Here is a 112644-nt window from a genome sequence, read left to right as displayed (position 1 = left end):
AGCTCGCGGCCAATGCATCCGTTAACCTGTCCATGATTGATCAAGATGTCAGCTACGGAATCTTTGACTTGAAAGGTTCCAGCGCGGCAATTCGGTCCCTTCGTTCCGCCTGCGATTCAGGTGCTAGCCAAGGGGCCTCCTACGAACCCCCAGAAGGCATCGTCTATTGTGGTGGCGGAGCGGTAGAGCGTGTCATCGAACCGGTAATTTTGGACAACCCGGACGGAGAATGGGACGCGCGAGTAACGGTCAACGGCGAGTCGATCAGAGCCATGACGGCCTATAGTTACTTCGGAAACTATGAGCCGCCGGCCGGATTTGTCGTTGCCCTGCTTGGGGAAGACAGGTCCGAGTTTCTGATTTTTAGCGAAGGCTCGGTAAACTGGCTGGAATACGGGGACTACAGATATGATCAGTGCAATTGATGCTGCCTTCCAACCGGCTTCCCAATTGGCAAGCTACTTGAAACGGTCGTTCGCTACGCAGCGCATCAATGACCGCTTTGCAGACTAAAGCAGTCATACGTAGAATCTCTAAAGACGAAAATGCAAATGCGTGATAGCTCCAGATTATGGCCACGACATCTGCGCGAAATCGACCATCCATCCCTTATGCATTTGCCGTTTTTGGTGTTCTTTTTGCTTCAATCTGTTTCGGGCTGGTTCCCTATTTCAGCCGCAGCCTGACCGAACAGGGTGTTGCACCCTATGCGGTCGCATTCTACCGCTACATTGTTGCGGCTCTTCTTCTGCTTCCTGTTCTCATCTTGCACCGAAAAGAATGGCGAGAGATCACTTGGGGCCTTTCAGCCGGAGCCGTAATGGGGCTTGGTTGGATCGGATATGTAACGGCGCTGGAGAAGCTGCCCGCATCGACAGTGGGTGTGCTTTACATGACCTATCCGGTGTTCACCTTGGTAATTGCTTGGGCTGTGTTTGGAGATGCACCCACGCGACGCGCCATGTTGGCCGCTAGTCTGATTGTGGTGGCAGCTGTCATTGCTGGCTCGCCCGCGTCAGTGGCTGCGGAACATCTACCAACGCTGCTGCTATCCCTTGCCGCCCCATTTGGGTTTGGCTTCGGAATTTGCGTCCTGGTACACAGGTTGTCACGGATTGCGCCATTGGCACGTATCGCGTCAGTTTCTCTGGGGTCCGTACTGGGCCTCGCACCGCTTATCATTGGTGCTGAGGTTAGAGAACTTCTCCCAAGGGAACAATCCGATTGGCTTTTCATTGTTGGTATTGGTCTGGTGACCGCTTTCGTGCCCCAGCTTATCTACACGATATGCTCACCTGTTATTGGGGCTTCCCAAACTGCGGTCGTCGGAAGCATCGAATTGCCCACGATGTTTGCCGTGGGATATCTTGCCTTTGGCGAAGCCATCTCTTTACCTCAAGCTTTGGCATGTGCATTAGTGCTGGGCGCAATCGCGATCACAAGAAGTAGAAAGACGCGCACCGTATCCACCGTGCTCGCAAAATCACCGAGGCAGTAGTACTAGGCTCGGTGCTGCCGTTTTCTGCGGTGCACATGACTGGCTGCTTGCGGCCCGAAGCGGGTCTTGCGAATCCCGAGAAACGGAACAGAACCGCAAAGATTTCGCACCATATGATGCCAGGATTTATCGAATCCGTCACAAGATTGAGAACATGTTTGGACGGCTGAAAGAGCGGTTCCGGGTCGCGACCCGTTATGACAGGCGCTTTATCATCTTCATGTCTGCCATCGCCCTCGCGGCAAAGCTTTTGTTTGGGTAATAAGTCGAAATTTTAGGAAATCGCCGTCGAACAGATCAAGCTTGATCCAAAAGTTCTGGCCCACCAGGCCAGGCGTGTAAAACAGCCGCTAGCGCTGCGCGGGCTTACTCTAGCGCCGAACCAACGGTTAAAATCTTTCCATTACTCCAAACTAGCGCCTCGTAACAAACCTCGGCTCCTGCGCCTCCGCACCAACCACCATCTCGTCCAATAAGCAGTATACGGTCAGGCCCCCAGTCAATAAGACGCCAACCCGTTGCCTGCCACGACATGATCTCACCGTCAACGATAAGATTGAGCATGCAACCCCCTGTTCCGCAGTACATAGAGGCAACAGAGGAACAGGAAAACTGGCTTTCATCTACGAGTTCAGCCTTAACCGTGCCAAACTGGGAGCGCAGCTCGATCTCGGTCACAGCGTCACCCTGATCAAACTCTCCATTCTCGAAGTCTTTGCAATCAGCAGCCGCGCTTTCGATGATCCGTTGTGCTTCCTGAGAGGAGGCCAAAACTGTTGTGGCGCAAAACATTACGGCGACCATTGATGCCAGAAGCGTTGCAAACACAAATTTCACCCTTTTCATGCTGTCCTCTTCGTTTGAATTCAGTGATATCCCGCCAAAGTAGCTTCGTAAGAGGCGGTTTCGCCGAAGTTTTCCATCACCCATTCCGGATCGTAGTAGGTGTCGAGATAACGGTTTCCGTCGTCACACAGAATAGTGACGATGGAGCCAGATCGTCCGGCAGCCTCCATCTCTTGCGCAATTTGCAAAGCCCCCCAAAGGTTTGTGCCTGTTGATGGGCCCGCCCGCCGCCTGATCCGATCTTCAAGCCAGAGCATTGTCGCAATGCTAGCCGCATCGGGCACTTGGATCATACGGTCGATTACATCTGCCAAAAATGACTTCTCTACTTTGGGACGTCCGATACCTTCGATACGACTTGAACAGGAGCGGGTCAGGGTCCTGTCTCCGGTTCGAAAACTATCGAAAAACACTGAGTTTTCTGGGTCCACAACAACCAATTCACTGTTAAAGCCTTTGTAGCGAATGTACCGCCCCAGCGTTGCTGAAGTTCCGCCAGTGCCCGCGCTCATCACAATCACCGATGGAATTGGATGTGGCTCTCGTTCCATCTGGCGAAAAAGGCTTTCTGCAATGTTGTTGTTGCCTCGCCAATCCGTCGCCCGCTCGGCGTACGTGAACTGATCCATGAAGTAGCCACCGACTTCAGTTGCCAGTTCAACCGAGGCCTGGTGCATGTCCGGCGCCGCATCGACGAAGTGGATTTCGCCACCTTGGAACCGGATTAGGTCGATTTTACTCTTGGCGGTAGATTTTGGGAGAACCGCGGTAAAAGGCACTCCGATCATACGGGCGAAGTAAGCTTCTGAAACGGCAGTGCTGCCTGACGAGGCTTCGATTACACGTGTCCCTTCCCTAATCTTCCCGTTTACCAACGCATAAAGGAAAAGCGACCGCGCCAACCTGTGCTTGAGACTGCCGGTCGGATGGGTACTTTCATCCTTGAGATAGATGTCTACGCCCTTCAGCCCCCGAACGGGTAACTTGAAAAGGTGCGTATCGGCAGAGCGGTGAGCATCTGCATTGATCTTGGCAATCGACTCCGAAATCCAACGGTCCATACCTCTACTCAATCGCCCTGCTTAGCGCCCGTCAAGCTTGGGAAAATCGTCTTTGGAATTCATGGGGATGCAAGCATGCGCCACCAATTGGTCAGACTATCCATCTAATGGGTAGGAATGCCAATCGTACCAGAGCGTGTTTCAATGAACAGCCAATGATTGAGAGGGAAAAATGTTAAGGTACTATAGGCGACGACTTGAAGCCCAAGGAGAACCAGGCCGAATACATGGATGAGTCCACGCATTCGGTCTTTGTAAGCAAGCAACAGAATTGACACGATCTGGCCGATGCAAATTGCTGCAACAAATATTCCAATATCAATCAACAAAAAGTTGCGCTCAAGTATCGCTGTGTATGCCGTGAATACTGTCACAATCAAAATAGCAGTAATTGCGAGGCTAAATCCCTTCGCACTAAATACGTCCCTTCTTGTAAGTCGGGGTGGAAGCGGCATCAGGCAGGCCCAAAAAAATCCTGGCCAAAAAGCCAGCTTTAAGTGTTCCCAAATTGACTCGTTGACAGCTGCCACAAGCGCCAGTGGCGCCCAACTTCCCAGTAAAACAAATGCAAAGTGCAGCCCGGATCCGAGTAGGATTATCAGGATCGCCCCAATCGCTTCGAGCCAAACTATTCGGGACGAGGTTTCCAGCATGTTTGGATCTCCCAATCCAGATTGTCATATACTTTGCTTAGAAACTCAAAAGTGAAATGCCCACGGGACATAGGAGGTCTACAAGTAGCTTTCACCGTCCATGGCGAGCGGCCATTCCCTAGTCCTTGTAAGAGTTTTTAAAGTTGGACCTCACCGATTTTAAAGCCGCAGTTGCGGTCATTGCCATGCGCTACAATAGACCGTAGGCTGGATTAAAAGCCGGGGTAGAGCATGCACGCTACAAGGTGGGTTATATTATCGGCTGGATTTTTTGCTCTGGCCACAGCGTCGTGCACAGATTTATATCCTGACGCCGATGTCATGCCCACTCGCGCTGATGGGGCGGTTTTTTTCTCAGAAAACTGTACTTTTTGTCATGGTGTGGATGGTAGAGGCGGTGGCCCGGCAAGCAGCGGTCTTTCCGTTGCGCCAACAGATTTGACAACATTGAGCGCGAAGAACGGAGGCACTTTCCCTCAAGCACGCGCACTAAGTTACATCTATGGCGACCCAGAAAACAGCCATCTTGCTCGGGTTATGCCGGAGTTTGGCGGGGAAATGGCGGAAGACCTGGTTCCGGTTGAAATCGAGGGTGTTTTGACGCCCACCCCGCGCGAGTTAGCAGGGTTATTGTTTTTCTTAGAAAGCATCCAACAGTAGGTTAGTGCTCTTGGCGCTAGGTCAGCAATTGACCGTTTGCCGGTGTTCTGGACTTGCACCTTTTTTGACCCGGTGACTATTGCAGGCCTAGCATTGTGAAGCGCCGTGGTTTGCTAGGCGTAAGCTGTCACTCAAAATCTTTTGGCCGAATTGGCGTGTCGAGCCCAATTCTGGCAGACTGCGAGGTGAGATATGATTTATGTCAAAGAGCCGCGCGGTTTCACATGCTAAATTCCGAATGTTAAATAGTGAAGCTATTCTGAGCTCGCTGCTGCCTGTCCCCATCAATCGGTTTTGGGCCACAGGATAGCGAATGTTATATGGTGAAGGACCGACGTTGACCGGGGGAAGATGTCGGTCCATTTCTGTTGTAGTAAACACTCGTTTAGCAAAGGACCTCCAGCATATGAGGTACTTTAGGATCGTTGCAAGCATAGTCATTTCTTCGGTTGCAACGATATCTGCGGCCGACGAGTTTTCGGACCTTGGCAAAGACCTCTTTGTTGAGCATTGCGCCAGATGTCACGGAATCGATGCATCGGGAAAAGGACCTGACGCAGCTGATTTGAAATCAGATCCTGCTGATCTAACAAAGATTTCCGAACGCAGAGGGGGCGTGTGGCCCATGTTGGAGGTCATGTCGATCTTGGACGGTTATTTGAAAGTTCAAGAACCTCGCGATGACATGCCGATAATCACCGAATTGAACGACGGCCCTGCTGTCGAATTCGATACGGGCAACGGTTTGGTTACGCGTATTCCTTCCAGACTTATCGAAATTGCTGAGTATTTGGAGAGTATTCAGTCTCCGAAGCCGGAACGATATGTTCCGTGAAGTTCTGCTCCGCATTTGTGTACGCTAAAGAGTGCTGCGTTGGGCGGTTTCCGTAGTCGCCAAGGAGCAACGAATATGAGGATCGCGTTGTGGACGATGCCGTCGCGGTCTGGCCTAGCTTGCTTCAATATCAGGACTCTCGCTTCACAGCGGTCTAATCCAAGACTTCTTGTAACACTTCACCGCTCGCACCATTAGGACGCGCCGTGCTCAATATTGCAGACAGTGTGGATGCGAGAGCAGTCGTGCAAACACGGCGTGCGACCCGTTGCGGTTTTAAGTTCGGTCCAGCAAAGATAATCGGCACATGTGTGTCACCGCGCCACGGTGACCCGTGGGTGGATGTAACGGACAGACCATCGAAGTCCGGGATGAACCAGCCGGGTTTGAAGACTACGTATATGTTCCCGGATCGGGTCGGATGATAGTTGTTGCGGATCAGGCGCATGATGTCGGTATCGGGCAGGAGGTTTGCTTCGATAGCCGTACTGGGGACGGCGAATGCCACATCGGGAAAGGATAGAAGCTCTTCTGCAATAGCTGACTCCAGCGTGGGTAAATCAATATCACGGCGAGCCAATACTTCGGGGGCGATATTGAGATAGGGGTGATTATAACCCTCAAGCAATTTCCCGGTGATCCCAAACCGCTCCTTAAGCCTGGCTATCTGTTCCGTCGGGTCCCATGTGTCCGGAGCAACAAGGCCAGTTTGGATGCCAACACTCTCCAAATAGCCCGGCGCATCGGTGGTGCCGTGGTCCGCCGATAGAACGATCAAAACGTTTTCCAGCCCAATCCGTTCGTCGATAAATGCGAAGAGATTCATGAGAGTCTGATCGAGGCGGTATATCGTGTCCTCGGCTTCAAGACTGGAGGGGCCAAACACATGGTTGACGTAATCCACGGACGAGAAGCTAATCGCCAGGTAATCCGTTACCGCGTCTTGCCCGATATCCTCGGCATCAATCAATCGTTTGGCAAATTGCGCCGTCAGATCGTCGCCAGCGGGACTAAGCGTTAAAAAGGTCGTAAAGTAGGGATCTTCTAGCGGATCAAACCCATTTTGCGTCGAAGAATAGCGATGAGGAAAGGTTATGCCGAACCCGGCGACATCCGTCTCCCATGGTTGGTTGTCACTGTCGCGAAAGACATAGGCTTCCTTTGGGTGCATCAATTCCCAAGAGGTTCCTTCAAAGGAGGCGCTCGGCGATGCATCATTCCAGGCGGAAACCCAATCCGGGTATTTGTCGTAATAGTAGGAGCTTGTAACAAAACGGTTTGCGGCTTTTGAGAACCAGAAGGCTTTGCCGCTTTGTCCCGCCATTGTAATAGCCCCACGGTCTTTGATTGAAACTCCAAAGACCTTGGCAGCACCAGCAGTGGAAGCGTTTAATTCGTCCGAAAGCGTCGTAACAATCATAGCGCGTGGTGACCGCCCATCTGTGCCAGCTGCCGCCTGTGTTGGGTCAATTTCAATATCGTCATTGACGCCAGCGCCATCTCCAAGAAGCGGAGCGGTGCTGTCTTCAACGTTGTAAACAACGCGGTCCAGGGTTCTGTCGAACCAAATGTTTCCGATCATCCCGTGCACTGCCGGTGTTGCCCCGGTCGCCAATGTGGCGTGCCCGACAACCGTCTCTGTATTGGCATGGCAATGATGGGCGTCCAGATAGTGTACACCGTTTTCTAGTAAATACTTAAGGCCACCCTCCCCAAGATTCTCAAAGTAGCGTGTCGGCAAATCGCCCCGAAACGCGTCAACGGTCAGCTGCAAAACGAGACGAGGAGGTTCTTGAGCATACGCAGGAGCGACTGCAACCAACCACAAAGACAAACAAGCTCTCAGTGTATTGGTCATAGTGTTTCCTTTCGCTGTATTGCGCAGCAGGTTGGCGGCGACCGAAATTGCGCGCTAGAACAACCCGTTTCAATACCAAAATGATAAAAAAAACGCTTCACGTCTACTTCTTCCGATGTATCGCGAAAGAGCCTGCAACATCCAAACCGTTGTTCATACAAACAATTTCTTGGAACTGAGATGCCCGGATCGGTTTTGATCCAAAACAAGGCTTTGAGTCTTTGGAGACACTAAACTCTGCGCCAGAAACCCAGTTTCAGGTGAAACGCTATGACAAAAAACCTATCGGTTTTTCTTATTTTGGCTGGTTTTGTAATTGCTGGAGCGTTGCTATATGCCGTTGTTGCCGAGGATAGCGATGAATTGCCGGTCGGGTTTGTTCAAGGAAACGGGCGGGTTGAAGCGGAACAAGTCGAAATAGCACCAACTAGTGCAGGTCGGGTTGCGAAGGTAACGGCAACAGAAGGCAGTATGGTTGCAACCGGTCAAATCCTGGCCGAAATGGACATAGACGAGCTATCTGCCGCCCTAGACCGGGCTAAAGCCGAGGTAGCATTGGCAAATCAAACAAAGGCCGAAGCAGAAGCGCTCGTAGTGCAACGCCAAAGCGAGCAGCGCAGGGCTGAGCAAGAGCTTGATCGTGCCGCGGCGTTGCTGGCAGGACAAAATATCTCCAAAACTATTTTTGAAGATCGCGATACTACTCATAAGGTTGCTACAGCAGTATTGGGCGCCGCCAAAGCCCGAGTTGCAACCGCAGAAAGCCGTATTGCTGCCGCTGAGGCGGAAGTGCGCAGGATTGAGGCACAGATTGAAGACAGCGCTCTAGTGGCACCTGTGCCCGGACGCGTGCTTTACCGGCTTGCAGAACCCGGAGAGGTGGTTGGCGCGGGCGAACCAATCCTGACTATTCTTGGCCTTGAGAATGTTTACATGGAAGTTTTTCTTCCGGCGCGTGAAGCCGGACTTTTGCCCATTGGAGCTGAGGCTCGCATCGTGCTCGACGCTTTGCCGGAATATGCGATACCTGCATACGTGAGCTTTGTTTCTCCCGAGGCACAATTCACCCCCAAACAGGTCGAGACCCTGGATGAGCGAGAGCAACTGGTTTTTCGCGTTCGCGTCCGTATCCCAATAGACTTGGTTGAAAGTCGGATTGAGCACGTCAAAACCGGTCTGCGCGGTGTCGCGGTGATCCGGCTTGACCCAACCGTTGCTTGGCCTGAGGCGCTTGAACAACGCATCCCAGAAGAGCTGTTCGAATGAGAGTAGAGGATGACGCCTGCGATATTCACATTTCAGGTGTTACGCACCGTTATCGCAAGCATGTTGCATTGGACTCTGTTTCGTTGGAACTGCCAGTTGGCCAGCTTGTTGGCTTTATCGGGCCGGATGGGGTGGGAAAGTCTACACTGCTTGGTTTGATCACCGGCGCAAAGAAACTGCAATCCGGCAATATCGACGTTTTAGGCGGCCCGATTGGCGATTCTGGTCATCGGCACGGCATTTGCCCAGCAATCGCTTTCATGCCGCAAGGGTTGGGTCGAAACCTGTATCCGGAGCTTTCTGTGCGCGAGAACCTCGAGTTCTTCTCAGGTCTCTTTGCTCAAGGGCATTCAGAGCGGGACGAACGTATCGCAGCGCTATTGGCTGCGACAGGGCTTGCGCAGTTTGAAGACCGCCTGATGGGCAAGCTCTCGGGTGGGATGAAGCAAAAACTAGGTCTTTGCTGTGCGTTAATCCATGACCCCAAACTTTTGGTTTTGGATGAGCCAACTACCGGGGTCGACCCGTTGTCGCGTCGGCAGTTCTGGGCTTTGATTGATGCAATCCGAGCAAAAAGCCCTGAACTGTCGGTATTGGTTTCAACGGCATACATGGAAGAAGCCGACGGTTTTGACCGGATTGTCGCGATGGACGCGGGTCAAGTCATCTTTCATGGTAAGCCCGCCGAATTGAAAGGGAGTGATGTCGACCTCGAAATTGCATATCGGCGTCTGAGAGCACGGGAGTTGCCTGTCGAACCGGCGGGGAAAAACAAAACGAATGGGAAGATCGAAGCAAGCCCAGTGATAGTTGCGCGTGGACTGACACGACGCTTTGGTGATTTCACGGCCGTAGACAACGTCGACTTCACAATCAATCGCGGAGAGATATTCGGGTTTCTAGGATCAAACGGTTGCGGCAAGTCCACGACAATGAAGATGCTGACTGGCTTGTTACCTTCCAGCTCAGGTGAAGCACTGCTGTTTGGCAACCCTGTCGATGCATATGACCGAAAAATGAGGCGTGATATAGGCTACATGAGCCAGGCCTTTTCCTTGTATGGCGAGTTGACGGTCCATCAGAACCTACAATTGCATGCGCGGATATTTGTAATTGCCGACCGAGAACAACGTGTTTCGGAACTCACTAAGCGCTTTGGGCTCGAGGAGCACCGTCATACGTTGGCGACGGCACTGCCCCTGGGGATCAAACAGCGACTGTCGCTAGCCGTAGCTGTGATCCACCGTCCGCGAGTGCTAATACTCGACGAACCAACATCCGGTGTGGATCCAGAGGCGCGCGATTCCTTCTGGGACTTGCTGATTGAGCTCTCTCGAAATGAGTCGGTTACAATCTTTGTGTCCACTCATTTCATGGGTGAGGCGGAACGCTGTGATCGCGTTTCTTTTATGCATGCTGGTAGAGTTCTAGCGGAAGGTACTCCGGCTGAACTGATCGCTGTTGAAGGGGCGGAAAACCTTGAAGACGCCTTCATTTCGATATTGGAAGCAGCAGAAAAACCAGTCTCTGTTGTCGCGCCAGAGGTGGGTTTTGGGACCAAATCCCACGCCGGGGGAGGAGCGTTTTCTCGTGTATTGGCATATGCGCGGCGCGAAACCGTTGAAGTAGCTCGCGACCCGGTGCGTCTGGCTTTCGCATTTCTGGGTTCTGCTATTCTAATGTTAGTTTTTTGCTTTGGAATTACGCTGGATATCGATGAGCTTGAATTCGCTGTACTTGACCTTTCTCAGGGGCCGGAGAGTCGTGCTTATTCGGCTGAATTTGCCGGATCGTCCTACTTTAAAGCCACTTCGCCGCTGCAAAGCGCCAGCGAAGGGCGCGACCGTCTAGTGGCAGGAGAGGTCTCTCTGGTTGTTGAGTTACCACCTGACTTTGACCGAAAGATGAGTACGGGTGAACCGACCCAGATACTTGCAACTGTAGACGGTGCTATCCCATTTAAGGGTGAGACGGTTGAAGGTTATGTTTCCGGATTGCACCAATCATTTCTCGCGGAATATGCCCTTAACAATGGCAAAAGCCAGATAGATATCGCCAGGATCGAACCCCGGTTTCGCTACAATCAGAGCTTTGAAAGCATCGCCGCGATGGCTCCGGCAATGCCTGCCATACTACTGATTATGTTGCCAGCTGTTTTGACTGCCGTAAGCGTAGCAAGGGAACGAGAGCTGGGGTCAGTTGTCAATTTCTACGTGACACCAACCACGCGGCTTGAATTTTTAGTCGGCAAACAAATTCCGTACATTTTAATCGCCTACGCAAATTTTCTGCTTTTGGCCGGAATGACCGTTTTTCTTTTCGGGGTGCCCTTAAAAGGAAATCCTTTCCCTTTGGCTGTTGGTGCCCTTCTTTACGTTTGGGCAACAACATCCTACGGGTTGTTGATCGCTACAATGACATCCAGTCAGGTGGCCGCCACATTTGCAACTGCCATCGCCTCAGTTGTCCCAACAATCCAGTTCTCAGGACTGTTGCAACCTGTTTCAACGCTTGAAGGGGGCGCACAAGTGGTGGGTTCACTTTGGCCTTCCTCATATTTCCTACACCTAAACGTTGGTGCTTTCACCAAAGGTTTGGGTTGGGAGGCCCTTGCGCCAGACATTCTGGCCCTAGCCTGCTTCGGACCCGCTCTGACACTGATCGCAGCCCTATGCCTTCGGGCGCAGGAGAAGTGAATGCAGCGCTTATACTGCATATTCTGGCTAGGCTTGAAGGAAGTGATGAGCCTGCGCCGTGATTGGGTGATGATGGCATTGTTGGTTTGGTCTTTCACGCTGGCCCCGATCATGGAAGCAACGGGAGTGGCAAGTTCTGTAAACAACGCCTCGATAGCGTTTGCGGATGAAGACGACTCGCCACTTTCTCGAGCACTTGCCACAGCGTTTTTCCCACCAGAGTTCCAACCGGTCGTCCAAATCGAACCCGGAAAAGAACCTGCTTACATGGATGCTGGGCGTTTTATTTTCGTTGTGGCTGTGCCCCCCGGATTCGAGAAGGACCTGCGCGCAGGGCGCAGTCCGGAGATTCAAGTTCTCATTGACGCAACCGCTATGGAACAGGCCGGAATTGGTGCAAACTACATCACCAGTATCTTGAGCGCTGAAATATATCGCTATGCAATTGGTATCGATCTAGTGGATGCTCCCTCAATCAGTGTCATTCTAAGAAGCGCCTTCAACCCAAATAGAGATACTGTACGTTTTGCTGGTATCGTTGCTCTGATTGGCCAGATCATGTGGCTCACAACTATTTTGACCGGAGCGGCAATGATTAGAGAACGAGAGCACGGGACCATTGAACATCTCCTTGCCATGCCTCTTGCTCCATTTGACATTGCTATTGCCAAAATTTGGGCGAATGCAGCAGTGGTTTTGGTCGCGGCTGGTCTTTCACTAACGTTTGTGATGCAGGGTTCTTTGGGCATCAATATCGCTGGATCCAAGATGTTGTTTTTGGTTGGCACGGCGTTGTTTCTTTTTACTGCGACGGCGCTTGGGGTGTTTCTGGCAACCATTGCACGCTCTATGGCGCAGTTCGCGCTTCTGGTTATGTTGATTGTGCTGCCAATGCTAATGCTTTCAGGTGGCGAGACCCCAATTGAAGGTCAGCCAGCGTGGTTGCAGGCAGGTACTTTGGTTTTGCCATCACGCCACTACATGTCAGCAAGTCAGGCTATTGTTTTCAAAGGCGCTGGTATTGAGACTGTCTGGCCGGAATTCGTTTGGATGACGTTTTTAGGAATTGCTTTGTTACTAATGAGCCTACGGCTTTTTCGGCGTTCTCTTGCGCAGATCAGCTAACGCTCCAATCTGTTGGCTTTGACAGATTGGAGCGCTAGCTGATCGGCCTCTGAAGAAAGTTTGGATATCTGCTGGGCAGAAGTCAGGGCATCAGCGACTGTATGAGCGTTAGCCAAAATATCGCTAGTCATGTTAGTACTATACGTTTTGGCACCAGATACAGCCCGGACATCTGTGCTGCGTTGAGGGAACCTTTGTGAAACTGCACGAAACTCGTTCAACTCATTAAGTGAGGTCAGTTGGGCGAATTGATTGCTCCGGGTTGTGAGTTGCTTGATATGTTCCGGGATCTCGTTTCGGAAGGTGCGCGGCAGGTACTCAAAGCTCTTTGAGCCGCACCGAATACGGCTTTGTCTCGCCAACTGTGAGTTCCTCCGCAGCCAAATTTGTTTTGCTCTCGACGTAAGCCTGGTTTGGTGAAGTCGCATTGCGGCACGGACTTCTTCGTTGAATAGCGAACTAAGGCTGCGATCAGCAAATGGGGATTGCTACGGAGAATATTTAGAACCTTCCATCGTGGTGTCGATAAAGGACTATACTCCCTGCCAGGCGCGCTTCGGGCGCGCGCGGAAACTTCTAACATTCAAGTAACGAAGGACAACGGCCTCTATCCAAATGCCACATCAGCAGCGAATTCCGGAGAAGACAGAAGCAAAGATCCATTTTCTGTGGCCAAACGTACAATACTTAAATGACGGAGGTATCGTGCAGGTCGTTTGGTTCAAACGGGATTTACGGGTGAATGATCATCCGGCACTAGCGCAAGCGTCTGAGGTTGGGCCAGTTCTGCCACTCTATGTGGTTGGACCTGACCTGTGGCAGCAACCTGACGCGTCAATACGGCAGTGGAACTTTGTTGCTGAGACAATCGCTGGGCTGCGAGAAGACCTAGGGAAACTGGGCCAGCCACTCATTGTGCGCATCGGACAAATTGTGGCGGTCCTTTCCGAGTTAAAAGACCGTGGTCTAATAGACGTTCTTTGGTCACATGAGGAAACAGGAAATAATTGGACGTATCAGCGGGATCGGCAGGTCGCTGCATGGTGCAAAGATCTTGGCGTACGGTGGCACGAAGTGCAAAACCATGGCGTTTTTCGCAGGCTCAAGTCCCGCGACGGCTGGGCGGAACGTTGGGACAGGTTCATGGCACTGCCCGTTTCGTCACCAGTTGCGCTGAAACCAATCGACATAAAACCAGGGTATATTCCCACGGCGCGCGACCTCAACTTGCGGGATGATCCATGCGTTGGTCGTCAAGCCGGGGGACGAGCTGCGGGTTTGGAACGATTGAACAGCTTTCTGACCCACCGTGGCAAAAGATACCAACGCGAAATGTCCAGCCCCTTGGAGGGGGCCGTTGCGTGTTCACGGCTATCGCCCTACTTGGCTTGGGGTGCGCTTTCGATGCGGGAGGTGTCGCAAGCGACTGAAAAGCAGAGATGTAGATTGCCGTCGCACGCACAGGACTGGCGTAAATCGCTTCGCTCGTTCTCGGGCCGATTGCATTGGCATTGCCATTTTATTCAGAAACTTGAGGATGAACCTCGGATTGAGTTTGAAAATCTGCATCGTCTCTACGACGGACTTCGACCAAAAGCACCAGATGGCGCGCTCTTGGCCGCATGGTCCAAAGGCGAAACGGGATATCCGTTTTTGGACGCATGCATGCGGTCATTGCAAGCGACAGGGTGGCTCAATTTTCGGATGCGCGCAATGGTGATGGCCACGGCGAGTTATCATCTCTGGCTGGATTGGCGAGCCCCGGGAGAGCATTTGGCGCGCATGTTTACCGACTATGAGCCGGGCATTCACTGGAACCAGGTGCAGATGCAATCAGGCACGACCGGCATCAATACTGTGCGCATCTATAATCCGGTTAAGCAGGGCTATGATCAGGATCCAGAAGGGGTGTTCATTCGGACATGGTTGCCGGAACTGGCCCATATTTCGGATCGGTACATCCACGAACCCTGGAAAGCCCAAGATGGGAAACAAATCATCGGAGTGCATTATCCAGAGCGTGTTTTTGACCATCTCGCAGCAGCCAAAGCCGCGCGCGAGCGGGTTTGGGGTGTCCGCCGAAGTGCGGAGTTTCGCTCTGAAGCGCAAGCCATTGCGACAAAACACGCGAGCCGAAAGACAAGGCGGACTGTTCGCAAAGTCGCGCGGTCGTTTCAAGATCAAGAGCAACTCAAACTGCCTTTGGGGGATCAGTGATGAAAATGCAGAAGAAAGCCGATTTGCCCCAGAAAATCTGCCCGGTCTGCCAGCGCCCTTTCACCTGGCGCAAGAAATGGGAAAACACTTGGGATCAAGTGAAATACTGCTCGAAAAAGTGCAGGTCGGCCGCATGACTGAGATGTTTCCAGAACTTGCGGACGTGAAAGAGACAATCAGTTTCAAACCCACACGAACCAATGGTCTTACAAGGCTGAAGCAGTTCGTGCGACGCACCGGTCGGCATTATGCAAGTACGCGGAACTACGATTTTGGGACTGAGCAACGCAGCAATGTATCGGGTTTGTCACCTTGGCTGCGCCACCGTTTGATAACGGAGAATGAGGTTTTGGCAGCGGTGTTAGCGTCGCATAGTTCCAACGCGGCAGAGAAGTTCGTGCAAGAAGTGTTTTGGCGCACTTACTTCAAGGGTTGGCTGGAACAAAGGCCCAGCGTCTGGGCACTTTATCAGCGGGATTTGTTGAGCGCTTTTGAGCGACTAAAAGATGATGAGGGCTTGGAGACCCGTTTCAACGGGGCAGTGAACGGCAATACCGGCATCGACTGTTTCGATCATTGGGCGCGGGAATTGGTGACGACTGGCTACCTTCATAACCATGCGCGCATGTGGTTCGCATCAATCTGGATTTTTACACTCCGCCTACCGTGGCAGCTTGGCGCGGATTTCTTTTTGCGGCATTTGCTGGATGGCGATTCCGCGTCGAATACGCTGAACTGGCGGTGGGTTGGCGGATTGCACACGAAAGGCAAAACCTACCTCGCGCGACCTGATAATATTGCCAAATACACGGAAGGACGGTTTAAACCGAGAGGTCTGGCTAATTTTGCAGAGCCGTTGACCGAGCCGGTAGATCACCCGCTCATTCCCCTTTCAAGTTCGCACATGTTCCCAGACAGCCCTTAACTGTTGCTGTTGACGGAGGATGATCTGTCAGGTGACTGCTTAATGCCGACATCGCCTGCTGCCGTGATTGGACTTTTGGCGACGCATGGACGGTCTCCAAAGCCGATGGGAAACGCCGTAACGGACTTTGCCAAGGGGGCGATCAACAGCGCGCTTGAGCCTCACGGAAAGCTCGCGAAATCAGACGCGGATTGGTGTGGTCCGTTGATCGAGGCAGCACGGAATGCGGGTGTCACGACCATTGCAACAGCCTATGCGCCTGTCGGCCCTACTCGGTCACGCCTGGATCGTGCAGAACCTGTATTGAGAGACGCAGGCTTGTCTTTGAACAGGATAGTGCGACCGTACGACGCTATGACATGGGCTCATGCAAAGGCCGGATTCTTTGGCCTTCGAAAGAAGATCCCATCGCTCTTAGGCCAATTGAATCTGCTCAGCCAACAAAGACCATAACCCGTGTCCACTGCTGCTCTTCTACTTCCCAATCAATTGTTTGCACATCACCCGGGTCTGGCCGCCCGGCCAGACATTGTTGTGCTTTTCGAAGACCCGCTTTTCTTCGGTGATGCGTATTATCCGGCCTCGATGCACAAGCAAAAGCTTTGGCTGCACCGCGCCTCAATGGCGCGCTATAGAGATGGCTTAGTCGCCAAGGGCTTTGATGCCGCGATATGGCCCTTTGAGCGGCAGCCGGGCGCATGTCTTCGAATGTTTCAAAGTCTGCGTGATCGCGGTGTCAGCCAAATGATCATGGCTGACCCAGTAGACTTCATCGCAAAAAGACGTTTACGGGCGGCAGCTAGCAGTACCGAAATCACGCTCGATATACTGCTATCGCCTGGCTTTCTGAATTCGCGGGACCACAATCTAGATTGGTTTGCCGGTCGAAAACGATGGCTCATGGCGGATTTCTACAAAAGCCAACGCTGCCGCTTGAACGTGTTGATGGACAGCGGTCAACCGACGGGGGGACAGTGGAGCTTTGACGAGGAAAATCGCAAGAAAGTGCCCAAGGCGCTGTTAGGCAGCCTGCCTTGGATCGATTGGCCTTCCCATGACGCAGTTGATGAAGCCGCAAAAGCAAGCGTTCTTGCTGATTTTCCAGAAGCATTGGGCAGCCTGGATACGTTGTATTATCCGACATCACACAAAGCTGCGTCCGACTGGCTGGCGCAGTTTCTGGAACGGCGGTTCGAACGTTTTGGCGACTATGAAGATGCCATTGTTGAGGGCGAAAACTGGCTATGGCATGCCGTTCTCACGCCTGCATTGAACATAGGGTTGTTGACGCCAAAACAAGTTTTGGATGCTGCCCTGGCGCATGCGGATCGCAAGGGCATTCCCTTGAATTCGGTAGAAGGTTTTATCCGCCAGATCATTGGCTGGCGCGAATTTATGCGCGCGACTTATGAGAGCCTGGGTGTGCCGATGCGTACGACAAATCATTGGGGCCATCACCGCCCAATGCCCCGCGCTTTCTACGACGGAACCACCGGTATTGATCCGCTGGACGACACGATCAAAAGGTTGCTCAAGACAGGGTATTGTCATCATATTGAACGCCTCATGGTTTTGGGCGGATTTATGTTTCTGTGCGAAATTGATCCGGATCATGTCTATCGCTGGTTTATGGAAATGTTCGTCGACAGCTATGATTGGGTTATGGTTCCCAATGCCTACGCGATGAGCCAGCATGCCGATGGCGGGTTGATCACCACCAAACCGTACTTTTCGGGTTCAAACTATGTTCGCAAAATGAGCCATTGGGGAAAGGGGCCTTGGACCGACATTTGGGACGGGCTTTATTGGCGCTTTATTCTGAAACACAGCGATAGACTGACTGGCAATCCCCGATGGGCGATGATGTGCCGTACGGCTGGGCGAATGTCACCAGAGGTCAAAAGCAAGCATGTCACGACGGCGGAATCTTTTTTGCGACAGATGGTATGAGCTGGACTTTATGGCAGCGCATGACTGAGATTGAGCTCACACCATAGATAAGCCTTAGGACTGGCTGACCAAGCATTATGTAGTTGCTTGGTATGCAGAGGACTTGGGTTGAAAACCTGGACCGCCGCGTTCTTCCGTTTTCCGGAGGTTGGTTGCAAGAGGGTGATTACGCCGTGATCCACATTGTGAGCCATGATTGAACGCCAAACCTCGGCTCCGAAGTGAAGCTCAAACTCTAGCATTTTACGCTCTCAGCTACAGGGCTGAGCGCATTCGACTAAAAACTGGCATCACGTCAGATCCAGGATCGCAAAACCGAAGTCCTAGGGCCTCGCATGATCCAAATCCATGTGGCTGATCCTGACGGAAATCATATACATATCGAATTCGAGGTGACCGATTAACTGGCAAACCCTCGAAACAATTGGAACGCAAATTGAAGCTCGTAAATTTTGTCTACCATTGATCGAGCTAATTATTTTACGTTTTCCAAACTTTGCGAGCCAACGGTTTTGGATCGAAAAACAACGATTTGGCGTTCAGTATGCCGGACCTCAAAACAAACAAGAAAAACGTCATCGCTTTCTACGAAAGGATGTTCAACGCGTGTCGACCAGCAGATGCCATAGCGATCTATGTTGGTGATACCTATACGCAGCACAACCCGCATGTTGGCGACGGCAAGCTAGCCTTTGTCGAGTATTTTGAGCGCATGGCCGCCGAATACCCGGGAAAGCGTGTGGACATCAAACGTGCGTTTGCTGAAGGCGATCACGTTATTCTGCATTGCCATCAAATCTGGCCCGATGGTCTCCAGTACGCAGGGATCGATATTTTTCGCCTGGATGTCGATGGGAAGGTTATCGAGCACTGGGACGTTCTTCAGGAGGTTCCGGCAAACAGCGAGAATGAAAACGGCATGTTTTGACTTAATCGTTCTGAATGCGGTGCAAGGAACTGCGAAAGGTCCTGTCGGCTGAACCACGGTAGTCAAAAGGCATAAGTCTGATCCAAGAAACCCGCCAAAGCGTATCTTCCAAGAACCCTTTAGCAAGGAGATAAATATGCTCCCGACCAGCATTCTTGCGGCGACCCTTGGATTATTCGTAGCCACTTCGCTTCAAGCCGGAGTTCAAATTCGCTTCATAGAAGGCGCACCCAAAGACCGTTTTGTTCTGACAAATGTCGGATCGTGCGAATTAGAAACCTCGACCGTCAAAATTGACTTGTCGCAATCTGCTGGACGTCTGATTTTCGACGTTACCGAAAAAGGCGCGGGTGTAGAGGTATTCCAACCGCTCGAATTCGTTGAGGGTGCGGATGCACTGCGTCAATTTCCTTCGGTCGTGGACGGGCAGAATACAATTGAACTTGAGATCGTTTCCCTCGCAACTGGGGACAAATTAGCCTTTACCATCGATGTGGACGACACGATCGGGCAACGCGAAATCACCGTAACGGAGTCGGAGATCGAAGGCGCCACGGTGTCATATACCGACGCGGATGAGACCAGTACTGCGACCTTCTCTTCCGAAGCGCTTGTCAACGTGACGACCAAGGGCTGCTGAAAGCTATCCCACAATGTCGAATTGGATGGTCCGCATAGCATTTCTTGCGCTCGTGTTGGGAGGCGGCATCCTGATCGGGATATTGACCGCGCCCGGGGATTGGTATGCGCAGCTTTCTAAACCTGCTTTCAATCCACCAAATTGGATTTTTGGGCCGGTTTGGACGGTGCTTTATGTCTTGATCGCCATGGCGGGTTGGCGTCAGTTTGAAACAGACCGAAGCTCGACTGCCATGAAGCTGTGGTGGGCACAGATGGGTCTAAACTTTTCGTGGTCCCCAATCTTTTTCATACTGCAACTACCGTGGTTTGCGTTTGTGGTAATTGCCGCGTTGCTGGCTGTCATCGTCATGTTCATTGCTCAGGCTAGGAACTCAGATCGGATCTCCGTACTGGGCTTCCTTGCGTACTTTGCGTGGGTTGCATTTGCCGCTGCGTTGAACCTTTCCATTGCGATACTGAACTGAGCAGGAACAATATGCGTGCCAACTTTGCTGGACTTGTTTCAAGTCTTGTAATCATCGGATCTATAATGGCACAGGCTGATGAAAATCTTGCAGAAGACTTCTCCAAGTCTCCGGAGACGAGTTGGGACTACGTTGCCGACACCGTCATGGGAGGAGTTTCTTCAGGACAGGTGCAGTTTCGTTCGGAACGTGATGTTGCGTTCGCCCGGTTGACCGGAACCGTCAGCACAAAAAACAACGGCGGCTTTATCCAGTTCCGACGCAAGTTGTCTGATCGACCAGATGAGGGTGTATCGGGCGTCAGGCTGTTGGTACGGGGGAATGGCGAGCAATACTTCGTCCACCTCAGGACACGTGGCACGGTGCTTCCATGGCAATACTATCAGGCCGCGTTCGCAACTTCTGACAACTGGACCGAAGTCTGGTTACCTCTCTCAGGCTTCAAGGCTTCAGGTGCCATGTTGCGCGCTATTCCCGTTGCTGACGAAATCACCTCAGTTGGAGTTGTAGCCTACGGGAGAGATCACGAGGCCCGCGTAGATGTCAGCGAGATTGGTTTCTATTGAAGGTTTCCCAAGAGAGGGCTGCAATCTTCAAATAGGTCTGTTTGGAACCGCGCGGGATCTAAATTTACAAACCATCTTCCCGATGGAATACATTCCTTTGATGCCCGAGCATCAATTTGGACAGGTCTGATCAGGCCGCTCAACAACAGCAACCGACATTGCCAATCCAATTGTCTTTGCTCATCGTTTCCAAGCGACTAAATTGGGTCCATGGAAGAAGTCACTCGACTGACCGAATGGATGATTACAGAAGGTCGTCGCTCCGGTGATCCTGTAAAGGTGGTGTCACAGTTTTGTTCCTCCTTGATCGAAGCCGGAGTGCCGCTATGGCGGGCAAACATTGGCCAGCGCTTTGCCAACCCATTGCTTATTGCCTGGGGGGTAGTTTGGACGCCTGAAGGCACCGACAGCTACGACGTCACGCATGAGATGATGTTGACAGATGGTTATGTCGGGAGTTCATTCGAGTATATTCTTGCGAACAGAAAGCCACTTCACAAAAGTCTACGGCGACTGGACTTGGAAACAGAGCATTCATCCTATCTTGAATTTGCAGAGCAGGGTGGCACCGACTACTACGCTACTTTGCTCTATTACGGCGATGGATCGCTGCATGGATGTACGTTCGTTACTCAGGCAAAGGATGGATTCTCGCCCGAACACCTTATGCTGATTGAAGCGGCCTTACCGGCCCTTTCTTCCGCCTTGGAACCTGTCACGATGCGAAAATCGTCTAAAGGTCTGCTTCGAACTTATTTAGGAGATGGACCTTCCGAGGCCGTCTGGAGCGGCAATATAAAGCGCGGAGAGCGAGCAACTTTGGATGCCGTGGTGATGTTCTCTGATCTGCGAGGCTTTACGGCACTTTCCGAGACCTCCCCGGAAAAAGATATTTTCGACACGCTTAGCGACTATTTTGATCTGGTGGTTAAAGCCGTAGAGGACAACGGTGGAGACGTCCTCAAATTCATGGGCGATGGCATCCTGTCGATCTTTACTATTGAAGCGCAAAAAGACCATGCCGACCGCTGCAGAATGGCGGCTCTTGCAGCGCAGAGTGTGCTGAGTGGTTTGAACGATCTCAACACCAGACGAGACGGGTTTCAAAAACCGCCTTTGGATGTTGGTATTGGAATTAACGTCGGGCAGGTCAGCTATGGTAATATCGGCAGCCCCGGCAGGCTTGATTTCACAGTTCTGGGCGGGGCGGTGAACGTTGCAAGCCGAATTGAAGGTTTAACAAAAGCAATTGGTCGGAGGGTGTTGGCGACGTCAGCCGTTGCAAGTGCTGCTCCGAGCATGTTCGTTAGCTGTGGGGATCACGAAATACGTGGCCTTGCGCAGCCCATTGAATTGTTCTTTCTCACTGAAGATACACAATAATCAGCTATAGTTATTCAAAACAATCTACCTTCGGCATCTTACGACATTAGATGATCGCTAGAAATGAAACACAAAGCGCAAAAATCCACTAAGGCGCGGCAAGCTGAACCTAACTGTTCGAGTAACCGGAAAACGGGACTTGCCCGTTAACGTTCAGCTTCCCTGGAATGATAAACATGTCCATTGACTTTGGTAGCAGGCATTATCCCGCCAGCAGTTGACAAAGTGAATATCTAGTCTGTGTTAAGAACTGGATATTGGGAAATATCTGCGACTGATGACCTATTTCTTTTTTGCTGCCATATTCGCAGGCGCCGGTGACGGAGCAGCGATCAAGTAGTTTGCAGAGACCTAAAGCTGGGACCCAATTGGTAAAATACTTAATAGCCCGGCAACAATGTGATCCCAGGCCGATCCTGTCGGCTCGAATTGGTATTCAAGAATGGTGCCATCATTGGCTCTTGTCGTCCATTTAAGCTGACCAGCTTGCTCGAGCGTCACGTTATATGTGTATGCGGGTAGTGCGTCGTCCAAGGCCCCCATCGTCTGCGCAGTCAATGCTGGCGAGTCAATCAGAATTCCCATCTCGGTGTTGATGTTGACAGATCGCGGATCCCAGTTGAATGAACCCACGAACAAGTACTGGTCATCAATTGCAAATGCCTTGGAGTGCAGGCCTGACCTGGACTGAGCCCAGTTAATACCGCGGCGTTGGACTTGATAAGCGTCGGGTCGCAGCTCGTAGAGTTCTACTCCACCGCGTAGTAGTGCTCGGCGTTTCTTGGCGTAGTGTGCGTAAACGGGTGCGACGTCGTTAGATGCAAGTGAGTTGGTTACAACCTTTACGTCGACCCCGCGGTTCTCGAGTTCGGTCAGCCATTTCACACCGTTGTTGCGCGGCACGAAGTAGGCGGACACGATGTTCACTTCACTGCTGGCATTCTCAAAGTACGGAAGCAATTGAGATGCAAGAACGGGACCTGAGTTCTCGAGGCCCGCGGCCTTTGAAGGCGGATCAGCATAAAGTTTCGCTGGCAGCCAATCCAGTAACAGGGCGCCATCCGCGAAGTTCTCTTTTGCCGACTTTCTGAGCGCTGCGCCGTACTGCGTTTGCTTCGCTTCCTCGACGAGCTCATTCAACCTGCTGCGTGCATCGCTCAGGTCAAATTCTTCGGGTTCTCCGACAACCACGCGAGCCGGAACAGCGAATTCGCTGTTCCAGTAAGCGTCAAAGCTACGTGACACTTCGCGTACAACTGGGCCTGCGGCCAGCACATCCAGATCAGCATAGTTCATTTCTTCCCGCGCCAAAAAATACTCGGCACCGATGTTTCTCCCACCTACAATCGTGAACACGTTGTCTGCTGTCATGGACTTGTTGTGCATTCTGCGATTGATGCGTTTGAAATCAGTCAGACCCGCGATCAAAATGCTCTGATCTCGCCAGAACGGGTTGAACAGCCTTATTTCAATGTTTTTGTGATTGTCCAACGCAGCGGTCATCGCGTCGTAGCCGGACGTATCCATATCATCCAACAACAGCCTGACACGAACACCTCGATCCGCCGCTTGCAAGAGGCTGGCAGCGAACAGGTGACCGGTTGGGTCGTCGTGCAGAAGATAGTATTGCGCGTCTATCGTTCGCTCGGCCGCAGTGGCCAACAACAGCCGTGATACGAGCGCTTCTTCTCCATCACTGATCAGCTTGATGCCTGACCGACCGTCTTTAGGATCCCCAAGGCGATTGGCCGCCTGACCCAGTGCCGTGCTGGAATTTGCCGGTAGCGCAGCTGATACCGTCTTTTCATACGTGCGGGTTTTCGGAGCGCAAGCGACAAGAAACAGCGCGCAATAAACACTAATCACGAACTTCCACAGCGCCATTGGCTTTCTCCAACCCTATGCCCTAGGTGACTACGCCCGAGCACGCGATTGCAAGTTTGTTCTATGAAGCCTGAGGTTGTTTCGTTCGCTAGTGTTGATTTCGTAACTCTCACAAGCGCCATGTTGTTGGTTTGCGATTTCGACACACCCCTGTTCCAACGGACTATGGCAGAACCCAGATGCGTTGAACCACACCGCTCGTAACCAGTTTCCGTGTTATAAGTCTCTGATCAGGTAAAATGATGCTCTCTGATTTTGGAAGTTTAGGTGCTCTTAGCATTGACGTGTTACGATTCCGCCCCACAGTTTTGACGCAGATTTTCGGAGCATCCTGAGTGTTTGTGAGGACCACCGCCTTATTGATTTTTGCTGTGTCGACCCCGGCCACGGCATTGCAGCTTCGCGAAACAGGGCGTTATGAACTTAATCAGCCCGCAAGTCTTGACTACGATCCGACCTTTTGTGGGTTGTGGATTGCGAACGAGGGGCCCGAGGCAATTCTCGTTACATTGCAAGGTGATGAATTGCGCCGTATATCCAGCGATCTCTTTCGGATCAAAGCAATTGCTGTTGAAGGGGATCACTTGTTGCTGGGCGATGGTCTCGGCAGTCTTCAACGTGTCACCAAGGACGGATCACGCCTGGGAGCACCCTTCGAATTGGAAGGTGGTTTCGCTGATACGGAAGGAATTGCGATCAACGCCAAGGGACAGATCGTGACCGTAGAGGATGACCCCGAACGGTTGTCGTGGTTCACTTCAGAGGGTGCTTTGACGGCGAGGTTGGATACCATGAAGCTCTCTCCTCCCTTGAGTGAGGCGCAGGGCATCGCGATTGATCCGCGTACCGGCCACATGTTGATTGTTGATGACTGGGAAGGGTCAAACAGCCTGTATGAGTTCACGGCAGATGGCCAACTTCTCGCCCAGCAAAGTTTGTTAGAATTCGGAACCGATCCAGAAGGCATCGCCATTAGGCCGGGATCCAACCAACTGTTCGTGGCATTCGACGGTGGCGCGAAGATTGTGACATTTGACTACACACCCACTTTGCCTGAAGGATCGCCGCCGCTCCCGCCGGGCGCGGATTGCATGATGTTCTGAAAATTTGGTTGCTTGCTTCGGCTGGCGCAGGTTTCGGCTAGTCGCGCTCGCTGTCCAAAGTTTCGCGTATGAGCGTCAGATTAGGCAATGATTCATGGAACGGTTCAGGCCCGAGTTCGGACAAAACTGGAGCCAGGGATTCCGACATCCGCTCCATACAAGCTTTCAAAAACTCAGCGCCTTGCGGTGTAGGCCGAGCAATTTTCGAACGCTTGTCATTGGGGTTGGCTTCAAGAGTAATCAGGTCATGATTTTCAAGACTGGAGAGCATGTGCGTCATCGAAGTTTTAGGCACTTGAAACGCGTTCGAAAGTTGCTGTGGAGTTTCACCCTCGGGACGCCGTACCAGATGGCCCAAAATTCCGAATTGAGTCGCCGTCATTCTACCAGGCAAGAACGCTTCCAGCTTGGTCGAGATCAACTGATTGATGATCCCGACCTCGGTGAAGAATCGGTAAACTTCGTTGGTCTCATCTTCAGGCTTCATTCAGAATTCGTGTCTCCAGCGGCCAGCGGGGTGTGGCAATTGGTTCAGGTCCATACCCCAAACGCAGCAACATTTGCACCGTGTGGCCCGGTGACGCAAGAAGCTCATGCGCCAGAGCGTATTCATCGGCCATCTCAGGATACTCCTGAAGTGCCTGGCTGACCGGATGAACGCCTAGGCCCATTTCGGTTGTCTTCAAGTAGAAACGCATCAACTGACGTCCTGCATCAAGTTGATCCTTTCGGGTGTTTGTGGCTGTCGTGAGGACAGCATATTGCGGCGTCGCGTCCAGCATAGCGAAGTAGTCTTGCATGTGCGCCTGAGTGCCTGGGTGATCAACGTTCATCAGGGTCTCATTGTCCAATAGGCCGGTAAGTCGCAGCGTTTCCAGCATGGGATCACGCAGTTCAATCCCGTCTGGGTTGGCGTTGATTTCTGCTTTGCCGATCCGCATCAGGTCGACGGATTCTCTAAGAGTCTGTGGAGTTCGCATTTCGATTTCAAAAGCGCGTTTTGTGAGGTCTCGAATACGGGCCACTAGATCCTCATCGGAAATCAGAGTGGCATAGTTTTCAAGGACCGATATTTCCGCCTCAGAGAGCCGCTGTTCTGTGTACGGTTCTTTGTTGGAATGCCGTTTGAGGATTTGATCTGAGAGTGGATCGGATGCCCCGCCAGATACAAACATCGCTTCTGCGATAGGTCCGTCATCTCCATCGGGCAGTAACGTGACCTCGGTATCAAATCCTTGTGCACCTGCTGTCAGTACCATCGTCTCAACAAATGCACCGAGACCAATATAGAGCTGGCGGTGGTAAGGATCGGTTTCAGGAAGCTCACGTTCAGGATCACGGTGGATGCGCACTTTGTCTTGCCCAACCAACTCGATCAGCCAAGGCTGCAAATTGTGTGGATTGGGGGCGAGAATTGCGTAGGACAAAGCAGCCTTGCGTGGGTCATCATACGGTTTTGGCGTCCACGGAGCTAAAGCTTCATGGGGTGTACGTGTCGTGAGAAACCCAGCCGCGCCCGTTGCCGCCAGTATTGTGCCTCCGCCTAGAATCTTGAGAAAACGTCTTCGGTTTGGCATCTTGACTCTCCAATAGTACGATATCGAACTAAAATAATACGAAATCGTACTATTTCAACCCCAATCGATGCAGTGATTGTTTGAGCGACTAGAAAAAAGAAAATCAGAGCAGCCGGAGGCAACTGCGGGTTGCTGTGGTAGACAAGCACTCGGAGCGTCTTCAATGCCGAAAACAGGCAGTTACTTTAGTTGACTAACGACCGGATACGAGAAGATCAGAGGCTGTTGAGCCGATGTTTTTCGAGTATCCCGCAAAGCATAGCTTGTGCTTGCAGCCTGTGTTCTCGATGACGTTCACGGGCAACATCCGGTCGACCTTCACTAATTGCTTGAAAAACAACACGGTGATCTTCGTTGGATTTGACGGGCAGGGGCCTGATGAACAACGTCGTTGCGCGCGCGCGACGCACCTGATCGCTCATCATGGCGACAATCGCTTCGACCCGTTTGTTGCCGCCCAACCGAACGAGCTCCTGATGAAACAACTCGTCGGCCTCGGCCCAGGCTTCTAGGTCTTCGGCTTCGATGGCTTGGTCCATCTTTGCAATTGATCCGGCAAGTACTGCCAGTTCATCTTCTGAATAACCCGCTTCGGCAGCGCGCTGTGCTGCTAGGCTCTCGAGTTCCGTCAGTATGTCGTAAATTTCACGCATATCGTCTGATGAAACAGGCAGTATCCGCACACCCTTGCGGGGCCGCATTTCCAGCAACCCCTTACTTTCCAACATCAGCGCAGCTTCCCGTATCGGAGTGCGGGACATGCCCAGAGTTTCGGCGAGTTCCGACTCCAGATGGTCAGTTCCGGCCGCAAGTTCGCCAGACAGGATCATCTGTCGCAAATCCCTAACAGCGCGTTGCGTATTGGAAAGAGTTTTTGCGTCCTGATCCTTCACGGCGTCTCCAGGTTGATCTTTCGTCCCTCCGCAGCCGAGAGATAGATGTTCTCTTCGATGCGGATCACATCCAAATAATCTCGGGCCGTGTTTTCCAACGGCGTGCCTCTTAGAAGGCCTGAAACGACGTGACTTTGCAAGGCGTGGACGCAGTCTCCTCCAAATCCATCGTGATCGCTTGGAGGTAGAATCTGCTGCCGCTCCTGTTTTCCAAAAGCGCGGAGTTCTACTGAACCGTCGCCATTAAGAACCAGTGATCCTTCCGTTCCTTCGATGAGCGCTTCGCCCATGGTCTGACGCAGGTTTTCGGCACTGTGGTCAAGGCATCTGTTGCCATCGAACAGAGCTTTCAAACCGTTGGGGTGGTCAAACAGGATGTAACCTGCATCCTCGCCTGCGATAACTGGGTTAACTTGGCGCAAGTCCGCATAAACTGCGCTGGGCGCATCGAACAAAAATCGGAATGTGTCTACCCAATGAACCGCTGTTTCATGAACCAGGAAACGCGGCATTTCCTGAAAGTACGGCTGCCGGTCAAGGTAGGCTCGTGGTCCCTGTCCGTCGCCGGGCCGAAGCCGGAAAGTCGCTTGGAGAGGTGTACCAATTCGACCCTCGGTCATCGCCTCTTTGATTGCGCGATACCAAGGCTGGAAGCGAAAGTTCTCGTGCACAACAATAGTTGCGCCTACCGCTTCAGCCTCGGAGACGATCTTCTCCGCTTCATCCAGAGATATGCAGAAAGGTTTTTGGCAGATCAGCCACTTTATGCCCGAATGCAGCGCAGTTCGAATAGCGTCGGCCTGCGCCACAGGCGGAAGGATGATGTCCACGAGATCCGGTTCTTCCGTCTCCAGCATTTTTGACAGATCATCGTAAGCGGCCAGTCCTGTTTCTTTCGCCTTTTTGATGTCACGGTTGCAGGATGCAATCGGAACCGCTCCGGGCATTCGAGACCAGCTTTCGTAGTGGAATTTGCTGAAGTATCCCGCACCCACACACGCGACTCTGATAACTTCTTGAGTATTCATGCCCGCAATGCTTCCAATACCGATGAGGCTGCGTCCTGTGTTCCGGCTGTGCCACCTAGGTCACGCGTCAGGTTTTGACCGCTCTCAGTCACCTTTTCCACGGCTTCCCGTAAACGTTCGCCATCTTTGGACAGTTCTGGATGATTATGGGTCAACCCTAACCATTCAAGCATCATTGCTGCAGACAGGATCATCGCGAAAGGATTGGCAATGTCTTGTCCCGCAATGTCCGGAGCAGAGCCGTGACAGGGTTGGAACACGGCGTGGTTCAACCCGATATCTGCTGAAGGAGCCAATCCAAGACCGCCCATAAGGCCGGCGCCAAGGTCAGAAAGGATGTCGCCGAACATGTTTTCAGTCACCAAAACATCGAATTCCCAAGGCTTCTGCACCATCCAAAGCGCAGTGGCATCAACATAAGCATGGTCTGCCCGCAATTTGGGATGGCGAGCGGCTTCAGCGTCAAACATCGATCTGAAGAATGCAAAGGCGCGGAACACATTGGCCTTGTCGACACAGGTAACCCGCCCCTTGCCACGCCCTGAAGCCTTTCGGTTTTTGGCAAGTTCAAACGCGAACCGGAATAGCTTTTCAGATATCTCGCGCGTGATCAAAAGGGTTTCACGTGCCTCGTCTTCGGTGACTTCCCCCGCGCCTTGAGTGAAGAACAACCCTTCAGTGCTTTCACGAATCAAGACAAAGTCGATCTCTTTTCCGGGAGGCAGCGCCAAGGGGGTCATTTGTCCGCTGCTAACCTTTACCGGACGCACGCCGGCAAAAAGGCCGAGCTGCTTCCGCAGGTCGATCTGTGGTGAAATCTCGGTTCCATCAGGATAGCGAACATCCGGCAAACCCATTGCAGATAGCAGAATCGCATCTGCCTTGCGTGCAGTTTCAAGTGAACCAGTCGGAAACGATTCTCCAGTTTTGGCGTAGTGGCCTGCGCCTGCTGGAGCGTCTGTAAACGCTAGGTCGTAGCTGGGATTGTTGCCGGAGAGCTGCCGCAGGATTTCAAGCGTAGGGGCCATAATTTCCGGGCCGATCCCGTCCCCGTGGAACACCGCGACATCGTAGTTCTTTTTCATCTTGGCCCGCTTCCTTCCAGTTTCGCATTCATAGCGCGATAGCAGCTTTCGCTACAGTCCGTTGACAATGCATTCTTTAATGTATACGCAAATAAATGCAATAATAAACGCAAAGATGTTTGGGAGGACTTGGAAATGAAACTGAAGTTAGGGCAGTTGGCGGCTGCAGCCGTGATTGCAACCGGGATTTCAGGGGCTGCTACCGCGCAGGATTACCCTTACCGTGATATCACCACAGCTGTGGTCTGGGGGGCCGGTGGCGGCACGGACACGATCAACCGAATGATCATGGCCGAAATGGAAAAACACCTTCCAGTCTCGATCAATGTGATTAACCAAACCGGTGGGGTCGCAGGCTCCAACGGCATGGTCTACGTCATGAACCAACCAGACGATGGCTATACACTGGTTGGTCTGTCTGAATCGAACGTCACCGCTGCTGTGCAGGGCGGTTGGGACAAGAAATTTGACTTTTGGTATCCGTTTATTGTTGGCGGATCACCCGATCTGATCTCGGTTCCGGCGGACAGCCCTTACAATACTCTGGAAGAACTGGTCGACGCTGCCAAAGCCGCTCCTGGCACTATTCCCGCTGCCGCGTCCGGCGCGGGTTCGATCCACCACTTGAATCTTCTCGCCATCGAGAAAGGGTCCGGTGCAGAGTTCAAGTTTGTTCCATACAAAGGCTCAGCGCCCGGGCAGGAAGCGGCGATAGCAGGTGAGGTTGCGTTGGTTGTGACTTCGCTGGCTGAACAAGCTCCTTTGATCGAAGGCGGACAGTTGAAGCCACTTGCGATGTTGACACCGGAAGATGCGCAGATTGCCGGAGCTACAGTGCCATCTGCCTTTAGCATCTATGACGGTCTCGACAAGTATCTGCCGCTAAAACAAGCCATCGGATTTGCCGTTCACAGCTCGGCTGGAGATGATGTGAAGGCGGCCCTCGGCGATGCGTTCGAGCAGGCGATTGCATCCGATACCGTCGCTGAATGGGCTGAGGCAAACAATTATGATGTCGGTGGTCAACACGGCGAAGAAGCTCAAGAATTATTTGCGAACCTTGAGGCTACTTTTGCCTATACCTTGCAAGATTTGGGCGCTGCCACGGTCGATCCAGCCTCGCTGGGTATCGAGAAGCCCTAATCCGATCAATTTTGGAAGGGCGCGTTTGATCGCGCCCTTTCCTCTAGGAGGCAGGCATGGACAAAATCGACGAAACACTGGTCATGCGGACCCGCGATTTCTGGGCTGCTATTGTTCTAATAACAGTGTCCGTCTTTTTCCTTTGGAAAACGTTGGACATCCCACTTTGGGGTGAAAACCGCGCAGGTGTAAGTGGGTCGGACTGGTACAACTCGGCTGCAATTGTACCGTTGTTCATCTTCGGTGGATTGCTTGTGTTGTCCTTCGTCTTGTTGGCTACTTCGATCCGCTCAGGTGGAGCCCAGAACGCGCTCACGGCTTTGGGGATCGGATGGGATAAGTGGGAAGCCTATCGAGCATCAACAATAGGCCTGATCCTTCTTGCATACGTCGTCGGACTGGTTCCCAGAGTGGACTTCATATTGTGCTCGGGGTTACTGATTACTGCTTTGACTTACGGCTACTACGGCGGTCACGCGCGGCGTGCTTTGGTAGCCTGTATCGCAGTTGTCTCTGCCGGACTTTTTGCGTTCGCCGTGTTTCCCGCGCAGGCGGAATGGAATGCACACGGTGATGATTGGTTTACACTGGCCCTATGGGTCTCGCTATCATTTGTGGTGTTGATCAAATCGGCTTCCGAACGCGTTTTGCGGTTTGTGCCAGTCGTCGCAATACTGGCCCCGCTGATCCTCGTCTGCGCGATGGCCTTTATTTTCCGACAGAACGTGCCCGCGCGCGGGGGGCTGATCTTCAAGCAAATCGAATACCACTACTACGTGACGCTTCGTCCGTTATGGAAAGACTGACCGGATGGACTTTATCCTTTCGCAACTGGCTGGGTTTGGGACCGCATTCGTTGGTCTGGCAGTGGACCCGCTGACCTATCTGTATTTGATTGCTTCCGTGTTCCTAGGCATCACGTTCGGCGCGTTGCCCGGCCTGACCGCAACGCTGGCAGTGACGATCCTGACGGGATTTTTCGGCAACAAGATCCCATTGGACTATTCGCTTATCGCTTTGCTCGGGGCCTATGTTGGCGCGATTTACGGCGGCTCTTACCCGTCTATTCTGCTGAACATACCTGGCACAGCAGCTAGCGCGGCGACGGCCATGGATGGCTACCCTCTGGCCAAAGCAGGTCGAGGGGGCGAAGCACTTGGTCTGACCACAACGGCCAGCTTTATCGGTACGGTTATTGGGACTACCACGCTTTTGATTTTCGTCTGGGCGCTGCTTTTGGTTTCAAAGAACATCGCAAGCCCGGAGAAAGCATTGCTGGCCCTGTTCGGCATTCTGCTTTCTGGCACTTTAATGAGCGAAGACCTGGTGATTAAGGGATGGATCGCCGGTCTGATCGGGCTTGCGATGTCCATGGTGGGACTCGACCCTCTGTTGTCTGAACCGCGCTATACTTTCGGCTGGTCTTACCTGTTGAGCGGGTTTCAGGTCGTGCCAGTTTTGATGGGGGCCTTCGCCATCCCCCAAATTATCGACGGCTTGAGGCACGTTGAGGCCGGGAAAGTTCTGGCCCTGAAAGGTCGCATCCTTCCGAACCTACGCTCCATCCGACGCTACCTGCCCACCATTGGCCGGTCAGGAGTGATTGGGACCGGAGTAGGAGCGCTTCCTGGCGTCGGCGAAGATGTCGCCGGTTGGGTCAGCTACGGTGTCGGCAAGACCGTATCTGCTGAGGGCGATAAGTTTGGAAAAGGGTCATTGGAAGGTCTGCTATGCTCTGAAACAGCAAACAACGCCTGCATTGGGGGCGCGCTAATCCCGCTTTTGGTTTTGGGCATTCCCGGTTCACCACCCGCCGCGGCTTTGATGGGGGCTTTCAAGATCAACAACGTGATCCCGGGCCCCACGATAGACCCCGAGATCATTCTGCGCGTAGTCGCAATCCTAGTGCTGGCATCCCTGACTATGTTCTTGATGGGCCTGTTCACTGCTCGGGTCTTTATCAAAATACTCGCCATACCGCAGACCATCTTCTTGCCGGTTGTGATGGTTCTGACAACAATCGGGTCCTTCAGCGTCGGTGGTGGCATCAATGATCTCTACCTGATGCTTGGTGTCGGCGCCGTCGCCTATTTTATGAACCTGATGAAGTACCCAATCGCTCCATTGGTCATTGGGGTTATACTTGGAAGCCTGTTTGACGAAACTTTCCGCCGGTCGCTGTTCTTGTCGGACGGGGATCTTTCGGTCTTCTTTTCGCGACCCGGTGCGGCCATTCTACTTGTGCTAAACGTTGGTCTGATCCTCAGCCAACTGCCCATGGCAAAGCGCGCTTTCTCACGTTTGAAAGGACTTTCCGTCTGATGTTTGTGGTTACCGTCACCTTCACTCTCAAGCCCGGTACGAGAGAAACCTTTTTGCCGCTAATGGTCGAAAACGCTTCAACCACTTTGCGTGAAGAACCCGGATGCCAGCAGTTTGACGTTTGCCTCGGCGACGATCCCGAGACAGTTTTTCTCTATGAGGTTTATGATGACAGCGTGGCGTTCTCCGCCCACCTGGAAAGCGCGCATTTCCAGTCCTTCGATACGGCTGTGGCTGATATGATCGCCACCAAGACTGTTCAACAGTATTCCGAGGTCATCCGATGAACGATTGGGAAATTCACGCCGTGAAATACGCGGATCGCAATGCCCGCACTCGACGCGACAGCTTCATATTGGATGACAATCACGATGCACCTCACGCGATGGACTATTTCGTTTGGGTGCTCAAGCGTGGCAACAAAGTTATACTGGTCGATACCGGATACGACAGCGACGAGGCAGCCGCCCGTGGACGTCCCATTGTGATGGACCCACGCGAGGCTTTGCGCCCATTGGACATCATGCCCGAATCGGTGACCGAGGTTATCGTGACCCATCTCCATTATGACCACGCTGGGGGGCTGCATATGTTCCCAAATGCGAAGTTGCACATGCAATCGGCGGAAATGGCCTTCGCTACAGGTCCCTGCATGTGCCACGACCACTTACGCGCGCCTTTCTCGGCGGGCCATATCTGCGAGGTCGTAAAGCGCCTCTATTCAGGCAAGGTCGTGTTCTACGACGGAGAGGCCGAGATAGCAGATGGGGTGACCGTACACTGTATCGGCGGGCATTCGCGGGGGTTGCAATGTGTTCGTGTAAGAACAGCAGCCGGGTGGATGGTTCTGGCCTCGGATGCCTCGCATTACTACGAGAATTTCATGGCGCGAAAAGCCTTTCCCATCGTCGTCGATTTGCAGGAAATGATGGATGGTTTCAAGACCCTAGAGAGGTTGGCCTCACATCCTCGACTTATCGTGCCCGGCCATGATCCACTTGTGCGCGAGATTTTTCCCGTCGGAGCAGCACCGCACATCCATAGGCTGGATCCAGGGCCGACGAAGGACATTAAAATATGCTGATCGGCGTCATAGCGGACGATTTCACTGGTGCGAGCGACATTGCGAACACCTTGGCAAAGGGCGTCGAGCCGGAAGGTGGATTAAGAACCGCGCAGTTTCCAGGTATTCCGGATACTCCGGCCGACAAAGAGATCGAAGCGGGTGTCGTCTCACTCAAGAGCCGCACTGCACCTGTCGAAGAAGCTGTTGCGGACAACCTGCGAGCCCTGCGATGGCTTAAAGATCAAGGATGCCGCCAGTTCATCTTCAAGTATTGCTCGACCTTTGATTCCACTAGGCTGGGAAATATCGGCCCGGTTGCGGAAGCGTTGGCCAACGAACTGGGCGCGCAAAAGGTGGTTTTCTGTCCAGCCTTTCCGACAACGGGGCGCACCATCTATCACGGCCATCTATTTGTGTTCGGCAAGCTGTTGAACGAGTCCGGGATGGAAAATCACCCTCTTACTCCGATGACGGATGCCGACATCAAGCGTTGGTTGCAGTATCAGACCCAAGAAGCGGTTGGGTTGGTTTCAATTGACGCCGTGACGCAAGGACCAGAGGCGATTGCTACTGCTTTGCGGAACGTCGACGAACGCTTTGTGATCGGTGATGCGATTTCGGACGAGGATTTGCTGGCCTGGGGCGAGGCTCTGAAGGATGCCCAGCTCATTACTGGGGGATCTGGGATAGCGCTGGGGCTACCCAAGAACTTCGTCAGAAAAGCTTCGTCCAAAAGAGGTGGCAGTGCGTTCACTCGTATCGCAGGGCCTGCCGCGATACTTGCTGGGTCTTGCTCGGGAGCGACCCGTGGGCAGATCGATGTGCATGCGAAGTCCAATCCGACGTTCGCCATCGATGTTCCGGGTGTCATGTCCGGGGATGTGACCACGCAAACGCTTCTGGATTTCTTTGAAACGCATTTAGGTCAGGCACCGCTCGCATATTCATCGGGAAGCCCGGATGATGTGCGTGCTATCCAAGACCAATTCGGTCGGGAAGCGGTTGCAGAAAAACTGGATAGTCTCTTTGCAGATACCGCCCGAGAACTTGTCCAAAAGGGCTACAAGCGATTGGTGGTGGCAGGGGGAGAGACGTCGGGAGCTGTTGCCAAGGCTGTTTCTGAGGCACTGGGGTCTCCGGCCATGTCAATTGGGCCAGAGATCGACCCGGGCGTGCCAGTCCTGAGCGTTGGAAAATCTGAACCCATTGCGCTGGCTCTAAAGTCTGGAAACTTCGGCGCTCCGGACTTTTTCGCAAAAGCGCTGAGAATGATGGAGGCCGGTAAATGAGTTCTGAAGAACAGGTACTGCGACAACAGATGTCCGAGCTGTGCGCCTCGCTGTTTGCGCGTGGATTCTCCGTCGGCACTGCTGGCAACGTCTCTGCACGTCTGCACGACGGCATCCTCATGACACCAACCAATTCCACCTTGGGCGATATCGACCCAGAGCGTATCGCCAAGATTGATTTGGATGGCATCCACGTCTCCGGGGACAAGCCGACCAAGGAGGTTTTTCTGCACCAAGCCTTCTATGAGACGCGGCCACAAGCTGGTGCAGTGGTTCATCTGCACTCGACCTGGGCCACTGCATTGTCGTGTCTGGAAGACACCAATCCCAATGACTGTATTCCACCGCTTACGCCGTATGTGGTGATGCGCGTCGGTACGGTCAAACTGGTTCCATACGTCAAGCCGGGCGACCCGAAGTCCGGTGATTTGATCCGTGAACTAGACGGCAAGTATAGTGCGGTTCTGTTGGCCAATCACGGTCCCGTCGTCTCGGGAAAGGATCTCTTCTCAGCGGTTTGTGCAGCAGAAGAGTTAGAAGAAACGGCCAAGCTGCTCGTGGCTTTGCGCGGCCTGCCTACCCGGTTGCTGGATGCTAAAAAAGTCGCAGAACTCAAAGAGACTTTCGGAAGGATTTGATCTGGCACCAAAATGGTGCGTGTGCAAACTATCGGGCAAATCGTGCAAAGTTATCCGGTGACTTACCTCAGCAGATCTCAAGCGATACAACCCAGCAAACGATTGGCGGAGAACGAGTTTTTTATAAGGCCACGTTCACCACTATAGACGGTACTGATAACTATGTCCTCTACCCTTTAGAGGTATCGACGACAGCGGGTGACTATTATGGCGGGGCAAGTAGCTGGTTCTTTTCGACGACCGGGCCTTGCTAGAAGGCGTTCCGCTTGCATTAGCCAGCATAAGCACAAACAATCCGAACAAGATGAATTACGTATGCTTTGTCGATGGAACAGCAATCGAAACAGCCACAAGTAGCGTAATTGTTGAAGGCCTCTCAGGCGGTGATGAGATGATCCAGGCGGATGGGAGACCAGTTAAGATTTGATGGGTTGGCGCTCATCATGTGAGCCTTGCAGAATGCCTTGCAAATCAGAAGCTTTGGCCTGTGAAAGATTGATATGAATGCGCTTGGACGCGGAATCCCGAATTGTGATCTCTTTGTCTCGCAACAACACTAAGTTTCTAGCGGCCAAAACGGACTTTCGCCGCGGTAGAACGAATGTCCGTTTTTGGATTTCAGAAACTTAATGAGCGCTGATCTCCCCCGGTATTTCCCCCTTGTTTATGCTGTGTTTGCCTTAGTAATTGGACTTTTTTGAACCAGTGATAAGTTCATTATTGACAATTTTGGACGCCATTTTACATAATCGGCCATGATCCATCCAATTGATCGCACGCTAGATATCGTTGTCCTGGTGAGTCCGCATTTCAATGTTTCGGCGACTACGTCTTTCGTGGATCCTTTCAGAATAGCCAATTACCTGACAGGTTCGGCTCGATTTTCTTGGACCTATGTCTCGGACCTCGGTGGACCAGTTGAGTCTAGCAGCGGCCTAGTCGTTGACACTGCCCCATTGGCGGCCGTGACGGGGCGCAAGCCCTGGCTGGTTCTGGTGAGTACAAGTTGGTCACCTGAACGTCACGGAACATCTCAGTTTAAGGTGGCCCTTCAGAAGTGGGAGGCGTGCGGAGCAATCGTTGGCGGCTTGGATACTGGTGCGATTGTTCTTGCGGCTGCTGGACTGCTTAAAGGCAAGACAGCGACGGTACACTATGAGCACATCGATGCCTTTGCTGAAATGGCCCATGATACCACAGTGTCAGAGAACATGATTGTTATGGATGGAAAGATGTTCACTTGTTGCGGGGGTTCCGCAGCGACTGATCTGGGTTTGCGGTTTGTGCACTCTGTCGATGGTGAGAGTATCGCCAATGCATCTGCGCGATATCTTTTTCATCACAATGTACGCGGTGAGGGCCAATCACAGAACCCCAAAGACGTAGAGCCACTGGGGTATGTCACCTCTGGGGTGGTAAGGGACGCAATCGACTTGATGGAGGCACATTTGGAAGCCACTTTGTCGATCCCTGAAATATCAGCGAGGTTGAAGATTTCGCAACGACAACTTAGCAGATTGTTTCAGCAATATGTCCAGAAGTCGCCGATCGAGTACTACCGTGACATACGCCTTGATCGCGCGCGTGGACTAGTAACCCAAACAGAGTTGAAATTCAGCGAGATTGCAGAAGCATCAGGATTTAATGGGCAAGTTCATTTCAGCCGGGCATATCGAAGCCGTTTTGGCCTCACACCAACTGCAGACCGTATTGAAGGCCGTACTCCATTCGAGTTCCGCGCTTGGCCAATGTTCAAGCCTGATATTAAGTCCGAAGGTGTTGGGTAGCTTTTTGCATCGCGGTAAGCATCTTGTCGCGTTGCGCTGATAACTCTTCGGTACTTTGCCCCTGAGTTTGATCGTTAATGCCATCGACCAGTTTATTGATGACATCCTCATCAAGACGAGGGTTGCCCAGGTCGTCCCACCAGCCATTGAATGTATCCTTGAAATGGTCACAGAAGGCCCGCAGACCGCCGTCGCCTGCACCCAGGTGGAAAAGTGTCGTCGGACCCATCGCGGCCCACCGCAATCCGGGGCCGGCCCACATCGCTTTATCGATGTCTTCGACACTGGCAACGCCTTCAATCGCCATATGGACGGCCTCGCGCCATACTGCAGCTTGTAAGCGGTTTGCGACGTGTCCGGGCATGCCCTTCTTGATCCGGATCGTGACTTTACCCAGATCTTCGTAGAACGTCTCTGTTCGGTTCAGAACATCTGAACCGGTGGCGTCGTTCGCCGTCAACTCGACCAGCGGAATGAGATGTGGCGGGTTGAACGGATGACCTAAGATGAGCTTACTCGGATCGCGCCATCCCTGTTGGAGAGCCTCGAGTGTTAGGCCGGATGTTGAGCTTGAAACTATTGCATCAGCGCTCAACTCTGGCTCAACTTCCGCATAGGTGGAATGTTTGATCGGCAACCGCTCGGGCACATTCTCCTGAATGAACTGCGCGTTTCGCACGGCCTCAGCTGCGGTCGGTGCAAAGGTGATCGCATCTCGGGTGGCGTGGCCAACTTGGCCCAATTCTTCCAACGCAGGCCACGCCTTTTCAATGTATTTAAGGACGGATGCCTCAGCGTTCGGATCGGGATCAAATACAGTCACACTGCGACCCGACGCGAGGAACAGCGCTGCCCAGCTTGCCCCGATGACACCGGCTCCGAGAATGGCGGTTCTTTCGATTTCCGACATCAGAACAGTCCCGGATTCAGGGGGGATGCCGCAGTCATACCACCGTCCACAGTGAACAGTTGGCCAGTCGCAAAAGACGACTCGTCAGAAGCTAGCCAAACAGCCATCGCAGCAATGTCTGCGGGCTTACCAAAGCGTTTGACCGCATGGCGTGCCAGCGCGTCTGATCTAGCCTTTTCCGGGTCATGGGCGAGTTCGAATGCTGCGTCCAGCATGCCCGTCTCAATCCATCCCGGGCAGATTGCATTGCAGCGCACCGCAGGTCCATGGTCCACTGCGATAGAGCGTGTAAGTCCATGCACAAACGCTTTTGAAGCATTGTAGAGCGCCATCGATGGGTCAGCGGCATTGCCCGAGATCGAACCAATGTTGATGATCGAACCACCCTGGGACATTTTCGGAATGAGGGCGCGGCAACAGTTAAAAACGCCTCGTGCGTTTACTCCCATCACCAAATCCCAATCCGCGTCTGAGCTTTCGGTCACTGTTTTTTCGACCTGAACGCCGGCGTTGTTTACCAGGATATCTACCAGGCCGATTGTTCGGGCAGTACGTGCAACCGCTTCGGGATTGGATACATCCAGCGTATACCATGCTACGTGATCCGGTAGATCATCTGGCTTAGGGCCGCGCCCGCAGGTGGCGACAGCCGCACCTTCGGCTGCGAAGGCCTCAACGATGCCGCGACCAATGCCCTGTTTGCCGCCGGTAACAAAGGCGCGTTTCCCAGCTAACCGCATCAGTGTGCCACCATAACGTGACGGACTGCGGTGTAAGCATCCAGCGCATAGACCGACATATCGCTGCCCGTGCCTGAGCCCTTCATCGCGGCCCAAGGCATCTCGGGGGTCGCAACCCCATGCGTGTTTACCCAGGTGAATCCATAGCGCAACTTGGACGTCATTTGCATTGCTCTCCCAACATCTCGTGTCCAGACCGATGAGGCCAAACCGTAAGCTCCGGTGTTGGCGATCCTCAACGCATCTTCTGCCGCAGAAAACCGAGAGACAGTTACAACGGGTCCAAAAACCTCATTGCAGGCAATCTCTGCAGTGTTGTCGACATTGGCGATGACTGTCGGCTGGTAGAAAAAGCCGTCTTCTTCGCCAGAGGCCCCACCGGAAACGATTTCAGAGCTGCTGCGTGCGCGATCAACAAAACCCGCTACACGATCCCGCTGAGCCGCAGAGACAAGCGGGCCCATTTCCGTTCCTTCAGCTTTCGGTGCACCGATTTGGATCTGGCCAACCTGACCGGCAATCGCGGCCACAAGTTTGTCGTAAACTCTGTCTGCAACCATCACGCGGCAAGGCTGTGCGCAGTCCTGACCGGCATTGAAGTAGCTGCCATATCGGATCGTCTCGGCCACAGCATCGAGATCAGCATCATCAAAGACAATGACTGGCGCCTTGCCGCCCAATTCCAGATGAACGTGTTTAATTTTCTGGGAAGCAGCCCGCATTGCAGCCATGCCTGTCGCCGGAGAACCCGTAACACTGATCCCTTCCATCTGTGGGCTGTTCATCAGGGCATTCCCCACGCCGGGCCCGCGACCATGGATCACATTTAGCACGCCTTTTGGCAGAACATCTTGTAACAGTTCTGCAAGTCGCAGAGTAGATAGCGGCGTGATCTCGGACGGTTTCAACACCACCGAACATCCTGCCGCAATTGGTGCAGCAATTTTCCAGGACGCCATCATCAGCGGGTAGTTCCAAGGGGCGATGGCGGCGACAGGGCCAATGGGGTCGCGCCGGATCATCGACGTATGACCCGCGACATACTCTCCAGAGGCAGACCCCATCATGGTGCGCGCAGCCCCGGCGAAAAAGCGAAAGACATCAATCGTCAGCGGCATTTCATCATCATGAGCCGATGGCCAGGGTTTTCCCACATCTAGGCTTTCAAGATCTGCCAACTCCTGGCTGTTCGCCTCGATAACATCAGCTATCTGAAGCAAGATTGCAGCGCGTTCTGCAGGGGTCGTAACCGAAAAGGTCTCAAATGCCTCTGCTGAGCCGCGCACCGCCGCCTCGACCTGTGCATCGCTGGCTTCTTTTACAGCACCGACTACCTCGCCTGTTGCAGGGTTCAGGACGTCCAAGGCCTCTCCGATCCCTTCGACCATTTCGCCATTGATCAACATCTTCGTCTGCATATGCATCTCCTTAGAAGCCAACCTGATCGCCGCCTTTTAGTGCGAGCCGCATGCGGGCTTCTGCTGGCGACGCGACCGTAAGGCCAAGGTTTTCAACGATTGATCGGATGCGCGTGACCTGTTCCGCGTTAGATTTTGCCAACTCACCCTTGCCGATGAACAGGCTGTCTTCGAGACCGACACGCAGGTTACCGCCCCGCATGGCGCTTTGGGTCGCAAATGGCATTTGGTGACGACCAGCGGCAAGGACCGACCATTCGTAATTCTCTGCTCCGAACAGCTTATCGGCTGTGTTGTGCATGTGAGTCAGATGGTCCGCATCTGCGCCAACGCCACCCAAGATGCCAAATACCATCTGAATGAAAAATGGCGGTTTGATCAGGCCCTGATCCACGAACCATTTGATGTTGTAGAGATGTCCAAGATCATAGCATTCGAACTCGAACTTGGTGCCGTGATCTCCACCAAGTTTTTCGATGGCGTAACGAATTGTTTTGAAAGTGTTGGGAAAGATAAAGTCTTCCGTCATCTCCAAAAATGGCCGTTCCCAGTCGTGCTGAAACTCGGTGTATTTCTGCAGCATCGGAAAGATACCAAAGTTCATGGATCCCATGTTGAGCGATGCCATCTCTGGGCTGGTAGATGTCGCCGCCAGCAACCGCTCATCCATCGACATCCCCAAGCCGCCGCCGGTCGAGACATTCATCACAACATCGGTGGACTGCTTGATTACGGGTAGAAATTGCTTGAACAGCTCAGGTCGGGGATCGGGTTTTCCTGTCTCCGGGTGCCGTGCGTGCAGGTGAACGATTGATGCCCCTGCCTGGGCCGCCTCAATACTGGCCGTCGCAATCTCGGCCGGTGTAATCGGCAGATGCGGTGACATTGACGGCGTATGGATGCCTCCAGTCGGCGCGCAAGTGATAATGACTGGCTTGGGCATCAGAGCTTCCATCTGCTGCACTTGTGCAGACAGCCCCCCGTCCAGAACCCACAACTGGCCAGAGGCATAGCGCGCCTCGTCCGAGGCAAGCCAGTTGACCAAATTTGCAATATCCTCGGGCGTCCCGTAGGTGCGCATCGGATGAACATCACGCACGGCCTTTTGCAGCGTTTCAATGTTGCCACCTCCTCCGCCGGATCCATCGCCGTTGAAGAAGCTCTGCAGCATTGGAGTGTCGATATAGCCAGGGCAGATGGCATTCACCCGGATACCTTCTGGGCCATGATCGCAAGCCATTGCGCGGGTCAAAGCGTGAACTGCACCCTTGGTCGCGCAATAGGCCGCAAGCCCTGGATCTGCGATGAACCCGTCGTAGGAGCCAAAATTGATAAGGCTTGCGCTATTCCCTGTCTTCGCCGCTTCGCGCATCAATGGGATGGCGTATTTCGAGGTCAGGAACGTGCCCGTGGAATTAACCGCAAAGCTTTGATTCCATTCCTCCAACGTGGTCTCTTCAACCGTTTTTTCGATCTCGATCCCCGCCGCGTTCACTAGGATGTCCAACTTTCCGTGTGCGGCGCGCACATGATCCATCGCCGCAACCGAGTCTGCTTCTTGAGTCACATCCAGCTTAACAAAATGACTGCCATCATCGTCGTGCTGATCTAACGACCCTTCCGGCGTGAGGTCAGCGGCAAATACCGTTGCGCCCTCTCTTAGAAACCGAGCGACAATCGCGCGCCCGATCCCACCGCGAGCACCAGTCACGAGAGCAACTTTTCCGTTCAGCATCATTGGTTTCAATCCTTCAAAGGCGGAAAACGGTAGCGGCGTGCAGCCACTGTCCAATCCATATTGTTGCGTACATATTGCTGACTTGCATCGGACGGCGGGTTGTAGTCCCAAGGCTCGCTGGCACCGGCCTCCATCGCGGCATGTAATGCACGGCGCGATTTTTGCGTGGCGATTATCTTCTTTCGCAAAGCGCTGCCGTCCCACCGTTCGGCGACTTCGGCTGCAAAACGAGTTTTCGCGTCAGAGTAGCTTGGGTCCGAAGCTAAATTCTTCGTTTCCATCGGGTCAGCACTCAGGTCATAGAGCTGCGGTGGGTCGCTATCACAATGAATATATTTCAAGGGCCCGCGCCGGATCATGATCACAGGATAGCCCGTCATCTCGGCACAGTATTCTCCGATCGCCTCATCAACTGGATCATCTTCACCCCGAGCCAGAGGCATAAGGCTACGACCGTCGATCGGCTCTCCGATCATCGTCTCATCACCGCCACCGATGTCGATAAATGTCGGCAATAGATCAACCAGTGACACTGCATTTTGAGCGGCCCCAACAGCGATGCCTGGTCCGGCCATGACCAATGGAATTCGTGCTGAGTGCTCGAAGAAGTTCATTTTGTACCACAGCCCACGTTCACCCAGCATGTCGCCATGGTCGGCTGTGACAATCACAATGGTGCTGTCCAACTCGCCCGTTTCTTCGAGGGTTTGAACCAGCTCTCCGATTTTGCTGTCGAAGTAACTGACGTTTGCCAAGTAGGCATGGCGCGCGCGCAGGATTTCTTCCTCGGTCAGTGGCACATAAGACGCTTCGATCCCATCCAATAAACGTCGTGAAAAGGGGTCTTGATCCTCCAACGCGGGCACAAACGCGGGCAAGTCAATTTCATCATCCGTATACAGGTTCCACCATTCTGGTCGGGCTACATATGGATCGTGCGGGTGAATGAAGCTTGCAACCATCGCAAAAGGCGCGTCATTGCCAAGCGCTTTGTCTCGGGCCGCATCGAACAGCCAGCGTTTGGCAGCAAAACCGACCTCGTCGTCATAGTCGATCTGGAAAGTCGCGTGGGCAACGCCGCTTTCCTTGACCGTTTGCATGTTGTGATACCACTTGTCGATCCGCTCGTCCGGGGCCTCCCAATCCGGGGTCCACGCGAAATCAGCAGGATAGATGTCGGTTGTCACACGATCCTCAAATCCATGCATCTGATCCGGCCCGACAAAGTGCATCTTGCCTGCCAAACATGTACGATAGCCCAGCGATTTCAGATAATGCGCAAATGTCGGCACCGAAGCCTTGAACTCGGATGCATTGTCGTAAGCTGCGATGCGACTGATGTGCTGACCCGACATAAAGGAAAACCGTGAAGGCGCACAGAGAGGGGAATTGCAGTAAGCTGCATCGAAGCGCCTGCCGCGCGCGGCCAACGCGTCAAGATGTGGCGTCTTGGCGACCTTATGCCCGTACGCCCCTGTGAAATGCGGAGCCAATTGGTCCGCCATGACCACAAGGATGTTTGGCCGCGTCACGTGGCACCTTTAGCGTAAGCGTCCAAGACTAAGCCATGGAAGTGATGAACGGCGTGCTCGGACTTGCCGGACCCGTCCGGGTCATTGACGATCCGACCTTGGGTGAACGCAGGTGTATTCATCCCGCGCTGCACACTTTCGACAAGGCTGATATCTTCGACCTGAAGAACTTCGTCCAGATAGCGAATTGCGTCCAACTCCATCGCGTCGGGTTCCGGCGTCTCAAGGAAGAAGTCGTAAGTTTCAAGCGTCCGATCTGGCCCAACAGGTATGATGTTCAACACGATCATGCTGGACCGTCCGGGATATCGCATCAGGCAAGTGGTGGGATAGAGCCACCAAACCGCGTGAGTTTTCACCGTGGCGTTCGAGACGTCATAGGCGGTATTTGGATTGTTGCCTGCGTCAGCCATATGGCTGGAGTAGATGCCGTAGGTTGTAACCTTGTAGGTATCCATATCCACGAGGTCACAAAAATCCTTATGGGCCGTAGGGCAATGATAGCACTCAAGGAAATTGTCCACGACGTTCTTCCAATTCGACTTGATGTCGTAGGTCAGACGGTGGCCAAAAGTGAGTTGATCCACATCCGGTGCCCAATGGCGCACCTCGGCTTCCAGGTTTCCGGATTGCTCTGACAAAGAGGCAGCCGTCGGATCCAAATTGACAAAAACAAAACCGCAGAATTCTTCAACCTGCACTTCGTCGAGGCAAATCTCATCCTTGTTGAAGTCTTCGAGGTTTTCAGTATGTGGCGCACGCGCCAATTGCCCGTCAAGCTTATAGACCCAGGCGTGATAGGGGCACATAATCCGTGTGGTATTGCCTTCGCCTGATAGCAGTTCATGGGCACGGTGTTTACAGACGTTGTAAAAGGCGCGAAGCTTACCCTCTTTGTCACGCACGACCGCAATAGGCTGACCGGCAACATCCACCGTTACATATGATCCCGGCTCACGCGTCTTTTCGACATGACACACCCATTGCCAACTCTTGGAGAGAATCGAGCGAAGGTCAGCGTCAAACCACTTATCCTGTGTGTATGCCGAAGCCTGTAACGAGCTAGAACGTGATGGATCGACGTGATAGCCCAAGGAAATTGTTTCTGAACCGGTCATGCTGTCTCTCCCAGGTATCGCTAACCCTATTTAAAGTTAAATCAGAGATTGTACATAATTCGCCATCACTTCGGAATATTTCGCCGCTCAATTAATTTTCGAGAATACCCTGTTGATCAAACGAGCGCTGGATTTAACTGACAGGCAACTGCTCCGCCGTGCCAGTACCCGTTTAGCGGTCATTGGTGCGCATTGCAGCAATCGGTAAACTGGGCTCGAATTGGTCGTTCTCTGCTGTATGTGTTATTGACTGGTCGGTGCCCATATCTGACGTTTAGCATCGACTTTCCATTTCCATAAGGCGATGGAAAACGAGGCTATTTGGACCGTCTGCAAACCTCTTGGCCCTGACCACTATGTCACTCGCGGTATGACATAGTGGAACTTCAAATATCTCCCGCGATTTCATGTGAACGTCTGGGATCGTCCACCAGACAATGTGTCACAGAACTCGTTCCACCGAGCTTCGAACTGCACCGGATCGCACGCCTGTTGCGATTCTCTAGTAAAGATCGAGTGCCCTGATCTCATCCCTTTTCCTGAGGGCTTAGAAATTCTCTGTCGCCTCAAGCCTAGTGGCAGCTTCAAAGTGTTTCACTTTCGGCGAGTCGTGTTTTGCTGTCTTTTAAGACGTCGGCGACCGGGTTTCTGTCTGATTTGATTCCGGTTCCCAGTGCGTAGTCAATCACTACTCTAATCTTTTTTCGCACTCGACGCGCCATTTCATGTTTTGCTTTCCAGATTGAGTTAAGAACGGCGAAAAAAATCTGATCGCGAAATCAAGTGAACCGGCTTTTTCCCAACAACGGGTGACGTGTAGATGTTCAGTGTGTTAAACTGATGGTCAACCTGCTTGCCGTTACTGCTTTTCGGAATGATACATCCTTTGTGAACGCGAGTGGCAAGCTCATCGAATGTGATAAAGACCTTCGCTACAGCTTCCTTTTGCTCAACGGGATCGCCACTGCCTCATGCCAATCTTCGGTATTCCTCGGCTTTTGATCTTGCTTCTTCGACGCAGACCATCGACGCGGATCGCAGACCAAAGTCACTGCGCCGCTCTTGCACTACGATGCGCAATAGCCATCGTTTTGCACCTTTTGGATCTACCACTAAGTAGAGGCCGCCTCCGACTATGTGGCAGTCCAGAGCGGCTTTCTCGACCACACGCTGTGTCAGTCGACGTTCGACGTATCGACCCTTTGCATTGCAGCTTTGTCCCGAATTTCGGTTACCAGATATCCACCCCGCAATTTACACCAAATTACGGGGATCAGAACAGGGATATTGAGCGCAGAAAAAAAGTGTCTGATTTCAATGACACAACGGTGCGCTGGCGCCGTTTTAACGTTCCGAAAGTGGGTAATGGCGGAGACGAAGAGAGTTTATGCAAATCGATAAGATCTAATAAATAATGTATAACATAAACATCTTAGAAGCCCTTGGTCATTTCCACCGAAGAAGCTATGCGGGATTTAATGCGAGATAAATCAGGTAGCTAAATTCGAACACTTGGGACTAAAAAAGTAGTCGACGTTCAAACGGCATGGCTCCAACGCCAACTGACGTTAGTCATCCTTTTGGAATTTGCTTGAAGTACCTTTGCATTTATAAGCTGTGAATATGGTCCCTCTCGCGGTGCGGTCTGATCGATTGCTGTAATTCGCCCGATAAGGCTCGTATGCGCCACACAACACATCTTCGCTGCGGTTGCAGTCCTAGTTGTTCTTTAGCGGCGGCTACGCGCAGGAAGCGGACTTTGCAAACTTTTCCGGACGGACTAAATCGGAAGTACAATCCTAGTCAGATTGGCTGCAGCGCTGCCTCACCAAACCGGCCATTCGCCGCGCGCTACAGCAAGTTTGACTTAAGTGATTGGTCAGAGCCAGATACGGCGAGCCCGGGCAACGCAGGAAAATCTCGAGACGCTCGACGTCAGCGTATTTGGCTCAATAGGGGCAAATGGTAACGCGCCGTCGGCGGATGGTTTTGTCTGACCGAGTCGAAAAATACTGTTTTCAAATAGCGTTGTGAATGTCAGGGATTGGGTGCTACAGATCTGGTACAATTCCGAATAGATGATCGACGTAATCCGCGGGTGTTGCCTGCCCCGGACCAACCGGGGCAAGGGAGTATCCGTCTACTGGTTACGCCAGTTCGGGCTAAAATCAGGCAGCCGCGATCTGGCGAGCCTTTTCGACCATGACCTCCGCCTGGCGGATCGAGGCATAGTCGATCAGACGACCATCCAGCGACACTGCACCTTTGCCTGCGGTCTCGGCCTCGGCCATAGCAACAAGGATACGCTGCGCCTTGGTGACTTCGGCATCGCTGGGTGACATGACCTCGTTCGCCAGAGCGATCTGGCTGGGATGGATGGCCCATTTGCCTTCGCAGCCCAACACCGCCGCCCTTTTGGCAGCTGCCTCATAGCCTTCAGGATCCTGAAAATCACCGAACGGACCATCAATCGGACGCAGACCGTTGGCACGGGCGGCGACGACCATACGGGCGAGCGCGTAGTGCCACATGTCGCCCCAATGGATCGCGCGCGCAGCATCGCCATCCGGGTCGGTCAGAACCGAATAGTCGGGGTTCACGCCACCAATGATCGTGGTCCGCGCGCGGGTCGAGGCTGCATAGTCCGCCACACCGAAGTGCAGGCTCTCATTGCGGTTCGAGGCCGCCGCGATTTCGCTGACATTCTGCATGCCCAGAGCGGTCTCGATGATATGCTCGAACCCGATGCGTTTCTTGTAACCCATCGCGTCTTCGATCTGCGTGACCATCATATCGACGGCATAGACATCTGCTGCTGTGCCGACCTTGGGGATCATGATCAGGTCCAGCCGCTCACCGGCTTGTTCGACTACATCCACAACATCGCGATACATGTAATGCGTATCCAGCCCGTTGATGCGCACCGACATTGTCTTGCTGCCCCAGTCGATATCGTTCAGGGCTTGAATGATGTTCTTGCGGGCCTGCTCTTTTTCATCCGGGGCTACCGCGTCTTCGAGATCTAGGAAGATCACGTCCACATCCGAGTTCGCGGCTTTTTCGAACATGCCGGGCTGGCTGCCCGGCACGGCGAGTTCGCTGCGGTTCAGGCGCGCGGGGGCCTGTTCGATGGCATAAAAGCTCATGGGTTTTGCTCCTTTGAAGAAGGGTGCGTCAGATCACGCGGTCACGGGGTGGGCGACCAGCGAAGAAGTCGCCCAGATTGTCCAGCACGCGAAAGCCCATGGCTTCGCGCGATTCTTTTGTTGCGCTGCCCAGATGCGGCAGCATCACGAGGTTGTTGCATTGCAGCAGGTCGGGGCTGATGCGTGGCTCGCCGTCGAACACATCCAGCGCGGCCCCGCCGATCGTGTCGAACATCAGCGACTGCACCAAGGCATGCTCGTCCACCACCTCGCCGCGCGCGGTGTTGATCAGGAAGGCGTCGGGCTTCATCAGGTCCAGCCTGCGTCCGTTGATCAGGTGCCGGTTCGCAGCCCCGCCGGGGCAGTGCAGCGAGACAAAGTCGCAATGCGGCAGCAGATCATCCACCGTTTCGACTTGGGTCGCATCGAACTGCTTCAGCACGTCGGGCGACACGGCGCTGCGGTTCTGGACAAGAATTTTCATGCCAAACCCGTGATGAGCGCGGCGGGCCATTTCCTGACCGATGCGGCCAAAGCCGACGATGCCCAGCGTTTTACCGCTGACCTTGGTGCCGACCAAATGGGTCGGACGCCAGCCGGTCCAGCCGCCAGCGCGCAGCTCGCGCTCGCCCTCACCGGCGCGACGGGCGACCATCAGAAGCAGGGTCATGGCCAGATCGGCGGTGCATTCAGACAGAACATCGGGCGTGTTGGTGACCGTCATACCCAGATCACGGGCCGCCGGTTCACAGATATGACTGTACCCGACGCCGTAATTGGCCAGAATCTTGGTTTGTGCGGTTGGTACGTCCAGCGCCTCGGCGCTCAGTGTATCTGTCACTGTCGGCAGAACCGCGTCGTATGTCTTCAACGCGTCGCGGAGTTCAGCCGGAGACATCGGATTGTCCCCGGTATTCAGCACGGCGTTGTAGTTTTCGGCCAGTTGCGCCTCGACGGCGGCAGGCCAGCGACGGGTGACAAGGACCGAAGGTTTGACCATCACGCAGCCTTTCCCATGACACGGGCGATAGTCTCGCCGATCACCGCGGGGTTTTCAGCAACCGTCACACCAGCCGCCGACAGGATTTCCACCTTCTCGCTGGCACTTTCGCCAAAGGCCGAGATGATCGCGCCAGCATGGCCCATGGTCCGGCCCTTGGGCGCGGTCAGACCCGCGACATAGGCCACAACAGGTTTGGTGACGTGGTCACGGATGTATTCTGCAGCCTCGGCTTCCTGAGGGCCGCCGATCTCGCCGATCATGGCTATGACCTCGGTGTCTTCGTCCTGTTCGAACCGCTCAAGGATATCGCGGAAGGACGAGCCGTTGATCGGATCACCGCCGATGCCGACGCTGGTCGAGACACCGATGCCCCGCTCTTTCAACTGCGCTGCGGCCTCGTAACCCAGCGTGCCCGAACGTCCGATGATCCCCACAGTGCCCGGCAGGTAGATATGGCCCGGCATGATGCCCAGAAGCGCCTTACCGGGGCTGATGGTACCGGCACAGTTCGGACCGGTCAGCACCATGCGCTTGTCCTTAGGATAGCGGTACATGTAGCGTTTTACGCGGATCATGTCCTGCGCGGGGATACCGTCGGTGATGCAGACGCAATAGCGAATACCGGCATCTGCGGCCTCCATGATCGAATCCGCCGCAAACGGCGGAGGCACGAAGACAAGGCTAGCCTCGGCACCAGTGGCCTCAACCGCCTGTTTGACGGTGTCGAATACGGGTACGCCTTCGACGGTCTCTCCGCCTTTGCCGGGAACAACGCCGCCAACGACGTTGGTGCCATATTGTACCATATCCTTGGTATGCAGGCGCGCCATGCGTCCGGTGATGCCCTGAACGATAACGCGGGTGTCGCGGTCCAGAAGAATGCTCATTACACAGCCCTCATCTTGGTGTTTTGGGACAGATCGTTGCGCCATGCACCCACAGCGCGTTCAGCGGCTTCCATAAGGGTTGTCGCGCGGATGATTGGCAGGCCCGATTTGGCCAGGATTTTCTGACCTTCCTCGACATTGGTGCCCGCCAGACGCACGATGACCGGCAGGTCGATTTCCAACTCGCGCAGCGCCTGTACTACGCCCTCGGCCACCCAGTCACAGCGGTTGATGCCTGCGAAGATATTGACCAGCACCGCCTGAACGTTGTCATCGGACAGTACCAGTCGGAACGCCTTGGCCACCCGCTCGGGCGAGGCACCGCCACCGATGTCCAGAAAGTTCGCAGGTTCACCGCCAGCCAGCTTGATGGTGTCCATCGTGGCCATGGCCAAACCGGCACCGTTCACGATACAGCCGATATTGCCGTCCAGTCCGACATAAGACAGTCCGCGATCCGCCGCGCGGCTTTCGCGCGGGTCTTCCTGACTTTTGTCGCGCAATTCAGCAACCTGCGGATGGCGAAACAGAGCATTGTCGTCAAAGCTCATCTTCGCGTCCAATGCCAGCACACGGTCGTCACCAGTGATGACCAGCGGGTTGATCTCGACCATAGTCGCGTCCAGCTCGCTGAACGCAGCATAGCAACCCTGCAGGGTACGGACCATGTGCTGAATTAGGCGAGGTTCCAGCCCCAGATTAAACGCTATTTCGCGGGCCTGAAACTCCTGCAATCCAACGGCAGGTTCAACGATTGAGCGGACGATACTGTCGGGGCGCTCAGATGAGATTTCTTCGATCTCCATCCCACCTTCCGAAGAGGCCACGATCATCACCCGCTGACTGGACCGATCCAGCACAAAGCCCAGATAAATCTCGCGATCAATCGGTACGGCGGCCTCCACATAGACGCGGTAAATGCCTTTGCCCTCGGGGCCGGTCTGGTGCGTCACCAGCTTGCGGCCAAACATCTCGTCACAAGCCTCGTATATTTCGCTTTCCGAGTTGCACAGCTTTACACCACCGGCCTTTCCACGCCCGCCGGCATGGACTTGCGCCTTAATGACCCACTTGTCACCACCCAACTCACGCGCGCGATATGCCGCTTGCTCGGGGCTGTAGGCCAAAGCCCCCGAAGGGACCTCGACGCCGAAATTCGAAAGAAGTTCTTTCGCCTGATATTCATGGATATCCATCTGCATTCCCTCCCGTTATGCAGCGATAGATGTGCCGTAGCGACTTTCCAAAAGTGCTTCGATGGCTTCGAAATCAACTGAGCCGCCCATCTCGCGGATGGCCTGGGCGAACAGCCTGACGATGCGACTGACCGATTGGTGGGTTAGCTGGTTCAGGATGCCGATACGGACTTGAACCGGGGCGCTGAGCGTGGGCCAGATGCCAAAGCCACGGGCGCGGCAGTTCTGTACCAACTCCATCTCACGACCCGCCAGCTCTGCGGGCAGGTTCAGCACCACAAGGCTGGGCATGTCCGATGTGACCTGGCAACCCATCGCGGTGACGGCGTCGCGCAGGACGGCCTCATGCGTGCGATAGGAATGCGCACGTTTGGCCAATCCCTCCTGCAGAGTCAGGCGTAGCGATTCATGGAAGGCGGCGACCGCATAGCCCGAATGGGTACGGTGATAGGTGCCCTTTTCCACGTTTTGCCCGTCAACGATGCCCCAGTGGCGTGCTTCGAAAATCGGGTTGTGGACGTATGTATAGGCGCCGGAGGTCTTCAGCGCGTCGATATAGGCGTCGGTGAAGCTGACCGGCGCATAGGTCAGCGGTAGGCAGCACAGCCCTTTTTGCGGGCACGAGGCCCATCCCGCGACACCCGGATAGTCATCGATGCGGAAATCCGCGATACCCAACGACGATACGGCATCGATCAAACCCATCACATCGTGGCGTTCACAGGCATCCGAGAAGCCACGCAGGTCGTTGACCCGACCTGACCCGGTTTCCCAATGCGCCATGAAGGCCCACTTCGGTTTGTGCGTGGCCAACACCTCTTCGACCATCTCGCCTGTGACGGGCTGGCCGTGGGGAATTTCAATAACGGCGACACTCGCGGCTTGTGGGTCCAGAGGGTTGGTCGCGTGCTCTTCCGGTGTTGCAGCCTTGATCCGCAGAGTCATCGCATCGATGCCCGAGAAGGTGCCATTGGTGAATGCCACAACCTTGTCACCCGGCATCACCGCCGAGAACATGGTGTCCAGCCCACTCCATCCGGTGCCAGCAACCGCGAAGGTATGGGTGTTGGCGGTGCCCCAGATCTGACGCAGCATGTGCTTGCATTCGATCATGCCACGCAGCACGTCGCTCTGCATGTGGTCGGCAACGCCGGCGCTGGCAAACGCCTGCAAAACACGTGCGTCGGTGTTTCCCGGTCCTGGGCCAGCGGCCAGCGTCTCGGGGATGTCGAGCGTTGGATAGGTCTGAAACGTCATGTGCTCCTCCTGAGCGTCGGGTGTGTTCGATACCGCCGATCGCCTTGACCCAGAGGAAAACTGAAACTTGCGCCGGGGCGCAACGTAACTTACTACAGCTTTAGCATATCTTGTTAGGTGGGTATTAACCTACCCATTTAGGTAAATATGCCAATGTATACTGAAAGCATCCCCACTAAAATGGGTAGGTTTAGTTAAAATCAGACAGGAAAACAATGTTCGACACATCTCAACGCCCCATTGATGTCATGCTGGCCAACAACAACCCTTTGGTGCTGTCGGCCATGTCCGAGATCTTCGAGCGCGACCCGCGATTCTCTCTGGTGGCCACTTCAGCGACCGCCGAGGGATTTCTGGGCACAGTCATGCGGGTGCCGGTTCAGGTGGGGATCGTGTCCTGGGAACTTCCTGCTTTGGGCGCGGCAAAACTGATTGAGGTTCTGCGCGAACAGACCAACGCGCCACGCTTTGTGGTCTATGGGGACGAGGCTGGGGATGTACCGCGTCAGGCTATGCAGGCCGGGGCCGCAGGGTTCGCGCCGCGTTCGGGCGAGGTCGAAGGCTTGCTGGAAACCTGTGTCGATGTCGCTAAGGGCAAAATGGTATTTCCCTATATCGACGTGCGCAAAATGCATCAGAACCCTTTGCAGACTCTGTCGCGCAAGGAACTCGCTATCCTTGAGGCACTGGCGCAGGGCATGTCTAACAAGGAATTGTCGAAAGAGCTGCAGATTTCGACCAACACGGTAAAGTTCCATCTGTCGAACATATACGACAAGCTGTCGATCAAGAACCGCGCGCAGGCGATTGCCTTCTATTACGCTTCAAAACTGGACAACGTAAACTCGTGAACTGCGAAGCTCAGATAGTCGGAGATTTCTAGAAAGAAGCGTCCGCAGGTTTTGTGATACTGGCGACATTCTCGCGCGTTAGGGCTGCAGCCTGCAGAAATACCAAATAGCCATTGCAATACCCGTTGAAACCAAGATAACCCGCGAAACAGATTCCCGTCTGCAACCCCCTCTTGATTGAGGCGGCGATCTCGTGCTCAGGCTGCTGTCGGCGGTTATACCGCGTTGAGTTCTCAAATCCATGATTGTGATACCCCGCACCTTCGGCTCTTAGGATTAGAGCAGTCAGGATGTGAAGCTGAGTCCCGGCTGAGAGATGTGCATATTCGTTGGTGCTAGCGGGATCGGTGTCGGGATGTTGACATGGGCTGTTGCGGAACCCGTCGCGCACTTCAAGAACAACCCATCGGTTATTCAGGGCGTGACAACGGCCCTTGACGCGGACAATGTGCGCACGGCTTATGTCTGGTCCTATCTGCATTGGGGTCTGGGCGCTTGGGCGTGCTATGCGATTGCCGGCCTTGCGCTGGCGTTTTTCAGCTATCGCCGCGGGCTTCCCCTAACGATCCGCTCGTCTCTGACGCCATTATTCGGCAAGGCTCTGTCAGGTATTCTTCGGGCTCTTCATCAGCCCCGGTGATCTGAAGTATGGGGCGCCCGGTCACGAGCTTGAATTCCGCCGCCCACTGTTTGACGACCGCTTTTCGCGGGGCGATCACGATGACCCGATCGATCAGATCCGCATTGAGCAAACGCTGTGCGATGACCGAGGCGCAGATGGTCTTGCCCGCGCCCGGCGCCGCGTTGATCAAAAAATGCCGATCTTCGCCGGCCTGGAGCCAGTCCATTGCTTTGTTGGCGCAGGCAGCCTGCCACGGTCTGAGATTAATCGTCGTCATTGCTTGCGCCTTTCTTCAGATTGCAGGTGGCGCAAGCCGGGGCCGATGATGCGAATTTGGAGGCTGCCGAATGACAGACGAAAACACATCTGCGGTCGGCTACATGAACCCGCCCGAACATACCCGCTTCAAAAAGGGTAAGTCGGGCAATCCCCGTGGTCGCCCGCGCAAGCGGGAAGACCTGAACACAGTTCTGAACCGAGTCCTCAATCGCAAGGTGCGGGTCAAAGAAAACGACCAGAAATTGCCGATCCGGGATGCACTGATGTGGAAGCTGCGCGATCTGGCACTGAACGGTGACAAGCAAGCAATGGCTCTGCAGCGACGCATCATCGACGAGTCAGGTATCGCCGATCCCAATGCCTATTCGCCGGAGGAAGAGAAAAAGAAGATCCTCCGCGCCGTCAAGCGGATCGCCGAACACAGGAAGCAGAAAGAAAAAGACAATGAGTAACGACAAGAAAGTAGGCTACGCCAACCCTCCTGAGTCCACGCGGTGGCAGAAGGGTCAATCCGGGAATCCTAAGGGTCGGCCGAAGACGAAGTCCGAATTCATGATGGACGCTGCACAGATTCTGACCCAGCCCGTCGACGCCCGCGCGCCAGACGGCACGACTGTTCGTTTGGACGGTATTGAAGCCGCCTATCTTGCGCTCTGCCGCAAAGGTCTCAAAGGGCACAAACCGTCACTGCTTGAAGCGATCCGGATCATGTTGGAAGTAGGCCCAGCCGTGCAAGCGAAAGAGGAAGAGCAGAAAAACAAGCGGCAGGAATTGGTGGAACGGCTGGAGCGCATGGGCGTGAAAATTCCAGAAGACTCCAAATTGCGCGGTTAGCGCAAATCCGTACTGGACTTCAGCGCGGACACGAGCGTCACTGCTCCCACGCCCGGTTGGACCCCGGGCGCATCTCGGTACCAGGGCCGGCATCCCGCAGGCCCGGAAAACCGAGGAACAAGAATGTCCAAGTCCAAATCAACCCCTTCGCGCGTGAGCAAGACTGCAATCCTGCGTAAATTGCGGAGCCGCAAGGCCGGCACAGATCTTGCCGCCCTTCAGTCCGCAACCGGCTGGCAGCCCCATTCGGTCCGGGCGGCGCTGAGCGGGCTCAGGAAGGCGGGGTATCGCATCGACCGCGCGGAACCCACCAAGCCCGGCACTGGCGCCATCTACCGCATCACCAACGGCCCGGAGAGCTCTCCGTGGCCGAGATCGAAACCGTGGACCGGGCGGCGCTGATCGCCGCCTGGAAAGAGGTCTTCGGCACCCCTGCCCCGAAACTCCTCAGCAGTCCCTTCCTGCGCCGGTTCCTGGCCGTCGAAGTGCAGACCCACGAGCGTGGCGGGTTGCCAAAAGACTTTGTCACAAGGCTCGCCAAGGCTGCACGGGACATTCCGTCTGCCACAAGCCCCGCGCTCAAACCCGGCGGCCGTCTGATCCGCGAATGGATTGGCGCGACCCATGTGGTCGATGTCGTCGAGGGCGGCTTTCTCTGGAAAGGTCAGCGCTATGCGTCGCTGTCGCCGATCGCCTGCGCCATCACCGGGGCCCGATGGTCCGGGCCCCGCTTCTTCGGTCTGAAGCGGGCGGGTTGACCGTGAGCAAGCCGCGAATCCGATGCGCCATCTACACGCGTAAATCCTCCGACGAGGGGCTCGACCAGGACTTCAATTCGCTCGATGCCCAGCACGAGGCGTGTGCCGCATACATCGCCAGCCAGCGGCACGAAGGCTGGGTTGCGGGCAAGTCCCGATATGACGATGGCGGCATCTCCGGTGGCACGCTCGACCGGCCCGGCCTTCAGCGCCTGCTGGCAGACATCGACGCGGGGCTCGTTCAGATGGTTGTAGTCTACAAGATTGATCGTCTGACCCGATCCCTTGCCGACTTTGCCAAGCTGGTCGAGCGCTTCGATGCCGCCGGTTGTTCCTTTGTCTCGGTTACCCAAGCCTTCAACACCGCCTCGTCGATGGGCTGGCTGACGCTCAACGTTCTGTTGTCCTTTGCCCAATTTGAGCGTGAGGTGACGGCCGAGCGGATCCGGGACAAGATCGCGGCCTCCAAGAAGAAGGGTCTTTGGATGGGCGGCGTGCCGCCGCTCGGATACGATCCGCATGCCGATCCCAAGATCCGCGGCCTCGTCATCAACGCAGACGAAGCTGAAACAGTGCGGACGATCTTCGCCCTCTACGAGGACCTCGGCTGCCTGAATGCTGTCATGCGTCGCGCCAATGAGTTGGGCCTGCGCTCCAAGCTGCACCGTTTCAAGTCCGGGCGGGTCCAGGGCGGTAATACACTCTCGCGCGGCCAGATCTATGCGGCTCTGCGCAACCCGATCTACATCGGAAAGATCCGCCACAAGACCAAAGTCTGGGATGGACAGCATGAGCCGATCGTAAGCGAGGCGGTTTGGGAACGGGTCCAGGAAAAACTGGAGACTGCCAGTGCGCGCCCGCGGAGTCGAAAGACCGCTGCCAAGCAACTCAGTACCAGGCCCACTGCACCGCTCACCGGGAAACTCCGTGATGAAACCGGAGATCGACTGACCCCGACGCACACCCATCGTCATGGACGGCAGATCCGGTACTACGTCTCAAACCGGCTGATTTCTGGGGGGACGGAGCCGCGAGGCTGGCGATTGCCTGCAAACGCCCTGGAGCATGCTGTGGCGAACGCCATTGCAGGGCGCATCAGCAAGCTCGCCCAGGACCATCGGATTTGCACACGACCAGATCTGCAACGTGACGGCGCCATACTGGCAAAAGCGCGTCGACTCGCCAGTCGGCTCTCAGAGGGTACACCCGATCTTCTGCAGAAGATTTTGGACGATGAGCAGATCACGAAAAACGGCATTGTCTTGCGACTTAATACGGATTGCCTAGCCAAGGCGTTGGAAATGCAGCCCAATGAGATGGACGGTGCAGTTCGGACGATCGAGGCTCCCTTCGAACTTCGGCGACGCGGTGTCGAAGGAAAGATCGTCATCGGCGACCGCGAGCCTCAACCAGATCGTACGCTCCTTCGCGCTCTTTCCCGCGCGCATGTCTGGGCAGCCGAATTGCGCGACGGCAGGCTCCTTAGAGAGATCGCCGTGGCGACGGGGCATGCAGAATCCTACATTCGCACCCGATCGCAGCTGGCGTTCCTGTCGCCCGCGATCCAGAGCGCAATCCTCGAGGGGCGCTAGCCGACGAACCTGACCCTCGAACGGTTCATCCGAAAACCACTGCCACTGGACTGGGATGCCCAGGCCCGATTGTTCGGCTTCAAAGGCGGTCAGAGACTTCCCTGATCTGGATGTGGCGTTCCCTGTTCCTCCTAAGAATTTCCCTGATAATCGCGAAAATGTTCCCTGTTATTTTGCGCAGGGAAATCTTGTGCAACGCACTGATAACACGTGATGATTCAGAAGCCAAAATCAGCCAAAAGGCCCAAATCTGAAGTATTTCCCTATTAATTCCCTGTTAGCAGGGAATTTTGGCCCTAACCGAAGCGCATGATGGTGCCTCCAGAGAAGTTACGAGGAAATCGCGCCAGCTTATGGGATCATGGTCGTCTCTCTGGCAGATGGCATAGCCCAAGCGCCCGGGAAAACGGGAGAAAACAGGGAAAGAAGGACTGCGCAGGCAGAGATAGGGGTGGGTGGCGGAGACGAAGGGATTCGAACCCTCGAGACGGTTTCCCGCCTACTCCCTTAGCAGGGGAGCGCCTTCGACCACTCGGCCACGTCTCCGCTGGCCGGTATATCCTTGCCTGTCATCCAGATACAAGGCGATTTTCTATGTCTGGAAAATTTTTCTGAATACCGATGATCAAACCCACAAGAAGGAGCGCTGGGGCTACCGGAAGAAGGGTGCGAAACCCCCGAAATGCTGAAAAACATGCAAAACCTTGCCAACTCCACCTGTTCTGGCGCATATTTGTCTAGTTTTAAGGCTCTAATAACTATTCAGATTTAGCTTTCTGAGGCGACAGATATCGGGCGTGGGGTGTTTGGCACCCTGGTAGGTACCTTTTGGGGGAAGGGGACTTGGGTTTGGCCTGGTTGAAATTGTTTTGTGTTTTCTTGGTTCTAGCGACGCTGCCTGCGTCGGCCATCGCATCAATCGGAAAAGTGCTCAGTGCTAAACCGGGCGCGGATATTATCCGGGCCGGTAAAAAGATACGCTTGCGTGAAGGGATGGATGTTGTTTCAGGCGATACTATTTCGACCGACAGATCAGGCGTGGTTCAATTGGTGTTCGTAGATGAAACCAAGATCGCGGTTGGTCCGAACGCGCGGATGATCCTGGATGTCTCGATGCTGCGAGGCAATCGGAAGGCAAAAAACTTCACCGTGCAGGCGCTGGGCGGCAGTTTCCGTTTCATTTCGGGCAAAAGCAGAAAGCGCGCTTATTCGATCAAAACGCCCGATGCCACCATGGCCGTGCGGGGAACGACATTTGACATGTGGATTACATCCGGCAGCCAAAGCGCGATGCTGGTTATCGAGGGCACCGTTCAGATGTGCGGCCGACGCGGGTCGTGCCGGTCTGCAAGCCGACAGTGCAGTCTCTTTGCGACCGGTTCGGGCGGTCAGGTGGGGCGCCCGATAGATCAGGAGCAGTATGACAAAGCGCTAAAAGGTGGTTTTCCCTTCATACGCTCGCAAACGCAACTGCTGCCACCGTTTCGGGTGAGTGCCGAAGGGTGTTCGGGCAGACAGGCTCAGGCCCCAAAGATTGAATCTGAAAGGCCAGAGCGGCGCGAAGCACGGCGGCAAACGGAACAAGGTCGTTCTGAGGTGTCGGCGGCCCGCGAAAGCGGGCGATCCGAAGCGCCAGACCGGGCCTCAGCCAGCGCCGAAGGGCGTTCCGGGACATCAGCGCGCGCAGGTGTAAGCGCCTCGGGTGAAACGAGAACATCCGTAAACGCATCCAGTGGAGATAGCGGTGGATCGGGTGTCAGGGCAACGGCGACGGCAGGTAACGCTTCAGCGATAGCTGGTTGGTAGCATCAGGTTACATATATTTTCATGTTCCCCTGCGCCTGGAAGGTGAACGTGGTGGGTAAGATAAGAGACAAAATTGGGCATCGATTAGTATTCAGGCTTGTGGGCTTGGCGCTGATCCTGATGGGCTGCTTCATTAGGGTCGCGGATCCGTATCCCGTTCAAATGTCCAGATTGATTTACTTCGATATCCTGCAGCGGATTTCACCACGGGCCTACAACCCGGATCTGCCGGTCCGCGTGGTGGATATTGATGAAAGGTCTCTGGCAGAATGGGGCCAATGGCCTTGGCCTCGTACCCTGTTGGGTCAGATGGTCGAACGATTGGGCGAATACGGTGCCGCTGCGATTGCCTTTGATATGCTGTTTGCCGAGCCCGACCGATACTCTCCGATGCGACTGTTGCAAGACCCGACCTTGTCCGGACTATTGCAGGTGGATCAGGCCGCGATCGATCTGGACAATGACGTCAGATTTGGGGACGAAGTTGCGAAATGGCCAGTGGTTCTGGGTGTGGCAGCCCGGCAAACCGATAGCGGTTCGGCCATTGTACCGAAGGCGGGGTTAGTCGAAATCGGAGAGAACCCCGCAGCTGGCCTTGTCAGCGTTGCTCACTGGACCTCTCTGGCGCCGCCATTGGGGGAAGAAGCGGCCGGGATCGGGGGTGTTAATGTTTCGCCCCAAGGAAGTTTGGGTGTGGTGCGACGGGTCCCTGTGCTTTGGTCCGGGCCCAACGGTGTATTACCTGCGCTTGGGGTTGAAGCCCTGCGGGTGGCCATGGGCGAATCCGTTTATTTTGCCGAAGGATCGCAGGACGAGATCGGCATCATGCTTGAGGTTGGTCTGGGTGATTTTGTGCTGCCGACCACCGAGAATGGCGAGATCTGGGTGCGTTACAGGCGGGACAATCCTGGCCTCTATCTGTCGGCCGATGATGTCATGCGCAGCGGTAGTGATCCAACGCTTCAGTCAGAGATAGAAGGACGGATCATTCTGGTCGGCACCTCTGCGGCGGGCCTGTTCGATATGCGCGAAACGGCTCTGGGTGAATCTGTTCCCGGTGTTTCGATCCACGCCCAGATTATCGAACAGATCATCCTTGGCGATGTGCTGAGCAGATCGGATGTTACCTCAGCGCTTGAGTTGTTGGCGTTCGTGATCCTGGGCGTCGTTGTCACAGTGGTCATGTCCAACTATGGGGCGGTCGCTTCTTTTGCTGCAGGCGGAGTGGCCGCATCGGCCGTGATTGCCATCAGTTGGTTGGCGTTCCAGAACCAGTCGGTTCTGTTTGATGCGACCTTCCCTTTGGCCGGAGGTATGGCCAATTTCGGGCTTCTGGCCGGGTACCTCTTTGTTTCGACCGAGCGGGAGAAGCGGGTGATCCGCCAGACTTTCTCGCATTATGTCGCACCGGAAATCCTCGATGAGATGGAGGCCAACGGGCATCAACTGCAATTGGGAGGTGAATCTCAGGAGATCACGGTGATGTTTTCGGACATTCGGGGCTTCACGCCATTGTCCGAGTCTGTATCAGCCACCGATCTGGTGGCCTTGCTGAATGCGCTGTTCTCAGAGATCGGGGATCAGATTCTGGTCGAGCGTGGAACGATCGACAAATTTATCGGCGATGCGGTTATGGCTTTTTGGAATGCACCGCTGCCCGTGGATGATCACCCGTGCCGCGCTGCTTTGGCCGCGCTGAAGATGCGCGGCGCGTTAGATAAGTTCAACACTTTGCCCATCATGCGCGGGCGTCCTCCCATCGCTCTGGCGACTGGCTGCGCAACCGGAATCGCCTGCGTAGGCAATATCGGCTCGCGGCGCCGGTTCAATTATACAGTAATCGGAGATGTGGTGAATGTGGCAGCGCGGATCGAACAAAACTGCCGACATGTGGATTATGATATTCTGGTCTCAGACTCTATTCGCCGTGTCACCAATTCTGATCTTGCGCTGCTAGAGGCGGGCTTCGTGGATTTGAAAGGCAAAAGCGAGCCAGAGCCTGTTTATGTACTGGTCGGAGATCGAGAAGTTGCAGGCAGTGCATCGTTTCAAAAGCTGCAGACCGCACACATAGGTCTACTAGAGGCGATACGCGCACGGGAATCACAGACCGTAGTCGCTGGGTTGTGCAAGGAATGTGCCAAGCATGCGATGGCGGTTGAGCCAGGTTTGGCATCATTCTATCGCGCGCTACCGGGGCGCATGGCGGATTTCCGATCAGAGGTGCTTCATGCGCGGCCGGTGTTTAGTCATCATCATGGTCTGCGCGAAGGTGCAGAGTAAGTACTTCGCCATATGCTTTGGAAAAGAGAACGGGGCGCTGTTGAAAATCAACTGCGCCCCGCCGGAAGTATCAATCTCGCCCCCTCGAATACCATCTAAAACAATACGGGCTAAAACTTTCGATATATTCGAGATCGACCTTCTGTCCCCATATTTAACGAATTCGGCAGGGTAGACAGTGAAGAAGTTCACATTACCCTGAAATTGTTTAAATTTTTTCTTAGCGCCAGTCGAAAAACCCTGGTCCGGCTTGTATCAGCAGAGAGGCGGCCATTGTCTGACCCAGTTTTGCGCCGTCTTCGAGCGCCCCGGTGGCCTCTTCGCTGATCGCCTCGGAACCGTCCGGGCGCAGAACTTCTCCACGCAGATGCAGTTGGCCATCTTGGACTTGTGCCAGACCGGCGATCGGTGTTTCGCATGAGCCATCCAGCCCGGCCAGCAGGCTGCGTTCAGCCGCAAGGCGTTGGCTTGTTTCGACATGATGAATCGCCGCCAGCATCTCGGCGGTGCGGTTATCGTCGCTGCGCCGTTCAATGCCGATGGTGCCCTGCGCAATGGCAGGTAGCATGTCATCAGGTGATATGGCAGTCGCGGGGACGTCTTTCATATCCAAGCGGCGCAATCCGGCCATGGCCAAAAAGGTACAATCGGCCACGCCATCGGCCAGCTTCTTCAGGCGAGTCTGAACATTGCCGCGAAACTCGACCACATTCAGATCGGGCCGCCGGTTCAGCAACTGTGCCCGACGGCGCAGCGAAGACGTCCCGACAACCGCGCCTTCGGGCAAGTCGTGAATCGAACTCAGCGTCGGAGAGATAAAGGCATCGCGCACGTCTTCACGCGGCAGAAAAGTATCCAGCACCAGCCCATCAGGCTGTTCGACCGGCATGTCCTTGGTCGAATGCACGGCGACATCAATCTCGCCCTTCAGCATCGCCTCTTCGATTTCCTTGGTGAACAGACCCTTGTTGCCAATCTCTTTCAGCGGTCGGTCCGCATCGATCATCGCGCGGTTGTCGCCGGTGGTCTTGATTACCACGATCTCAAACGCGTCCTCAGGCAGGTCGAAAGCGGCGCCAAGTCTCTGACGGGTTTCATAGGCCTGCGCCAGCGCCAGCGGAGATCCACGGGTGCCGATTTTCAGAGGCGATGCGGGGGTAGGCAATATCAGACTCATGTGCACAGCTTTAGTCGCGTCACATTGCCCTGACAATGGGGGCAGCGCTTGACAAATTGCCACTGAGGGCCGACGCGTTGCACCAAACCGGAACACTGGGGGCACGAATGGCCGAGACAAAGAAATTGCTACGGGCGCTGGCGGGGGAAGTGCAGGATGTGCCGCCGATCTGGATGATGCGACAGGCCGGGAGGTATTTGCCTGAATATCGTGCAACGCGCGCGCAGGCCGGAGATTTCCTGTCTCTTTGCTATAACCCCGAGCTTGCCGCCGAAGTCACGCTTCAGCCCATTCGCCGCTACGGCTTTGATGCCGCGATCCTGTTTGCTGATATCCTGCTTGTGCCGCAGGCGCTGGGTGCAGATTTGTGGTTTGTCACCGGCGAAGGTCCTCGCCTTTCGACTATTACACGGGAGTCGGAGTTTGATACGCTGAAGCCGGTTGATGCAATTCATGAGACGCTCTCTCCGGTGTATGAAACCGTGCGTATTCTTTCGCGTGAGCTTCCTTCTGAGACAACTCTGATCGGATTTGCAGGCGCGCCCTGGACAGTGGCGACCTACATGATCGCCGGACGGGGCACCCCGGATCAGGGGCCAGCCCATGCGCTGCGCGAAGAAAACACTGCGCTGTTCGAGGCGCTGTTGGATCGGATCACGGCCGCGACAATTGAATACCTGTCTGCCCAAATCGAGGCAGGGGCCGAGGTTGTCAAAATATTTGATAGTTGGGCGGGATCATTGAAGGGCGAAGCGTTTCAGAAATACGCCGTAGAACCCTGTCGCGTGATTACTGCCGCCATAAAAGCCCGCCATCCGGGCATTCCCGTGATAGGTTTCCCACGCGAAGCGGATCAGGGTTACATCGGTTTCGCCAAGGCCACCGGTGTGGATTGTGTCGCGCTGGACAATTCTGTGTCGCCCGAATGGGCTGCTGCGAATGTGCAAGTCGATGGGTGTGTGCAGGGCAATTTGGCTTCATCGCATATGGTGACAGGCGGGCAAGCGCTTGTCGATGAGACGCGGCGGATTGTCGAAGCCTTCTCAAAAGGACCGCATATCTTCAATTTGGGTCATGGTATTACGCCAGATGCGGACCCTGAGAACGTTCAATTGATGATCGATACGGTGCGCGGGCGGTAAGCCTGGCGAGGGGGCCAGCCCCCTCTTGGCCTGCGGCCAATTCACCCCCGAGGTATTTTTAGCCAGATGAAGCGGGAGGAAGTTCGTTCAAAATCTCATTTGTATGCTCTCCGCGTTTGGGGCTGGGCCGCGGTTGCCAGTTGTAGGTTGAGAATCTAGGAGCGGCTGCGGCTTGACGTGTTTCGTCGTGGTCGACCCATGTTTGGCGAGCCGAATTCATGGGGTGATCTCGTGCTTCTTGTGGACTTAGGACCGGCGCAACGCAGGCGTCTGTCCCCTGGAATAGCGCCGCCCATTCGTCGCGCGGTTTTCTGGCAAAGATTTCGCTCAACCGTTCCGTCAGGTTGGGCCAAGCGGTCTGGTCGTATTGCTGAGCGAACTCCGCATCATCGCTGAGCCCGAGGATGTCCAGGAAGTGAGCATAGAATTTTGGCTCCAGACATTGAACTGAGATGAAGCCGCCATCTGCGCAGGCGTAGGTTCGGCTCCAATGCGGTCCGTCAAGCAGGCTTTGACCCCGGGTGTCGGACAGGTTGCCGGTTTGGCGCAGACTCATCAGCAAATTCATCATGTGTGCCGAGCCATCGTAGATGGCGGCGTCCACCACAGTGCCTTTGCCTGTGCTCCGGGCATTCAGAAGCCCGGCGAGCAGACCTGCAACCAGATACATCGCACCACCGCCGATATCCCCGACTAGCGTTGCGGGCGTCAAAGGCGGTTGGCCGGGCGGCGACGCGTAAGATAAAGCCCCTGAAAGGGCGATATAGTTGAGATCATGGCCCACTGTCTCAGAAAGTGGGCTATGCTGCCCCCAGCCTGTCATTCGGCCATAGACCAGCTTTGGGTTCAGGTGATGACAGTCTTCCGGCCCCAGCCCCAGCTTTTCCATCACGCCGGGGCGAAAACCCTCGATCAGCGCATCAGCCGTTGCGATCAGCCGTTTTGCAACGCTAAGGTCCTGCGGGTCTTTGAGGTCCAGCGCAATTGATCGTTTGCCGCGATCCAGCAGCGAACGTTCAGGCATACCCGGAGTGACGGCGGACCCTTTGCGATGGATGGTGATGACATCGGCGCCCATATCCGCCAGCAGCATGGCCGCGAAGGGGGCTGGGCCCAGCCCTTCGATTTCGATGATGCGTATGCCGTGCAGCATGTCTTCCTCCTGCGGCGCAGGGTTTCTGTTGGGCGGAACGAATGCAAGCGAAGAATCCCGATCCAGTGCCTTAGTTTGTGCAAACTGGTTGCCTGCATCGATGTTTCAGGGCTAGGTCTTTATGGTCTGCCGTAGGATTAAAAAGAGGTTGAGAGATGCAGTTAAGCGATACCCGTGAAATTCAGGCGCCGCCTGCCGCCGTTTACGCTGCGTTGCTGGACCCTGAAGTATTAAAAGCCTGCATCAGCGGCGCGCAGGAGATTACCGGTGATCCAACCGAGGGGTATAATGCGACCGTGGTGCAAAAGGTTGGCCCTGTGAAGGCGACTTTCAAAGGCACAGTGACCATGTCCGACATGATTGAGCCCGAACGCCTGACCATCGCAGGTGAGGGCAAGGGGGGCGCTGCAGGCTTTGCCAAGGGAAGCGCTGATGTAACCTTCGCGCCCAGCGAGGCTGGTGGCACCCTTCTGACCTACGAGGTCGAGGCTAAGGTGGGTGGCAAACTGGCTCAGCTGGGCAGCCGCCTGATTGATGGGTTTGCCAAGAAGATGGCCGATCAGTTTTTCGCCAATCTTCAAGAATATTTCGAAGGTCCGCCACCGCAAGAAGACGCAGCCGAAGAAGAGACCAAGTCAGGCTGGCTAGGTCGCCTGACGGGACGAGACTGAACCCTGCGCACACGCGCATGGCACTGTGCGGAATTGGACTGTTCCACGATGGTCCGTCGCTATAGGTTGCGGGGTCAGAACGAGGGTACGCATGACGACCATATTGTCGATCCGGGATTTGCGGAAGTCTTATGCCGATGGGTTTGAGGCGCTGAAAGGTGTGTCTCTGGACATTGAAGAAGGTGAGATTCTAGCGCTGTTGGGCCCCAATGGGGCGGGTAAAACAACGCTGATCTCGACTGTGTGCGGTATTACAACACCGTCTTCGGGCTCGGTCACAGTTGGCGGCTATGACATCCAGACCGAGTATCGCGCAGCCCGCAAGATGATTGGGCTGGTGCCGCAGGAAATCGCGCTGGAACCGTTCGAGAAGGTCTGGAACACTGTCCGCTTTTCGCGCGGGCTGTTCGGTCATAGCGGAGACAACGCCAGGATCGAGGAAATCCTGCGCAAGCTGTCCCTATGGGACAAACGCCGTAACGCAATCAAGGAACTATCCGGAGGCATGAAGCGACGTGTGCTGATCGCGAAAGCCTTGGCGCATGAGCCAAGGGTGCTGTTTCTGGATGAACCCACCGCCGGCGTAGATGTCGAGCTACGTAAGGACATGTGGGAGATCGTGGCCGAATTGAAGCAGGCTGGTGTCACCATCATCCTGACCACTCACTACATCGAGGAAGCCGAGGCAATCGCCGACCGTGTGGGTGTCATCGACAAGGGTGAGCTTTTGCTCGTGCAGGACAAAGACACATTGATGGCGCAGATGGGCAAAAAGCAGATTGAGGTCATGTTGACCGAGCCTATTTTATCGGTTCCCGACGTTCTGTCCGATCATCAACTGACGCTCAACGGTGCAGGCGATGCGCTGATCTATACTTACGACACCAATGCCGAGCGCACGGGCATCACCACTCTTCTCAATGATGTTGCACAGGCCGGTCTAGTGCTGCGTGATGTGCAGACGCGGCAATCGAGCCTTGAAGAGATTTTCGTCAACCTCGTGTCCGGAGAACCCGCATGAACTGGTCCGCTATTACTGCCATCTACCGGTTTGAAATGGCCCGGTTCTTTCGCACACTGGCGCAGAGTTTTTTGTCTCCGGTCCTGTCGACCTCGCTTTATTTCGTGGTGTTTGGCACTGCCATCGGCAGTCGCATTCAAGAGATCGAAGGCGTGTCCTATGGGGCCTTCATTGTGCCGGGTCTGATCATGTTGTCCGTAGTGATGCTATCAATCTCGAACGCGTCCTTTGGCATCTACTTCCCCAAATTCTTGGGTACGATTTATGAGTTACTTTCAGCCCCCATCAATTTCATCGAGATTGTGATTGGCTATGTGGGCGCGGCCGCAACTAAGGCACTGTTTGTAGGTCTTGTCATTCTGGCCACTGCGACGTTCTTTGTGGACATTCGCATTGAACACCCGTTTGCCATGGCGGCTTTCCTGATCCTGTCCTGCCTCAGCTTTTCCTTGCTGGGTTTCATCGTGGGTATCTGGGCGGGTAATTTTGAACAGATGTCGCTTGTCCCCCAGCTTGTTGTGACGCCCCTGATTTTTCTGGGTGGGACGTTTTACTCGATCTCGATGCTACCTCCGCTTTGGCAGACGATCACTCTGTTCAACCCTGTGGTTTATCTGATTTCCGGGTTCCGCTGGTCATTCTATGGTATCGCAGATGTCCCGATATTTTGGAGCCTTCTGGCCATACTGGCCTTCACCGGGGTATGCCTCGCGATCATTGGCTGGATCTTCAAAACCGGTTGGCGCATCCGCAGCTAGGGCGTTGCATTTTTGCCCATCAGGTGTGTGAAATTGGTTCACGTCGCGTTTATGGCGCTTCGGGTCTCTTGTTTACGGCTCCGGCGCGCTCTACATCGGCTTCCATGAAACTCAGCCTGCCCTTCATGAAAAAGCCGCCACTTGTGGCCGTTGTTCGCCTTTCCGGTGCCATTGGAATGGCCGGGCGAGGGTCGATGAACGCGACCGCTCTGGCACCGGTGTTGGAGAAAGCCTTTCGCAAGGGCAAGCCCGCTGCGGTCGCGCTGGAGATCAATTCGCCGGGCGGCTCCCCCGTTCAAAGCTCATTGATCGGTGCGCGTATCCAGCGACTGGCGGAAGAGCTTAAGATCCCTGTTTACGCTTTCGTCGAAGACGTGGCGGCTTCGGGTGGATATTGGTTGGCGGTTTCAGCGGATGAGATTTGGGCCGATGACAGTTCGGTTTTGGGGTCGATCGGCGTGATATCGTCGGGATTTGGCGCGCATGTTTTTCTGGCACGTCAGGGCTTTGAACGACGCGTACATACTGCGGGTCAGTCGAAATCAATGCTCGACCCGTTTGCTCCGGAAAAGAAAGAAGACATTGCACGGCTCAAAGTGCTGCTGGGCGATATCCACGAGAATTTCATAACCCATGTGAAATCTCGCCGGGACGGCAAGCTGGACAGCAGCGCTGATCTGTTCAATGGCGAGGTCTGGCTGGCCCGTCGCGCGCAACAGCTGGGCCTGATCGATGGTATTGCCCATCTAAAGCCCAAGATGCAGGAGAAGTTTGGCGACAAAGTCAGGTTCCGCCGCTATGGCCTGCGCAAACCGATCTGGTCGCGCTTCGGCGCGACGCTGGCGCAGGATGCCATAGCCGGTATTGAGGAGCGCGCTGCCTACGCGCGTTTCGGGTTGTAGAGTGATCATCAAAGCAGTCACCTTGTTCCTGATCGCCATGGGCGTTCTGGCGATGTTCGGCAAGCTACGCTTTCCTGGACAGAAACGATTGAGTTCTGCGAAATGTCCGCGTTGTGGGCGGTTTAGGATCGGCAAAGGCCCGTGTCCTTGCGAAGAAGGAGGCCGTGGATGACGGCATGGCTGTTCTCCGGCCTCGGGCTGCTGATCCTGTTGTTGGCAGGTGACGCGCTGGTGCGTGGGGCCGTGAACCTCAGCCTGCGGTTGGGGGTTCCCGCCCTGATCGTCAGCCTGACAATCGTTGCATTTGGAACTTCGGCCCCTGAGCTGCTGATTGCAATCAGCGCCATCAAGGAAAACGCGCCGGGCATTGCGTTGGGTAACGTGGTGGGCTCGAATACAGCGAATATCTTGCTGGTTCTGGGATTGCCCGCGCTTCTGGCGACCTTGCACACAAGCGAGTGCGACAGCCGCAAGAACTACATCTTCATGCTTCTGGCGTCGGTGTTATTTATCGGGTTGGCTTTTTGCGGGGTCTTTAATCTGCTCAGCGGGGCAATTTTGCTGGCTGCGTTGGCTCTGATCCTCGGCAACGCGTTTCGCGAAGCACATGCGCACCGTAAAGCCTGTGGTGAAGCTTGTGCCGATGAGGACGAGCTTGAGGGTCTTGAGGAAGCAGATCCTGACATGCCTTATTGGAAGGTGGCGATCTACCTGATCCTCGGCTTGATCGGCCTGCCAATGGGTGCGCATCTGCTGGTCGAAAATGCGACCGTCATTGCCCGGAACTATGGTGTGAGCGAAACAGTGATCGGCCTTACGCTGATCGCGGTGGGTACGTCCCTGCCGGAACTGTCGACAACCGTCATGGCTGCCCTGAGGCGACAAGCGGATGTGGCACTGGGTAACGTCATCGGATCGAACATGTTCAATCTGCTGGCCATTGTCGGCATTACGACCTTGTTTGGGCGTATTCCCGTCGATCCTGAATTCCTGCGTTTCGATCTGTGGGTGATGCTCGGTGCGTCGCTCTTGTTGGTTCCTTTTGTGTTCTTCAAGAAAGATATCACACGCGTCTGGGGCCTGATCTTGACAGCGCTCTATGTGATCTATGTTGCAAGCCTGTTAGCCTGACCTGACGAGGAGAATGAGCCCATGACCCGAGCATTGGTGACTGGTGCCGGTAAACGCCTTGGTCGTGCCATGGCGCTGTATTTGGCGCAGCGCGGCATGGATGTCGCTGTGCACTATTCCAGTTCGGACCAGGCCGCGCGTGAAACGGTTGATGAGGTTCAGGCGCTGGGCCGAAGGTCAGTTGCGCTGCAGGCCGATCTGCTTGATGAGGGGCAAGTCAGCTCATTGCTGCCGCGTGCAGCTGAGGCGCTGGGTGGTCCGATCACCTGTCTGGTCAACAATGCATCGATATTTGAGTATGACAATATCCACTCAGCTACCCGCCAAAGCTGGGATCGGCATCTCGACAGCAATCTGCGCGCACCATTCGTACTGACCCAAGCTATGGCCGAGCAGGGGTTGCAGCCGGAGCTTGATGATCAGGGAGAGCCTCTGGCGATTGGGCTGATCGTGAACATGGTGGATATGCGGGTGCGTAAACTGACGCCTGAGTTCATGTCATACACGATTGCCAAGATGGGGTTGTGGGCCTTGACCCGGACTGCAGCGCAGGCTCTGACACCCGCAATCCGTGTGAACGCGATCGGCCCCGGTCCAACGCTACAGGGTCATCGCCAAAGTGATGCCCATTTTAGCGCTCAGCGGCAGAACACGATTCTGGAGCGCGGCGCGAACCCGTCGGATATCACTGCTGCGCTGGGATACTTTCTGGACGCACATGCCGTTACGGGGCAGCTTCTTTGCGTCGATGGTGGGCAACATTTGGGTTGGCAAACACCCGATGTTCTTGGTGTAGAATAAGTAAATCTGCTGCAAGTTTTGCACCGCTCTCATCTCTGTTACTCGAGCGTTACAAAAATGTCTTAATTTTCATACACTTGTCTCAGATCAACAAATTTATCTTTTAAAAACAACACCATAATTTCCTGCCTATTTTTTGTGCAGATCAACGAATAGGCAAGGATTCAAGGGAAAATCACGATGCCCCTAAAGTTATCTGCACAGTTATCCACAGAAGTCGTGGATTTGTTTTCTCTTGATCTGAAGCGCACAAGATTGCAGCCATGGTCAGAGAATCATATCTCAGACTCATGACCGCCAGCACCGATCCCGAATCGTCGACCCAAGCCACCGGCTATGCCTGCATTCAGCGTTATGCGAAAACGCTGGACAGCTCGCCGGGTGTGTATCGGATGTTGGATGGGGACAGCCGAGTTCTTTACGTAGGTAAAGCGCGAAACCTGAAGGCGAGGGTATCGAACTACACCCGCCCGGGACATTCGGGTCGGATCGAGAAAATGATCGCCGCAACTGCCTCGATGATGTTTCTGACCACTCGGACCGAGACCGAGGCGCTGCTGCTGGAACAGAACCTGATCAAGCAGCTCAAGCCCAAATACAACGTATTGTTGCGGGATGACAAAAGCTTCCCGAATATTCTGGTCGCCAAGGATCATGCCTTTCCGCAGATCAAAAAGCACCGAGGGGCGAAGAAAGAAAAGGGGGCTTATTTTGGCCCCTTCGCCAGTGCAGGCGCGGTGAACAGGACGCTGAACCAGCTGCAAAAGGCGTTCCTGCTGCGGAACTGTTCGGATTCCATGTTCGATAGCCGGACCCGGCCGTGCCTGCTCTATCAGATCAAGCGATGTTCTGGGCCGTGCGTCGGACTGATCTCGGAAGCCGATTATCGTGAAAGCGTTAAGGATGCCGAAAGGTTCCTGTCAGGCCGATCTACCAAAGTGCAGGAAGATCTCGCCGCGCAGATGATGGCTGCCTCCGAGGCGATGGAGTTCGAACGAGCCGCCGGTTTGCGCGACCGTATCCGGGCGCTGACGCAGGTGCAGACGTCTCAGGGCATCAATCCGCGCGGCGTGGCCGAGGCTGACGTCATTGGCCTCTATATGGACAGCGGTCAAGCCTGCGTTCAGGTGTTTTTCATCCGGGCCAACCAGAACTGGGGTAACCGCGATTTCTATCCGCGCGTCGGCCCGGATGTGTCACAGGCTGAGGCGATGGAAGCGTTCCTGGGCCAGTTCTATGACAACAAGGAACCACCCCGGCAGTTGATCCTGTCTGATGCAATCGAGAATGCCGATCTGATGCAGGAGGCATTGTCGGAAAAAGCTGGACGCAAGGTGGAAATCCTGGTGCCCCAGCGCGGTGAAAAGCAGGAACTGATCGCCGGTGCCTTGCGCAACGCACGTGAATCGCTGGCCCGGCGGATGTCGGAAAGTGCCACGCAGGCCAAATTGCTACGCGGTGTGGCCGAGGCCTTTGATCTGGACGCGCCACCGAACCGGATCGAAGTTTATGACAACTCTCACATTCAAGGCACCAATGCCGTGGGTGGCATGATCGTCGCGGGCCCAGAGGGGTTCATGAAAAACGCCTATCGCAAGTTCAACATCCGCGGCGATGATCTAACCCCCGGCGATGACTTCGGCATGATGAAAGAGGTCCTGACCCGCCGTTTTACGCGCCTGCAAAAGGAAGATCCGGATCGGGACAAAGGGCATTGGCCCGATCTGCTGCTGATCGACGGTGGTGCAGGGCAGGTGAGCGCCGTGAATGAGATCATGGCCCAGCACGGGGTCGAGGATATCCCGATGGTCGGTGTCGCTAAGGGTGTCGATCGCGATCACGGCAAGGAAGAATTCCACCGCATCGGGCAGCGCCCTTTTGCGCTGAAACGCAACGATCCCGTATTGTACTTTATCCAGCGCTTGCGGGATGAGGCGCATCGCTTTGCCATCGGCACCCATCGCGCGAAACGCGCCAAGGCGGTTGGTGCAACGCCACTGGACGAAATCCCCGGCGTCGGGGCCGCGCGCAAACGCGCCCTGCTGACTCATTTCGGCAGCGCCAAAGCGGTGAGCCGAGCCAATTTGGCGGATCTTAGAGCCGTCGAGGGGATTTCAGCCGGGTTGGCGCAGAAGGTCTATGACTTCTTCCATGACAAGGGCTAGGCTTTTTGCCCCCGCCAAAGGATATAGAGGCCCGACGCCACGATGAGGCCGCAGCCAATCCACATGGTCTGATCCAATCGCTCGCCAAACATCAACACGCCCAAGCCGATACCGAATAACAGCCGCGAATAGCGAAACGGCGTCACAGATGAGACCTCGCCGGTGCGCATCGCCTTCATCAGCGCGGCATAGGCCATGACCCCCATCACAATCGCCCCACCCATGTGCAGGCTGACATTAGGCGTCAGAGTTTGCAGCGGTGTTCCTTCCCAGAATCGATAAGCCAAACCCGCGACAATGATGCAGAGGAAGCCATAGAACCCCAGAACTTCGGTGCCCAGTGTTGCGGGTGCGGCGCGGCTGGCCAGATCGCGCCCCGCAAAGCCGAGCATCCCCAGCACGGCAAGGATTGACAGGGCCGAGAAGCTGTCTCCGGTCGGTTGGATGATGATCACAACGCCAACAAGACCGATCAAAATGGCGCTCCATCGCCGCCAGCCGACGGATTCTCCAAAGAACAACGCGGCCCCTGCGACGACAACCAGTGGTGTGGCCTGCAGGATCACCGTGGCCGATGACAGTGGCGTCAAAGCGATCGCCAGCACATAGAACAAACGTCCAAGAATCTCGAAGACCACACGCACCTTCATTGGGCGCGACAACACGTCGGGCTGGAACAGACGCGTGCTACGTACTGTGGCAACCGCTGCATAGATCACAGCACCACCCGCACCGAACAGTACAAGCACCTGCCAGATCGGGATCGACGCCGAAGCCGCCTTAAGCAGCGCATCCTCCAGCGCGAACAGCGCCATTGCGGCGACCATCCAGGCGCTGCCGATCAGATTTGACCGGGGATCGGTTTGAATATGCGGTGTCATGTCAGCTCTGGGGTGTTGTCTGGTTGGCCAGCCGACAATCTGACGCCAAAGCAATCAAGTGCCAAGATGAAACCTGTAATGTGACCACCGCTGCGACGCTTTGACTTTTAAGACAGCAAACGCTTGTGCTGGGTCAGTTTTTTAAGACCCTGTCTTTTCTGTCTTGAACCGGCGATGTAGGGTCCAAGCCATGAAATGGAACCTGCCGAATATTCTGACTGTACTGCGCCTTGTGGCGGCCCCCGGTCTCGCCGTGATGTTTCTGTATTTCACCCGTCCCTATGCGGATTGGTTTGCTTTGATCCTGTTCCTGTCAGCGGCGATCACCGATTGGTTCGACGGGTATCTGGCGCGCGCCTGGAAACAGGAAACGAAGATTGGCGCCATGCTGGATCCCATTGCCGACAAGGCAATGGTGGTAATCGCGCTGATGATATTGGTGGGCTATTCGACTGAACACTGGACACCATGGCTGGTCCTGCCCGCGACAGTGATCCTGTTTCGCGAAGTCTTTGTCTCAGGCTTGCGAGAGTATCTGGGCGATGTGGCCGGAACCCTGAAGGTCACCAAGCTGGCCAAGTGGAAAACGACGGCACAGATGGTAGCGATCGCGATCCTGTTCTCGCAGGGGATATTCGAGCACCATTTTGTGATGGCCACGTTTGGCATGGATGCGACAACCATTGATCAGGTTCTGGCAGGGCAGGTCGAGGACCTGAACAACATCCGCTGGCATCTTGAGGCCATGTTCTGGTCAGGTCGTATCGGGCTATGGCTGCTCTGGATCGCCGCGACGCTGACATTGATCACGGGCTATGACTACCTACGTAAAGCCATGCCCCACCTGAAGGAGAGCTAACCGATGAACGTGCTGTATTTCGCTTGGGTGCGCGAACGCATCGGCCTGCCGAAAGAGAAGATTGAAACTGAGGCCGCAACAGTCAGCGATTTGGTCGCGGAACTGAGCGCGCGTGAGGATCGCTATGCTGCTGCCTTTGCCGATCTGTCGGCCTTGCGCGTGGCGCTGGACCAAGAGCTTTCGGATTTTGACGCCCCGCTGACCGGTGTGCGCGAGGTTGCGTTCTTTCCGCCCATGACGGGTGGCTAGAATGCGGATCGTCGTACAGGAGGCCCCGTTCGATCTGGGGGCCGAAGCCAACGCTTTTGCCGCCGGGGACGATACCAACGGGGCCATCGTGACCTTCACAGGCGTTGTGCGCGATCTGGCTTCGGGCGATCTGGATGTGATGGAGATCGAGCACTATCCTGGCATGACCGAACGCGCCCTAACCAAGATCGCGGAAGAGGCGCAAGCCCGTTGGTCACTGGGCAACGTTCTGGTGATCCACCGCCACGGAAGGCTTGCTCCGGGTGACCGTATCATGATGGTCGCCACCGCTGCACCACACCGCAAAGATGCGTTTGAGGCGGCGGAATATCTGATGGATTACCTCAAGTCTCGCGCGCCATTCTGGAAGAAGGAAATCACCACGTCCGGAGCGGATTGGGTGGCTGCCAAGGACGAGGATGAAGACGCGCTGACTCGCTGGTAGGAAGTAGGGTGCCTAATCTGCGTTGTTGATCCGCCCGCGCATCTCTTCGGCTTCCTGCCGCGCCGCGCGCAGCCCTTCCATTGCGGCATTCAACTCGGCTTCGGTTTGAGTCAGCTGGTTGGTCAGCTCTGCCTCGCGCTGCTGAAGATATGTGATTGCCTGATCGCGTGTTTCTTCGGCCTCGTGCAGTTCCTGACTCATGCGGTCAAGATCGGCCACGTCGCTTTGGCGAACACGGGACAGCCGATGGGCCAGCCAGTTGGCGAACCAACCCATGCAGAAAGCTGCGAACAGGATGATGGCTGTGGCGATGATGAATTCTGTTCTGTTCAACTTACTGGTCCTCTGAGCCTGCATCCGGTGCGTCGGTTTCAGGTGTCTCGATTTCGGCCTCAGATTCGGCCTCGGCTTCCATCGCCTCAAGCCCGGTCAGGGTGTTGGCCACGGGTTCAGGACGGATCAGGCGAAACTCGATGCGGCGGTTCTCTTCGCGGCCTTCTTCGGTTTCGTTATCGGCGATGGGCTGCGTCTCGCCATACCCGACCGCAGAAAAGCTTGAGGTCGGCACGCGCCGTCCGCGCAATTCGTTCAGGATCGACTGCGCGCGCGACTGGCTGAGCTGCTGGTTCATCTCTTCACGGCCCTGACTGTCGGTATGGCCCTGAATCTCCAACCGGATGGGGCCACATTCACGCAGGATGTCCGCGATCTGGTTCAGGGCATCGCGCGAGTCTGCTGCGACGGTGGCTGATCCCGGTTCGAACGCAATCTTGCTGGCGGCCTGAACCTCGGCCAGCTGCTCTTCGCAGACCTCGGGGTCGGGCGGTGCGTCGGCGGGTGCGGGCGGCTCCTGATAGGTGATTGACAGGGTGTAATCCTGCGCTTCGCCCAGCTTGTCCGACAGCATGCCGGCGATCCGGGCCTTGGCGTCGGGATCATGGCTGATGCCCGACAGCGCTACATTGTCCGGCGTAACGGTCAGGGCGCCATTGTGCAGTTGCGACAGTGCCTCCAGCCCGGCCAAGACGCGTATGGGCCAATCCGCGGGCAGGTCCGGTGCAATCCGGGTGGCTGTGTGCACCTGCAATGATCCAAAGGCGGCACGTGCAAAGCTGTCGGTCATTTCACGCAGCGTTTCGTCACTCAGACGGCCACGCAGTTGAACCAAACCCTCAGGGCTACGTGTTGCGACGAATTCAATAGGCCCAGTCGGGTCATCCGGTTCGGGTTCGGGAAGAATTGCATGCAAGGCGAAGACCTCGGGCAGCGTATTTTCGAGCTCTCCCACGATGCGGTCGAACTCCAAAGGGTTAGTCCCTTGTGTGGCAACTAGAGTGATATCTGCATCCGACAGAGTAACTGAACCCTGACCAAGTTCGGATAGCGCACGAATGCTGAGCTGCGCTGCATTCGCCCAACGCGGAGACGGTACGCCTAGCCCAATGGTGCAGGAATAGGGGCCGGTTAATCCGGCCTCTTGTGCTGCAGCGACGATGATGTCGCGCGCAACTTCATCCTGGGCCGAGCACGCATCAAACTGCCCGCCATCCTCATCTATCAGATAGCGCAGCGTGAATGGTGTGATTACCGGGCGAGGTGCCGAAATCGAAAGGCCGATTCGCAGACCTGGTGGCGCGGCGCGGCTCAGGTCTTGTTCCAGCTGGTCTTTCTCTTGCTGGCTATCGGCAATGGCCGTGATACGCACCAACCCTGGGCTGGCAGATATCTTGGCCCGTGGCAAATCCGAGAGCGCTTCGATCGCATAGTCGATTGCCTGATCCCAACCGTCTGGCTTGGGATAGTCGGCACTTTCCATCAGGTCCGAAACTGACGCGTCCCGATCAAGGCGTTGCAGCCTGTCTACCAGATCATCGCGATCCAGAGCCGCAGGTACTAGCCCGATAATCGAAATTCCACTGTCATTGCGCAAGATCTCGGTAGAAAAGCGGGGCGGTGTCAGATCGGCGGTGGGAGCAACCTCCATCTCGTCAATGACGCGCGAGGTGTCGACCTCGGTGCCCGCAGCGATCAGGGCGTTGAATCGGGTCGCCTCAGTCGGGGCCGTGCCGGTCAGAACGACACGCAGGCCGTCGGATTCGACTTCGGCCCAATCATGCCCCTGCAAGTTCAAGGCCTTTCGCACGGCCAGTTCCGAGGCGTCTTCGATGTTGCTGACCGCAAATCCAGCGACCACCAGCGATAGCACGGCGGACACCGCGAAAATCAACGCAACAGCTAGGGCGTAAGGCAGACGCATGGGCGAAATCGAGACTCCTCGGGCGGTTGGTTCCGGGACTCATACAGAGCGCAGCACAGAGGTGCAATCAGAGGAAAAGGGCGACGCAGAGGAAGATCAGCGGAATCAAGCCGGTGTCGCGATTGGCCCGGAAAAGCTGCAGCAATTTGGCGTTGTCCTCCGTGTCCAGCCCCCGCAATTGCCAGGCCAGATGCCACCCCATCGCCCAAGGCCCGCCAAGGGCGACCGCCAAAGCAAGAACCGATGTCCCGGGCAAAGCCGCGTCGATAATTGCAAAGGCCATTAGACTGACGGTTCCAATCAGAAAATACTTGAGCCAACGGGCGGTATCGGTGCCAAACAGCCGTGCGGTGGACTTGATGCCGATCAGCTCGTCATCCTCGGCATCCTGATGGGCGTAGATCGTGTCGTAGAACAAAGTCCAGGCGATTCCTGACAGATAAAGCATGATCGCAGGCCAGCCTACGGTGCCGGTATGTGCTGCCCAGGCTAGCAATGCGCCCCAGTTGAAGGCCAGCCCTAGAAAAATCTGCGGCCACCACGTAAAACGTTTCGCATAGGGATAGATGGTAACAGGCAGCAAAGACAGAACCCCCATCGCAATCGCGGCCCGGTTGAAGGTCAGAAGGATGGCCAGGGCCAACAGACATTGCAGCACCATCCAGAATGCAGCCTGACGGACACTCACCTGACCCGAGGGAATCGGGCGCGACCTTGTACGCTCGACCTTCCCGTCAAACTCACGATCAGTAATGTCATTCCACGTACAGCCCGCGCCGCGCATCAAAAACGCACCAATGGCACAACCAACTGCGATCCAAAGATCCTCCCATCGTGGTGCGCCGTCGCTCAGGATGGCCAAGGCCAGACCCCACCAGCAGGGAATCAGCAGAAGCCATGTGCCGATGGGTCGGTCTGCGCGGCTGAGCCGCAAGTAAGGGCGGGCAAAGGCGGGGGCGTGGGTGTCTACCCAATTGCCGGTTACGGCATCGGCGACCTGACCGTCTGGTGTTGGGGCATTGCCTTGCATATGTAGGGTCTCATGAATGCGAAGATCAGACTGTATGTAGAGCACCCTTTGGGTCCGGGGCAATCGGTTCCTTTGACGCGCGAGCAGGCGCATTATCTGTTCGGTGTCATGCGCCTGTCGGTTGGGGGGCAGGTCGCGCTATTCAATGGCAGCGATGGCGAGTGGCAGGCAGAGGTAGCAGAAGCAAGTAAACGAGGCGGAATTCTGTCGTGCGTGGAGCAATCGAAACCTCTGCAATTACCGCCCGATCTGTGGCTTCTCTTTGCACCGATCAAGAAGGCGCGGACCGATTTCATCGTTGAAAAAGCAGCTGAAATGGGGGCCGCACGGATCATGCCGGTGCAGACCGAATTCACCAACTCCGAGCGCATTCGGCAGGATCGCTTGCAGGCCCACGCAATTGAGGCGGCCGAACAATGTGGCGGCACTTTTGTGCCTGAGGTCGCTGACCTCCAGCGATTGGATCGTATCCTGGGCGCGTGGCCCGATGATCGCCAATTGATGTTCTGTGACGAGGCAGAAGCCGGCTCGGCCCTGCGCTTGGCGGAGAATGAGAAAGGCAAGCCGTGGGCGATCCTGATCGGCCCCGAGGGTGGGTTTTCCGAGCCCGAACGCAAACGGTTGGCAGAGCTGCCATTTACCCATGTGGTCAGCCTCGGCCCACGTATCCTGCGCGCCGATACAGCAGCCGTTGCGGCGATGACAATGTGGCAGCAAGCGTTGGGAGATTGGACGTGACGTGGCAATTGGCGCAGGAAACGGACCTGTCCAGGATCGACTCGTTTTTGTCCCAACATATCCAAACATCGATGTTCCCTTTGGCCAATCTACGGGATTTTGGCCTGTGCGGTACGCATCCCCGGTCGTTGAATGCATGGACGCTTGGCAGCCCGTTGCGTGCGGTCTTTGCCATAACAAATGAAGGCATGATCCTGCTGCAATGTCCCGACTGTTCGGATACCGAACTTGCCGCAGCGATTGACCTTATTCGAGGCCGGGCCCTGTTCGGCATCGCGGCTGAGGCAACGCAGGCTCGTCGGATAATCCGGTTGGCAGGTTGGGAAGGGCGACCCGCGACCCTGAACAGCGATGAGCCGGGGTTTTCCCTGGCGCTGGATCGACTCCAAATACCGGTTTTCAGTGGGGCAGATCTCATGCCGCTTACTGATGTCGATCGTTCGGTCCTTGAAGACTGGCGAGAAAGCTACCTCATCGAAGCCATGGATTTTGATCCTTTGCGTGCACAGACGCAGGCTAGGAAGGATATCAAGACCTATATCGAGCGGGATTCGCATCGAGTTTTGCTACATAATGGCCAACCGGTCAGCATGACCGGCTTCAACGCCCGCCTGCCTGATGTGGTGCAGATCGGCGGTGTCTACACGCCACCAGATTTACGAGGGCGGAGCTATGCGCGTTTGGCTGTTGCCCTGCATCTGGTTGAGGCGCGCGATGCGGGAGTTTCCAGGGCTGTCCTCTTTGCGGCTTCCGATGCGGCAGCGCGTGCCTATATATCCATTGGGTTCCAGCCTGCGGGTCAATACTCGCTGATCCTGTTCAAAAACCCGGAGGACGTGGCATGAGTTTCTTTCGACCCGAAGCCAAACTGGCCCTGTGGCGCTGGCGCGAAGTGCTGGTTGCAGGGTTTGTTCTGATCCTCGGCCTCAGCTGGATCAGCGGCCCCGGCGGATTGCTGGCGTGGTTGGGGTGGCTGCTGATCGTCGTCTCGATGGCACTGGCGGTGATCGGAGTGCAACGCGCGCGCTTTCGCAATGGTGCGGGAGGACCGGGTGTGGTGACTATTGATGAAGGCCAGATCACCTATCTGGGCCCGCTCGACGGCGGCATCGTTGCAGCCCGCGAAATCGAGCGGTTGGCGTTGGATCCGACCTCGCAACCTGCGCATTGGGTTTTGGATCAGCCAGGGCAGCCGACCCTTCACATTCCGGTGAACGCCGAAGGGGCCGAGGCACTGTTTGATGTGTTCTCAGCACTTCCGGGGCTTAAAACCGAGCAAATGCTGTCGGAACTCAACGGTCGTGCGGCACATCCGGTGGTGATCTGGGAACGCACGCCGTCACGGCCTGCGCACCTTAGGCTGCATTGACACTGGCGCGGTTTGCGCTCAGGACTGACCGCCAAGACAGACACATCAGGATCGGAGCACGGGTCACATGTCCATCCCCCAGTCCGGCGGCGGACCGATCGAACGCCATGAGCAACTGGCCGAATATCTGGAATCGGGCTGCAAGCCCAAGGAAGATTGGCGCATCGGAACCGAGCACGAAAAGTTCGGCTATTGCAAAGACACTCTGAAACCACTGCCGTTTGAAGGCAAACGGTCGATTGTGGCCGTGCTGGAAGGTCTGCGAGACCGCCATGGCTGGGCTGAAGTGCGTGAAGCTGGACATTTAATCGGGCTTGAGAAGGACGGCGCGAACGTCAGCCTGGAACCAGGCGGTGCGTTGGAACTGTCCGGCGCTCCGCTCGAGACAATTCATGAAACGTGTGATGAGGTGAACACTCACCTGCGTGAAGTGAAGGATATCGCCGATGAGATCGGTGTAGGCTTTATTGGTCTGGGCGCAGCCCCGATCTGGACCCATGAAGAGATGCCGTTGATGCCCAAAGGCCGTTACCGGCTGATGAACGATTATATGGAGAAAGTCGGCACCATGGGCCGTGCCATGATGCGGCGCACCTGCACGGTTCAGGTCAATATCGACTTCGGGTCCGAGGCCGACATGGTGCAGAAGCTGCGCGTCGCGCTGGCCCTTCAGCCGGTCGCGACGGCGCTGTTTGCGAACTCTCCGTTTTTCGAGGGCAAGGTGAACGGCCAGAAAAGCTGGCGCAGTTATATCTGGCGGCATCTGGACGATGCACGGACGGGCATGCTGCCCTTTGTGTTCGAAGAAGGCTTCGGGTTCGAACGCTATGTACAATATGCGCTCGATGTACCGATGTATTTCGTCTATCGCGACGGCCAGTATATCAACGCGCTGGGCATGTCGTTCCGCGACTTCCTGCAGGGCAAACTGCCTGCACTGCCCGGCGAGACGCCGACTCTGTCCGATTGGGCCGATCACCTGACCACGGCATTCCCCGAAGCGCGGATCAAGAAGTTCATGGAGATGCGCGGTGCCGATGGTGGCCCATGGCGTCGCCTATGCGCTCTGCCTGCATTCTGGGTTGGTCTGACCTATGACCAAACTGCGCTGGATGCCGCTTGGGATCTGGTCAAAGGCTGGGATGCCGAGACGCGCGAAGCGCTGCGGGTTGAGGCTGCCAAGGATGGTCTGCAAGCGCAGGTTGGCAACATCAACATGCATGATCTGGCGCGCGAAGTGGTCTCGATCGCCGAGGCCGGTCTGGCGTCGCGCGCGCGCCCCGGTGCGGGTGGTCTGGTGCAGGACGAAACGCATTTCCTGAACGCGCTCAAGGACAGCATCGATACGGGCAAGGTGCCCGCAGATGAGTTGCTGGATCACTACAATGGCGACTGGAATGGCGATCTGACCCGGATTTATCCCGAATACAGCTATTGATCCCCACCGTCCCGCTTGCATTCGCGGGGCGGGGCCGATAGCAGGTTGGCGACCAAATTCAGAGGGCGTCATGGACGATCTTAAGGCAAAATATCTGGGCCAAATCGCCGAAGCTGGCGATGAAAACGCGCTTGAGGCGATCCGCGTCGCCGCCGTCGGCAAAAAAGGCGAGGTCGCGCTGAAGATGCGCGAGCTGGGCAAGATGACCCCCGAGGAACGTCAGGTCGCAGGCCCCGCGCTGAACGCCCTGAAGGATGAGATCAACTCGGCGCTTTCTGCCAAAAAGGCCGCGCTTGCCGACGCCGCGCTGGATGAGCGTCTGCGCACCGAGTGGCTCGACGTTACACTACCGACCCGGGCACGTCGTCAGGGCTCGATCCACCCGGTCAGCCAGGCGACCGAGGAACTGACCGCGATCTTTGCCGAACTGGGTTTCTCGGTGGCCGAAGGGCCGCGGATCGAGACCGACTGGCACAACTTTGACGCTCTGAACATCCCCGGCCACCACCCTGCGCGGGCCGAGATGGACACATTCTACATGCACCGCGCCGAGGGCGACAATCGCCCGCCGCATGTGCTGCGCACCCATACTTCCCCAGTGCAGATCCGCTCGATGGAACTGCAGGGCGCGCCGATCCGCGTGATCTGCCCGGGCGGTGTCTACCGCGCCGACTATGACCAGACCCACACGCCGATGTTCCATCAGGTCGAGGGGCTGGCCATCGACAAAGACATCTCGATGGCGAACCTGAAATGGGTTCTGGAAGAGTTCGTGAAAGCGTTCTTCGAGGTCGACGACGTCGAGCTGCGCTTCCGCGCCTCGCACTTCCCCTTCACCGAGCCATCGGCCGAGGTCGATATCCGCTGTTCGTGGGACAACGGTCAGCTGAAGATCGGTGAGGGCGATGACTGGATGGAGATTCTAGGCTCGGGCATGGTCCACCCCAAGGTGATCGCGGCCGGTGGGATTGATCCCGAGGTCTATCAGGGCTTTGCGTTCGGCATCGGTATCGACCGTCTGGCGATGCTGAAATATGGCATTCCGGATTTGCGGGCGTTCTTTGATTCCGACCTCCGTTGGCTGCGGCACTATGGGTTTGCGGCATTGGATATGCCGAATTTGCATGGTGGTTTGAGCCGATAGAGTGCGTGTTGGATAGCTGTCTGATAGCATGCCAAGACTGGTGGAAGCAGCGAGTTTCCAAAAGACCATTGGTTTGGTTCTTGGGTCTTTTTATCGCCAGTGTATTGCCTCTCATGCTCACTTCTTGGGTATGGGGTAACGACTCAGCGGCAATCTTTATTGTGTTTATTGGATCTTTACTGCTGTTTTTGCCTGGAATGATAGTTGCTGGCATGGAGTTTGCACGACCAGGTGCGTTTCAGCTTCGCGACAGAATTCAGAGAGAAAAGACGCGGGATTTGATAGACAAAAGGAAGGGCGGATTTTGGAATTGGTGGTGATCCGTTTGGTTTTCTGACCAGCGCGGCTTTGTGATTTGATCCGTTGTAGGGTGGGGTTTCACCCCACCGTGGGGTGGTTGGTGGGGTGAAACCCCACCCTACACCAATAAGTTACGTGACAGGGCGGAGCATGTCGCTAGGCTCCGGCGTATGATCTATCAACTGCTTTTTCTTCTGCTGACTGCGACTCCGGCTTTTGCCATGGGGCCCTGGAAATCTGACTGCCACGGCGATACCGCCTGTCAGATCGGCGACCGCTCGTACCATGTGATGGAACCTGATGGTTGGGATGGCGAAACGCCTCTGCCGGTGCTGTTGCATTTCCACGGCTGGGCGCGGCAGGGCGATGTGGTGGTGAACCATGAGCGCATCGCCGGGGCGACCAGGCTGCGTGATGTGCTGTTGGTGGCTCCGAATGGGCTGGGCAAAAGTTGGAACTTCTGGACTGCTGATACCGCAGACGTGCCGTTCGCAGATCGCGTGCTTGAGGACGTCGCCAAACGCTATCCCATTGATCCTGAGCGTATCTATGTCTCGGGCTATTCTTATGGCGGCGCAATGGCGTGGCGCTATGTCTGCCAGTCGGGAAACGACATCGCCGCTCTGCTGGCGGTAGCGGGCTCGATCCGCCAGACCGAGGACTGCCCGGAAGCCCCGCGCGAGGTGCGTCATGTTCATGGGCTGGACGATACGGTGATGGATTTTCCCTTTGGGCCGGATGGCGACACGACCTATCCGGTGGCGCTGTGGAAGGCCAAGTTCAACTGCAACGGCGCGACCCCGCGCGGGGATTGGAGCGTGAAGCCGTTCCTGACGCTCAGCCGGGTAGAGTGGACCGATTGCGCGCAAGGGCAGGTGACACTGGACACCCATCCCGGCGGGCACTTTATTCCCCACGGCTGGATCGGCTGGCAGCTGGACGAGCTTTTGGGTCGCACCCCTACCTATCCGTGAGCCGCAGCGCTTGCACCTTGGCGCAATCTTTGCCATTGCCTGTGCCGACTGAATGTTTGCCGAAAAAGGCCCGCTGCAATGAAATTCACTCTGTCCTGGCTGAAAGACCACCTCGATACGGATGCGTCGGTTGATGAGATTGCCGAAGCGCTGACCGATCTCGGGCTTGAGGTCGAAGAGATCGTCAACCCGGCGGACCGTCTGGCGGGCTTTACGCTGGGCCATGTGAAACATGCCGAGAAGCACCCGGACGCCGATAAGCTGCGCGTTTGCACGGTTGAAACCGACGAGGGCGATCTGCAGATCATTTGCGGCGCGCCCAATGCGCGCGAAGGCATCACCGTGGTGGTTTGTAAACCTGGTATGTATATTCCCGGCCTGGATATCACCATCAGCGTCGGCAAGATCCGTGGCGTCGAGAGCTTTGGCATGATGGCATCCGAGCGCGAGCTTGAGCTGTCGGATGAACATGACGGGATTATCGAGCTGCCTTCGGGCGAGGTCGGCGACAAGTTTGTCGATTGGTTGGCTGAGAACGATCCGTCAAAGGTTGATCCGATGATCGAGATCGCGATCACGCCGAACCGCCCGGATGCGCTGGGTGTTGCGGGTATTGCGCGTGATTTGGCAGCGCGCGGGTTGGGCACGCTGAAAGTGCGCGATTACACTCCGGTGCCGGGTGATTTCGAAAGCCCGATCAAAGTGTCGATCGACGAGGATACGCTGGACGGCGCGCCGCATTTCACCGGGCGTCTGATCCGTGGCGTAAAGAACGGCCCGAGCCCTCAGTGGCTGCAGGATCAACTGAAAGCGATTGGTCTGCGTCCGATCTCGGCTCTGGTGGATATCACCAATTATATGACCTTCGACCACAACCGTCCGCTGCACGTGTTCGACGCGGACAAGGTGCAGGGCAATTTGCGGGTGCATCGCGCCAAGGGTGGTGAAAAGCTGGTCGCGCTTGATGAAAAAGAATACTCCCTTCAGCCTGGCATGATGGTGATTTCGGACGACAAAGGCCCGGAATCTATCGCGGGTATCATGGGCGGCGAGGAAACCGGTTGTACCGAGGAGACTGTGAACGTCTTCCTTGAAAGCGCGTTCTGGGATCATGTACAGATCGCCCTCACAGGTCGGGCGCTGAAGATAAACTCGGACGCGCGGTATCGATTCGAGCGCGGCGTCGACCCGGAATACACGCGCGAAGGGTTGGAGCATGCGACGCAGATGATCTTGGATATCTGCGGCGGTGAAGCCTCGAATGTGGTCGAGGCGGGCAAAGCGCCGAACCACGCGCGGGCCTACAAACTGGACGCGGCGCGCGTGCAGTCCTTGGTCGGGATGGAGATTCCGGAAAGCGAGCAGCGGCAGACACTGACCCGTTTGGGCTTTCGTCTGGATGGCGAGATGGCGCATGTGCCCAGCTGGCGACCCGATATCATGGGGGAGGCCGATCTGGTGGAAGAGGTTGCGCGGATCGCTTCTCTGACCAAGTTGCAGGGTATTCCGCTGCCGCGTACGACAGCAGGTATCCCCAAACCGGTCATGACACCCACGCAGCGTCGCCAGTCGATGGCGCGCCGGACCTGTGCAGCGCTGGGGTACAATGAATGTGTGTCTTATACCTTCATCGATCAGGCCTCGGCAGCCTTGTTCGGGGGCGGTGACGCAGCAACCATGTTGGAAAACCCGATCTCGTCCGAGATGAGCCATATGCGCCCTGATCTGCTGCCTGGTCTGCTGCAAGCGGCGGCGCGCAATCAGGCGCGGGGTTATGCCGATCTGGCCTTGTTCGAGGTCGGGCCAGTGTTCCACGATGGTGAGCCGGGGGATCAACAGACACAGATTACCGGCCTGTTGGTTGGGCGTAGCGGTCCCAAGGACGTGCATGGTGCTTCCCGTCCCGTTGACCTGTTTGATGCCAAAGCCGACGCAGAGGCGGTGCTTGCCGCCATTGGTGCGCCTGCCAAGGTTCAGATCCTTCGTGGCGGCGATGCCTGGTGGCACCCGGGTCGGCACGGCAAGATTTGTCTGGGCCCCAAAAAGGTTCTGGGCGTTTTTGGTGAATTGCATCCGCGCGTGTTGCAGGCGTTGGATATCAAGGGTCCGGCAATGGCGTTCACCATCTGGCCGGATCAGGTGCCGATGCCACGTAAATCCGGTGCGACCCGTTCTGCCTTGGAATTGCGCGACCTGCAGGCGGTCGAGCGCGATTTCGCCTTTGTTGTAAATGCGGATATCGAAGCTCTGACGTTGGTCAATGCGGCTGCGGGTGCTGATAAGGCTCTGATCGAGGACGTGCGCGTCTTTGACGAATTCATTGGCGGTAGCGTCGGCGAGGGCAAGAAGTCTCTGGCCATTACCGTAAGGCTCCAGCCGTCGGACGCGACCCTGAAGGAAAAGGATATCGAGGCGGTCAGCACCAAGATTGTCGAAAAAGTGATGAAAGCCACTGGCGGCGTCTTGCGGGGATGAGTTGGTTTTCGCCTCCGGCGGGAGTATTTTTGAAATGATAAAGGGGCCATTGCGCCCCTTTTTCACGGGAGGAGAGAAAAATGCTGAAGGTCTATTTGTCCGGTGAGATTCACACGGATTGGCGCGAGCAGATCATTGCGGGCGCCGATGGGTTGGATGTTGAGTTCAGTAGCCCGGTCACCGATCACGGTGCTTCGGACGATTGCGGTGTCACGATCTTGGGGGCCGAGCCGAACAAGTACTGGCACGATCACAAGGGTGCCATGGTCAACGCGATCCGGACCCGCAAGGGCATATCAGACGCGGATGTTGTGGTTGTACGCTTTGGGTACAAATACAAGCAGTGGAACGCGGCATTTGACGCGGGCTATGCGGCAGCACTGGGCAAGTCGATCATTGTTCTGCACGGGGCTGATCATCAGCACGCGCTGAAAGAAGTAGATGCAGCAGCACTCGCCGTCGCTGAAGAACCCGCGCAAGTTGTTGAGATCTTGCGCTACGTTCTAACAGGCGCGCTGCCTGGGTAACCCGATGGCCCGTGGCGGCGGATTTGGATCCCGCCGCACAGGCCTTGTGTATCAATCCCGTGAGGGGATGTTCAGTCCTCTTTGCACTGCGGGTCGATCCAGGAACCTATCCAGATAGCGCGTAACGTTGCCATAGCTTTCCCAGCCTATGACATCCTTGACGCCGTAATAATCTAAACCGCGCAGCCAGGGCGCGATTGCGATATCCGCGATCGAGAATTCTCCGGCGATCCAATCTTGGCCGTCCAGTTGCCGGTCGAGAACGTTCAGCAGGCGTTTGGCCTCGGACACGTAGCGTTCGCGCGGGCGGGGGTCTTCGATTTCAGCCCCTGCGAATTTGTGGAAATACCCAAGCTGGCCAAACATTGGTCCGATACCGCCCATCTGAAACATAACCCATTGGGTGACCCGGTGCTTGTCGCTTTTGTTCTGACCCAGCAGCTTACCGCTCTTTTCAGCGAGGTACAGAAGGATTGCACCGCTTTCGAACAAAGCCAACGGAGCATCGTCGGGCCCGTTCGGATCAATGATCGCCGGGATCTTGTTGTTCGGGTTCAGAGAAAGAAACTCCGGGCTTTTGACATCTGCATCGGCCAGTGTGACACGATGTGCCTCGTAAGGCAGGCCGGTTTCTTCCAGCATGATCGACGCCTTTACCCCGTTGGGTGTGGGGAAGGAATAAAGCTGAATCCGCTCGGGGAACTGTGGGGACCATTTATTCATGATCGGGAATTGGATTGTGTCCAGCATGATGGGCTCCTTTTATCGCGCCTGTCTCGGTCAATCTGGTAATTTGTGGCGCTTTTGTAAGGTCCAATTCTGTGCGTGATCGGTCAGTCGATGTTTGCTGGGGAACAGCAGGGGGAAAACTCGGAAATCCCGCACCTAGACCTGCGCGCAAAATTAGCCCAGACTTTTCAGCGATCCCGCGCCAAAAGGCGCGGGTTTGCTGTTGGCGCAAAGGAGAAGCGTGTGGAAGATGTCGTAACACAGGTGGGCGCATTTGGTCCGCTGATCATGAGCGCGATCAAAGCGTTGATCGTTCTGGTATTGGGTTGGATCGTTGCCGGAGCCATTAGCGGTCTGGTGCGGCGGCGGATCAACGCCACGCCACATATCGACCCGACTTTGGGGAATTTCGTTGCGAGCCTCGTGAAATGGGTGCTGCTGGCGATTGTCTTTGTCGCCGTTCTGGGCATTTTCGGAATCGAGGCGACCAGCATCGTGGCCATTCTGGGTGCCGCATCCCTGGCCATCGGTTTGGCGCTGCAGGGAACACTCAGCGATCTGGCCGCGGGCGTGATGCTGGTGGTGTTCCGGCCCTATAAGCTGGGCCAATATGTCGATATTGGTGGCACAGCGGGTACTGTGAAAGACCTGAACCTGTTCACGACCGAGCTGGTGACGCCGGACAACGTGCAGATCATCGTGCCAAACGGTCAGGCTTGGGGTTCGGTGATCACCAACTATTCCGCCCATGACACCCGCCGGGTCGATCTGGTGTTTGGCATCGACTACGGCGATAGCGCGGATGAGGCTATGAACATCATCCTGGATGTGGCCAAAGCTGACGATCGTATCATGGCTGATCCTGAGCCCTGGGTGCGCGTGACAAATCTTGGGGATAGTTCGGTTGATCTGACCGCGCGCCTGTGGTGCGCAGCGGCTGACTATTGGGATGTGAAGTTTGAACTTACCAAAGCGATCAAAGAAGCGTTTGACGCCAAAGGCGTATCCATCCCGTATCCGCATTCTGTGGAGATTCACAAAGAGGCGTAAGCCTCCCGCCCGTCGATCGGGCATTGAAATGCCCTCCTCTGGTTGGGCCGGGCACCGCGCTAAGGCGCGGTGCTTTTTTGTGCGACCCTTGGTCCAGAAAACAACAGCGCCGCGCTATTGGCGCGGCGCTGGGCCCAAGTCTGTAAAGCGTCCTTTGAAAAAGGACGCTTTCAGAGGCGGGAGCGCTCTTAGTTCAACAGAGTTGTTGGATCGACAGAGTCGATGTTGAGGGCGGTGCCCACCGCTTCGTAAGTCAGCTTGCCGGCGTGGACGTTCAAACCTGCCAGCAGGTGTGCGTCGTCCTTACAGGCCTGCTTCCAGCCCTTGCTTGCCAGCGATAACATGAACGGCATGGTTGCGTTGCCCAGTGCGATGGTCGAAGTCCGGGCAACCGCACCGGGCATGTTGGCGACGCAGTAGTGCATGATGCCGTCAACTTCGTAAACCGGATTGGCGTGGGTGGTGGCTTTCGAGGTTTCAAAACAGCCGCCCTGATCGATCGCAACGTCTACCAGAGCCGCGCCGGGCTTCATGGTCGACAGCTGTTCGCGCGAGATCAGTTTGGGAGCAGCTGCGCCCGGGATCAGGACCGCACCGATGACCAGGTCGGCATCCTGGATCAGCTCGGCTGTCGCACCAGCGGTTGAATACTGGTTCTTGAAGGTTCCGCCGAACACATCGTCCAGATAGCGGAGACGCGGCAGCGAACGGTCCAGTACGGTCACATCCGCACCCATGCCTGCGGCAATCTTCGCTGCGTGGGTGCCTACGACGCCTCCGCCGATGACGATCACTTTGGCAGGGCCTACACCCGGAACACCACCCATCAGAACGCCGCGGCCACCGTTGGCCTTTTGCAGAGTCCAGGATCCAACTTGCGGAGCCAAGCGACCGGCAACCTCGGACATCGGCGCCAGCAGCGGCAGGCCGCCATTGGAGTCAGTCACGGTCTCATAGGCAATCGCGGTGCAGCCGGATTCCAGCAGATCGTGAGTCTGGTCTGGATCGGGTGCCAGGTGCAGATAGGTGAACAGCAACTGACCTTCGCGCAGCATTTTACGCTCGACCGCCTGAGGCTCCTTGACCTTGACGATCATATCAGCCGTGGCGAACACTTCTTCTGCAGTGTCGACGATGCGGGCACCTGCCGCTACATAAGCATCGTTATCAAAGCCCGAGCCCATCCCGGCACCGGTTTCGATGATGACTTCGTGACCGCGGGCCACAGCTTCGCCAGCAGCGTTCGGGGTCATCCCGACGCGGAATTCCTGAGGTTTGATTTCCTTGGGGCAGCCGATTTTCATGTGAGACTCCATTCATAAACTGCCTAAATTATGGGCATAAATTGGCGCAATTTTTGTGAAACCCCACTTGCTAAACACACAATCTGCGGGAAAATATTCAGCGTATAGACAACTTGACGCAATGGATGTGCGCAAATGACGATTGACGCAACAGATCGGAAGATTCTGGCAGCCCTGCAGCGCAAAGGGCGGATGTCAAATTCGGAATTGTCCGAACAGGCGAATCTATCCCCTTCGGCCTGCCACCGACGCGTGCAGCGACTTGAGGCCGAGGGTTATATCAAGGACTACGTCGCCCTGTTGGATGCACGGAAGTTGAACGTTCCAACCACTGTGTTTGTCGAGATCACGTTGCAGGGTCAGGCGGAAGAAGTGCTGGAGGCGTTCGAAAAAGCCGTAGCACGGATTCCGGATGTGCTGGAATGCCATTTGATGGCGGGCACGGCGGACTACATTCTAAAGGTCGTCGCAGAAAATACCGAGGATTTTGCTCGCATTCATCGGCAATACCTGTCGCGCTTGCCTGGGGTGGCGCAGATGCAAAGCTCATTTGCTTTGCGCACGGTGTTCAAAACCACGGCTTTGCCTGTCTGAAACAAACTATTGGGGTTAGCCTTGCGTCAATTCTGCCGCTTGTATCTGTCGTGCGGTCGGGCCAAAATCCATGTTTCCGACCTTATGTACGACCTCGGCACTTTGCGCTGACACTCCGTGGTTACACTGGCCGTGTACGGTCCGAACCCGATGAACGATAAGGAGCAGACCTTGGCTTACGAAAACAACAGCACGCCGAAAGATTGGCTGGAAGCTGAACTGGAAGACACGCTGGACGAAGATTTCGAGATCGAATTCAGCGAACCCATGCTTTCGATGGAAGTGCGCAAGATTTACAAGGACCAGCATCCTGACATGCTGGATCGCAAGGTCTATTTTCGCAACCTTTTGCGGCTGCAGGCTGAACTTATCAAAGTTCAGGATTGGGTGGTCCATACAGGGGCCAAGGTCTGTATTCTATTTGAAGGGCGCGACAGCGCCGGGAAAGGGGGCGTGATCAAGCGGATCACGCAGCGTTTGAACCCTCGTGTAGCGCGTGTGGTCGCCTTGCCTGCACCCAGCCGACGCGAACAAAGCCAGTGGTATTTTCAGCGCTACGTGCCCCATTTGCCTGCGGCCGGTGAGATCGTGTTCTTCGACCGGTCCTGGTACAACCGCGCTGGTGTTGAACGCGTGATGGGATTTGCCAACGAGGATCAGGTCGAACAGTTCTTTCAGGACGTTCCTGAATTCGAACGGATGCTGGTGCGGTCGGGGATTATCCTGCTGAAATACTGGTTCTCGATTACAGACGAAGAACAGCAATTGCGATTCCTGATGCGTATTCACGATCCGATGAAGCAGTGGAAACTGTCACCGATGGATCTGGAATCCCGCATCCGGTGGGAGGCATACACCAAGGCCAAAGAGGATATGTTCTTTCGCACCAACATATCCGAGGCGCCTTGGTATATTGTTGAAGGCAACGACAAGAAACGCGAACGGCTCAATTGTATCGAGCACCTGCTGACCAAGATCCCCTATGAGGATGTGCCGCAGGAAAAGGTCAATCTGCCGGATCGGCGCTATAACCCCGAATACGAACGGCGCATTTTGCCGGATGAGCTACACGTGCCTAAGATATATTGATTTGGCAGGAAAGTGGTGCGGGAAAAGGATCCCCGCACCTGAACGGTTTGATTAACCCCAATCAAATCCGCAGTTCGTTTCGAAAACAAACACGCCGCACATGTCGTCATTCATGTCTTCGACTGTGGCTTCAACGGTTTCGATCATGTCGTCAGCGAAGTCGGTGTCGAACACCAGATCGAAATCATCCATCTCCGGGGTCGTGTCAGCCTGCTGCACCGGAGACCATTCGAACTGGTCAAATTGGGCTTGCAGCGCATCAACAAACGCTTCGATTCCGGCAAGGAAAGCCTGAACGTCAAAGCAGTCCGCGCCCGGTGCACCATTGTCAACGACAACTTCAGGTGTTTCTGGCTCGGGTTCTTCGACCTCGGTGACGTCGGTCTCCGGAGTTTCGGGTTCCTCGACCTCGACGACGTCAGTATCCGGCACATCGGGTTCCGGGTCTTCAACTTCAGTCACATCGGTATCAGGCGTTTCCGGCTCTTCAGTTTCGGTCACTTCTGTTCCCGGAGTCTCCTCAACCGGGTCCTCGGTCTCGGTAACGTCAGTTTCTGGCGTTTCGTCTGCCGGTTGCTCGGTTTCCGTCACATCGGTGTCGGGTGTTTCGTCCGATGGTTCTTCGGTTTCGGTGACGTCTTCCTCCGGGGTCTCCTCTGCCGGTTCTTCGGCATCGGGAACTTCCGCTACCGGTGTTTCGTCAACTGGTTCCTCAGTCTCGGTCACATCGGTTTCCGGCACTTCTGGTTCAGTCGGGGTGGTAACCTCTTCCTCTTCTGGCTCAACAACTTCTTCAACCGGAGGCGTCGCCGGCGGGGTGGTGCCGCCGTTATCAAGATCGACATCGCCCTGAGTCGCCGCAAAGTTCTGCGTCACCATGACAGCGTCGTACCCCTGCATGTCGCCTTCTTCGATCCCGATGCCGATATATTTGAAATCGGGGTTCAGAATGTTGGCGCGGTGACCGGGGCTATTCATCAGGTTCTGGTGCAACTGGGCGACATCATCGCTGATACCGGGTGCGCCACGCTCGGATTGCCAGGCGATGTTTTCTCCGGTGCGCCAGCTCCCGGACAGGTCGAACCCTGCGGCTTGCATCCGTTGGGTCGCGGATGAACCACCCTGACCGGTGTGGCTGAACCGGTCGGTGTCCAGCATCCAGCTGCTGTGGTCCTCGGAAGATTCGTTCAGGTTGCGTTCAAGTTCCAGGGGATCAAGACCGCGGGATGTGCGCTCTTGGTTGATCAGCGCGAGCATTTCGCGCTCGACCGTACTTGCTGTCGACATCAGTGCCTCCGTTTTTGGTTATGTCTGAGTGGACGGCCTCACTTACAAACGATCAAAGAACGCTGAATAGGGCGGGTACGGCGATGGGCGATTTTCGGCGGTAGAATGCAACCGAACGGCGATTCGCTGCGCTGTAAAATGCCGACTGCGGCGATTGCATCAAAATCGGCAGGTTGCCGCGAGGGTAAAGCCGGGATTTGGCGGGATCATCCGCCCTGAAAACGACAAACCCCCGGGCAGGGCCTCGGGGGTCGTCAAATAGTGTCATCCAAAGCTGGACGAGTCGCAGGAAGCTCTTAGAGCAAACCTTCGCGCTGTGCTTTCTTACGTGCCAGTTTACGGGCACGGCGGATCGCTTCAGCTTTCTCGCGCGCTTTTTTCTCGGACGGTTTCTCGAAATGTTGCTTCAGCTTCATTTCACGGAAAACGCCTTCGCGCTGCAGCTTTTTCTTCAGGGCACGAAGCGCCTGATCGACGTTATTGTCGCGAACACTAACCTGCATGTGGTTGTCACCACCTTTCTAGATAGAGTTGCAAGGATTTGCAGGAAGTGGCCGTATAGCAAAGCACGCCTAACTTGTCTAGTACTGGACCCGCAGCCTCGGAGACCCGACATGACAGCAACCTATGAAGACACCAAAGAGCAGCTTCTCGATGCGATTCTGAACCATGTGCCGTTCGACGGCTGGTCGGAAACAAGCTTTCGTGCGGCCATCAGCGATTGCGATCTGGAGCCCGCGCTGGCCCGAGCAATCTGTCCGCGTGGTGCCGTCGATCTGGCACTGGCCTTTCATGCGCGCGGGGATGCCGCGATGTTGGAGCGGTTGAAATCCGAAGACCTGAGCGGGCTGAAATTCCGTGAAAAGATCGCCGCTGCCGTCCGTTTCCGCCTGCAGGCGGTCGAAGACAAAGAAGCAGTGCGCCGGGGTATGACTTTGTTCGCGTTGCCGATCCATGCCGCGGATGGGGCCAAGGCGGTCTGGGGCACCTGTGACCAGATCTGGACAGCGCTTGGCGATACTTCGGACGACGTGAACTGGTACACCAAACGTGCCACTCTGTCGGGCGTCTATTCTTCGGCACTGTTGTATTGGCTGGGTGATGACAGCCCGGATTATCAGGCGACATGGGAATTCCTGGATCGGCGGATCGAGGGCGTAATGCAGTTTGAAAAGTTCAAGGCGCAGGTGAATGGCAACCCGCTGCTGAAACCGTTTCTGGCCGTCCCCAACTGGCTTGCGGGTCAGGTGAAGGCTCCGACGAAGTTACCCAACAACCTGCCCGGTTCGCTGTCATCGGGAAAATAGTCGCAGCGTTTCCACTTGCCGCTGGGCCTCTGCGTTTTCGCCTGCTAGGCATTGGGCAAAGGAGATATGCCCATGACCCAGACAATGCGCGCTGTCGAGATCACCGAAGCTGGTGGCCCGGACGTTCTGCAACTGACGGAACGCCCGATGCCGGAACCGGCAGAGGGTCAAGTGGTTCTGAAAGTCGCGTACGCCGGGGTGAACCGTCCTGATGCGCTGCAGCGGGCGGGGGCGTATGATCCACCTCCCGGTGCAAGCGATTTGCCGGGGCTGGAAGCGTCAGGAGAGGTCGTCGCCATCGGCTCGGGTGTCGAAGGTCTGGTCGTTGGCGATCGGGTTTGTGCCCTGTTGCCCGGCGGCGGTTATGCTGAATATGTCGCAACGCCCGCCGCTCATTGCCTGCCTGTGCCTGCGGGTATGGGTTTGAAAGAAGCTGCCTGCCTGCCCGAAACCTTCTTTACTGTTTGGTCCAATGTCTTCACCCGTGGCGGCTTGAAACCAGGGGAGCGGTTTCTGGTCCATGGCGGTTCCAGCGGGATCGGCACGACGGCCATTCAGTTGGCCAATGCGTTTGGCGCCCGCGTCTTTGCAACCGCCGGGTCGGCTGAGAAATGTGAGGCTTGTATCAAGCTAGGTGCCGAAAAGGCGATCAACTATCGTGACGAAGACTTCGTGGCCGCGATGCGTGCCGAAGGTGGGGCGAACCTGATCCTGGACATGGTCGGAGGTGATTATATCCCGCGCAACATCAAGGCTTTGGCGGAAGACGGGCGGCTGGTTCAGATCGCTTTCCTGCAAGGTCCGGTGGTCGAACTGAACTTTGCGCTGATGATGGTGAAACGCCTCACCCTGACTGGCAGCACCTTGCGCCCACAAAGCGATTTGGCCAAGGCGCGCATCGCGCAAGACTTGCGTGAAGCCGTGTGGCCATTGCTTGAGGCCGGGAAGGTCGCACCGGTGATGGATTCAGAATTCGATCTTTCTGATGCCGCCGCTGCACATGCGCGGATGGAAGCATCGGGCCACATTGGCAAGATCGTTCTGAAGGTCTCTGGTTAAGCTGCTGCCATGTAGTCAGGCGACCGCCCGGCGATACAGGTGCCATGTGGCGTGGCCTAGAACGGGCATGACGACGATCAGCCCCAGCAACATCGGGATCGCGCCCAGTACCAACATCGCGGCCACGATAGCCCCCCAGGTCAAGATCACACCCGGGTTCTGACGCAAGACCCGGACCGAGGTTACGACGGCCACGGGAACGCCCACTTTGCGATCCAGCAACAGCGGAAAGCTGACCACGCTTAGCGCCAATGCGACCAGTGCAAACAGGAAACCGGTGGCGGTGCCGATGATGATCATGCTCCAGCCTGCTCCGGTGGTGAACACTTCTGTCACGAATGCCATGGCCGAAGCCGGAGGTTCTGGCCCTAGGGTTTGCGCGTAGATGCCTTGCGCGACCATCAGCCAGATCATCAATAGCATGACCAGATAGAAGCCCAATGCCAGTATGGCTCCGAAGGAAGGCGAACGGAATACGCCGAACGCGTCCAGCCAATGAACGTCTCCGCCCTGTTCCCTCTTGCGACTGATCTCATAAAGCCCGACGGCGGCGACCGGCCCGATCAGGGCAAAGCCCATGACAAGCGGGGCCAGCAGGGGCACCATGTCTTTGTTGAGCCCAATACCGAACATCAGCAGACCTGCGATTGGATAGATCAGAACGACAAAGATCGCATCGGCCCGGGTTTCGAGAAAATCGTTATATCCAGCTTTCAGGCATTCGCGCAGATCCTGCAGGGTCAGCGTATGCACCGTCGGCAGAGCCTGAACATCCGCGCTGCCGATCTCGGTCACGGATTCAGTGACATGATCGCTGGTTGCCCGCAGATTTCGGGCGACCCAGGTGATTGGGTTACCGATTGTCTTGTCCATGTTCATCCCCTTTTCTGGCGTGGGTGCGCCGCGGGATGCATCCGGCGTGGCAATTCGCGTGACCGGATCAGCCGGCAACGTCTGCCCAATTACAACGTCTCGTTGCATTATAGCACATATTGCGAAATTTTGCCCGATCACCCTTGCAGAGCCTGAAGGATTGCTCTGCCGCACAGGCGTGTTAGCTTTGTTTCCACAGGCAAGGGAGGCTTTCATGCAGCAGACAGCACGCACAGTCGTCATACACGAATCCGGCGGCCCCGAGGTTCTTCGGATTGAGGATCGCCCGCTTGGCGATCCCGGCCCGGGTGAGGTGCGCATTCGCCATCATGCCTGCGGATTGAATTTCATCGATGTGTACCAGCGTACCGGCCTTTATTCGCTGGAGTTGCCTCATGCGTTGGGAATGGAAGCGGCCGGAGTCGTTGAGGCGGTAGGCGAAGGCGTTACGCATCTTGCCCCCGGCCAACGCGCGGCCTATGCCGCAGGCCCATCGGGAGCATATTCCGAAGCGCGCGTGATGCCTGCAGCACAGGTTTGTCCGCTGCCCGAGAGTATCTCGTTCCGCACCGCAGCGGCCATGATGCTAAAGGGCATGACGGTCGAATACTTGTTTCACCGAACAACGCCGCTGCGGCGCGGAGATACCGTGTTGTTCCACGCGGCTGCCGGAGGTGTGGGACTGATCGCCTGCCAATGGGCGAAATCCGAAGGCATCAAACTGATCGGGACAGCGGGAACGGATGAGAAATGCAGCCTGGCGCAATTCAATGGCGCGTCACATTGCATCAACTACCGGACCGAGAATTTTGTCGAGCGTGTCGCCGAGATCACCGGAGGCAAAGGAGTTGATGTGGTGATGGACTCCATCGGTGCGGACACGTTTGAGGGATCGCTGGATTGCCTGAAACCCTTGGGCATGATGATCTCATTCGGAAACGCTTCGGGGCCAGTGCCGCCTGTCGATCTGGGAATGCTTGCGCAGCGGGGATCTCTGAAGGTGACGCGGCCAACCTTGTTCACGCATATCTCGGATCACGCCACCTGTCAGGCGATGGCGCGACGCTTGTTTGGCAAAGTGGACGGGCGCGAGGTCAAGATCCATGTCGATCAGGAGTTTCCGTTGAATCAAGTTGCTGATGCGCATCGTGCTTTGGAAGCACGACAAACCACCGGCAGCACAGTCTTGGTGCCCTAGCGGCACGGGCCCGGCGCAAATAGCCGGGCCCTACCTTCTCATCAAAACCGATATGCGACGCGCAGTTGAACTGTAGTTGCGTCAACATCAACGCCCGATGAGTTGAAGTCGTCGAACTCATGATACAGAATCTCGCCTCCAACGCTGATATTGGGGGCTACGATCTGCTCATAGCCAGCGCCGATGAACCAGCCATCGTCACTGCCCAGATTATCGGTATCCGCATCGGCATAACCGGCGGTGCCATAAAGCAGGCCCTGCGGGTTCACCTTGTAGCCCGCGCGCGCTTTGAGCCGCCAGACATTCTCGACCGTGGCGGCGCCGGAAAGGTCTACGTCGCTCCAGTCATAGTCGAAGCCACCTCCGACGACCCAATCGCCCAGATCGTAATCATATCCAAGGATGATACCGCCGATCGCACCATCGCCGTCGACGCCTGATACGTTTGTGTCGATGTCCGCATAACCAAACTGTGCACCGCCGTAGAATCCAGTCCAGTTGCCTGAGGATTGCGCCATGGCGGATCCCGCAGCCAATACGGCGACCGAGGTGATCAGTGCCAATCTTCCTGTCATCGTCTCATTCCTTTCGCTCGAAACCTGCTGCCAATCAAATCTAATGGCAGCGTTATGAATGAATCTACGTTCCGGCCCTTAGGCCGGATCAGTGATGTTTTGACTGTCCCGAACAACTTTATTCTGGCCGGTGCCCCGGAGTGGGCCCACTCAGGTTGGGCTCTTTTCTCATATGGTAGATAGGGTGAAACATGATGCCTTCAAACGAAGATCGGCGGCAGATACGATCTGCCGCCGATGCACAAAGGTCTTGTCAGCGAATTATTGCTGTAGTTCAGCCGGGTCTTTGTCGGCGATGTCTTCCCAGTTCGCGCTGGCTTTCTCAACAAAGCCCGGAATGTCGCCTTCCCAACGCTCCTGAATGTCTTGTGACAGGTTCAGATACAGCTTGTTGTCGACGATTTTCCAGTAGTTCGGGTCACCATCGAACTTGAAGCCCATTGCGGTGCCAAATGCGCAATAGCCGCCGTAAGCAGGCAGATAGGCCTCTGGGTTCGCCTCAAAAGCGGCTTTGTTCTCTTCTGTTGCAAAACGGTACAGGGCGTCGTTGTGCAGCGTGGTGATTTTGTAATCACCCTTGGTTGCTTCGCCAACGGTGAAATAGGCAACCGGGTCATAGCCCTGCATTGCCAATCCGGTCGAGCTTGCGTTGATTTCGACGCCAGCCGCCATTGCTGAGCTTGCGATCGCAACAGACAGCGCGACTCCGCTGATGATGGATTTGAACGTGTTCATGACTTCACCTTTCGTGAATAGGCTCGCTGAAGAGCACTGTAATTTTGCCCGGGCGAACCGGATTTGATTGTCGCGACGCCTGTAATTGGCCGTCACAAAATCCCAGTTGGGGAATGGCCCGATCACGTTCAAAGCAATCAATTGTGATTGTGCAATCACAAAGACCGGTTGTTCATTCCTGCACGTCAGGCACCAGCGCCAGGACAAAATCGACCACCTTTTCCGCAGGCATTTCGCAGGGGCGAAGCAATGCGCCGCTTTTCTGTGTGAGATAAAGGTTCAGGCTGATGTAATCCGGCCCGCCCAATTGATGAGCCACCAGTTTGTGAGATTTCCCGCAGGCCATGATCTGATGCGATACCAAATATCGATGCGGCCCAACGGAACCGGTGAACGTGCCGACCGGCAGATCATGGAACGCTTTCAGAAACGCGCTGGGCGCTGTCACGATTTACCGATTCTCGGTTCTGTCCCTGCCTTGATCCGCGCAAGGTTGGCGCTGTGCCGCCAGTAAAGCAGTAGGGTCAGAGCAATTCCAAGAATGAAGGTACTGCCATCTGTCAGCACCATGATCCAGGTGGTGGATAGGGCGGCGGCGGCCAGCGCACCAACGGACGAAATACGCCAGATCAGCGCCGCGACCAGCCATGTCAAACAGCAGGCGACACCCACGCGCCAGTCAAGTGCCAGCCAAAGGCCCAGAAAGGTCGCAACGCCTTTGCCGCCTTTGAAACCCAGCCAGACCGGAAAGCAATGCCCGAGGAACGCGGCCAATGCGGCGATCTGCGCGGCATCTTCACCAGCCAAAGCGCGTGCCAGCAGAACAGCAACGGCACCCTTGGCTGCATCAAACAGCAATGTCAGCGCTGCCGCTGCCTTATTGCCGGTTCGCAGGACGTTGGTTGCGCCGATATTGCCCGATCCGATTTGCCGCAGATTTCCCAGACCCATCACGCGCGCGACGATCATGCCAAAGGGTATGGAGCCTAGCAGGTATCCCAACGCGGCCCACAGTATGAGCTGAATCATTGTGCTGTCGATCAGGGGCATCAGGCTCTCCGGTACACTTCTTGTCCAGCGACAAAGGTTGCGGTGACCTTACCCTGCATCCGCTGACCGTCAAACGGTGTGTTCTGCGATTTCGATTTCAGCGTAAATCGGTCCAGAACAAAGGGAACATCCGGGTCGAACTGCACCAGATCGGCAGGCGCGCCTAGGGCCAGGCGACCGCTCTCCAACCCCAGCCGTTTGGCCGGATTGAGGGCCATGGCGCGGAACAGGGTTGGCAAGTCCAGCTGTTCGGAATGATATAGCCGAAGCGCAGCAGGCAGCAGTGTTTCCAGCGCCACCGCGCCCGAGGCCGCCTCTTCAAACGGCAGTCGCTTGCTTTCCTCATCCTGCGGCGTGTGCATGGAGCTGATCGTATCGATCAGACCGGTTCGCACCGCTTCGATCACGGCTTGCCGGTCATCTTCGGATCGCAGTGGAGGCTTAATCTTGAAGAAGGTGCGATAATCGGACACGTCCAATTCGTTCAACGTCAGATGGTGGATCGAGGTGCCTGCTGTGATGTCCAGCCCGTTGCGCTTGGCGCGCTCCAGTGCGGGTAGGGCGCGGGCGGTGGTGATCTGATCGGCGTGATAGGCGGCCCCGGTCATTTCAAGCAGGGCGATGTCGCGGTCCAACCCCATACGCTCGGCCATAGGCGATACGGCAGGCAAGCCTCGCAGTGCGGCGAATTTGCCGCTGGTGGCCGCGGCACCGCTGCTCAGGCCCGGCTCTTGAGGGTGGGCAATCACAAGCGCGCCACAGGATTTGGCGTAGGTCAGCGCGCGTGAGAACACCTTGGTATTGGTGATGACATGATCGCAATCGGTAAAAGCCACGGCCCCTGCGTCTTGCAGGAACCCGATCTCGGTCATCTCACGCCCTTCGCGCCCTTTGGTCAGGGCGGCCATCGGCAAGACGTTTACCGGCGCGTCCGCTTGCGCGCGGCGGGTGGCAAACTCCAGCGTTTCGGGTGTATCGACGGCAGGCAGCGTGTCTGGACGGGTGACGATGGTCGTCACTCCCCCGGCGGCAGCGGCCAAACCCGCAGATTTATAACTCTCCTTGTGTCGCTCACCGGGCTCGCAAACCTTAACGCCAATGTCGACGATACCGGGCGCAAGGCATTGCCCACCGCAATCGACCACCTGCGTGTCAGCGTCTGGGGCCGTGCCTTCACCAAGCGCTGCGATCCGACCATCGGCAATCTGCAGCCAGCCGATGCTATCTGTGCCAGCTTCGGGGTCGATCAGGCGAGCGTTAGTAAAAATCAGATTGCTCATGCCATGGCCCTTTCGATTGCAGCTTTGGTGGCGGCGGGGTCCGCCTGATATTTGATCAGGTGCTTGTCGCCGCCTTTTGTGACGATCTGGACAAAGCTGCCAATGGTATTGACCGTCTGAATTTGGTTCAGCGCCACCTTACGCGGACCAGGACCGGTGAGAGTGGCGCCCGTCATTTCCCACTTGGCGACCAGTTCTTCCGAAGCCAAATACCAAGCGCGGATGGTGATGGCGGCCAACCCTGCGGGCGCGCCGGTCCAGACGTAAGGGTTGCCTATCAACCAAAGCAAGACCATCGCGGCCGCCATTGCAAACGCGGCGAGCCATGCGTTGGTGCGGATATAAGTGCCCTTGTCTGGCGTGAATGTTACAGGATCAGCCACAAGGCACCTCCGACGGCGATCAGAATCAGTATGGCAATGACGGCTGAACCGATGCGGCTTGGTTTATTATCCACTGGCGGGCTTTGCGGGGCCGAGAACGGTTTTGCGCTTTCGGTCTCAATCGTGCCGCCGGACCAGTTGGTAGCCTCTTCGGTGAACAGGCCAATCAGATGCAGGCGGGGATCGAGGGAAAGGGTTGCAGATCGACCACCCAGCGCCGCACTGCGCAGGACCATCACCCAGCCTTCGATGGCCTCCAATTTCGTGCGGTCCAACTGGTCTTCCGAGACACCGCAGCCTTCGCTGAGATAGCCATAAAGCCCGAGATCTTCGAGGTCGGATACCGGAAAAATGTCGATCTGTTCTGGATCCAGCCCCTCGACACCCAACACCTGATCAACAGCCCCCGGTTCGCGCAGGAATTTGGCTTCTTCCGGGCGCATGTCCAGCGAGAACAGGCGGATCACACCGCGCTCATGGGGGGCGATGATCAGATCGTTCATGCGGCTTCTCGCACGTTGCGCGCCAGCAGGTCCATGGCGGCCATGCGGACAGCAACGCCCATCTCGACCTGTTCCTGAATGACGGATCGGTTGATGTCATCGGCCAGAGTGCCGTCGATCTCGACCCCGCGGTTCATTGGACCGGGGTGCATCACGATGGCGTCTGGCTTGGCCAGCGCCAGCTTTTCAGCGTTCAGACCGTAGCGGTGATAATATTCGCGTTCCGAGGGGATAAAGCCGCCGTCCATCCGTTCCTTCTGAAGGCGCAGCATCATCACAACGTCGACGTCTTTCAGACCCTCATTTATATCATCATAGATCTCGGCCCCGAATTCCGCGAATTGCGACGGCACCAGCGTCGGCGGGCCGATCAGACGGATGCGGTTTTCCATCTTGCCCAGCAAGATCAGGTTCGAACGCGCCACGCGCGAATGCGCCACGTCTCCGCAAATCGCGATGTTCAGCCGGTGTAGGCGGCCTTTGGCACGGCGGATGGTCAGCGCGTCCAGCAGGGCTTGCGTCGGGTGTTCGTGCCGCCCGTCTCCCGCGTTCAGAACGGCGCAGTTCACTTTCTGCGCCAGCAGGTCCACCGCGCCGGAATGAGGATGCCGTACCACCAGCAGATCGGGGTGCATCGCGTTCAACGTCATCGCCGTATCGATTAGCGTCTCGCCCTTTTTGATCGAACTGGCCTGCATTGCCATGTTCATCACATCGGCCCCCAACCGCTTGCCCGCCAGTTCAAAACTGGCCTGCGTGCGGGTCGAGTTTTCAAAGAACATGTTGATTTGAGTCAGGCCCGACAGCACATCGGAATGCTTAGCCGATTGCCGGTTCAGATCGACATAGGTTTCGGCCAGATCAAGGATAGCGGTGATATCGGATTGCGACAGATGCTCGATGCCAAGAAGGTGACGATGGGCGAAACGCATGGGCGGGCTCCTGTCTGACAATCGGACCGCTTATAAGAAGCCATGCAAGCCAAGGCAACCTAAGGTTCCGACCCTTCGGTTAGTTTCTCACATCCGCCTTCGGGCAGGCATTGTTCCCCTGGTTTGCACCACTTGCCATAGCCACAATCAATGGCCTTGATCGGAACACAGCCCTGATAAGCCGAGCATTTAAATCCGGGTCGGCATTGCGAACCGGTTTCTTCACACAGAAACCAGCCGGGGCGCGAACATCCGCCGCCCGGCAAGCAGGATGAACCGGCTCCGCAACTCCTACCATCTGCGCAGGTTGTGGGTGGAGCTGGGACCAAATCCGGTCGGCTGCGCTCGCATTCACCGCGTCCGTTGCAGAAGCTACCACCGGGGCAATCCAAGCGCGAGGTGCACTTATTCGCCCCAGCAGGGGCGCAACGGGTTCCTCCTGCCACGCAGCGCTCGAACGGGCCGCAGGTGCGCCCACCTCCACAATAGGTGTGTCCCGGCGGGATACAGCGGCCATCAAAGCTGCAGCGCTGGCCTGCGGGGCAACAACCGCGCCCGCATTGCAACTGTCCGGCGCGGCATTGTGTATCCCGATCAAACAGCTGCGCACTCGCCGAACCGCCAGAGGTTGCCAGCAATAGAGCAATCAGAAGGAATCGCAGAAATGACAGCATGACCCTGCCATGGTCGGTGCGACCCTGTGCCATGGCAAGGTCTATTCGCTTTCCCTCGGTCAAAAGCTGGTTAGATTGAGGGTTATGGAATCGGGTTTGGACCATCATACCGCGCGGGCGCTGCTGGAATGGCAGATCGAGCTGGGCGCAACCGAGGCGATCGGCGACGCGCCGGTGGATCGCTATGCGTTGCCGGACAAAGCGGCCAAGGCTAAGAAACCAGCTGCGGTTGAACCTGCGAAAAAACCAGAACCGGTCGATACCGCAGCTGTTGCAAAACAGGCGGCGAAAACCGCTGGATCGCTCGTCGAGTTGCGTGCGGCGATGGAGGCGTTTGATCTTTGCCACCTCAAACGCGGCGCGCGGCAGTTGGTGTTTTCCGATGGCACCCCCGGCGCACGGGTAATGATCATCGGCGAAGCGCCCGGCCGTGATGAGGATCGCGAAGGTAAGCCCTTTGTCGGGCGCGCTGGGCAATTGCTGGACCGGATGCTGGCCGCGATTGATCTGGATCGGCGCGAGAATGTCTACATTACCAACGTGCTGCCGTGGCGGCCCCCGCAGAATCGCGATCCCAAGCCGGAAGAGATTGGCATGATGAAGCCGTTTCTGGAACGGCATGTGGCGTTGGCCAAGCCCGAGGTGCTGGTGGTGATGGGCAATATCAGCTGTCAGGCCTTGCTGGGCAAACGCGGTATCACGCGGCTGCGCGGGAAATGGGATCAGGCGCTGAACCTGCCGGTCATCCCTATGTTCCACCCGGCCTACCTGCTGCGTCAACCGCAGATGAAACGACAGGCCTGGGCCGATTTGCTGGATTTGCAAGCAAGGCTGAGGGGCGCGGGATGAGAGTTCTGGCGTTTTCCGATCTTCATATGGCGCGCAACCGGGCCGCTGATCTGGTGGTCGCCAGCGCCGAGGCTGATCTTGTCATCGGAGCGGGGGATTTTTGCAATGCGCGGCGGGGCCTGAATGAAGCGATGCAGATGCTGTCGGGCATTGCAGCGCCGCTGATCCTTGTGCCGGGCAACGCTGAGAGCGCCGATGAACTGACAGCCGCTGCGCCCGAAGGCGCGCATGTTCTGCACGGGACGGGCATGACATTGGATGGTCTGCGCCTGTTCGGGCTGGGCTACGGCGTGCCGGTGACGCCTTTCGGAGACTGGTCCTGCGATCTTACTGAAGCTGAAGCATCGGAACTGCTGGACCGGTGCGAGGCTGCGGATGTTCTGATCGCGCACTCTCCGCCAAAAGGATATGGGGATGTGACATCGCAAGATGTGTCGGTCGGCTCGACCGCAGTTCGGGACGCGGTTGAACGCATCCAGCCCGGTTTTGTCTTTTGCGGTCATATCCACGACAGCTGGGGATATCGCGGCATGCTGGGGCGGTCTCAGATTGCCAATCTGGGTCCGAAACCACATTGGTTCGAGGTAACAACGTGATCGAGACAGTGACATTGATGGCCTTCATCCCAGCCGCACTGGTGCTGAATTTTACACCCGGCGCTGACATGATGTTCTGTTTCGGGCAAGGGTTACGGTCCGGGTCACGCCCAGCGATGATGGCCAGCCTCGGTGTTTCGACGGGTCTGATGGTGCAAGTTTTGCTGGCGGGGCTTGGACTTGGGGCGTTGGTATCAGCCGTGCCTTGGCTGTTTGACGTTATCCGGTGGATGGGCGTTGCTTATCTGTTGGTTCTTGCATGGGGCGCAATCCGGAAAGGGGCAGTGTCGGACGATGCAGCAATCAAGCCTGCTCATTTCGCGTTTCGCGAGGGGTTGCTGGTGAACCTGACCAATCCCAAGGTCATTCTGTTTGTTTTGGCCTTTATCCCTCAGTTCGTGGACCCAGCAAACGGCCCGGTTCTGCTGCAATTCCTAACCTTTGGTGCAATCATTACTTTGGGCAGCATTCTAGTGAATGGGATGGTCGGTATCTTTGCGGGCGGAGCAGGGCGCATTTTGATCTCAAACCCACGCGCTTCACGTATCATTGGATGGGTCACAGGCGGGATATTCGCGGCTCTTGCCATCCGGCTTGCCATTATGGAAAGGGCTTGACGACATATGTCGCGCATTGACGAAAGCATTGAGTTCATCCCCGTCCGTATTGCGGTTCTGACCGTGTCGGATACACGCTCACTGGACGACGACCGCTCGGGCCAGACGCTTGTCGACCGGATCGAAACGGCTGGACATTCAGTGGCGGACCGCAAGATCATTCAGGACGAACGCGCCCAGATTGCCGAGCAATTGCGCAGTTGGATCGCGGATCCTGAAATCGACGTCGTGATCTCGACCGGCGGCACAGGTCTGACGGGTCGCGATATTACAGTCGAGGCGCACCGGGACGTTTATGAAAAAGAGATCGAAGCGTTTGGCACCGTTTTCACCATCGTGTCCATGGAAAAGATAGGTACTTCTGCCGTGCAGTCACGAGCCACAGGCGGAGTTGCAGGCGGAACCTATCTGTTCGCGTTGCCGGGCAGCCCGGGTGCCTGCAAAGACGCTTGGGATGCGATTTTGGAGAAGCAGTTCGATTATCGCCACCGGCCCTGTAATTTCGTTGAAATAATGCCCAGATTGGACGAACACCTGCGACGGAAGTAGACTGGTTCTGCGTTTAACGGATCATAACCGCTTTGTGGCTTGGCATTTTTTGCGACCCGGCTACCTTTGCGGAAGGCAGCATGTGCGACCAAAGGTGAGTGACCGATGCGATTTCTGCGGCAAAGCCTTGTTGGGGTCTTCCTGGCGTTTCTGACGCTGGGCCTGTTGATCGTTGCCGCACAGATGATCTCGGGCGCGGTTCAGGATGTGCTGACGCGGGACAATCAGGCACCTGAGGCGCGGGAACGCATATTCGCCGTTACCGTACGAACCGCCGAGCCGGAAACCGTCACTCCTTATCTTGAAGCGTTTGGCCAGATTCAAAGCCGCCGCCGGTTAGAGCTGCGCGCGGCCTTGGGTGGGCGCGTTGTATCACTGGCCGAAGATTTTGAAGATGGCGGTACCGTAACGGCGGGAGAATTGCTGGTCGAACTGGACCCAGCCGATATGCAATCGGCTCTGGACCGTGCCAAATCCGATCTTCTGGATGCCCAGTTTGAAGAGCGCGACGCCGAACGCTCGCTGCTGTTGGCGCAGGATGAGTTGAAATCAGCCGAGGCACAGGCCGAACTGCGTGACCGGGCTTTGCAGCGTCAGCAGGACCTGCAGACGCGAGGTGTCGGGGCTGCTGCAAGCGTCGAAGAAGCGGAACTGGCCGCAACATCGGCTCATCAGGCAGTTCTCGCGCGCAGGATCGCTTTGGCGCAGGCCGAATCCCGTGTGGATCAGGCAACAACCCTGTTTGCGCGGGCTCGAATCGCGTTGGAAGGGGCCGAGCGTGACCTGGAGGATATGACGATCCATGCCGGGTTTGATGGGACGCTGACCGAGGTTACTTTGGTTGAAGGCCGCTTGGTCGCGGCCAACGAAAAGCTGGCCGAACTCGTCGACCCCAATGCGCTTGAGGTCGCGTTTCGGGTTTCCACCGCGCAATTCGTGCGGTTGCTGGACGCGCAGGGTGATCTGATCTCAGCCCCGGTGACTGTATCGCTTGAGGTCACGGGGACCGATCTCACTGCCACCGGCCGGATCAGTCGCGATAGCGGCGCGGCGGGTGAAGGGCAAACCGGGCGTCTGATCTATGCGCGTCTCGACGACGCGCCGGGATTCAAGCCGGGGGATTTTGTCACCGTTTCGATTGAAGAACAGCCGCTCGATAATGTGGTCCGTCTGCCATCCTCGGTTCTGGACGCCACGGGCAACGTGCTTGTTCTCGGCCCCGATGACCGGCTGGAACCGTTGGCTGTGCAATTAATCCGTCGTCAGGGCGATGAGGTGCTTTTGCGTGGTGAAGGCCTGGAAGGCCGCGAGGTTGTGATTGGCCGGACGCCTCTGCTGGGTTCGGGTGTACGTGTGCGGCCCCTACGGATTGAGGCGAACGCTGAAACTGATCCGGGCATGGTCGAGCTTTCGGACGAAAAGCGCGCTCAGCTTGTGGCTCAGGTCGAGGCCAGTGATGCGATGTCTCAGGAAGACAAAGCCCAAGTATTGGGCCAGTTGAGCGAGGCCAAAGTGCCCGCCACCCTAATACGCCGTCTTGATGACAATCGGGCCGGGGGCTAAGCGCGATGATCCGCGACATTCCCAACGCGGCGGGCGGTATCCTCAGCTATTTCACCCGGCACCGGACTGCGGCCAATCTGTTGCTGCTGATCATGCTGGTGCTGGGGGCCGCCGCGATCCCCAACATGCGGGCACAGTTCTTTCCTGATGTGATTCTCGAACGCGTCGATGTGAACGTTCAATGGGACGGCGCAGGCCCCGAGGATGTCGACAATGGCATCGTCCAATTGCTGGAACCTGCGTTACTGGCGGTTGAGGGTGTTGCCAGTACTGAATCGACCTCACGTGAGGGAACTGCGCAGGTCCGGCTGGAGTTTGAGCCGAACTGGGACATGTCTCGCGCGGTTGAGGAGGTCCGGACCGCCGTCGATAGCGTCACCAACCTGCCCGAAGACGCCGAGGAACCAACCATCAGGCGCGGCGCTTGGCGGGATCGTGTCACGGATGTGGTCATCACGGGGCCCATCGAAGCTGAACAACTGGCCAAATTCACCGATGAATTGATAAGCCGCCTGTTTGCGGTTGGTGTCACGCGGACAACGATCCGGGGACTGGCCGCGCCGCGTGTGGTGGTCGAAGTCCCCACCGCACAGTTGATCGCCAATGATACCTCGCTTTCGGATATTGCCGAGGCCATTGCGGCAGAAGTCACCGCGAACCCCGCGGGCGATGTCACAGGTGCCAATGCGCGTATTCGGACAGGTGTTGAGAAACGCACCCCGGAAGAGATCGAAGGCATCGCCCTGCGCAACTTTGCCGATGGCTCAAAGCTGGTTGTGGGCGATGTGGCTGAAATTCGGGTCGAAGGGGTCACGCGCAACCGCAGCTATTTCGTCGGTGACAATCCGGCGATGTCGATCCGCGTCGACCGGTCCAATTTGGGCGATGCCATCGGAATTCAGCGCGATGTCGAGGACGTCGTGGCCGAGATGCAGGCCAGCCTGCCCGAAGGTATCACGGTTGAGCTGATCCGCACCCGCGCACAAGCGATCACCGACCGACTGGATATTCTGGTCGACAATGGGCTGGTCGGGCTTGGGCTGGTGGTTTGTCTACTCTTCCTGTTTCTGAACGCCCGCATCGCTTTCTGGGTGGCTGCCGGTATTCCGGTGGCAATGTCTGCGGCGATTGCGCTGATGTATCTGGGCGGGTTGTCGCTGAACATGGTGTCTCTGTTCGGTTTGATTATTACCTTGGGCATCGTGGTTGATGACGCCATCGTCGTGGGAGAGCACGCCGATTTCCGTGCCCGCCGTTTGGGCGAAGCGCCAATCGTAGCTGCAGAACGCGCTGCCCGCCGTATGGCGATGCCGGTGTTTGCTGCAACAGTGACCACGGTCATCGCCTTCTTTGGTCTCACCGCCATCGGTGGCCGCTTCGGAGAGCTGATCCGAGACATCCCGTTCACCGTTATCGCTGTCCTGATTGCCTCACTGATCGAATGCTTCCTGATCCTGCCGAACCATATGGCCCATGCCATCGCGCATTCGGCTAAGGAGCATTGGTATGACTGGCCCAACCGGGTTGTGAACAAGGGCTTCCGCTGGGTGCGCGACCACCTGTTCCGCCCGCTGGTCGCTTGGGTGGTCTGGGCACGGTATGTGGTTGTTGCACTGATGGTGGTGATACTGGCCAGCCAGATTGCTCTGTTCATTCGGGGCGATGTGAATTGGCGGTTCTTCAACGCACCGGAACGCGGCTCGGTCACTGGCAATTTCATCATGGTCGAAGGGGCGACGCGCGCTGAGACGCTGGAAATGATGCGCATGGTCCAGAAGGCCACGGAAGAACTGGGTCAGGTTTACGAAGAACGCCATGGCCGCAACCCGATCGAATACGTTCTAGCCGAGGTTGGCGGTTCGGCCGGATGGGGGCTGCGCGCGGCGGACGGTAAGGATGACGATTTGCTGGGCGGCATCTCGATCGAGCTGATCGATGCCGACTTGCGCCCCTATTCCAGCTTTGAATTTGTGGGCGAGCTGCAGGATTTCGTGCCGCGCCACCCGAAGGTTGAGCTGCTTAGCTTCCGTGGTTGGCGTTCAGGGCCCGGTGGCGATGCGATTGACGTGCAGTTCTACGGTGCGGATGTGAACACGTTGAAATCTGCATCCGAGGACCTCCAGGCGGAACTCGCGAAATACCCTGAAGTTTCAGCGCTCGAGGATAACCTCGCCTATGACAAGGAAGAGTTCATTCTGGACCTCACCGCGCAGGGCCAGGCGCTGGGTTTCCGCATCGAAACACTGGGCCGCGTGTTGCGAAACCGGCTGAACGGGATTGAGGCCGCGACCTTCCCGGATGGTCCGCGTAGCACCGAGATTCGGATCGAATTGCCCGAGGGCGAACTGACTGCTGATTTTCTCGAACGCACATTGATGCGGACTCCGGATGGCGTTTATGTCCCGCTCGCCGATATCGTCTCGGTCGAGCGTAAATCGGGTTTCTCGACCGTCCGGCGCGAAAATGGTCTGCGGGTCATCTCGGTGAATGGTGATATTTCCGAGGACGACCCGGCGCAGGCTGCCGAAATCGCCCGCGCCATGCGCGAAGAGATATTGCCAAACATCGCCGCCGAACGGCAGGTCGAATGGCGCATGGCTGGCCTGAGTGAGCAGGAGGATGAATTCCTGTCCGAGGCCCGCACAGGCCTGATCCTGTGTCTGACCGGAATTTATCTGGTATTGGCTTGGGTCTTTGCCAGTTGGACAAGGCCCTTGGTGGTCATGGCGATCATTCCCTTTGGCCTCGTGGGCGCGATCTGGGGGCATTACCTGTGGGGCGTGCCGTTAAGCATGTTCACCGTCGTCGGCCTGTTGGGCATGACCGGGATCATCATCAACGACTCGATTGTTCTGGTGACCACAATCGACGGATACCGGAAAGAGCGCGGGTTGGTGCCGTCAATCGTAGAAGGTACGGCAGATCGTTTGCGGCCTGTGATGCTGACCACGCTGACCACGGTACTGGGGCTGACGCCCTTGATGTATGAAAGTTCGCAGCAGGCGCAGTTTTTGAAACCGACCGTGATCACACTGGTCTATGGGCTGGGCTTTGGCATGGCCCTGATCCTGCTGCTAGTGCCTGCATTGCTGGCCATCCTGAACGACATCTCACGCCCGATGACATCGATGAGACGGGCCTTGCGAGCGCCGGACAGGGTGGTGCGCAATGCCGTGCGCGCAACGGGCGCAGCGTTGGCGATCTGGCTGGGTGCCTCGATGATCTGGCCCGTAGTGACAGGTGCGCCGTTGGTGCTGCTCTCGGGTCTCTACCCCGCCGCCGAAGGTCCAAGTGTGCTGCAAATGGGCTTTGGCGTTTTCGTGGCGGGTGCGACCGTAATCCTGCTGGTGGGTGTGGTGCTGTCCAGCGTGCTTTATGCACGCTTGTCGGATCGGGTCGAGGCTTGATCCATCTCTAAAGCACGCCGCAAAAGATCGGGAACGCGGTCGCTCATTGGCAGGTCGCCGCTGGTGATCTGGTCCACCGGAAACCACTGAGCGTCCTGCGCGTCGTCTGCAGCGACAGGCGTGCCGGTTACATAGCGACACGCAACTCCGACCAGCAGGTAGTGCGCCCGGGTCTGCCCGCTATCATCGCGCAGCAAAAGGTCGAGATTGTCGAGATAGACCAAAGGCTCAGCAATCACACCGGTCTCTTCCCGCAGCTCGCGGGTGGCGGCGTCCAGAACCGTTTCACCCCATTCCACATGGCCGCCTGGAAAGCCCCACAGCCCCTGATCGGGTTGCTTGCTGCGTTGCACCAAAAGTACCTGGCCATCGTGCAGCACGACAGCCAAGGCACCGATCTTTGGGGTCTGGCTCATCCGGTCAGCCTGCGCTGCATCCTTGGATATCGACAGCGTGGTTTGCCCCCAGAACCGTGATGCGCACTTCGGACCGATCCAGCGCAAATGGCCCGCCGGAGGCGCCGATAATCTCCGAGCTTGCGATCAGGGTGTTGCCCTGACGGCGTGTATCGGGCTGCGATGCCCAGAGTGCCGGGTTTCCTGGTTCAATGACGGCGAATTCGGACCCGCCCGCTGAAGGCATGGTGATACGCGCCTCGATCCGCATTCCGTCTGCAGTGGGAGTCAATTGGCACGTCGCATCCGCCACGCCTGCTTCGCGTTCGGAAAACGGGCGCTGGGCGAGGGCTGCGGCGATGGCCGGATTGCGTGCAGCGTCGGCATCCATTGTGTGATCGAATTCCAACCGACCCGGCACGCAGACATCCTTACACACGCCCAAGTCCATCTCGCCGCGCAAACGCACGGGTTTGGCAGGGTTCTTAGGCGTAATTTCAACGGGCAGTACAAGTTGATCCTCATACCCGACCGAGCGCAGCCCGTTCTGATCAAACACATGCGGCGCGGGCCATGTGAAGGCTATGTCTGCAATATTGCGAGAGCCTTTCCAATCAAACTGCGGCGGAATGCCCGCATCGCCGGGTGCGCGCCAATAGGTCTTCCACCCGTCCTTGAGCTTTAGACGCAAGGCCCCCTGATAGGTACCTTCGGCGGTTTTGCCGCCGTCCAACACCTCAAGCTGAACCAGATTATCAACCCCCTGCGCAGTGGCGGGGGCACCAAAACAAAGGCTGACGGCCAGCACGGCTGCAGCAGATTTGCAAAGCGCTTTCATATGCAGAACATGCGCATTCCGGTCGTGATTGCCAAGTCACGTTCCGGTCACTTCTGTGAAATGCACGGAAATCCCGGCTGATCCCTTGCCATTCCCCGGTTCACAGGGTCATTCTAGGGATATCCTATGGCGCAAGAGATATCTGCTGATGGACCTTACGGGAAAACTGTTGATTGCGATGCCCGGAATGGGCGACCCGCGATTCGAGCATTCGGTCGTCTATATCTGCAGCCATGGTGATGA

Annotated in this window: 110 protein-coding genes, 1 tRNA gene and 3 pseudogenes (2 of these 114 only partly in view); 67 read left to right on the top strand and 47 right to left on the bottom strand. The window is 56.0% G+C overall.

Annotation, left to right across the window (positions count from 1 at the left end; genetic code table 11):
- The 3 genes and pseudogenes from AC1DFB_RS13365 to AC1DFB_RS13355 form a co-directional block, all read left to right on the top strand.
- On the top strand, nucleotides 1-425 hold the 3' portion of the coding sequence (locus tag AC1DFB_RS13365; protein ID WP_480921438.1) for a hypothetical protein. It extends 310 nt beyond the left edge of the window; the window shows 425 of its 735 coding nt (coding positions 311-735); its start codon lies off the left edge, out of view; the stop codon is at nucleotides 423-425.
- Nucleotides 426-571: 146 nt separating this feature from the next.
- On the top strand, nucleotides 572-1498 hold the full coding sequence (locus AC1DFB_RS13360) for a DMT family transporter (RefSeq protein ID WP_170781830.1): 927 nt from the start codon (nucleotides 572-574) through the stop codon (nucleotides 1496-1498).
- A 112-nt stretch (nucleotides 1499-1610) separates the two neighbouring features.
- A pseudogene (locus AC1DFB_RS13355) lies at nucleotides 1611-1760 on the top strand (IS5/IS1182 family transposase); the annotation flags it as partial.
- 104 nt (nucleotides 1761-1864) lie between these two features.
- On the opposite strand, the gene AC1DFB_RS13350 reads toward AC1DFB_RS13355, so the two are convergent.
- The 3 genes from AC1DFB_RS13350 to AC1DFB_RS13340 form a co-directional block, all read right to left on the bottom strand.
- A complete protein-coding gene (locus AC1DFB_RS13350) occupies nucleotides 1865-2344 on the bottom strand; it encodes a hypothetical protein (RefSeq protein WP_480921437.1) in 480 nt (159 codons plus the stop codon).
- Nucleotides 2345-2364: 20 nt separating this feature from the next.
- Entirely contained in the window at nucleotides 2365-3405 is a 1041-nt protein-coding gene (locus AC1DFB_RS13345) for a PLP-dependent cysteine synthase family protein (protein WP_480921436.1), read from the bottom strand.
- Between the two features lie 104 nt (nucleotides 3406-3509).
- Nucleotides 3510-4058, bottom strand: coding sequence for a DUF6512 family protein (locus tag AC1DFB_RS13340; RefSeq protein WP_480921435.1), 549 nt, complete (start codon nucleotides 4056-4058; stop codon nucleotides 3510-3512).
- 321 nt (nucleotides 4059-4379) lie between these two features.
- Between AC1DFB_RS13340 and AC1DFB_RS13335 the strand changes: the two genes are divergently transcribed.
- Both AC1DFB_RS13335 and AC1DFB_RS13330 read left to right on the top strand, forming a co-directional pair.
- Nucleotides 4380-4718, top strand: a complete 339-nt coding sequence (locus tag AC1DFB_RS13335; protein ID WP_480921434.1) for a c-type cytochrome — start codon at nucleotides 4380-4382, stop codon at nucleotides 4716-4718.
- A 313-nt stretch (nucleotides 4719-5031) separates the two neighbouring features.
- A complete protein-coding gene (locus AC1DFB_RS13330; RefSeq protein WP_480921433.1) occupies nucleotides 5032-5553 on the top strand; it encodes a c-type cytochrome in 522 nt (173 codons plus the stop codon).
- Nucleotides 5554-5707: 154 nt separating this feature from the next.
- Here the strand turns inward: AC1DFB_RS13330 and AC1DFB_RS13325 are convergent, their stop codons facing one another.
- On the bottom strand, nucleotides 5708-7411 hold the full coding sequence (locus AC1DFB_RS13325) for an alkaline phosphatase family protein (RefSeq protein ID WP_480921432.1): 1704 nt from the start codon (nucleotides 7409-7411) through the stop codon (nucleotides 5708-5710).
- A gap of 270 nt (nucleotides 7412-7681) precedes the next feature.
- Between AC1DFB_RS13325 and AC1DFB_RS13320 the strand changes: the two genes are divergently transcribed.
- From AC1DFB_RS13320 to AC1DFB_RS13265, 12 genes are all read left to right on the top strand, one after another.
- Nucleotides 7682-8677, top strand: a complete 996-nt coding sequence (locus AC1DFB_RS13320; RefSeq protein ID WP_480921431.1) for an HlyD family secretion protein — start codon at nucleotides 7682-7684, stop codon at nucleotides 8675-8677.
- Nucleotides 8674-11373, top strand: a complete 2700-nt coding sequence (gene rbbA, locus AC1DFB_RS13315; protein ID WP_480921430.1) for a ribosome-associated ATPase/putative transporter RbbA — start codon at nucleotides 8674-8676, stop codon at nucleotides 11371-11373. The genes AC1DFB_RS13320 and rbbA overlap by 4 nt, the downstream gene beginning before the upstream one ends.
- Nucleotides 11374-12498, top strand: a complete 1125-nt coding sequence (locus AC1DFB_RS13310; RefSeq protein ID WP_170408455.1) for an ABC transporter permease — start codon at nucleotides 11374-11376, stop codon at nucleotides 12496-12498. It begins immediately after the preceding gene.
- A 705-nt stretch (nucleotides 12499-13203) separates the two neighbouring features.
- Nucleotides 13204-14715, top strand: coding sequence for an FAD-binding domain-containing protein (locus AC1DFB_RS13305; RefSeq protein WP_480921429.1), 1512 nt, complete (start codon nucleotides 13204-13206; stop codon nucleotides 14713-14715).
- On the top strand, nucleotides 14715-14852 hold the full coding sequence (locus AC1DFB_RS13300) for a DUF2256 domain-containing protein (protein WP_170408453.1): 138 nt from the start codon (nucleotides 14715-14717) through the stop codon (nucleotides 14850-14852). Before AC1DFB_RS13305 ends, AC1DFB_RS13300 begins: the two co-directional genes overlap by 1 nt.
- Nucleotides 14792-15640 (top strand): FAD-binding domain-containing protein, encoded by an 849-nt coding sequence (locus tag AC1DFB_RS13295; protein ID WP_480921428.1) that lies wholly within the window; start codon nucleotides 14792-14794, stop codon nucleotides 15638-15640. The genes AC1DFB_RS13300 and AC1DFB_RS13295 overlap by 61 nt, the downstream gene beginning before the upstream one ends.
- Before the next feature lie 456 nt (nucleotides 15641-16096).
- Nucleotides 16097-17590 carry a cryptochrome/photolyase family protein gene (locus AC1DFB_RS13290; protein WP_480921427.1) on the top strand — a complete coding sequence of 498 codons (1494 nt, stop codon included), beginning with the start codon at nucleotides 16097-16099 and terminating at the stop codon, nucleotides 17588-17590.
- 544 nt (nucleotides 17591-18134) lie between these two features.
- On the top strand, nucleotides 18135-18518 hold the full coding sequence (locus AC1DFB_RS13285; RefSeq protein ID WP_480921426.1) for a nuclear transport factor 2 family protein: 384 nt from the start codon (nucleotides 18135-18137) through the stop codon (nucleotides 18516-18518).
- Between the two features lie 136 nt (nucleotides 18519-18654).
- Nucleotides 18655-19158 (top strand): aggregation factor core, encoded by a 504-nt coding sequence (locus tag AC1DFB_RS13280; RefSeq protein ID WP_480921425.1) that lies wholly within the window; start codon nucleotides 18655-18657, stop codon nucleotides 19156-19158.
- A gap of 25 nt (nucleotides 19159-19183) precedes the next feature.
- Entirely contained in the window at nucleotides 19184-19624 is a 441-nt protein-coding gene (locus tag AC1DFB_RS13275) for a TspO/MBR family protein (protein WP_480921424.1), read from the top strand.
- 65 nt (nucleotides 19625-19689) lie between these two features.
- Nucleotides 19690-20190 (top strand): CIA30 family protein, encoded by a 501-nt coding sequence (locus tag AC1DFB_RS13270; RefSeq protein ID WP_170626246.1) that lies wholly within the window; start codon nucleotides 19690-19692, stop codon nucleotides 20188-20190.
- Between the two features lie 210 nt (nucleotides 20191-20400).
- The gene (locus AC1DFB_RS13265; RefSeq protein WP_480921423.1) at nucleotides 20401-21573 is read left to right on the top strand and encodes an adenylate/guanylate cyclase domain-containing protein; all 1173 of its coding nucleotides are present in this window, start codon (nucleotides 20401-20403) and stop codon (nucleotides 21571-21573) included.
- A 351-nt stretch (nucleotides 21574-21924) separates the two neighbouring features.
- Here AC1DFB_RS13265 and AC1DFB_RS13260 read toward each other — a convergent pair whose 3' ends face one another.
- Nucleotides 21925-23457, bottom strand: coding sequence for a phospholipase D family protein (locus tag AC1DFB_RS13260; protein ID WP_170613810.1), 1533 nt, complete (start codon nucleotides 23455-23457; stop codon nucleotides 21925-21927).
- A 335-nt stretch (nucleotides 23458-23792) separates the two neighbouring features.
- Between AC1DFB_RS13260 and AC1DFB_RS13255 the strand changes: the two genes are divergently transcribed.
- The gene (locus AC1DFB_RS13255) at nucleotides 23793-24560 is read left to right on the top strand and encodes a hypothetical protein (RefSeq protein WP_480790329.1); all 768 of its coding nucleotides are present in this window, start codon (nucleotides 23793-23795) and stop codon (nucleotides 24558-24560) included.
- A 37-nt stretch (nucleotides 24561-24597) separates the two neighbouring features.
- On the opposite strand, the gene AC1DFB_RS13250 is transcribed toward AC1DFB_RS13255, so the two are convergent.
- From AC1DFB_RS13250 to AC1DFB_RS13230, 5 genes are all read right to left on the bottom strand, one after another.
- On the bottom strand, nucleotides 24598-25047 hold the full coding sequence (locus tag AC1DFB_RS13250; protein ID WP_170647199.1) for a MarR family transcriptional regulator: 450 nt from the start codon (nucleotides 25045-25047) through the stop codon (nucleotides 24598-24600).
- Complete coding sequence (locus AC1DFB_RS13245) at nucleotides 25037-26137, bottom strand: Acg family FMN-binding oxidoreductase (protein WP_480921422.1); 1101 nt, start codon at nucleotides 26135-26137, stop codon at nucleotides 25037-25039. The genes AC1DFB_RS13250 and AC1DFB_RS13245 overlap by 11 nt, the downstream gene beginning before the upstream one ends.
- A gap of 215 nt (nucleotides 26138-26352) precedes the next feature.
- A complete protein-coding gene (locus AC1DFB_RS13240; RefSeq protein ID WP_170380084.1) occupies nucleotides 26353-27030 on the bottom strand; it encodes a GntR family transcriptional regulator in 678 nt (225 codons plus the stop codon).
- Nucleotides 27027-28058 carry a Gfo/Idh/MocA family protein gene (locus AC1DFB_RS13235; RefSeq protein ID WP_480921421.1) on the bottom strand — a complete coding sequence of 344 codons (1032 nt, stop codon included), beginning with the start codon at nucleotides 28056-28058 and terminating at the stop codon, nucleotides 27027-27029. The genes AC1DFB_RS13240 and AC1DFB_RS13235 overlap by 4 nt, the downstream gene beginning before the upstream one ends.
- Complete coding sequence (locus AC1DFB_RS13230) at nucleotides 28055-29143, bottom strand: isocitrate/isopropylmalate dehydrogenase family protein (RefSeq protein ID WP_480921420.1); 1089 nt, start codon at nucleotides 29141-29143, stop codon at nucleotides 28055-28057. Before AC1DFB_RS13230 ends, AC1DFB_RS13235 begins: the two co-directional genes overlap by 4 nt.
- Before the next feature lie 135 nt (nucleotides 29144-29278).
- On the opposite strand from AC1DFB_RS13230, the gene AC1DFB_RS13225 reads away from it, so the two are divergent.
- The 8 genes from AC1DFB_RS13225 to AC1DFB_RS13190 all read left to right on the top strand — a co-directional run bounded on the left by AC1DFB_RS13225 (nucleotide 29279) and on the right by AC1DFB_RS13190 (nucleotide 37388).
- A complete protein-coding gene (locus AC1DFB_RS13225; protein ID WP_170408440.1) occupies nucleotides 29279-30286 on the top strand; it encodes a tripartite tricarboxylate transporter substrate binding protein in 1008 nt (335 codons plus the stop codon).
- Nucleotides 30287-30342: 56 nt separating this feature from the next.
- Nucleotides 30343-31092 (top strand): hypothetical protein, encoded by a 750-nt coding sequence (locus AC1DFB_RS13220; RefSeq protein ID WP_480886236.1) that lies wholly within the window; start codon nucleotides 30343-30345, stop codon nucleotides 31090-31092.
- Between the two features lie 4 nt (nucleotides 31093-31096).
- Entirely contained in the window at nucleotides 31097-32608 is a 1512-nt protein-coding gene (locus tag AC1DFB_RS13215; protein WP_480921419.1) for a tripartite tricarboxylate transporter permease, read from the top strand.
- Nucleotides 32608-32895 (top strand): putative quinol monooxygenase, encoded by a 288-nt coding sequence (locus AC1DFB_RS13210; protein ID WP_480753956.1) that lies wholly within the window; start codon nucleotides 32608-32610, stop codon nucleotides 32893-32895. The genes AC1DFB_RS13215 and AC1DFB_RS13210 overlap by 1 nt, the downstream gene beginning before the upstream one ends.
- Nucleotides 32892-33692 (top strand): N-acyl homoserine lactonase family protein, encoded by an 801-nt coding sequence (locus AC1DFB_RS13205; protein WP_480921418.1) that lies wholly within the window; start codon nucleotides 32892-32894, stop codon nucleotides 33690-33692. The genes AC1DFB_RS13210 and AC1DFB_RS13205 overlap by 4 nt, the downstream gene beginning before the upstream one ends.
- Nucleotides 33686-34963, top strand: a complete 1278-nt coding sequence (gene otnK, locus AC1DFB_RS13200) for a 3-oxo-tetronate kinase (protein ID WP_480921417.1) — start codon at nucleotides 33686-33688, stop codon at nucleotides 34961-34963. Before AC1DFB_RS13205 ends, otnK begins: the two co-directional genes overlap by 7 nt.
- Complete coding sequence (gene otnC, locus AC1DFB_RS13195) at nucleotides 34960-35601, top strand: 3-oxo-tetronate 4-phosphate decarboxylase (RefSeq protein ID WP_480921416.1); 642 nt, start codon at nucleotides 34960-34962, stop codon at nucleotides 35599-35601. The genes otnK and otnC overlap by 4 nt, the downstream gene beginning before the upstream one ends.
- Before the next feature lie 755 nt (nucleotides 35602-36356).
- Nucleotides 36357-37388: a GlxA family transcriptional regulator gene (locus AC1DFB_RS13190; protein WP_170408434.1), complete on the top strand. Its 1032-nt coding sequence runs from the start codon at nucleotides 36357-36359 to the stop codon at nucleotides 37386-37388.
- On the opposite strand, the gene AC1DFB_RS13185 is transcribed toward AC1DFB_RS13190, so the two are convergent.
- The 14 genes and pseudogenes from AC1DFB_RS13185 to AC1DFB_RS13120 all read right to left on the bottom strand — a co-directional run bounded on the left by AC1DFB_RS13185 (nucleotide 37366) and on the right by AC1DFB_RS13120 (nucleotide 52333).
- A complete protein-coding gene (locus tag AC1DFB_RS13185; RefSeq protein ID WP_480921415.1) occupies nucleotides 37366-38298 on the bottom strand; it encodes a 3-hydroxyacyl-CoA dehydrogenase NAD-binding domain-containing protein in 933 nt (310 codons plus the stop codon). The genes AC1DFB_RS13190 and AC1DFB_RS13185 overlap by 23 nt on opposite strands.
- A complete protein-coding gene (locus AC1DFB_RS13180; protein WP_480921414.1) occupies nucleotides 38298-39038 on the bottom strand; it encodes an SDR family NAD(P)-dependent oxidoreductase in 741 nt (246 codons plus the stop codon). The genes AC1DFB_RS13185 and AC1DFB_RS13180 overlap by 1 nt, the downstream gene beginning before the upstream one ends.
- Nucleotides 39038-40456 carry an aminobutyraldehyde dehydrogenase gene (locus tag AC1DFB_RS13175; protein WP_480921413.1) on the bottom strand — a complete coding sequence of 473 codons (1419 nt, stop codon included), beginning with the start codon at nucleotides 40454-40456 and terminating at the stop codon, nucleotides 39038-39040. The genes AC1DFB_RS13180 and AC1DFB_RS13175 overlap by 1 nt, the downstream gene beginning before the upstream one ends.
- 10 nt (nucleotides 40457-40466) lie before the next feature.
- Nucleotides 40467-41399 (bottom strand): 3,5-dioxohexanoate:acetyl-CoA acetone transferase, encoded by a 933-nt coding sequence (gene kce, locus AC1DFB_RS13170; protein ID WP_480922617.1) that lies wholly within the window; start codon nucleotides 41397-41399, stop codon nucleotides 40467-40469.
- 87 nt (nucleotides 41400-41486) lie between these two features.
- A pseudogene (locus AC1DFB_RS13165) lies at nucleotides 41487-42191 on the bottom strand (SDR family NAD(P)-dependent oxidoreductase); the annotation flags it as partial.
- 8 nt (nucleotides 42192-42199) lie between these two features.
- Nucleotides 42200-43726: a choline-sulfatase gene (betC, locus tag AC1DFB_RS13160; RefSeq protein ID WP_480886243.1), complete on the bottom strand. Its 1527-nt coding sequence runs from the start codon at nucleotides 43724-43726 to the stop codon at nucleotides 42200-42202.
- Nucleotides 43723-44844, bottom strand: coding sequence for a ring-hydroxylating oxygenase subunit alpha (locus tag AC1DFB_RS13155; RefSeq protein ID WP_170513307.1), 1122 nt, complete (start codon nucleotides 44842-44844; stop codon nucleotides 43723-43725). Before AC1DFB_RS13155 ends, betC begins: the two co-directional genes overlap by 4 nt.
- A 584-nt stretch (nucleotides 44845-45428) precedes the next feature.
- Nucleotides 45429-45566, bottom strand: a complete 138-nt coding sequence (locus tag AC1DFB_RS13150) for a hypothetical protein (RefSeq protein WP_480921412.1) — start codon at nucleotides 45564-45566, stop codon at nucleotides 45429-45431.
- Between the two features lie 247 nt (nucleotides 45567-45813).
- Nucleotides 45814-46011, bottom strand: a complete 198-nt coding sequence (locus tag AC1DFB_RS13145) for an Arm DNA-binding domain-containing protein (RefSeq protein WP_170408426.1) — start codon at nucleotides 46009-46011, stop codon at nucleotides 45814-45816.
- A 1001-nt stretch (nucleotides 46012-47012) separates the two neighbouring features.
- On the bottom strand, nucleotides 47013-47990 hold the full coding sequence (locus tag AC1DFB_RS13140) for an HpcH/HpaI aldolase/citrate lyase family protein (RefSeq protein WP_480921411.1): 978 nt from the start codon (nucleotides 47988-47990) through the stop codon (nucleotides 47013-47015).
- Nucleotides 47991-48018: 28 nt separating this feature from the next.
- Nucleotides 48019-48990: a 2-hydroxyacid dehydrogenase gene (locus AC1DFB_RS13135; protein ID WP_480922616.1), complete on the bottom strand. Its 972-nt coding sequence runs from the start codon at nucleotides 48988-48990 to the stop codon at nucleotides 48019-48021.
- Nucleotides 48990-49880, bottom strand: coding sequence for a succinate--CoA ligase subunit alpha (sucD, locus tag AC1DFB_RS13130; RefSeq protein ID WP_170424786.1), 891 nt, complete (start codon nucleotides 49878-49880; stop codon nucleotides 48990-48992). Before sucD ends, AC1DFB_RS13135 begins: the two co-directional genes overlap by 1 nt.
- Nucleotides 49880-51076 carry a malate--CoA ligase subunit beta gene (locus tag AC1DFB_RS13125; RefSeq protein ID WP_170396612.1) on the bottom strand — a complete coding sequence of 399 codons (1197 nt, stop codon included), beginning with the start codon at nucleotides 51074-51076 and terminating at the stop codon, nucleotides 49880-49882. Before AC1DFB_RS13125 ends, sucD begins: the two co-directional genes overlap by 1 nt.
- 15 nt (nucleotides 51077-51091) lie before the next feature.
- Nucleotides 51092-52333, bottom strand: a complete 1242-nt coding sequence (locus AC1DFB_RS13120) for a pyridoxal-phosphate-dependent aminotransferase family protein (RefSeq protein ID WP_480921410.1) — start codon at nucleotides 52331-52333, stop codon at nucleotides 51092-51094.
- Between the two features lie 215 nt (nucleotides 52334-52548).
- Here AC1DFB_RS13120 and AC1DFB_RS13115 point away from each other — a divergent pair, with 215 nt between their 5' ends.
- Complete coding sequence (locus AC1DFB_RS13115) at nucleotides 52549-53184, top strand: LuxR C-terminal-related transcriptional regulator (RefSeq protein WP_480761832.1); 636 nt, start codon at nucleotides 52549-52551, stop codon at nucleotides 53182-53184.
- Nucleotides 53185-53521: 337 nt separating this feature from the next.
- Nucleotides 53522-53800 (top strand): annotated as a pseudogene (locus tag AC1DFB_RS13110) (BCCT family transporter); the annotation flags it as partial.
- Here the strand turns inward: AC1DFB_RS13110 and AC1DFB_RS13105 are convergent.
- On the bottom strand, nucleotides 53721-54032 hold the full coding sequence (locus AC1DFB_RS13105) for a DEAD/DEAH box helicase family protein (RefSeq protein ID WP_480922615.1): 312 nt from the start codon (nucleotides 54030-54032) through the stop codon (nucleotides 53721-53723). The pseudogene AC1DFB_RS13110 and the gene AC1DFB_RS13105 sit on opposite strands and share 80 nt — an antisense overlap.
- A gap of 121 nt (nucleotides 54033-54153) precedes the next feature.
- On the opposite strand from AC1DFB_RS13105, the gene AC1DFB_RS13100 reads away from it, so the two are divergent.
- The 5 genes from AC1DFB_RS13100 to AC1DFB_RS13080 all read left to right on the top strand — a co-directional run bounded on the left by AC1DFB_RS13100 (nucleotide 54154) and on the right by AC1DFB_RS13080 (nucleotide 57269).
- Nucleotides 54154-54537 (top strand): DUF5681 domain-containing protein, encoded by a 384-nt coding sequence (locus AC1DFB_RS13100; protein WP_170408422.1) that lies wholly within the window; start codon nucleotides 54154-54156, stop codon nucleotides 54535-54537.
- Nucleotides 54443-54919, top strand: a complete 477-nt coding sequence (locus AC1DFB_RS13095; protein WP_480761829.1) for a DUF5681 domain-containing protein — start codon at nucleotides 54443-54445, stop codon at nucleotides 54917-54919. Before AC1DFB_RS13100 ends, AC1DFB_RS13095 begins: the two co-directional genes overlap by 95 nt.
- A gap of 123 nt (nucleotides 54920-55042) precedes the next feature.
- A complete protein-coding gene (locus tag AC1DFB_RS13090) occupies nucleotides 55043-55321 on the top strand; it encodes a DUF3489 domain-containing protein (RefSeq protein WP_170408420.1) in 279 nt (92 codons plus the stop codon).
- The gene (locus AC1DFB_RS13085; RefSeq protein ID WP_480921409.1) at nucleotides 55285-55677 is read left to right on the top strand and encodes a DUF2924 domain-containing protein; all 393 of its coding nucleotides are present in this window, start codon (nucleotides 55285-55287) and stop codon (nucleotides 55675-55677) included. The genes AC1DFB_RS13090 and AC1DFB_RS13085 overlap by 37 nt, the downstream gene beginning before the upstream one ends.
- 2 nt (nucleotides 55678-55679) lie before the next feature.
- Complete coding sequence (locus tag AC1DFB_RS13080) at nucleotides 55680-57269, top strand: recombinase family protein (protein WP_480761827.1); 1590 nt, start codon at nucleotides 55680-55682, stop codon at nucleotides 57267-57269.
- A 456-nt stretch (nucleotides 57270-57725) separates the two neighbouring features.
- Here the strand turns inward: AC1DFB_RS13080 and AC1DFB_RS13075 are convergent.
- Nucleotides 57726-57815, bottom strand: a tRNA-Ser gene (locus tag AC1DFB_RS13075).
- A gap of 303 nt (nucleotides 57816-58118) precedes the next feature.
- On the opposite strand from AC1DFB_RS13075, the gene AC1DFB_RS13070 reads away from it, so the two are divergent.
- Both AC1DFB_RS13070 and AC1DFB_RS13065 read left to right on the top strand, forming a co-directional pair.
- Nucleotides 58119-59075 (top strand): FecR family protein, encoded by a 957-nt coding sequence (locus AC1DFB_RS13070; protein ID WP_480587352.1) that lies wholly within the window; start codon nucleotides 58119-58121, stop codon nucleotides 59073-59075.
- A 162-nt stretch (nucleotides 59076-59237) separates the two neighbouring features.
- Entirely contained in the window at nucleotides 59238-61358 is a 2121-nt protein-coding gene (locus tag AC1DFB_RS13065) for a CHASE2 domain-containing protein (protein WP_480921408.1), read from the top strand.
- 220 nt (nucleotides 61359-61578) lie between these two features.
- Here AC1DFB_RS13065 and hemC read toward each other — a convergent pair whose 3' ends face one another.
- Nucleotides 61579-62535, bottom strand: a complete 957-nt coding sequence (hemC, locus tag AC1DFB_RS13060; protein ID WP_480921407.1) for a hydroxymethylbilane synthase — start codon at nucleotides 62533-62535, stop codon at nucleotides 61579-61581.
- Between the two features lie 107 nt (nucleotides 62536-62642).
- On the opposite strand from hemC, the gene hemE reads away from it, so the two are divergent.
- A complete protein-coding gene (gene hemE, locus AC1DFB_RS13055; protein ID WP_170802314.1) occupies nucleotides 62643-63677 on the top strand; it encodes a uroporphyrinogen decarboxylase in 1035 nt (344 codons plus the stop codon).
- Nucleotides 63678-63735: 58 nt separating this feature from the next.
- Here the strand turns inward: hemE and AC1DFB_RS13050 are convergent, their stop codons facing one another.
- Nucleotides 63736-64830, bottom strand: coding sequence for a CaiB/BaiF CoA transferase family protein (locus tag AC1DFB_RS13050; protein ID WP_480921406.1), 1095 nt, complete (start codon nucleotides 64828-64830; stop codon nucleotides 63736-63738).
- Nucleotides 64831-64985: 155 nt separating this feature from the next.
- On the opposite strand from AC1DFB_RS13050, the gene AC1DFB_RS13045 reads away from it, so the two are divergent.
- From AC1DFB_RS13045 to uvrC, 7 genes are all read left to right on the top strand, one after another.
- Nucleotides 64986-65501 carry an SRPBCC family protein gene (locus AC1DFB_RS13045; protein WP_170395597.1) on the top strand — a complete coding sequence of 172 codons (516 nt, stop codon included), beginning with the start codon at nucleotides 64986-64988 and terminating at the stop codon, nucleotides 65499-65501.
- Nucleotides 65502-65592: 91 nt separating this feature from the next.
- Complete coding sequence (locus tag AC1DFB_RS13040) at nucleotides 65593-66522, top strand: ABC transporter ATP-binding protein (RefSeq protein WP_480761818.1); 930 nt, start codon at nucleotides 65593-65595, stop codon at nucleotides 66520-66522.
- A complete protein-coding gene (locus AC1DFB_RS13035; protein WP_170626214.1) occupies nucleotides 66519-67280 on the top strand; it encodes an ABC transporter permease in 762 nt (253 codons plus the stop codon). The genes AC1DFB_RS13040 and AC1DFB_RS13035 overlap by 4 nt, the downstream gene beginning before the upstream one ends.
- A gap of 104 nt (nucleotides 67281-67384) precedes the next feature.
- Nucleotides 67385-68182, top strand: a complete 798-nt coding sequence (locus AC1DFB_RS13030; RefSeq protein ID WP_170423599.1) for a S49 family peptidase — start codon at nucleotides 67385-67387, stop codon at nucleotides 68180-68182.
- 168 nt (nucleotides 68183-68350) lie between these two features.
- The gene (locus AC1DFB_RS13025) at nucleotides 68351-69313 is read left to right on the top strand and encodes a calcium/sodium antiporter (protein WP_170395605.1); all 963 of its coding nucleotides are present in this window, start codon (nucleotides 68351-68353) and stop codon (nucleotides 69311-69313) included.
- A gap of 21 nt (nucleotides 69314-69334) precedes the next feature.
- Complete coding sequence (locus AC1DFB_RS13020) at nucleotides 69335-70114, top strand: SDR family oxidoreductase (RefSeq protein WP_480592386.1); 780 nt, start codon at nucleotides 69335-69337, stop codon at nucleotides 70112-70114.
- Between the two features lie 290 nt (nucleotides 70115-70404).
- Nucleotides 70405-72279 (top strand): excinuclease ABC subunit UvrC, encoded by a 1875-nt coding sequence (gene uvrC / locus AC1DFB_RS13015; RefSeq protein ID WP_480922614.1) that lies wholly within the window; start codon nucleotides 70405-70407, stop codon nucleotides 72277-72279.
- Here the strand turns inward: uvrC and AC1DFB_RS13010 are convergent.
- Nucleotides 72276-73160, bottom strand: coding sequence for a DMT family transporter (locus AC1DFB_RS13010; protein ID WP_480921405.1), 885 nt, complete (start codon nucleotides 73158-73160; stop codon nucleotides 72276-72278). The genes uvrC and AC1DFB_RS13010 overlap by 4 nt on opposite strands.
- 190 nt (nucleotides 73161-73350) lie before the next feature.
- Here AC1DFB_RS13010 and pgsA point away from each other — a divergent pair, with 190 nt between their 5' ends.
- The 3 genes from pgsA to AC1DFB_RS12995 are packed head-to-tail and all read left to right on the top strand — an operon-like array spanning nucleotide 73351 to nucleotide 74713.
- Nucleotides 73351-74019: a CDP-diacylglycerol--glycerol-3-phosphate 3-phosphatidyltransferase gene (pgsA, locus tag AC1DFB_RS13005; RefSeq protein ID WP_170395613.1), complete on the top strand. Its 669-nt coding sequence runs from the start codon at nucleotides 73351-73353 to the stop codon at nucleotides 74017-74019.
- Nucleotides 74020-74022: 3 nt separating this feature from the next.
- Nucleotides 74023-74268 (top strand): molybdopterin converting factor subunit 1, encoded by a 246-nt coding sequence (moaD, locus tag AC1DFB_RS13000; RefSeq protein WP_170395615.1) that lies wholly within the window; start codon nucleotides 74023-74025, stop codon nucleotides 74266-74268.
- A gap of 1 nt (nucleotide 74269) precedes the next feature.
- The gene (locus tag AC1DFB_RS12995; RefSeq protein ID WP_170802319.1) at nucleotides 74270-74713 is read left to right on the top strand and encodes a molybdopterin synthase catalytic subunit; all 444 of its coding nucleotides are present in this window, start codon (nucleotides 74270-74272) and stop codon (nucleotides 74711-74713) included.
- Nucleotides 74714-74725: 12 nt separating this feature from the next.
- On the opposite strand, the gene AC1DFB_RS12990 is transcribed toward AC1DFB_RS12995, so the two are convergent.
- The 3 genes from AC1DFB_RS12990 to ubiA all read right to left on the bottom strand — a co-directional run bounded on the left by AC1DFB_RS12990 (nucleotide 74726) and on the right by ubiA (nucleotide 78000).
- Nucleotides 74726-75046, bottom strand: a complete 321-nt coding sequence (locus tag AC1DFB_RS12990; RefSeq protein ID WP_170395619.1) for a hypothetical protein — start codon at nucleotides 75044-75046, stop codon at nucleotides 74726-74728.
- Nucleotide 75047: 1 nt separating this feature from the next.
- Complete coding sequence (locus AC1DFB_RS12985; RefSeq protein WP_480921404.1) at nucleotides 75048-76970, bottom strand: OmpA family protein; 1923 nt, start codon at nucleotides 76968-76970, stop codon at nucleotides 75048-75050.
- 67 nt (nucleotides 76971-77037) lie between these two features.
- On the bottom strand, nucleotides 77038-78000 hold the full coding sequence (gene ubiA / locus AC1DFB_RS12980) for a 4-hydroxybenzoate octaprenyltransferase (protein ID WP_170423611.1): 963 nt from the start codon (nucleotides 77998-78000) through the stop codon (nucleotides 77038-77040).
- Between the two features lie 12 nt (nucleotides 78001-78012).
- Here ubiA and AC1DFB_RS12975 point away from each other — a divergent pair, with 12 nt between their 5' ends.
- The 8 genes from AC1DFB_RS12975 to AC1DFB_RS12940 all read left to right on the top strand — a co-directional run bounded on the left by AC1DFB_RS12975 (nucleotide 78013) and on the right by AC1DFB_RS12940 (nucleotide 86965).
- Complete coding sequence (locus AC1DFB_RS12975) at nucleotides 78013-78738, top strand: 16S rRNA (uracil(1498)-N(3))-methyltransferase (protein ID WP_480921403.1); 726 nt, start codon at nucleotides 78013-78015, stop codon at nucleotides 78736-78738.
- Nucleotides 78735-79583, top strand: a complete 849-nt coding sequence (locus AC1DFB_RS12970; RefSeq protein ID WP_480921402.1) for a GNAT family N-acetyltransferase — start codon at nucleotides 78735-78737, stop codon at nucleotides 79581-79583. Before AC1DFB_RS12975 ends, AC1DFB_RS12970 begins: the two co-directional genes overlap by 4 nt.
- Entirely contained in the window at nucleotides 79580-80107 is a 528-nt protein-coding gene (locus tag AC1DFB_RS12965) for a hypothetical protein (protein WP_170408404.1), read from the top strand. Before AC1DFB_RS12970 ends, AC1DFB_RS12965 begins: the two co-directional genes overlap by 4 nt.
- Nucleotides 80108-80174: 67 nt before the next feature.
- Complete coding sequence (locus AC1DFB_RS12960; protein WP_170408403.1) at nucleotides 80175-81545, top strand: glutamate--cysteine ligase; 1371 nt, start codon at nucleotides 80175-80177, stop codon at nucleotides 81543-81545.
- Between the two features lie 70 nt (nucleotides 81546-81615).
- The gene (pheS, locus tag AC1DFB_RS12955; protein ID WP_010443591.1) at nucleotides 81616-82689 is read left to right on the top strand and encodes a phenylalanine--tRNA ligase subunit alpha; all 1074 of its coding nucleotides are present in this window, start codon (nucleotides 81616-81618) and stop codon (nucleotides 82687-82689) included.
- Nucleotides 82690-83159: 470 nt separating this feature from the next.
- The gene (locus AC1DFB_RS12950) at nucleotides 83160-83963 is read left to right on the top strand and encodes a CE1 family esterase (protein ID WP_480921401.1); all 804 of its coding nucleotides are present in this window, start codon (nucleotides 83160-83162) and stop codon (nucleotides 83961-83963) included.
- A 78-nt stretch (nucleotides 83964-84041) separates the two neighbouring features.
- Complete coding sequence (gene pheT / locus AC1DFB_RS12945; protein ID WP_170513793.1) at nucleotides 84042-86438, top strand: phenylalanine--tRNA ligase subunit beta; 2397 nt, start codon at nucleotides 84042-84044, stop codon at nucleotides 86436-86438.
- Between the two features lie 80 nt (nucleotides 86439-86518).
- Complete coding sequence (locus tag AC1DFB_RS12940; protein WP_480921400.1) at nucleotides 86519-86965, top strand: YtoQ family protein; 447 nt, start codon at nucleotides 86519-86521, stop codon at nucleotides 86963-86965.
- A 51-nt stretch (nucleotides 86966-87016) separates the two neighbouring features.
- Here AC1DFB_RS12940 and AC1DFB_RS12935 read toward each other — a convergent pair whose 3' ends face one another.
- Nucleotides 87017-87715 carry a glutathione S-transferase N-terminal domain-containing protein gene (locus AC1DFB_RS12935; RefSeq protein ID WP_170408399.1) on the bottom strand — a complete coding sequence of 233 codons (699 nt, stop codon included), beginning with the start codon at nucleotides 87713-87715 and terminating at the stop codon, nucleotides 87017-87019.
- Nucleotides 87716-87937: 222 nt separating this feature from the next.
- Between AC1DFB_RS12935 and AC1DFB_RS12930 the strand changes: the two genes are divergently transcribed.
- Nucleotides 87938-88744, top strand: a complete 807-nt coding sequence (locus AC1DFB_RS12930) for a mechanosensitive ion channel family protein (protein WP_170423629.1) — start codon at nucleotides 87938-87940, stop codon at nucleotides 88742-88744.
- Between the two features lie 188 nt (nucleotides 88745-88932).
- On the opposite strand, the gene ald is transcribed toward AC1DFB_RS12930, so the two are convergent.
- Nucleotides 88933-90048 (bottom strand): alanine dehydrogenase, encoded by a 1116-nt coding sequence (ald, locus tag AC1DFB_RS12925; protein ID WP_170566190.1) that lies wholly within the window; start codon nucleotides 90046-90048, stop codon nucleotides 88933-88935.
- Between the two features lie 135 nt (nucleotides 90049-90183).
- On the opposite strand from ald, the gene AC1DFB_RS12920 reads away from it, so the two are divergent.
- Both AC1DFB_RS12920 and ppk2 read left to right on the top strand, forming a co-directional pair.
- Nucleotides 90184-90642, top strand: a complete 459-nt coding sequence (locus tag AC1DFB_RS12920) for an Lrp/AsnC family transcriptional regulator (protein ID WP_170395646.1) — start codon at nucleotides 90184-90186, stop codon at nucleotides 90640-90642.
- Nucleotides 90643-90792: 150 nt separating this feature from the next.
- Nucleotides 90793-91731: a polyphosphate kinase 2 gene (gene ppk2 / locus AC1DFB_RS12915; protein ID WP_170395648.1), complete on the top strand. Its 939-nt coding sequence runs from the start codon at nucleotides 90793-90795 to the stop codon at nucleotides 91729-91731.
- Between the two features lie 51 nt (nucleotides 91732-91782).
- Here ppk2 and AC1DFB_RS12910 read toward each other — a convergent pair whose 3' ends face one another.
- Both AC1DFB_RS12910 and rpsU read right to left on the bottom strand, forming a co-directional pair.
- Nucleotides 91783-93018 carry a CAP domain-containing protein gene (locus tag AC1DFB_RS12910; protein WP_480921399.1) on the bottom strand — a complete coding sequence of 412 codons (1236 nt, stop codon included), beginning with the start codon at nucleotides 93016-93018 and terminating at the stop codon, nucleotides 91783-91785.
- Nucleotides 93019-93314: 296 nt separating this feature from the next.
- Nucleotides 93315-93521, bottom strand: coding sequence for a 30S ribosomal protein S21 (rpsU, locus tag AC1DFB_RS12905; RefSeq protein ID WP_005614280.1), 207 nt, complete (start codon nucleotides 93519-93521; stop codon nucleotides 93315-93317).
- A 111-nt stretch (nucleotides 93522-93632) separates the two neighbouring features.
- On the opposite strand from rpsU, the gene AC1DFB_RS12900 reads away from it, so the two are divergent.
- Together AC1DFB_RS12900 and AC1DFB_RS12895 are read left to right on the top strand one after the other, a co-directional pair.
- Entirely contained in the window at nucleotides 93633-94325 is a 693-nt protein-coding gene (locus AC1DFB_RS12900; RefSeq protein ID WP_170802329.1) for a COQ9 family protein, read from the top strand.
- A gap of 72 nt (nucleotides 94326-94397) precedes the next feature.
- Nucleotides 94398-95384 carry an NAD(P)H-quinone oxidoreductase gene (locus tag AC1DFB_RS12895; RefSeq protein ID WP_170513806.1) on the top strand — a complete coding sequence of 329 codons (987 nt, stop codon included), beginning with the start codon at nucleotides 94398-94400 and terminating at the stop codon, nucleotides 95382-95384.
- 15 nt (nucleotides 95385-95399) lie between these two features.
- Here AC1DFB_RS12895 and AC1DFB_RS12890 read toward each other — a convergent pair whose 3' ends face one another.
- On the bottom strand, nucleotides 95400-96257 hold the full coding sequence (locus tag AC1DFB_RS12890) for a DUF2189 domain-containing protein (RefSeq protein WP_170408392.1): 858 nt from the start codon (nucleotides 96255-96257) through the stop codon (nucleotides 95400-95402).
- A gap of 214 nt (nucleotides 96258-96471) precedes the next feature.
- Between AC1DFB_RS12890 and AC1DFB_RS12885 the strand changes: the two genes are divergently transcribed.
- Nucleotides 96472-97455: a quinone oxidoreductase family protein gene (locus tag AC1DFB_RS12885; protein WP_480921398.1), complete on the top strand. Its 984-nt coding sequence runs from the start codon at nucleotides 96472-96474 to the stop codon at nucleotides 97453-97455.
- A 41-nt stretch (nucleotides 97456-97496) separates the two neighbouring features.
- On the opposite strand, the gene AC1DFB_RS12880 is transcribed toward AC1DFB_RS12885, so the two are convergent.
- From AC1DFB_RS12880 to AC1DFB_RS12845, 8 genes are all read right to left on the bottom strand, one after another.
- Nucleotides 97497-98030, bottom strand: a complete 534-nt coding sequence (locus AC1DFB_RS12880) for a porin family protein (protein WP_170395659.1) — start codon at nucleotides 98028-98030, stop codon at nucleotides 97497-97499.
- Between the two features lie 261 nt (nucleotides 98031-98291).
- A complete protein-coding gene (locus tag AC1DFB_RS12875) occupies nucleotides 98292-98765 on the bottom strand; it encodes a YHS domain-containing (seleno)protein (RefSeq protein WP_480761800.1) in 474 nt (157 codons plus the stop codon).
- Nucleotides 98766-98937: 172 nt separating this feature from the next.
- A complete protein-coding gene (locus AC1DFB_RS12870) occupies nucleotides 98938-99213 on the bottom strand; it encodes a hypothetical protein (RefSeq protein ID WP_170395663.1) in 276 nt (91 codons plus the stop codon).
- A complete protein-coding gene (gene plsY, locus AC1DFB_RS12865; RefSeq protein ID WP_480761797.1) occupies nucleotides 99210-99815 on the bottom strand; it encodes a glycerol-3-phosphate 1-O-acyltransferase PlsY in 606 nt (201 codons plus the stop codon). The genes AC1DFB_RS12870 and plsY overlap by 4 nt, the downstream gene beginning before the upstream one ends.
- Nucleotides 99815-101095, bottom strand: coding sequence for a dihydroorotase (gene pyrC, locus AC1DFB_RS12860; RefSeq protein ID WP_170408387.1), 1281 nt, complete (start codon nucleotides 101093-101095; stop codon nucleotides 99815-99817). Before pyrC ends, plsY begins: the two co-directional genes overlap by 1 nt.
- Nucleotides 101092-101478, bottom strand: a complete 387-nt coding sequence (locus AC1DFB_RS12855) for a hypothetical protein (protein ID WP_480921397.1) — start codon at nucleotides 101476-101478, stop codon at nucleotides 101092-101094. Before AC1DFB_RS12855 ends, pyrC begins: the two co-directional genes overlap by 4 nt.
- Nucleotides 101463-101981 carry a hypothetical protein gene (locus AC1DFB_RS12850; RefSeq protein WP_480921396.1) on the bottom strand — a complete coding sequence of 173 codons (519 nt, stop codon included), beginning with the start codon at nucleotides 101979-101981 and terminating at the stop codon, nucleotides 101463-101465. The genes AC1DFB_RS12855 and AC1DFB_RS12850 overlap by 16 nt, the downstream gene beginning before the upstream one ends.
- A complete protein-coding gene (locus tag AC1DFB_RS12845) occupies nucleotides 101978-102913 on the bottom strand; it encodes an aspartate carbamoyltransferase catalytic subunit (RefSeq protein ID WP_170408384.1) in 936 nt (311 codons plus the stop codon). The genes AC1DFB_RS12850 and AC1DFB_RS12845 overlap by 4 nt, the downstream gene beginning before the upstream one ends.
- A 758-nt stretch (nucleotides 102914-103671) precedes the next feature.
- Between AC1DFB_RS12845 and AC1DFB_RS12840 the strand changes: the two genes are divergently transcribed.
- From AC1DFB_RS12840 to AC1DFB_RS12815, 6 genes are all read left to right on the top strand, one after another.
- Nucleotides 103672-104436 carry a uracil-DNA glycosylase gene (locus AC1DFB_RS12840; protein ID WP_480922613.1) on the top strand — a complete coding sequence of 255 codons (765 nt, stop codon included), beginning with the start codon at nucleotides 103672-103674 and terminating at the stop codon, nucleotides 104434-104436.
- Nucleotides 104433-105032 (top strand): metallophosphoesterase family protein, encoded by a 600-nt coding sequence (locus AC1DFB_RS12835; protein ID WP_480921395.1) that lies wholly within the window; start codon nucleotides 104433-104435, stop codon nucleotides 105030-105032. The genes AC1DFB_RS12840 and AC1DFB_RS12835 overlap by 4 nt, the downstream gene beginning before the upstream one ends.
- A complete protein-coding gene (locus AC1DFB_RS12830; RefSeq protein ID WP_170664006.1) occupies nucleotides 105029-105649 on the top strand; it encodes a LysE family translocator in 621 nt (206 codons plus the stop codon). The genes AC1DFB_RS12835 and AC1DFB_RS12830 overlap by 4 nt, the downstream gene beginning before the upstream one ends.
- A 6-nt stretch (nucleotides 105650-105655) precedes the next feature.
- The gene (gene moaB, locus AC1DFB_RS12825) at nucleotides 105656-106198 is read left to right on the top strand and encodes a molybdenum cofactor biosynthesis protein B (protein WP_170566219.1); all 543 of its coding nucleotides are present in this window, start codon (nucleotides 105656-105658) and stop codon (nucleotides 106196-106198) included.
- Nucleotides 106199-106303: 105 nt separating this feature from the next.
- Nucleotides 106304-107761, top strand: coding sequence for an efflux RND transporter periplasmic adaptor subunit (locus AC1DFB_RS12820; RefSeq protein WP_170513173.1), 1458 nt, complete (start codon nucleotides 106304-106306; stop codon nucleotides 107759-107761).
- Nucleotides 107762-107766: 5 nt separating this feature from the next.
- Nucleotides 107767-111168: an efflux RND transporter permease subunit gene (locus AC1DFB_RS12815; RefSeq protein WP_480921394.1), complete on the top strand. Its 3402-nt coding sequence runs from the start codon at nucleotides 107767-107769 to the stop codon at nucleotides 111166-111168.
- Here the strand turns inward: AC1DFB_RS12815 and AC1DFB_RS12810 are convergent.
- Nucleotides 111135-111584 (bottom strand): NUDIX hydrolase, encoded by a 450-nt coding sequence (locus AC1DFB_RS12810; RefSeq protein WP_170612826.1) that lies wholly within the window; start codon nucleotides 111582-111584, stop codon nucleotides 111135-111137. The two genes, AC1DFB_RS12815 and AC1DFB_RS12810, sit on opposite strands and share 34 nt — an antisense overlap.
- Before the next feature lie 4 nt (nucleotides 111585-111588).
- Nucleotides 111589-112401 (bottom strand): protein-disulfide reductase DsbD domain-containing protein, encoded by an 813-nt coding sequence (locus tag AC1DFB_RS12805; protein ID WP_170395691.1) that lies wholly within the window; start codon nucleotides 112399-112401, stop codon nucleotides 111589-111591.
- 148 nt (nucleotides 112402-112549) lie between these two features.
- Here AC1DFB_RS12805 and AC1DFB_RS12800 point away from each other — a divergent pair, with 148 nt between their 5' ends.
- Nucleotides 112550-112644: the 5' portion of a YqgE/AlgH family protein gene (locus AC1DFB_RS12800; protein ID WP_170395693.1), read on the top strand. Its footprint extends 460 nt past the window's final position; 95 of the gene's 555 nt are visible here — the first part of the coding sequence; its start codon is at nucleotides 112550-112552; its stop codon lies beyond the right edge, outside the window.

This window comes from Ruegeria sp. S84 (genome assembly GCF_056583445.1).
This window is presented reverse-complemented; position numbering and strand designations above follow the sequence as displayed.

Excerpts from the sequence above, each read along its gene's own strand:
- AC1DFB_RS13360 (WP_170781830.1), top strand. The coding sequence starts at position 572 with ATGGCCACGACATCTGCGCGAAATCGACCATCCATCCCTTATGCATTT.
- AC1DFB_RS13350 (WP_480921437.1), bottom strand. The coding sequence starts at position 2,344 with ATGAAAAGGGTGAAATTTGTGTTTGCAACGCTTCTGGCATCAATGGTC.
- AC1DFB_RS13345 (WP_480921436.1), bottom strand. The coding sequence starts at position 3,405 with ATGGACCGTTGGATTTCGGAGTCGATTGCCAAGATCAATGCAGATGCT.
- AC1DFB_RS13340 (WP_480921435.1), bottom strand. The coding sequence starts at position 4,058 with ATGCTGGAAACCTCGTCCCGAATAGTTTGGCTCGAAGCGATTGGGGCG.
- AC1DFB_RS13335 (WP_480921434.1), top strand. The coding sequence starts at position 4,380 with ATGCCCACTCGCGCTGATGGGGCGGTTTTTTTCTCAGAAAACTGTACT.
- AC1DFB_RS13330 (WP_480921433.1), top strand. The coding sequence starts at position 5,032 with ATGTTATATGGTGAAGGACCGACGTTGACCGGGGGAAGATGTCGGTCC.
- AC1DFB_RS13325 (WP_480921432.1), bottom strand. The coding sequence starts at position 7,411 with ATGACCAATACACTGAGAGCTTGTTTGTCTTTGTGGTTGGTTGCAGTC.
- AC1DFB_RS13320 (WP_480921431.1), top strand. The coding sequence starts at position 7,682 with ATGACAAAAAACCTATCGGTTTTTCTTATTTTGGCTGGTTTTGTAATT.
- rbbA (WP_480921430.1), top strand. The coding sequence starts at position 8,674 with ATGAGAGTAGAGGATGACGCCTGCGATATTCACATTTCAGGTGTTACG.
- AC1DFB_RS13310 (WP_170408455.1), top strand. The coding sequence starts at position 11,374 with ATGCAGCGCTTATACTGCATATTCTGGCTAGGCTTGAAGGAAGTGATG.
- AC1DFB_RS13300 (WP_170408453.1), top strand. The coding sequence starts at position 14,715 with ATGAAAATGCAGAAGAAAGCCGATTTGCCCCAGAAAATCTGCCCGGTC.
- AC1DFB_RS13295 (WP_480921428.1), top strand. The coding sequence starts at position 14,792 with ATGGGAAAACACTTGGGATCAAGTGAAATACTGCTCGAAAAAGTGCAG.
- AC1DFB_RS13285 (WP_480921426.1), top strand. The coding sequence starts at position 18,135 with ATGCCGGACCTCAAAACAAACAAGAAAAACGTCATCGCTTTCTACGAA.
- AC1DFB_RS13280 (WP_480921425.1), top strand. The coding sequence starts at position 18,655 with ATGCTCCCGACCAGCATTCTTGCGGCGACCCTTGGATTATTCGTAGCC.
- AC1DFB_RS13275 (WP_480921424.1), top strand. The coding sequence starts at position 19,184 with ATGGTCCGCATAGCATTTCTTGCGCTCGTGTTGGGAGGCGGCATCCTG.
- AC1DFB_RS13270 (WP_170626246.1), top strand. The coding sequence starts at position 19,690 with ATGGCACAGGCTGATGAAAATCTTGCAGAAGACTTCTCCAAGTCTCCG.
- AC1DFB_RS13265 (WP_480921423.1), top strand. The coding sequence starts at position 20,401 with ATGGAAGAAGTCACTCGACTGACCGAATGGATGATTACAGAAGGTCGT.
- AC1DFB_RS13260 (WP_170613810.1), bottom strand. The coding sequence starts at position 23,457 with ATGGCGCTGTGGAAGTTCGTGATTAGTGTTTATTGCGCGCTGTTTCTT.
- AC1DFB_RS13250 (WP_170647199.1), bottom strand. The coding sequence starts at position 25,047 with ATGAAGCCTGAAGATGAGACCAACGAAGTTTACCGATTCTTCACCGAG.
- AC1DFB_RS13245 (WP_480921422.1), bottom strand. The coding sequence starts at position 26,137 with ATGCCAAACCGAAGACGTTTTCTCAAGATTCTAGGCGGAGGCACAATA.
- AC1DFB_RS13235 (WP_480921421.1), bottom strand. The coding sequence starts at position 28,058 with ATGAATACTCAAGAAGTTATCAGAGTCGCGTGTGTGGGTGCGGGATAC.
- AC1DFB_RS13230 (WP_480921420.1), bottom strand. The coding sequence starts at position 29,143 with ATGAAAAAGAACTACGATGTCGCGGTGTTCCACGGGGACGGGATCGGC.
- AC1DFB_RS13225 (WP_170408440.1), top strand. The coding sequence starts at position 29,279 with ATGAAACTGAAGTTAGGGCAGTTGGCGGCTGCAGCCGTGATTGCAACC.
- AC1DFB_RS13220 (WP_480886236.1), top strand. The coding sequence starts at position 30,343 with ATGGACAAAATCGACGAAACACTGGTCATGCGGACCCGCGATTTCTGG.
- AC1DFB_RS13215 (WP_480921419.1), top strand. The coding sequence starts at position 31,097 with ATGGACTTTATCCTTTCGCAACTGGCTGGGTTTGGGACCGCATTCGTT.
- AC1DFB_RS13210 (WP_480753956.1), top strand. The coding sequence starts at position 32,608 with ATGTTTGTGGTTACCGTCACCTTCACTCTCAAGCCCGGTACGAGAGAA.
- AC1DFB_RS13205 (WP_480921418.1), top strand. The coding sequence starts at position 32,892 with ATGAACGATTGGGAAATTCACGCCGTGAAATACGCGGATCGCAATGCC.
- otnK (WP_480921417.1), top strand. The coding sequence starts at position 33,686 with ATGCTGATCGGCGTCATAGCGGACGATTTCACTGGTGCGAGCGACATT.
- otnC (WP_480921416.1), top strand. The coding sequence starts at position 34,960 with ATGAGTTCTGAAGAACAGGTACTGCGACAACAGATGTCCGAGCTGTGC.
- AC1DFB_RS13190 (WP_170408434.1), top strand. The coding sequence starts at position 36,357 with ATGATCCATCCAATTGATCGCACGCTAGATATCGTTGTCCTGGTGAGT.
- AC1DFB_RS13185 (WP_480921415.1), bottom strand. The coding sequence starts at position 38,298 with ATGTCGGAAATCGAAAGAACCGCCATTCTCGGAGCCGGTGTCATCGGG.
- AC1DFB_RS13180 (WP_480921414.1), bottom strand. The coding sequence starts at position 39,038 with ATGCGGTTAGCTGGGAAACGCGCCTTTGTTACCGGCGGCAAACAGGGC.
- AC1DFB_RS13175 (WP_480921413.1), bottom strand. The coding sequence starts at position 40,456 with ATGCAGACGAAGATGTTGATCAATGGCGAAATGGTCGAAGGGATCGGA.
- kce (WP_480922617.1), bottom strand. The coding sequence starts at position 41,399 with ATGCCCAAGCCAGTCATTATCACTTGCGCGCCGACTGGAGGCATCCAT.
- AC1DFB_RS13155 (WP_170513307.1), bottom strand. The coding sequence starts at position 44,844 with ATGACCGGTTCAGAAACAATTTCCTTGGGCTATCACGTCGATCCATCA.
- AC1DFB_RS13150 (WP_480921412.1), bottom strand. The coding sequence starts at position 45,566 with ATGGCGCGTCGAGTGCGAAAAAAGATTAGAGTAGTGATTGACTACGCA.
- AC1DFB_RS13140 (WP_480921411.1), bottom strand. The coding sequence starts at position 47,990 with ATGAGCTTTTATGCCATCGAACAGGCCCCCGCGCGCCTGAACCGCAGC.
- AC1DFB_RS13135 (WP_480922616.1), bottom strand. The coding sequence starts at position 48,990 with ATGGTCAAACCTTCGGTCCTTGTCACCCGTCGCTGGCCTGCCGCCGTC.
- sucD (WP_170424786.1), bottom strand. The coding sequence starts at position 49,880 with ATGAGCATTCTTCTGGACCGCGACACCCGCGTTATCGTTCAGGGCATC.
- AC1DFB_RS13125 (WP_170396612.1), bottom strand. The coding sequence starts at position 51,076 with ATGGATATCCATGAATATCAGGCGAAAGAACTTCTTTCGAATTTCGGC.
- AC1DFB_RS13120 (WP_480921410.1), bottom strand. The coding sequence starts at position 52,333 with ATGACGTTTCAGACCTATCCAACGCTCGACATCCCCGAGACGCTGGCC.
- AC1DFB_RS13115 (WP_480761832.1), top strand. The coding sequence starts at position 52,549 with ATGTTCGACACATCTCAACGCCCCATTGATGTCATGCTGGCCAACAAC.
- AC1DFB_RS13105 (WP_480922615.1), bottom strand. The coding sequence starts at position 54,032 with ATGGACTGGCTCCAGGCCGGCGAAGATCGGCATTTTTTGATCAACGCG.
- AC1DFB_RS13100 (WP_170408422.1), top strand. The coding sequence starts at position 54,154 with ATGACAGACGAAAACACATCTGCGGTCGGCTACATGAACCCGCCCGAA.
- AC1DFB_RS13095 (WP_480761829.1), top strand. The coding sequence starts at position 54,443 with ATGCCTATTCGCCGGAGGAAGAGAAAAAGAAGATCCTCCGCGCCGTCA.
- AC1DFB_RS13090 (WP_170408420.1), top strand. The coding sequence starts at position 55,043 with ATGTCCAAGTCCAAATCAACCCCTTCGCGCGTGAGCAAGACTGCAATC.
- AC1DFB_RS13065 (WP_480921408.1), top strand. The coding sequence starts at position 59,238 with ATGTCCAGATTGATTTACTTCGATATCCTGCAGCGGATTTCACCACGG.
- hemC (WP_480921407.1), bottom strand. The coding sequence starts at position 62,535 with ATGAGTCTGATATTGCCTACCCCCGCATCGCCTCTGAAAATCGGCACC.
- hemE (WP_170802314.1), top strand. The coding sequence starts at position 62,643 with ATGGCCGAGACAAAGAAATTGCTACGGGCGCTGGCGGGGGAAGTGCAG.
- AC1DFB_RS13050 (WP_480921406.1), bottom strand. The coding sequence starts at position 64,830 with ATGCTGCACGGCATACGCATCATCGAAATCGAAGGGCTGGGCCCAGCC.
- AC1DFB_RS13045 (WP_170395597.1), top strand. The coding sequence starts at position 64,986 with ATGCAGTTAAGCGATACCCGTGAAATTCAGGCGCCGCCTGCCGCCGTT.
- AC1DFB_RS13040 (WP_480761818.1), top strand. The coding sequence starts at position 65,593 with ATGACGACCATATTGTCGATCCGGGATTTGCGGAAGTCTTATGCCGAT.
- AC1DFB_RS13035 (WP_170626214.1), top strand. The coding sequence starts at position 66,519 with ATGAACTGGTCCGCTATTACTGCCATCTACCGGTTTGAAATGGCCCGG.
- AC1DFB_RS13030 (WP_170423599.1), top strand. The coding sequence starts at position 67,385 with ATGAAACTCAGCCTGCCCTTCATGAAAAAGCCGCCACTTGTGGCCGTT.
- AC1DFB_RS13025 (WP_170395605.1), top strand. The coding sequence starts at position 68,351 with ATGACGGCATGGCTGTTCTCCGGCCTCGGGCTGCTGATCCTGTTGTTG.
- AC1DFB_RS13020 (WP_480592386.1), top strand. The coding sequence starts at position 69,335 with ATGACCCGAGCATTGGTGACTGGTGCCGGTAAACGCCTTGGTCGTGCC.
- uvrC (WP_480922614.1), top strand. The coding sequence starts at position 70,405 with ATGACCGCCAGCACCGATCCCGAATCGTCGACCCAAGCCACCGGCTAT.
- AC1DFB_RS13010 (WP_480921405.1), bottom strand. The coding sequence starts at position 73,160 with ATGACACCGCATATTCAAACCGATCCCCGGTCAAATCTGATCGGCAGC.
- pgsA (WP_170395613.1), top strand. The coding sequence starts at position 73,351 with ATGAAATGGAACCTGCCGAATATTCTGACTGTACTGCGCCTTGTGGCG.
- moaD (WP_170395615.1), top strand. The coding sequence starts at position 74,023 with ATGAACGTGCTGTATTTCGCTTGGGTGCGCGAACGCATCGGCCTGCCG.
- AC1DFB_RS12995 (WP_170802319.1), top strand. The coding sequence starts at position 74,270 with ATGCGGATCGTCGTACAGGAGGCCCCGTTCGATCTGGGGGCCGAAGCC.
- AC1DFB_RS12985 (WP_480921404.1), bottom strand. The coding sequence starts at position 76,970 with ATGCGTCTGCCTTACGCCCTAGCTGTTGCGTTGATTTTCGCGGTGTCC.
- ubiA (WP_170423611.1), bottom strand. The coding sequence starts at position 78,000 with ATGCAAGGCAATGCCCCAACACCAGACGGTCAGGTCGCCGATGCCGTA.
- AC1DFB_RS12975 (WP_480921403.1), top strand. The coding sequence starts at position 78,013 with ATGAATGCGAAGATCAGACTGTATGTAGAGCACCCTTTGGGTCCGGGG.
- AC1DFB_RS12965 (WP_170408404.1), top strand. The coding sequence starts at position 79,580 with ATGAGTTTCTTTCGACCCGAAGCCAAACTGGCCCTGTGGCGCTGGCGC.
- AC1DFB_RS12960 (WP_170408403.1), top strand. The coding sequence starts at position 80,175 with ATGTCCATCCCCCAGTCCGGCGGCGGACCGATCGAACGCCATGAGCAA.
- pheS (WP_010443591.1), top strand. The coding sequence starts at position 81,616 with ATGGACGATCTTAAGGCAAAATATCTGGGCCAAATCGCCGAAGCTGGC.
- AC1DFB_RS12950 (WP_480921401.1), top strand. The coding sequence starts at position 83,160 with ATGATCTATCAACTGCTTTTTCTTCTGCTGACTGCGACTCCGGCTTTT.
- pheT (WP_170513793.1), top strand. The coding sequence starts at position 84,042 with ATGAAATTCACTCTGTCCTGGCTGAAAGACCACCTCGATACGGATGCG.
- AC1DFB_RS12940 (WP_480921400.1), top strand. The coding sequence starts at position 86,519 with ATGCTGAAGGTCTATTTGTCCGGTGAGATTCACACGGATTGGCGCGAG.
- AC1DFB_RS12935 (WP_170408399.1), bottom strand. The coding sequence starts at position 87,715 with ATGCTGGACACAATCCAATTCCCGATCATGAATAAATGGTCCCCACAG.
- ald (WP_170566190.1), bottom strand. The coding sequence starts at position 90,048 with ATGAAAATCGGCTGCCCCAAGGAAATCAAACCTCAGGAATTCCGCGTC.
- AC1DFB_RS12920 (WP_170395646.1), top strand. The coding sequence starts at position 90,184 with ATGACGATTGACGCAACAGATCGGAAGATTCTGGCAGCCCTGCAGCGC.
- ppk2 (WP_170395648.1), top strand. The coding sequence starts at position 90,793 with ATGAACGATAAGGAGCAGACCTTGGCTTACGAAAACAACAGCACGCCG.
- AC1DFB_RS12910 (WP_480921399.1), bottom strand. The coding sequence starts at position 93,018 with ATGTCGACAGCAAGTACGGTCGAGCGCGAAATGCTCGCGCTGATCAAC.
- rpsU (WP_005614280.1), bottom strand. The coding sequence starts at position 93,521 with ATGCAGGTTAGTGTTCGCGACAATAACGTCGATCAGGCGCTTCGTGCC.
- AC1DFB_RS12900 (WP_170802329.1), top strand. The coding sequence starts at position 93,633 with ATGACAGCAACCTATGAAGACACCAAAGAGCAGCTTCTCGATGCGATT.
- AC1DFB_RS12895 (WP_170513806.1), top strand. The coding sequence starts at position 94,398 with ATGACCCAGACAATGCGCGCTGTCGAGATCACCGAAGCTGGTGGCCCG.
- AC1DFB_RS12890 (WP_170408392.1), bottom strand. The coding sequence starts at position 96,257 with ATGGACAAGACAATCGGTAACCCAATCACCTGGGTCGCCCGAAATCTG.
- AC1DFB_RS12885 (WP_480921398.1), top strand. The coding sequence starts at position 96,472 with ATGCAGCAGACAGCACGCACAGTCGTCATACACGAATCCGGCGGCCCC.
- AC1DFB_RS12880 (WP_170395659.1), bottom strand. The coding sequence starts at position 98,030 with ATGACAGGAAGATTGGCACTGATCACCTCGGTCGCCGTATTGGCTGCG.
- AC1DFB_RS12875 (WP_480761800.1), bottom strand. The coding sequence starts at position 98,765 with ATGAACACGTTCAAATCCATCATCAGCGGAGTCGCGCTGTCTGTTGCG.
- plsY (WP_480761797.1), bottom strand. The coding sequence starts at position 99,815 with ATGCCCCTGATCGACAGCACAATGATTCAGCTCATACTGTGGGCCGCG.
- pyrC (WP_170408387.1), bottom strand. The coding sequence starts at position 101,095 with ATGAGCAATCTGATTTTTACTAACGCTCGCCTGATCGACCCCGAAGCT.
- AC1DFB_RS12850 (WP_480921396.1), bottom strand. The coding sequence starts at position 101,981 with ATGAACGATCTGATCATCGCCCCCCATGAGCGCGGTGTGATCCGCCTG.
- AC1DFB_RS12845 (WP_170408384.1), bottom strand. The coding sequence starts at position 102,913 with ATGCGTTTCGCCCATCGTCACCTTCTTGGCATCGAGCATCTGTCGCAA.
- AC1DFB_RS12840 (WP_480922613.1), top strand. The coding sequence starts at position 103,672 with ATGGAATCGGGTTTGGACCATCATACCGCGCGGGCGCTGCTGGAATGG.
- AC1DFB_RS12835 (WP_480921395.1), top strand. The coding sequence starts at position 104,433 with ATGAGAGTTCTGGCGTTTTCCGATCTTCATATGGCGCGCAACCGGGCC.
- moaB (WP_170566219.1), top strand. The coding sequence starts at position 105,656 with ATGTCGCGCATTGACGAAAGCATTGAGTTCATCCCCGTCCGTATTGCG.
- AC1DFB_RS12820 (WP_170513173.1), top strand. The coding sequence starts at position 106,304 with ATGCGATTTCTGCGGCAAAGCCTTGTTGGGGTCTTCCTGGCGTTTCTG.
- AC1DFB_RS12815 (WP_480921394.1), top strand. The coding sequence starts at position 107,767 with ATGATCCGCGACATTCCCAACGCGGCGGGCGGTATCCTCAGCTATTTC.
- AC1DFB_RS12810 (WP_170612826.1), bottom strand. The coding sequence starts at position 111,584 with ATGAGCCAGACCCCAAAGATCGGTGCCTTGGCTGTCGTGCTGCACGAT.
- AC1DFB_RS12805 (WP_170395691.1), bottom strand. The coding sequence starts at position 112,401 with ATGAAAGCGCTTTGCAAATCTGCTGCAGCCGTGCTGGCCGTCAGCCTT.